Source organism: Ornithinimicrobium tianjinense, from assembly GCF_014636495.1.
Taxonomy (GTDB): domain Bacteria; phylum Actinomycetota; class Actinomycetes; order Actinomycetales; family Dermatophilaceae; genus Ornithinicoccus; species Ornithinicoccus tianjinensis.
On the sequence record NZ_BMEM01000001.1, the window covers coordinates 405348 to 519317 of the forward strand.

The following is a 113970-nucleotide window of genomic DNA, read 5'->3' on the forward strand; positions in this document are numbered from 1 at the left end:
CGGCTGCACGTCGAGACCGAGATGCTCACGCCCCAGCAGGAGCAGGCCCTGGTCGAGGACCGTCTCGACCTCGGGGTGCTGCGCTCGCCGGTGGGCTCCCCGGACGTCGACCACGTGGTCCTGCGCCCCGAGCGCCTCGTGGTGGCGCTGCCGGAGAGCCACCCGCTGGCCGCCGGCGGCCCGGACACCGTGGTCGACGTCGCCGACCTCGCCGACGAGGACTTCGTGACGTATGCCGACCGCAGCGGCTCGGTCGTCCTGCGCGCCGTGCTCGCGGCGTGCGCCGAGGCCGGCTTCGTCCCGCGTCGCCCGCACCAGGTCACGGCCACCGCCACCGCGGTGGCCCTCGTCGCCGCCGGCCGCGGGGTGTCGCTGCTGCCGGAGACCGCGAGCGCGCTGACCCTCTCGGGCGTCACCTTCCGCCCGACCACGACCGGGCAGCAGCTCGACCTCGCCCTGGCCTGGCCCGCCGGCCGCCGCCGCCCGGTGGTCACCCGGCTGCTCGAGGCCCTGCACGAGGCCGGGCTGGCGCCGCGCGTGCCGCAGGACCGACCGGGCCCACGGCATACCCCGACCACGACACCGCAGGAGGCGTCCGCGTGAGCGACCTGACCATCGAGCAGGTGGAGGTGGTCCCGTTCGCCATCCCCTACCGCAAGCCGCTGCACTTCGCGTCGGGGGAGGTGCGCACCGCCGACCACGTGCTGGTGCGCGTGCGCACCGCCGGTGGGCTCGTGGGGCACGCGGAGGCGCCGCCGCGTCCGTACACCTACGGCGAGACGCAGGCCTCGATCGTCGCCGTCGTCGAGCAGCTCTTCGCCCCGGCGCTCGTCGGCACCGGCGCCCTCGACCGCGAGGAGCACCGCGCGCGGCTGTCGCGCACGGTCGGCAACCCGACCGCGAAGGCCGCCCTCGACATGGCCGTCTGGGACGTCATCGGCCAGGCCCTCGACCAGCCCGTGCACCGTCTCCTCGGAGGGTATGCCGCGTCCATGCGCGTCTCGCACATGCTCGGCTTCGACCGGCCCGAGGTCATGGTCGCCGAGGCGCAGCGCATGATCGAGGAGCACGGCGTCCGGACCTTCAAGGTCAAGGTGGGTCAGCAGCCCTACACCCTCGACGTGGCCGTGGTCCGCGCCCTGCGCGAGGCGTTCGGCGACACGGTCGAGCTCTACGTCGACGGCAACCGCGGGTGGACCGCCAGCGACTCCGCGAGGGCGCTGGCCGAGATGGCCGACCTGGGCCTCACCCTCGCCGAGGAGCTCAACCCCGCCGACGACGTGCTCGGCCGCCGCTGGCTGGTCGAGCGCTGCCCGGTGCCGTTCGTCGCCGACGAGAGCGCGACGACCCCGGCCGAGGTGACCCGCGAGATCCTCGGCCGCTCGGCGACCGCGATCTCCATCAAGACCGCCCGCACCGGCTTCTCCGAGAGCCAGCGCGTCCTCCACCTGGCCGAGGGCCTCGGCGTGGAGGTCGTGATGGGCAACCAGATCGACGGCCAGGTCGGCACCCTGTGCAGCGTGGTCTTCGGGGCCGCCCACCGCGCGACCAGCCGGCGCGCGGGGGAGCTGTCCAACTTCCTCGACATGAGCGACGACCTGCTGGCCGAGCCGCTCACCATCAGCGACGGCGAGCTGGCGGTCCCCGCCGGTCCGGGTCTGGGCCTGCGCCTGGACGAGGACAAGCTCGCCCGTTACCGCCAGGACGCCTGAGGCGACCTGCACGTCATACCCCACGAGAAACCATCCACCTGCGAAGGAGCAGATCATGACCGAGACCCGCACCGAGTTCGACGCCAAGGCCGCAGAGTCCGGGGCCGGCGCCACCGCCGCGTTCCGCAACAAGCAGAAGGGCGCCCTCGAGGTCCCCGCCGAGCGCGTCAGCGCGATGGCCCGGGACGCCCTGGAGGCGATCCACGAGGTCATCCGCAAGCACCAGATGACCTACGAGGAGTACGACGCGCTCAAGGCATGGCTCATCTCCATCGGCGAGGACGGCGAGTGGCCGCTGTTCCTCGACGTGTGGGTCGAGCACGTCGTGGAGGACGTCAACACCTCCCACCGCTCCGGGTCCAAGGGCTCGATCGAGGGCCCGTACTACGTCCCGAACTCCCCGGAGCTGCCGCCTGACGGCGCCATCCCGATGCGCGAGGACGAGCCGGGGACCCCCCTGACCTGGAACGGCCAGGTCACCTCGACCGACGGCACCCCGCTCGCCGGCGCCACGGTCGAGCTGTGGCACGCCGACAGCAACGGCTTCTACAGCCAGTACGCCCCCGGCCTCCCGGAGTGGAACCTCCGCGGCACCTTCGTCACCGACGAGCAGGGCCGCTTCTCCATCCGGACCGTGCAGCCCGCGCCCTACCAGATCCCCACCGATGGCGCCTGCGGCAAGCTCATCGCGGCCGCCGGCTGGCACGCCTGGCGCCCGGCGCACCTGCACGTCAAGGTCTCGGCGCCCGGCCACGAGCTGCTCACCGCGCAGCTCTACTTCCCCGGCGACGAGCACAACGACGACGACATCGCCTCGGCGGTCAAGCCCGAGCTGATCCTCGACCCGCAGGCGGACGGCCGGGGCGGCGCGACGGTCGACTACGGCTTCGTCCTGGACCCCGTGTCGGCGGACGCCCCCACCACGCGCTGACCGACCTTCGACGGAGCGCGAGGAGCACGAATGCTGTTCATGGTCAGGATGCAGGTCAGCCTCCCCGCGGACCTCGACCCGGTCCGGCGGGAGGAGCTGGTCGCCGCCGAGCGGGACTACTCCCAGGGGCTGCAGCGCGCCGGCAAGATCGCGGCGATCTGGCGGGTGTCCGGGCAGTTCGCCAACTACTGCCTCTTCGACGTCGACTCCCACGAGGAGCTGCACGAGTGCGTGTCGGGGCTGCCGATGTTCGCCTTCATCAGCACGCAGGTGGAGGCGCTGAGCCGCCACCCCAACGCGGTCGACCGCGACTCCTGAGCCGACCGTCCGGCGTCCCGCGCCACCGCGGGTGGACGATGGGGCCATGGTGTCCGTGCCGCCCGTGGTGGTGCAGCCGTCGCTCGCCCGGGCGTGGGGCCTCGTCCTCGCGCTCGGGCTGGTCGCGCTCGCGGCCACCCTGGCCGCCAACGAGCTGATCAGCACCCGGTTCGCCGACGCGCCCCGCCCGGAGGACCTGCTCTTCCAGGTGCTGCCCTACGTCCGACCGGCGCGCTGGCTCACCCTGGTCGCGCTGGTGGGCGGCCTCGGGGTGCTCCTGGTGGACCTGGGGCGCCGCGTGGGGCTGGCCGTGGGCCTGCCCCACGCGGCGGGCGCCTTCGCGCTGATGTACCTCCTGCGCGCCGGGATCATGGTGCTGACGCCCCTGGCCCCCTCCCAGGGGGAGGGCCCGTTCATCTTCACCACGCAGCAGTTCGGCATGTTCCCGTCGGGCCACGTCGGCGCGATGACGCTCCTGGTCCTGCTCGCCGGCGGCGCGCCGGCCTGGGTGCGCCGCGCCCAGTGGGTCATGCTCGCGACGATGGTTGCGGTGCTGCTGCTCGCGCGCGGGCACTACTCCATCGACGTCGTCGGCGGTCTCCTGCTGGGGTATGCCGTGTGGACCGCCTGGCGCACCTGGCCGGTGCTCGCCCCGCTGGCCCGTCAGTTGGCGACACCTCCGCACAGCACCGGCAGCGTCGCCTCGAGCGGGGCGTCCGGGGTCAGCTCCGAGGGCCCGGCCTCGAAGTCGTAGACCCCGTTGCCGTTGAGGTCGATGCCGTGCACGACGACCTGCGCCCGACCCGCGTTGGCCAACGCGAGGTCGTTGCGGAACGTCCGCGAGTAGCTGAGGTAGCCGCTGGCGTCCGCCGTCGCGAAGTGGTGCAGGTCCAGCGCGTGGGCCGCCGTCGTGTCACCCGAGGTGGTGAGTGAAGCCAGGATGCCGCCGTAGAAGGGGACCCCGTCGAGCACGTCGACGAGCCCGTCGCCGCCGTCGGCGTCCGACCCGGGGCAGCCCAGGTCCGGCGCCTCCGTGAAGCCGTGCAGGTGCATGGCGTGGGGCACCCCGGGAGCCACGCCCCAGGCCTCCACCTGCACCTGGACCTTGTGGTTGGGCAGGGCGGTGATGCGTGTGGTGCCCCACGCCTGGCTGCCGGGGACGGTCGACGCCTGCACCGGGTTGAGCGTGTAGGTGTAGCTCTCGACCTTGCTGGAGGGGTTGGCGTCGTGCTGGGCGCTGGCGCTCCCGGCCGCGCCCAGCGTCGCGAGGGCGGCGAGGGCGGCGGTGCTGGCGATGATGCGGGTCCTCATGATCACTCCTTCGTGCGCGGACGGCGGGATGTCGTCCGGGTGCAGGGGGTTCGAAGCCGCCGTCCGCACGGATTGGCCGGAGCGTTGCCCGTCCGGCTGCGGTGGGAGACTGTCCGCCGTGAGCGCGACGATCCAGGCCCGTGGTGTGGCGGTCGGCCACGGCGCGACCCACCTGTTCAGCGGCCTCGACCTGGTCGTCGCCCCCGGCGACGTCGTCGGGCTGGTCGGACCCAACGGTGCCGGCAAGTCCACGCTGCTGCACGTGCTCGCCGGCCGCCGCGCGCCCGAGGCGGGCGAGGTGCTCCTCTCCCCGAGGGCGGCGCACCTGGGGCTGCTCACCCAGGAGCCGGACGCGGTCGCGGGGGAGACCATCCGCGAGGCCCTCGGGCGCCGCACCGGCGTCACCCAGGCGCTCGCGGAGATGGACGCGGCGGCACATCTCCTCGCGGAGCGGCCCGACGACGAGGCGAGCGGAACGGCATACTCCAACGCCCTGGAGAGCTGGCTCGCCCTCGGCGGTGCGGACCTGGACGAGCGGGCCGAGGAGGTCGCCGGGCGGCTCGGGCTGGCCGTCGACCTCGACCGCGAGGTGGCCACGCTCTCCGGCGGGCAGGCCGCGCGGGTGGGGCTGGCGGGGCTGCTGCTGTCGCGCTACGACGGCTACCTGCTCGACGAGCCGACCAACGACCTCGACGTCGCGGGGCTGGACCTGCTCGAGGACTTCGTGCTCGGCCTCGACGCGCCGGTCGTCATGGTCAGCCACGACCGGGCGTTCCTGTCCGCCACCGTGACGACGGTCGTCGAGATCGACCGGAGCCTGCAGCGCGTGGTCACCTACGGCGGCGGGTATGACGCCTACCTCGAGGAGCGCTCGATCACCCGGCGCCACGCGCGCGAGGCGTTTGAGGAGTATGCCGAGCGCCGGCGCGCCCTCGACGCGCGCGCCCGGATGCAGCGCGCGTGGATGGACAAGGGGGTGCGTGCCGCCAACAGCAAGCTGGCCCGGCGCAAGGAGAGCGACAAGAACGTCCGCTTCCACCAGCAGGCGACGTCGGAGAAGCAGGCGGCCAAGGCGCGGCAGACGGAGCGCATGATCGAGCGGCTCGAGGTGGTGGAGGAGCCGCGCAAGGAGTGGCAGCTGCAGTTCTCCATCGCGCGGGCGCCGCGGTCGGGCGACGTGGTGAGCGTGGCGCGGGCGGCGGTCGTCCGGCGGGGCGAGGGCGTCGACGGTGGCGGCGAGCGGTTTGTCCTCGGGCCGGTGGACCTGCAGCTCGACCTCGGCGACCGGGTGGCCATCACCGGGCCCAACGGGGCCGGGAAGTCGACGCTGCTGGCGCTGCTGCTGGGGCGGGTCGTGCCGGATGAGGGCAGCGTGTCGCTCGGCTCGCGGGTGGTCGTCGGGGAGGTCGACCAGGCGCGGGCGCTGCTCGACGTGGCTGAGGTGCCGCTGGCCAGGGTGTTCGCGCTGGAGCTGCCGGAGTGGACGGACGCGGACCGGCGCACCCTGCTCGCCAAGTTCGGGCTGGTCGGCGACCACGTCGGGCGGCCCACGGCGTCGCTGTCCCCGGGGGAGCGGACGCGGGCGGCGCTCGCGCTGCTGCAGGCGCGCGGGGTCAACCTCCTCGTCCTCGACGAGCCGACCAACCACCTCGACCTGCCGGCGATCGAGCAGCTCGAGCAGGCGCTCGAGGCCTTCGACGGGACCCTGCTGCTGGTCACCCACGACCGGCGGATGCTGGAGACCGTGCGCCTCACCCGGCGCTGGGAGGTCGAGGGCGGCCGGGTGGTCGAGGTGCTGCCGGGCTCGGCGGCGCAGGGGTAGCGGCGGCGGGGCAGGGGTAGCAGCCGCGCAGGGGAAGCCGCGGGCTGCTGCGTGCACTCAAACCGGCACTTTTGCCAGCCAGCACAACCCGCACCCCGCGGTTGCGCGGGTGAGATGGCGAACGGCATACAAAGTGCCGGTTTGAGTGCACACCCTCCCGGGCGGTCCCCACCCTGAACGGTCCTCAGGAGGCACCGGCGGTGCCGGTTTGGGTGCACACGCTCCGGGCGACCCGTCTCGGTGGAGCTGCCCGTGACGCGTCTCGGTGGTGCTGCCCGCGACCCGTCTCAGTGGTGGTGCGCCATGGCCTCGACCAGGCCCTCGGGGTCCCGCTCCTCCATCAGCGGCAGGATGATCTCGTTCTCCTTGGCCTGGTGGCTGACGAACGTGGCGTACAGGGCCCGGCCCCACACCGACGCCGGCAGCGGCGCGGCGGAGCTCACCTGGGCGGCCATGCTCCTGATCAGGTCGTGCTCCCGCGACATGGCGTCGATGAGGGCACGCCCCTCGGGCAGCCGCGCGGCAGCGGCATAGATCCCGTTCTCCTCCTCGAGCGCGTGCGGCACGAGGACCTCCTCGATCCAGCGGACGAGCTCCGCGCGCTGCCGGGCGGGTTCGGGGTCGCGGGCCACCGCCTCGGCGAAGGCGGTGCTCAGCTGCTCGAGCTCCGCCACCAGATGAGCGTGGTGGTGCCGCACGTGCTCGGCGACGTCGTGCACGTGAGCCGTGTGGTCGTGACCCGTGTGGTCGTGGGCGGTGTGGTCGTGGGTGGTGTGGTCGTGCGTGGTGGTCATAGTGGCCTCCTCCGGTAGGACCCGGCTGGTCCGGGCTGTCGGTACCACTCAACTCCTGCGCGCCGAAGCGTGCCTTGACCCACGTCAAGCGACAGTCACGGCGGGCGGCACGGGCCACCGCGGGAGTGGCCGGTGTGCGGCTCGCGCGCGGGAGCGGGACTGGGGTAGCTCGTCGGGCGTAGGCGCGCCACGACTGTGGCTGGCCGCCCGCAGCGCGTGCACTCAAACCGGCACTTGTATGTCGGTCGCCACCTCACCCGCGCAACGGCGGGGTGCCGGTGGTGCTGGCTGGGAAAGTGCCGGTTTGAGTGCACGCGGCAACCGGTGAGGTTCGAAGTCAGGGCGGCTCGGCCGGCGCGCGGCAGCCGGTGCGGAGGGAGGTGAAGGCCGGCTCGGCCGGCTCAGCTCAGCCCCTCACCCCTCAACCCCTCGGCGGCCAGGCGCACGGCCCGGGCCAGGATCGCGGCGGCCACCGGCAGCGGCTCGGTGGAGTAGGTCATCGAAGGCACGTGCAGGCCGGGGGCCACGCCGACACCGAGGGCGAGCATGCTCGACCGCAGCCCGGGGCTGGCCTGCGCGTAGTAGTGGAAGTCGTCGGCACCGGTCGTGACGACCTCCTCGGCCAGCGCCTCCTCGCCGGCGACCTCACGGATCGCCTGCGCCAGGGTCGCGGCGGCGGCGGGGTGGACCTCGGCGCCGGGCGTCCCGTCGTGCCAGCTGACCTCCATGGTCACGCCATAGGTCGAGGCGATCCCGCGCACGGCCTCGGTGATCCGCTCCTGGAGCCCGGTCATCACCTCGTTGCGCTGCGCCCGCAGGTCGATGGCGACCTCGGCGGTGCCGGGGATGACGTTGAGGCTGGCGCCACCGGCCCGGATCCGGGTGATCTTGGCCGAGTAGGACTCCGCCGGGTTGAACCTCATCGCCGGCAGGGCCTGGTGCAGCGCGACGAGCGGGTCGATCGCGTTGGCGCCCAGGTGCGGCCGGGCGCCGTGCGCGTCCTCCCCGGCGATGGTCACCAGCCCGGTGAGCGAGGCGCCGCTGTGCAGCGCAGGCCCGAACCGGCCCACCGCCAGCTCCTCCACCGGCCGCACGTGGATCCCGAAGAGGTCGGTGACGCCCTCCAGCGCCCCGCGCTCGATGAGGTCGAGCGCGCCGGTGCCCGTCTCCTCGGCCGGCTGCAGGAGCAGCCGCACGCCGACGCCCTCGGGCAGCTCAGGCCCCTCGGCCAGCAGGCGGGCCGCCCCGAGCACCGCGGCCATGTGGGCGCTGTGGCCGCAGGAGTGCACGGCATACCCGTCGTCGTCGCCCATCCAGATCGCGTCGAGGTCGGCGCGCAGCGCGACCCACCGCGGCCCCGTGCCGAGGTCCGCGACCGCGCCCGTGCGCCCGTCGACCTGGTGGCAGGTGCAACCCAGGTGCTCCAGCTGCTCCACCAGGTATGCCGTGGTGCCGGTCTCCCGCCACGCCGGCTCCGGGTGCGCGTCCAGCCAGGCGTGCCAGTCCAGGACCTGCTGGGCGAGCTCGGGGGTGACGGTCATGGGATCGATCTCCTCGGGACGGGTGCGGTGACGGCCTGGGCACACGAAGGCTTGGCCACACGATGTCAGACCGCGCTGCGGTGCAGCCGCAGGGCCAGCCAGACCAGGAGCAGCTGGTCGGCGTCGGTGCGGTCGAGCCCGTGGACCGACTCCAGACGGCCCAGCCGGTAGCGGACCGTGTTGGCGTGGATGCCGAGACGCTCGGCCACCTGCCGCGTGTCGCCCTGGCACTGCAGCCAGGTCAGCAGCAGCTGGGCGTGCGTGGTGCCCTGCTCCTCGTCGTGGCGCAGGATGGCCGCGGCGGTCTCGGAGAGCTCGGCGGTGACGGGATGCTGGTCGGCGAGGGCGAGGAGCCGCAGCCCGTCGACGAGGGTGTCGGCGCTGCCGACCTCCCCGGGCGCCGCGCCCGTGAGCAGCAGGTCGAGGACGCCGTCGGCCTCCTCGCGCGCCTCGGAGACGCGCCACGCGTCGCGCAGCGGTCGCGAGATCCCGCACACCAGGGAGGTATGCAGTGCCCGTCCCGCGCTGCGGGCCGCGGCCGCGACGGAGGTCCGCATCCGCTCGGGGGTGTCGGCCAGGGCGACGAGGGCGTAGAGACGGCCCGCGACGTCCACGCACCCGGTCGGGCCGAGCCGCGCCTCCAGCTCCACCGTCACGACGTCCAGCAGCCGACCGAGGTCGACCGACGCCGCCGACGAGCGGGGGTGCACCGCCACCACGCAGAGGCGGCCCGGGTCGGTGAGCCCGAGCTGGCGCGCGGCGGTGGGGTCGTCGTGCTCCAGCAGCCGCCGGACCAGGTCGGTGCGCCGCTGCCGGGCGGCGTCCTGGCTGCTCCGGTTGCGCAGCAGGTGCAGGGCGGCGAGCTCGGTCACCGACGCGAGCACCCGGGCGGCGTCGGGGCGCAGGCCGGTGGAGGGCACCACGACCCAGACCGACCCCAGCGGCTCGGTGCCGCTGCGCACGGCCACGGCGATCCGGCCCAGACCGGTGTCCGTGGCGGGGTACTCCAGGACCCCCGCGGCACGGTAGAGGTCGGCGTACTGCTGGTCGTTCTCCGGCAGGTCGGGGACCTGGCGGCCCAGGATCCCCTCGCGCCGCTCCTCGTCGGTCTCCTGCCCGGGGACGGCGGAGTAGGCCAGCACCCGGCGTCCGAGGTCCTCGATCGTCGTCGCCCCGCCCGTGGTCGTCGCGATCACGTGGGCCAGCGAGAAGAGGTCGCCGATCGCGACCGACGACAGCGCCACGTCCGCGCCGGCGCGGGACCCGGAGAGGGCGGTCGTCACCATCCGGTCCAGGTGGAGCCACTCCACGGCGTCGTCGACGACCAGCAGCGCGATCCCTGCCGCGTCCGCCGCGCGGACCGCTGCCTCGACCCCCCGGCCCCGGCGCTTGAGCGCCACCGCGGCATACCCGCCCGCGGCGGCCTCCTCGACGACCGCGTCCAGCCCCGACCCGTCCGGCCCGAGCGCCACGCCGAGCAGGAGCCCACGTGTCGCGGGGGCGACCGGGTGGCCGGGCTCGTGCAGGACGGTCTGGGTCACGGCCAGGTCGCGGCCGGCCGCGTCCGAGGCCAGCGCCAGCGTCGTCGTGCCCAGCGCGTCGACCAGGGTGCCGACACTGGGCATGGACGGCCGGAGCGGAATGTGTCGTGCCACAAACTCATGCTAGGAAATTTGTGCAGCACCATAAGGCGCCGGGTCGGCCCGGTCCCGCAGAGTTTCTCTCCATGACGCCCCCAGAGACGCCGACCCTCGGCTTCAACCTCGTCGGCCGGGTCCGCCGCACGGTGGACTCCGCGGCCGCGCGAGCCGGCGTCGTCCTCCACGAGGTCGAGGAGATGGACGACCTGCGCGAGGTCTCCGACCTGTTCGCCCGGGTCTGGGGCCGCTCCGACGAGGGCGTGCCGATGCACAGCGAGGCGCTGCGCAGCATGGCCCACGCGGGCGGACTGGTCGACGTCGCCCGCGACCGCGTGACCGGCGAGCTGGTCGGGGCCGCCGTGCTCGGGCGCGACGTCCCCGGTGCGGTCTACGGCTACCTCGCCGCCGTGGCCCCCGGCGTCGCCGACCGCGGGATCGGCCGGGCGCTCAAGCAGCACCAGCGGCTCTGGGCCCTCGAGCACGACGTCGCCGTCATGCGGTGGACCTTCGACCCCCTGGTCGGCCGCAACGCGCGGTTCAACATCTCCCGCCTCGGCGCCACCGTCGCGGACTACCTGCCCGCCTTCTACGGCACCATGTCCGACGCGCTCAACGGCACCGACCGCGGCGACCGCCTGGTCGCCGAGTGGGAGCTGCGCTCGCCCCGCGCGCTCGCGGCCGCCGAGGGCACCCTGCCCGAGCCCGCCGCGGACCCGGTGGGGGACGCACCCGCCGGCGCGGACGTGCGGACCGGGCCCGACGGCATACCGGCCCTCGTCACGACACCGGGCCAGCGCTGGCTGCGCGTCCCCGAGGACATCGTCGCGCTGCGACGCACCGACCCCGCCCAGGCCCGCGCCTGGCGCTCCACCACCGCCGACTGGTTCCAGGACGCCTTCGCCGCGGGCCTGGTCGCCCGGGGCGTCAGCCGCACCGGTTGGTACCACCTCACGGAGGACGCATGAAGATCGAGCACCTCGAGATCCGCTGGCTGTCGATCCCGCTGGTCACGCCGTTCCGGACCTCGTTCGGGACCAGCCACGACCGCGACACCTTCGTCGTCCGCCTCGTCACCGACGACGGCACCGAGGGCTGGGCGGAGTGCGGCGCCGAGCCCGACCCGCTCTACAGCTCGGAGTTCCTCCCGGCCGCCGAGATGGTCATCCGCGACCACCTGCTGCCGCGGCTCCTCGCGCTCGGCGACGACCTCTCCGCGACCCGCGTGGCGCACGCCCTCGCCCCGGTCAAGGGTCACCCGATGGCCAAGCACGTCCTGGAGACCGCCCTGCTCGACGCCGAGCTCCGTTCCGCCGGTATGTCGTTCGCGCGCTACCTGGGCGGGGTGAAGGACCGCGTGCCGACCGGTGTGTCCGTCGGCATCTACGACTCCATCCCCGAGCTGCTCGACAAGGTCGGCGGCTACCTCGACCAGGGCTACCTGCGGATCAAGCTCAAGATCGAGCCGGGCTGGGACCTGGAGCCGGTGCGGGTCGTGCGCGAGACCTTCGGCGACGACGTGCTGCTGCAGGTGGACGCCAACACGGCCTACACGCTCGCCGACGCCCGGCACCTGGCCCAGCTGGACCCCTTCGACCTGCTCCTCATGGAGCAGCCGCTGCCCGAGGACGACCTGCGCGGGCACGCCGAGCTGGCCCGGCGCATCAGCACCCCCATCTGCCTGGACGAGTCGATCACCTCGGCGCGCGACGCGGCCACCGCGATCGCGCTGGGCGCCGCCCACGTCATCAACGTCAAGCCCGCCCGCGTCGGCGGCTACCTCGAGGCGCGGCGGATCCACGACGTGGCGCACGCCAACGGCATACCGGTCTGGTGCGGGGGGATGCTCGAGACCGGCATCGGACGCGCGCCGAACCTCGCGCTCGCCTCGCTGCCCGGGTTCGTCCTCCCGGGCGACACCTCCGCCAGCGACCGTTACTACGACACCGACCTCACCGCGCCGTTCGTCATCGAGGACGGGCACCTGTCGGTGCCGACCGGCCCCGGGATCGGGGTCGACGTGCTGCCCGACGTCCTCTCCACGTTCACCACGAGCGTCTCCACCGTGCCGCTCGACTGACCCGCACCACCATCCCTGCCCCAGCCCCGCCCCCTTCAGGAGACACCATGCGCAGCACCCCGTTCCGCCTCGCCACCGTCCTGCTCGCCACGACCGCCCTGCTCTCCGCCTGCGGTGGCTCGGGCGACGGCGACGCCGCGGCCGAGAGCGCCGCCCCGGCCAAGAACACCTCGGCGCCGCTGTTCGCGTCGCTGCCCGCCGACATCCAGGAGGCCGGCACCATCCAGGTCGGCAGCGACCTCGCCTACGCCCCGATGGAGTACCTCGACGAGGACGGGAAGGTCGTCGGCTTCGACGTGGAGCTGGCCGACCTCATCGGCGAGCAGCTGGGTGTGGAGTTCGTCTTCAACAACGCCCAGTTCGACAGCCTCATCACCCAGCTCAAGTCCGACCGCATCGACGTGGCCATCTCCGGCATGAGCGACACGGCCGAGCGGCAGAAGGAGATCGACTTCGTCGACTACTACAACGCCGGCGGCGTGCTGCTCGTGAAGAAGGGCAACCCCTCCGGGCTGCAGTCGGCCGACGACCTGTGCGGCAAGACCGTCGCCGTCCAGCGCGGCACCACCGCGGAGGAGGTCTCCAACGCCCAGAGCACGACCTGCACCGACGCGGGCAAGGAGCCCGTGGAGGTGCTCGCCTTCGACCGCGAGACCGAGGCGATGCTCCAGGTCAAGAACGGCCGCGCCGACTCCGGCATGCAGGACTACCCGGTCGCGGCCTACAACGCGCGCACCTCCGGCGGCGGCAACGACTTCGAGATCGTCGGCGACCAGATCGAGGCCGGCCCGCTCGGGATCGCCGTCTCCAAGGAGGACACCCAGCTGCGCGACGCGATCCAGGAGGCGCTGCAGGCCGTCATGGACTCCGGCGACTACCAGAAGCTGATCGACGCCTACGAGGTCCCGCTGGGCGCGATCGACGAGGCCACCATCAACGGAGGCAGCTGAGGTGTCGACGACCGCGCCGCCCACACCCGCCCCGGCCCCCGGGTCGGCGCCCGTGGCGATCCCCGTCCGGCACTACGGGCGCTGGGTCGGCGCGGTCGTCGTCATCGCCCTCCTGGGCGCCCTGGTCTGGGCCTTCTCGCAGGGCAACATCGACTACCGGTCGACGCTCGACTACGTCACCAACGAGCGCATCGTCCGGGGCATGTGGAACACGCTGCTCATCAGCGTGCTCGCCCAGCTCGTCGGCATCCTCCTCGGCGTCGTCGCCGCGGTGATGCGGACCTCGGCCAACCCGGTGACCTCCGGCGTGGCCTGGCTCTACATCTGGTTCTTCCGCGGGACGCCGGTGCTGGTCCAGCTGCTGGTCTGGTACAACCTCTCGCTGGTCTTCCCGACCGTCGGCATCCCCGGCCTCGCGACGTGGGACACCAACACCCTGATGACGCCGTTCCTGGCCGCGCTGCTGGGGCTGGGCATCAACGAGGGCGCCTACATGGCCGAGATCGTCCGCGCCGGCATCGGCTCGGTCGACCCGGGTCAGACAGAGGCGGCCAAGGCCCTCGGCCTCTCGCCGGGCAGGACCATGCGGCGGATCGTGCTGCCCCAGGCGATGCGGGTCATCATCCCGCCGACCGGCAACGAGTTCATCAACATGCTCAAGACGTCCTCGTTGGCGTATGCCGTGCAGTACTCCGAGCTGCTCCTGTCCGCCGTGGGCATCTACTCGGCCAACCTGCTCGTCATCGAGCTGCTCTTCACGGTCTCGATCTGGTACCTCGTGCTGACCTCGGTGTTCTCCGTGGGGCAGTACTTCCTCGAGCGCCGGTTCTCCCGCGGCTACAGCCACGGCCGCAGCCGCTCCGGTGGCGCGCTCGGCCGCATCCTGACCAACCTGACGCCCGGGAGGACCCGATGACACGTCATACCGAGGCAGCGTCCGCGACCGACCAGCTCATGGTCGAGGCGCGGGGTGTGCGCAAGCACTACGGCCAGCTGGAGGTCCTCAAGGGCATCGACCTGGAGGTCCGCAACGGCGAGGTGCTGTGCCTGGTCGGCCCGTCGGGGTCGGGCAAGTCGACCTTCCTGCGGTGCATCAACCACCTGGAGCGCCTGGACGGCGGCACGCTGCGCGTCAACGGGCACCTGGTCGGCTTCCGCGAGCACGAGGGCAGGCTCTACGAGCTGCGCGAGAAGGAGGTGGCGGCCCAGCGGCTGGACATCGGCATGGTGTTCCAGCGGTTCAACCTCTTCCCGCACATGACCGCGCTCCAGAACGTCATGGAGGCGCCCGTCCAGGTCCACCGCGAGAAGCCCGCCGCCGCGCGGGAGCGGGCGATGTCCCTGCTGGAGCGGGTGGGGCTGGCGGACAAGTCCGGCGCCTACCCCGCGATGCTCTCCGGCGGCCAGCAGCAGCGGGTGGCCATCGCCCGCGCGCTGGCCATGCGCCCGCGGCTGATGCTCTTCGACGAGCCGACCTCGGCGCTGGACCCCGAGCTCGTCGGCGAGGTCCTCGACGTCATGCGCGGGCTCGCGGCGGACGGCATGACGATGGTCGTCGTCACGCACGAGATGGGCTTCGCGCGCGAGGTCGCGGACACGGTCGTGTTCATGGACGGTGGCGTGGTCGTCGAGAGCGGGCCTCCCGCCGACGTCCTCGGCAACCCCCAGCACGCCCGCACCCGCAGCTTCCTCGGCAAGGTGCTCTGAGCCGAGCGGGTATGCCGTGCCGGCGCCGTCACGGTACGCGCGCGAGCACCTCGCCGTGCACCATGACGAACCAGCCGTCCTCGTCGTCGGCCCACTGACGCCAGGCCTGCGCGATGGCCTGGAGGTCCTCCTGCGTGTTCAGCCCGGCGGCGACGGTCGCGGCGGCGTAGGACGACCGGGTCGCCCGCTCGACCCACTGCCCGCCCCACCAGGAGCGTGCCTCCGGCGTCGCGTAGGACCAGGTGGTCGTGGTGGGGACGATGTCCGTGAGCCCGGCGGCCCGGGCCCAGGCGAGGGTATGCCGTCCCCCGTCCGGCTCGCCGCCGGCCAGGCGCGCCGCGGCCCGGTAGGTCTCCAGCCACCGGGTCAGACCGGGGGAGGCGGGGTGCCACGTCATACCCCCGTAGTCGGCGTCGCGGAAGGCGACGAGCCCGCCCGGCCGGACCACGCGCGCGAGCTCGCGGAGCGCCGCGACCGGGTCGGCCAGGTGCTGCATGACCTGGTGGGCGTGCGCGACGTCGAACGACGCGTCCTCGAAGGCGAGCGCGTAGGCGTCGGCCACCTCGAAGACCGTGGTCGTGTCGCCCCGCGCGGCTGCCGCGTCCCGGGCGCTCGCGACCGCCGCCGCGGCGGCGTCGACCCCCACGACCCGACCCTCCGGGCCGACGGCCTCGGCGAGGTCGAGCGTGATCGAGCCCGGCCCGCAGCCAAGGTCCAGGACCCGGTCTCCCGGGTGCAGGTGGGGCAGGAGGTATGCCGCGCTGCTCGCCGCGGTCCGTGCCCCGTGCGAGGCGAGCACGCTCTGATGGTGGCCGTGGATGTAGACGGTCATGAAGTCACGGTAGGATGTGCGGTGGCGGAACGCATCAACGGCGACTCCGGGTCCTCCGGAGTCGCAGGCGTCCGTCAAGACACAGATAGAAGAGGCAAGCCAGTGGCAACAGGCACCGTGAAGTGGTTCAACTCCGAGAAGGGCTTCGGCTTCATCGAGCAGGACGGGGGCGGCGCTGACGTGTTCGTCCACTACTCCGCCATCGAGACCTCGGGTTACCGCGAGCTCCAGGAGGGCCAGAAGGTCCAGTTCGACGTGACCCAGGGCCAGAAGGGCCCGCAGGCCGAGAAGGTTCAGCCGCTCTGAGCTGAGCTCGACCGACTGACCACGACGAGGCCCCGCGCGATCTGCGCGGGGCCTCGTCGCGTCATACCTCGGTCAGCGCCCGAGCGCGCGGTCCAGCCCGGCCGTGAGACGGTCCACGGTGCCCTCGACGTCGCCGAGCTTGTCGAGCCCGAAGAGGCCCAGCCGGAACGTCGACCAGCCCTCGGGCTCGCCGCACATCAGCGGCACCCCGCCCGCCACCTGCAGCCCGGCCGCGGCGAACTTCTGACCGGTGGCCAGCCCGGGGTCGTCCGTGTGGACCACGACGACGGTCGGCGCGGCATACCCCTCGGCGGCCACGGAGACGAACCCGCGCTCGGCCAGCAGCGCGCGGACCTTGCCGCCCAGCTGCGCCTGGGCCTCGCGCAGCTCCGGCAGCCCGCGCCGCTGCGCCTCCCGCATGAGCTCGAGGTTGTGGGCGATCGTGTCCGTCGGCATGGTGGCGTGGTAGGCGTGCCGGCCCGCGGCATACCCGTCGGCGATGGTCAGCCACTTCTTCAGGTCGGCGGCGAAGCTCGTGGAAGTGGTGGCCCCGATCTCGGCGCGCGCCCGCTCGTTGACCATGACGTAGCCGGTGCCCGGCTGGCCGCTCCAGCCCTTCTGCGGCGCCGTGACGAGCACGTCGACCCCGAGGTCGCGCATGTCGACCCACACCGCGCCGGAGGCGATGCAGTCCAGGACGAACAGGCCGCCGACCTCGCGGGTGGCGGCCGCGACCTCCCGCACGTAGTCGTCGGGCAGGAGGATGCCGGAGGCCGTCTCGACGTGGGCGGCGAGGACGAGGGCCGGTCGCTGCTCGCGGATCGCGGCCACGACCTCCTCGACGGGGGCTGGTGCCCAGGGGGAGGGGTGCTCGCCGGTCGGGCGCGCGGTCAGCACGGTGACGTCGTCGGTGATCGCGCCGGTCTCGAAGATCTGGGACCAGCGGTAGGAGAAGAAGCCGTTGCGCACGACGAGGCAGCGCCGTCCCGTGGCCAGCTGCCGAGCGACGGCCTCCATCGCGAAGGTGCCACCGCCCGGGACCACCGCGGCGCCGTCGGCGCCGTAGGTCGAGGTCAGCACCTCCAGCAGCTCCTGCATCACGCCGACGAACCTGGCCGACATGTGGTTGAGGGCGAGGTCGGTGAAGACGACGGAGTACTCGAGCAGGCCGTCCGGGTCGATGTCAGGGCGGGGCAGGGTCATGGCCTCACCGTAGCGGGGACGGGTGACGCCGCGTCAGCCGCTCCGGCGCTCGAACGCCTGGAGCACGGCGGTGGGGATCCTCCCGCGGGAGGAGACGGCATACCCGTGCTCTGCGGCCCAGGCCCGGATCTCGGCGGGCGAGGGAGGGCTCGCGGCCGGCAGCGGGTCCGTCTCGGCCACGTGACCGGACTCCGCGGCGTGCCTCAGCGCGGCCCCGAGGAAGCGGTAGGTCCACTCCTGCGCCAGCGCCCGCGTCTCGCAGAAGACGATGGGGACGGACGGGAACCGGGCGTGGCACTCGCCGAGGGCGTCGGCGACGACCGAGGGGCGGACCCGGTCGAGCTTGAACACGGCGGAGTAGCGGTCCTCGACGACGACCGCGGCGGCGGGCAGGGAGGCCAGGTCCGCGAGGGCATACCTCATCCTGCCGCTGGTCAGGGTGCTGACCAGATCCGGCAGCGACTTGCGTTCGACGGCCGCCCAGAGCTCCTCGCCGACGAGCACGCCGTAGTCGCCCGCGCGGAGGGCTCGCCGGGTGGTGGTCGCCTGCTGGTGCTCGAAGGTCCACGCGTAGCGCTCGTGGCTGTCGACGACGATCTGCAGCCCGGCGAGCCCGGACGCCCGTGCGGTGGGCAGGGCCACTGCTGGGCGGGCCTGCTTGGCGGTGCGCGCGGTCTGCCAGAAGATGGCCTCGCGACCGCCGCGGATGCGGGTGAGGACGAACTGCGAGCGGTTCTCCCGCCCGCGGTCCAGCACGAGGTCGATCGAGGCGCCCCGCCGGACGCACGAGCGGGTCGGCACGCGCTCGACGATGTCCGGCTCCCGCGGCCAGCCCACCGCACGGTGGCAGTAGACCTTGCCCGTGCGTGGCCAGGTGTCGCGGGCCTTCAGCACGATCCCCTCGCTGCCCAGCGGGATCCGCAGGAGGTAGGGCAGGGTCGTCCCCTCCTCCGGGTTGCGGGCGATGAGGAAGTCGTCGGGCACCTGCTCAGGGTAGAGGCGCTTCCCTGCCGACGTGATGATTGCTACGCTGTGTAGTAGATGAGCGACACGGATGTCGCGCACGTCATTCCTGGGCAGGGAGCAGTCATGGGTGGATATCGCATCAGTCGGCGGTCGGTGCTCGCGGCAGGCCTGGCAGGGGGTGCGCTCGTCTCCGTCGGGGGAGCGCCTGCCCTCGCGGGCAAGCCGGGAGGAGGAGGGGGCGGGGCGGCGGCGGGCCACCCGTTGCCCGTCCCGGCACCGGTCGCCGCGGACGGGCTCACGCTCACCGCGAGACGGACGGCCGTGGACCTGGGCGGCGGACGGACGGGCTCGGCCCTGACGTACAACGCCGGGTGCCCGGGCCCCACGATCGAGGTCCAGTCCGGCAGCACCCCAACCATCACGGTGACCAACGGCCTGGACGAGCCCACCACGGTGCACTGGCACGGGCTCGTGGTGCCGACGGACGTGGACGGCCAGCCGCACGAGGCCTTCCCGGCGGGGACGCGTCGCGCCTACACGTTGCCGGTGCAGCAGCGCGCGAGCCTGAACTTCTACCACCCGCACCCGCACCTCCGCACGGCCGCACAGGTGGCGCTGGGTCTGCAGGGGGCGCTCATCGTCCGGGACGCCGAGGAGGCGGCGCTGGGGCTGCCGGCGGGCAGGTTCGAGGTGCCGCTCGTCATCCGCGACGCCAACATCGACAAGCAGGGAACGCTGACCTACAACGGCCGCGCGTCGGGCTTCCTGGGAGGCGTGCCCCTCGTCAACGGTGTGCTCAACCCGTACCTGAGGGTGGACCGGGCCCACTACCGGTTCCGGGTCGTCAACGCCGCCAACTCGCGGGTCTTCCGGCTGGCGTTCTCCGACGGCCGGCCGATGACGTTGGTCGGGACCGACGGGGGACTCCTCGAGCACGCCGTCGACCTGAGCGAGATCACCCTCGGCAACGCCGAGCGGCTCGATCTGGTGCTCGACCTGCGCGGGCTCACCGCGCCCGTCCAGCTCGTCGACCGGGACTCCGGGTGGACGCTGCTCGACCTGCGCCCCACCCAGGCGGACGTCTCGCAGACCGCCCCCGTCCTCGGCCGGCAGCTGTCGGTCGTCGAGCGCCTGGTCGGCCCGGCGCAGCCGAGCCGGACCTTCAGCTTCGACGGCATGACCGCCATCAACGGCGTGCGCTACCAGATGGGCGCGACGAGCTTCCAGGTGCAGCGCGGCCAGGTCGAGCGCTGGCGGTTCGTCGCCAACGGCAACCCGCCGCACCCCGTCCACATCCACGGCGCCAGCTTCCAGCTGGTCGGCCGGACGGGCGGCCGTGGTCAGCTCTTCCCCTGGGAGGGCGGCTGGAAGGACACCTTCCTCCTCCTCGACAAGGAGTCCGTCGACATCCTCATCAGGTTTGACCTGGTCGGGCGCTACCTCATCCACTGTCACAAGCTGGAGCACGAGGATGCCGGCATGATGCTGGACTTCGAGGTGGTCGAGGGTGGGAGCAGCCCGATGGTCGCGGGCACGGCCGACGGAGCCCACGGCGACCACGGCGACCACGGCTGACCGGTCGGTCGCCCGAGCGCGCGGCGCCGGGGTCCAGTCCCCTGCGGCCGGACCCCGGCACCCGTTCCGGATCAGGGATGCAGCCCTGGCGAGCTCGACCCTGTGCAGAACGACGCGCCCGGCGCGAAGCCGTTGGGGAAGTGGAAGCCCGGGCCCGGTCCGCCGGGCACCGCCGCCCCCTTCCCCGCCACGGCCCGTCCGACCTGGCCGGCCGGCGGCCACACGAGCTCGCCGTGCAGCCCGGTCACGTAGTCGGCCAGGACGTGCTGACCGTGGACCTTCACGCCCAGCGTGTCCGCGCACGTCGGCGCGGCCGAGGCGGCGGGCGCCGTGAGGACGAGCGCCCCGGCGGTCAGGCCGAGCCCGGCCAGGGCCCGCGCGGCGCGGGTCAGGTGGGTGCCCATGGCCGTCACGACCCTTCCCGGACCTGGTGGATGGCGTCCGCCACGAGCCCGTGGGCCTCGCGGTGGACCGTGGTGGCGGCGTCCGCGTCAGGGGCGTCGACCAGGCAGAAGATCGTCCCGTCGTCCTCGCTCACCCAGTAGCGCAGGTAGTTCACGCCGTGCGCGTCCTGGGTGGCGAGGTCCGCCGTGTGGGCCTTGGCGACGTCGTCGAAGGTCACGGGACCGTCGAGCCTGTGCATGTCCATGAAGAGGGGCACGTCCGTTCCTTTGTCTCGGGTGGCTACTGACCCTCCGAGGATGCGCCGGACGACCCAGGGGGCGGATCGGGGGACGACCCCCAGGTTGCGCCGTCAGCACCCCCAGGTTGCGAGGGGCTCTCGCGTCGCCGTCAGGGTGCGGGGGGCTCAGACCGCAGGCGCCGCCAGCCCCGGGTCCGCCGCCATCAGCGCCGCCGCCCGTCGGTCGACGGCGCCGAGCTTGGACAGGACGGCGGAGACGTGGTGCTCCACGGTCTTCGGGCTGATGAACAGCGCCTCGGCGATCTCCGCGTTGCCACGTCCCTCGCGGATGAGGTCCAGCACCTCCTGCTCGCGTGCGGTCAGGCCGTAGGGGTGCGCCCGCGTCGTGGCCCGCGGGCCGTGCGGCACCTGGCGCACCCCCGACTGACGCATGAGGCGTCGTGCGCGGTCGGCCACCGCGGTCGCACCCAGGTCGTCCAGGAGGACGAGCGCCTCGCGCTGCGACGACTCGTCGCCGGCGTCCAGGAGCGCCAGGGCCGGTTCGTAGGCGTAGCCGAGCTCGGTCCAGCGCGCCGCCGCGAGCGCGGGGTCGGCGAGGTGCACGGCATACACCTCGGGGAGCCCGGCAGCATCGGGTATGCCGTGCAGGCGCGCCTCCCAGAGCGCGAGGTTCCCGCGGACCACCAGATCCACGCCGGCTGAGCGCTCCTGCGCACGGCGCAGGTGCACGACGGCGCCGTCGACGTCGCCCGCCACCCACGCGGCCTCGACGAGGGCGAGCTCGGTGGGCACGATGAACTGGGGCTCGTCGGAACGTGCCGCCGTGGTGGAGGCCTCCGCGAGGAGCGCGCGGACGCCGGCCTGCCCGCGGCGGATCCGGATGCGGCCGGAGACGAGCAGCGGCACGAGGCGGTTCTCGGGGGACGCCGGGCCGGCGAGCAGCTCCTCGGCCTCTGCGAGCGCCTCGTCCCAGCGGCCGAGGACCTCCAGGGTCTCGGCACGGACGCCGCGGATGCACCGCGCGTAGGTCCCGACGTCGTAGGTGGTGGTGTAGTCGAGACCTTCGTCGGCGGCGGCGAGGGCCTGGTCGGGCCGGAGGTCGACCAGGTGCATGCTGGCGAGGTTGGCCAGCGCCCGCCCGGCCTGGGAGTGCAGGCCGTGCTGGCGGGAGGTCTGCAGCGAGCGCGTCAGCAGCGGCAGCCAGTCGCCGCCGGTCGCGGCGAGGGAGCACCCCTCGGCGTTGTCGGCGTCCGCCAGGTCCGCAGCGAGCCCCAGCGGCGCAGCGAGCTCGCGGACGCGTCTCGCGTGCGCGATCGCCGCCTCGTGCTCCCCAGCGGTCATGAACATCCCGGCCAGCCCGGCGAGCGCCGACGACAGCTCGGGTCCGGGCCCCAGCGGCTCGAGCAGGGCGACCGAGCGCTCAGCCGCGGCCCGTGACTCCGCGCCCCTGGCGAGCCGCCACAGCGCCATGCTCAGGAGACGCAGCAGCGCGGCCGACCGCACGGCGTCGTCGACCTCCTCGCACAGCGCCAGCGCCTCCCGGGCGGTGTCCGCGGCCTCCGCCCAGCGGTCCACGAGCCCGAGCTCCTCGCTGAGCCGCGTCAACAGGTCGGCGCGCTGCGCGGGCGGCAGGGCGGCGGCGTGCCGCGCGGCTCGCGTGTAGTGCTCGACGGACTGCCGGTGCGCGCCGAGCGCGGCCGCGGCCTCACCGGCGGCGGGCGCGTGGACCAGGACGGCGGCGGGGTCGCCGGCCCCGTCGGCGTGGTAGGCGAGTCTCGCGTCGTCCCGGCACCCGCGGCGCACGAGCTCGGTCAGCGCGGCCCGGTGGACCGCCGCGACCTGGTGGGCGGGGACCGTCCCGGCCACGGCCCGTCGGGCGATCTCGTGACGGAAGGCCAGCTCGTCGTCGGCGAGGCTGAGGACCCCGCTGCGCAGGATCTCGTCGAGATGCTCGGCGCGGACGGTGGTGACGGCCGCGACCAGGTCGAGGTCGACGCGGGAGCCGAGCAGGGACACCGCGTCGAGGAGGCCGCGCGCACCCGCGCTGAGCCCGCTGACCCTGCTGAGCACCGCCGCCCGCGCCGTGGCAGGCACATGGTCGGAGGCCAGCTGGAGCACCTCGGTGAGGAAGAAGGGGTTGCCGCCGGTGAGCCGCAGCAGCTCGTCCGGGCCCAGTCCCGACCGCGCGGTGAGCGTCGCGACCGCGTCCCGGCTGAGCGGAGGGACACCCACGGTCCGCGTGCAGCCCAGCCTGGCCAGCTCGCCCAGCAGCCGGGTGAGGTCGCTGCCGCCGCCCGCCGCGTCGTCCCGGTAGGTGAGGACGAGCAGCAGCCGCAGCCCGCTCGTCCGCCGCGCGAGGAAGTGGATGAGGTCGAGCGTGGCGCGGTCGGCCCAGTGCAGGTCCTCCAGGACGAGGACGGTGAGGCCGTCGTGGCCGGACAGCTCCTCCAGGAGCAGCCGGAACAGCTGGTCGCGAGCCGGGCTGTCCGCGCGGCACGCCGCGGCGAGCTCACCGCCGGTCTGCTCCGCCACGTCGAGCAGCGGCCCGAGGGGGCGGGGTGTGAACAGCCCGTCGCACGCTCCCGTCAGCCATCGTGCGGTCGGGACCCGCCGGCGCAGCGCCTCGACGAGCGCCGACTTGCCGGCCCCGGTCTCGCCCGCCACGAGGACGAGTCGCGCCCGACCGGCCGCGGCGTCGGCGGCATACTCCTCCAGGGCGGCGAGCTGGGAGGCGCGCTCGAGCAGCTGCATGTCTCCCAGTGTCGACCTGGGGGAGGGTCGCGCGCCAGACCCTTCAGCCGGCGATGGCCTCGCGCAGCACGAGCACCGAGCAGTGGGCGTGCCGGACGACGCCCGAGGCGGTCGAGCCGAGGAAGGTGTGACGCCAGCCGGGCTGGGAGGAGGGCATCACGATGCAGCCGTAGCCGCCCTCCTGCGCCAGGTCCAGGATCACGCGCGTGGGCTGGCCGCGCCGGACGAGGACCTCGACGTCGGGGCTGCCGAGCGCATCCTGCAGCTCGGTGCCGAGGGTCTCCTGCCGCTCGAGCACCGCCGGCACGGCCCAGTAGGCGTCGGTCGGCATGTAGTAGGGCGGGTCCTCGTGCACGGCGATGACCGTGATCCGCCCGCCCGGGTCCAGCAGCTGCCGGGCCGTCTCGATCGCCTTCCTGCCCTCGTCCACGTGGTCGGGGACGACCGGCACCAGGATCGTGGAGTAGGACATGGTCTCTCCTCTCCGGTGCACCCGCGTCACCCGGGATGAGAGGCGCCGGGCCGCACCAGGCTTCTCTACGACGAAGTGTAGTCCTCAGCCGGTCACGGCGTCGAGGCCCAGTCGTCGCTCGCCGTGACCTGACCGTCCGGCCACGTCCAGACGATGCGGTCGTAGGCGAACGAGACCATCTCCCAGGGCAGCGCAGCGTCGTGACCTGCCGAGAGCGTGATCTGCACGACGACCGCGCGCCGCAGCTCGAGGGTGTAGGCGGGGGCGCGCCGGCCCAGGCCGTCGACGCCGAAGACCTCCAGCGTCCAGGTCGTGAACGCCAGGTTCTGGGCCCACGCCTGGGCCAGCACCGGGCTCGAGCGGTCGACCTCCTTGGTGACGACGACCGGCGCGTGCTGGCGCCGCCCGGAGGCTCGCCCGGTCGCCGTGTCCCAGGACAAGTTGAGGGTATGCCGCACGTCCAGCACCGCGATGCCGCCACCTCCGCGCCCGTCGGGCCGGCCGGAGCCGCCGCGGACCGGCCCGTGGGGGCCTACCAGGGTCAGCGTCGCGTCCACCCGGCCCGCCTCACGGGAGGGAGATGCCCTCGAGCGGGCTCGTCCGCACCCGCAGGACGGCGAAGTAGGGACCGGCGGCGAGGTTCGCGGACGCGGCCGTGACGAAGCCGTCGACGAGGCTGACGGCCGACTCGGCCACGGTCAGCCCCGCGCCTGTGCGGTTGCCGCCGCACGCCGTGAGGCTCGCCCTGCTGGTCACCTCGGTCACGACGTCCACGTGGCTCAGGTCGCCCCTGGTGAGGCCCTCGTAGGTCACGTCGTCGGTGCCGACGCGGTTCTTGCACAGCAGGTCGCCCACCTCGGGGCGCACCTCGTCGAGCCGGTACAGCCAGAACGGGTTGGCCAGGTTCTTGTCCTCCCGGTTCTTCCTGGCGGCGACCAGGTAGCGGGCGTGCAGGGTGTGGCGGCCGAACGGATCGCCGGGTATGCCGGCGGCGCGCGCCGCCTCCTGCACGCAGAAGCTGATGAAGCCGCCGCTCCAGGCCATCTTGTCCTCGGCCGCCAGGGCTGCCCAGCCGGCGGGATCGTCCGTCCCCCCGGCGCGGCCGTAGGCCTCGAGGAAGGGCAGGACGGCCGGGTCGCTCTCGGGGCGACCGTTCCAGGCGGCCAGCTCCTGACGTGCGACGGCCGCGACCTCGCGCTTGAACGTCTCGGCCTTGGTGACCCAGTCGCGGACGAGGTCGACCACGCCGCCCACACCGGGGATCGCCCCGAGCACTCCGGAGAGCGGCCCGGGCAGCAGGCTGGTCACGCCGGCGGGGAGCGAGCCGAAGGAGGCCAGCTGGAGGGCGCCGGCAGCGGCGCCGAGGCCGCCGCCTCCACCGAGGGCCACCTTGAGCCCGTCGGGCGTGGCGGTGACGTCGCTGCCCGGAATGGTCGCGGCGGTCTTGAGCAGGTCGCCCAGCCCGGAGAGCCCGGCGCCGTCCTGGCCGAAGACCGGCATCGCCGAGGGTGCGGTGAGCTCGTCGAGGATCTTGCTCGCGGCCTCCTGCGCCTTCTCGGGCGGCACGGCGTTGCTGTCCGCGGCCTTCTTGACCGTGGCCAGCTTCTGGTTGGCCTCCTTGGTCTTCTGGGCGCTCGCGGCCATCTCGGCCAGCTTGAGGGCCGCCGCCTGCTGGCCGAAGGTCGTCGCCAGCCCGGCCGCGGTCTGCAGGCCGGCGGCGGCGTTGGCCTGGGTGCCGGCCAGGCCCGCCATGTCGCGGAAGGCCCCGGCGTTCTGCACGGCGCCCAGCGCGCCGGCGAGGCCGGACGGCGCGGGAGCGTCGGGCGCGTTCTGCAGGCTGATGATCGTCTGCGGGAAGGGGGTGGGCGCCGTCGCCACCGGCTCGGCGCGGCGCGACATGAGCAGCGAGGGGTCGAGGGACCCCAGCTCGGGCTCGGTGTCGTCCAGCACCCAGTCCAGGTCGCCGCGGTGCTCCTCGAGGGCGACGCAGGGGTCCATGATCGACTGCGCGTAGAGCCCGTCGGTCGGCAGCGCCACGTGCATCGGCTCGCTCCGGGCGTCCTTGTCGGCATACCAGGAGTAGAGCTTGGCCGGGGAGTCCAGGCCGTCGAGGCCGAGGAAGGCGCCGGCGGACACGCGGAAGACCAGCGAGTTGCCGATGATCGCGATCGGGTCGCGCTCGACCACCGAGGCCACGCTCACCCCGTTGGTGCCGGGGATGACCGCGCCGTCGACGAGCATGAAGACGCGGTTGCGGTCCATCTCCCAGACCACGGCGCTGTCGTAGAACTCCACGTGCTCGTTGAGGTGCCCCAGCAGGTCCTGCACGGCCTTGACCATCTCCAGCCGCTCGTCCTTGAGCTCCCACTCGTCCGGCGGCTGCGCCGCCGAGGCGCCGATGCTCTCCACGGCTCCGGTCTCGGCGGAGATCAGGTCGTCCGAGCCGGACTGGGCCCGGACGGTGCGCCGGAAGTGGTCGGTGTCGTAGGTGTATCCCAGCGAGGTGAGGTTCGCCACGGACCCGGGGGTGAGCGGGCGGGAGGCCCGCAGCTTGAGGTCGCTGAGCGTCCGTCGGGTCAGCGTCTGCCCGCTCCTGGGGCGGGCGGTGAAGTCGACGCGGACGCTGCCGTTGAACTGGTAGCGCGAGGCGAGGGTGAAGTCGGCGTCGATCTCCACGCCCCCGGCGGTGAGCAGCAGGGTGTCGACCCAGCCGGCGGCGATGCGCGGTGCCTGCTCGGCCTGGAACCACGCGTCCCGCGCCGACTCGGCCAGCTCACGCAGGCGGCCGAAGATCGAGAGCGCGGGGCTGCCGAGGAAGGGCCGCAACGGTGCCCACGGCAGGTCGTCGAAGACGTCGAGCGCGACGGCCGGTCGCTCCACCCCGAGCCGGATCGTCATCGAGCCGCGCAGCTGGCGGATCGGCTGGTCGGCCCGCGCCCCGGGTGGGATCGGTGAGCCGGCGAACCCGGTCGAGACGTCACGCAGGTAGGTCAGCGCCGTGGAGTAGCGCCGGTCGCGCAGGTTCTTGCGGATCGACTCCCGCCAGCGGTAGGCGCGGGCGAGGGTGAAGGGCTTGATCGCGAAGGGCACGAAGAGGCACTCGCGGACCCCGGCGAAGTCGGTCTCGAGCTTGAGGTGTCGCAGGATCTGGTAGTAGATCACCGTCAGCGAGTGCGCGTAGTTGGCGTTGCGGACCACCTCGACGGTGCCGGTGACCGTCTCCTCCTGGCTCACCTCGGTCACGACGACGCTGTCCAGCTTGCGCCGCGCGTCGGCGAACCGGCGGATGGTGTCGCGCAGGCGCTGCTCCTCGGCGGCCCTCGTGTCCCGGCCGCCCGACTGGGAGGAGGTGCTCGAGGACCGCGCATGACCGCCGCCACCACCGGCGACGAAGCTGCCGATGGCGAAGCCGAAGCCACCGGCGCCGGCGCTCGTGCGCGAGGACGACTCGCCCCGCGCCCACTCCGAGAGGCTCGCCTCGACGCTGTCCTGGTAGGTGCGGTCGCGGGCCACCTCGTCGACGACCTGGTCGACCAGCTGCGTCGACTCCTCCCGTCGGGTCCGCTCCAGCCGTTCGAACTCGATCTTCTGGATGCGCTTGACCTGGCGCGGGGCCAGCGTGAGGGAGCGGGCGACGGTGCCCAGGGAGTAGCCGTTGGAGCGCCAGCGCATGCGGTACTCCAGGATGTGCCCGCGCGCGACCGTCGCCGCCTGGTAGCGCGAGGCGTCGCCCTCCCAGTCCAGCGGGTGGGCGGCGTCGACGACGTGCCGGCCGCCGTCGGTGCGGCGCAGTCCCTCGAGGTAGTCGACGGGCAGCGACGGCCGCACCACCGCGGCCTCCCGGCCGACGACCTGGCCCAGCGGCGTCAGCAGGTCCAGGTCGCGCACGCCGCGACGGGTCCGCGGCGTCTCGTCGCCGTCGTCCCGGGTGGCGACGACGGGGTCGTAGTCGAGGATCGGGAAGGAGGGGAAGCGCCGGGTGGGCTCCGAGCTCACGGCCGGCTGCTCGGCGCGCAGGATGACGTGGAAGGCGCGCTCGCCCAGGATCCGCTCCGGGCTGGAGAAGGGGTGGCAGAAGGCCCCGGGGTCCTCCCCGTAAACCTCCGGGTTGTCGGCCAGCTCGCTGTCGCTGGTGGCGAAGGGCGTGCGTGGCGACGGGTCGCCGCCCTCCGGTGCCTGCGCGAAGGGGGGCAGGGGGAGGGCGAGCACGTCCGGGAAGACGGTGGACAGGTCGTCCTTGACCGCGCCCAGCGCCACGTTGGAGCCGTCGGACAGCCACCACAGCCAGGAGGAGCCGGGGCTGTGCGGCATACCGACGACGAAGCCGCCGTCCACGCCGAGCGGGACCGGGGCCCAGGGCAGCGCCGCGACGGCCGGGAGGGCCGCGGGCTGGGCCTCGACGGAGGTGGTGAGCGGCTGCGGGGCCTGGAAGACGGGCTCGAGCCCGAGCGTGGACCAGTCGGCGGACGCGAACGGGGCCACGCGCAGCTCGGCGGTCGCGAACCGCACCGGGACGGTCCCGACCTGCACCAGCCTGGCCCGCCGCAGCACCGGCGGCTCCTGGGTCTCGACGGTGAGCTCGGGCTGCGCGATCTCCTTGGTCTCCTCCTCGGTGAGCTCCACCTTCACCGTGCCCTTGAGCGGCGGCTCGACGACCCGCTGCAGCCGGACCGAGCCGGTGCCGGTCAGCACCTGGAGCACGGCGGGCGCCTCGGGATCGGCGTCGGGCAGGGGGAGCGAGGCCTCCAGCGCGGGGCTCAGCTCGGCCGTCACGACGTCCACGACGCGCGTCGGTCCGCCCTCCTCGCCCTCGGCGGGCGGGACCTGCCTGGTGTATGCCGCTTGCACCGTCCGGCGCGGCATGGCACCCGGAGCGCCCGTGGGCGCGGTCACCAGCAGCGTCACGTCAGGCATCGCAGCCTCCTCCCGAGACCGGCGCACGCCGCGGCCGGACCCCACCAGCCTGCCCCCAGCCCTCGCCCCTGCACATGGGTACAACTGCCCATTGACAGCCCCCACCACCCGCACCGAGCGCGTCGATTGACCGTGCGAGCCGGGCGTGAGTCGGGTTCCCTGGAGGGGTCCGAACATCCCCGATGCAGGAGTGAACCATGACCAACGTCACCGAGTCCGTCGACGTGAACGTGCCCATCGCGATCGCCTACGACCAGTGGACGCAGTTCGAGTCCTTCCCGCAGTTCATGGAGGGGGTCGAGTCGGTCACCCAGGTCGACGACAGGCGCAACCACTGGACCGTCGAGGTCGGTGGGGTGACGCGCGAGTTCGACACCGAGATCACCGAGCAGCACCCCGAGGAGCGCATCGCCTGGACCACGGTCGGCGGTGACCTCGAGCAGGCCGGGGTCGTCACGTTCCACAAGCTCGACGACACAACCACCCGCGTCACCATCCAGATGGACTGGGACCCGCAGGGCCTGGCCGAGAAGGCCGGCGCCGCGCTCGGCGTCGACGACCGCCGGGTCAAGGCGGACGCCAGGCGGTTCAAGGAGTTCATCGAGTCGCGCGGCACCCAGGCCGGCGGCTGGCGCGGCGACGTCCCTCGGGACTGACACCGGCTGAGACGCCCCGACGCGACGGAGGCCCGTGGACCATCCGGTCCACGGGCCTCCGGCTGTCCGGGGGTCGGTGGTCAGTAGACGCCGGTGCCCGGGCCGCCGTTGATGTAGTCGCGGTAGTAGGTGTCGTGGCGGGCGCGCGCCTCCTCGTCCCACATCTCGCGCTCGTAGTCCGGCGCGGACTTGATCTGCTCCTTGGTCATCGCGACGTAGGCGACGCGCCGCTCGTGGTCGACCGACTCGATCGCACCGGCGGGGATCAGACGCTTGGTGCCGAAGATCCAGGGGCCGGTGTCGACGACGACATGCGAGGCGCCGGCCTCGTTGGACGTCTCGTCGATCTTGCCGATGGACCCGTCCGTGGCCTCCACGTCGTAGCCGACGAGGTCACGGTCCTGGTTGATCGCGGTGTCACGGTAGTCCCACGTGCCGTAGGCGGCGGGGTCGTTGGTGCTGGTCATCGCTCGTCCTTTCTCTCACTGATGTGCGATGCGGACTCTCTCCACGCTGCCCCGCGCCCCGACCACCCGCAAGCCGAGCCGTCACGCGCGCGGCCTGGGCCTGTCCGGCGCCCCCTGTGACCAGCCTCACCACCTCCGCACGCCGCTGAGGTATGGCGTCCGCGTCCCCTCGGGAGGGCCATGAGATCAGGGCAAGGTGCCCCTGAGCGCAAACCGGCACGGTCGTGCCGGTGCCGTCCCGGGTGTCAGGGTCAGATCCCTCACCTTGAGTCAAGGCGGCATGATCGTGCCGGTATGGGTGGACAAGAGCCGACGACGTCTGCCATCCTCTCTCTATCGGCACGATCGTGCCGATAGAGGAGCGTGTGAGATGGAACCCTGGCACGAGCAGCTGGTCGCCCGACGTCGTGAGCTGGGCCTGCGCCAGGTCGACGTGGCAGAGCTGGCCGGCGTCTCGGAGCGGTTCGTGCGCCTGCTCGAGGCGGGCAAGGACAGCGTCCGGCTCGACAAGGTTGCCCCCGTGCTCGAGGTGCTCGGGCTGCGGCTGGCGCTGCTCCCGGTGGAGACGCCGTGAACCCAGCCGCGCCCCGTCCGGCCGCGGCGGACCCTCGCGACGTGCGCACCGCGCACGTGCTCAAGGACGGCGTCGCGGCCGCCACCCTGCGCCGCGTCGAGGGGAGCGTCGAGTTTGCCTACGACACGGCATACCTCGGGTCGGGAGGGAGGGCCGTGGCCACGACCCTGCCGCTGACCGACGAACCCGTGCGGAGCGTCGGGGGTGCGGTGCCGGCCTTCTTCGCCAACCTCCTGCCCGAGGGCCGGCGGCTGACTGCGCTGCGGCGGTCCGTCAAGACGAGTGCCGACGACGAGCTGTCCCTGCTCCTGGCGGTTGGGTCGGACCCGGTCGGCGACGTGCAGGTGCTGCCGCAACCGCAGGAGGCTGTCACGCAGACGGTGCCGGTCGTCGAGGGGAGCCTGGAGGAGCTCGATTTCGCCGAGCTGCTGGCCGCCCAGGGGATCGGCGACCCGTCGGCACTGGCGGGGGTGCAGGACAAGGTGTCGGGGCGGATGCTCACCGTGCCGCTGGCGCACGAGGGAAGGGCTCATCTGCTCAAGTTCGAGGTGCCGGAGTTCCCCCACGTGGTGGAGAACGAAGCCTTCTTCCTGTCCGTCGCCCGGCGCCTTCGGCATCCCGTGGTCGAGGCGCGGGTCGTGCACGACCGGCACGGGCGTCCTGGCCTCCTCGTCACCCGCTTCGACCGGGTCGTGGAGGGGGACCGACTCCGCAGGCTCGCGGTCGAGGACGGCGCCCAGGTGCTCGGCGTCCACCCTGCTGACAAGTACACCGTCACCATGGAGCAGCTGGCGATCGCCCTTGCCGGGGTATGCCGTTCCCGGCCCCTCGCGCTCAGGGCCGTGCTGCTGCAGGCGGCGCTCGCCTGGGCGACCGGCAACGGTGACCTGCACGCCAAGAACATCTCGGTGGTGGGCACGAGCGACCGGTCGGTCGCCCCGATCTACGACATCCCCGCGACCGTGCCCTACGGCGACGCGACCTTCGCACTCTCGATGGCGGGGCGCCGGGACAACCTCACGGCCAAGGCGTTCCGAGAGTTCGGTGCGTCGGTCGGGCTGCCTGCGGCGGCCGTGGACAGGGCCCTGGCAGACGTGCTGGTCGTGACCGAGGACGTCATCGAGCGGCTGGAGCACGGAGCTATCGGCTGGGACGTGCGCCGACGGCAGGACACCGTGCGTGCGCTGCGACGCCGCCGCCGGGACCTGGGTGGGACGCCTGCGGCGGTCTGAGGGTCAGTCCTCCCGCACGTCGATGACGATGCGCGCGGGGTCGTCCAGGCCGAACACCCGGAACTCCGTGCGCTCGTCCAGCCCGATGACGATCTGCTGCTGCCCCTCGAACAGCCCGCCGAAGACGACCTCCTCCACGATCTCCGTGTCGTCGGCGTCGACGGGTGCGCCGTCGTAGCGGTCCGCGGAGTCGTTCGTCCAGTCGATCCCGCGCACCCCGATCTGCAGGTATGCCGTGCCGTCCACCTCGAGCGGTCTCCCGCTCGGGTCCTCGACCGCCTGGTCGACGAACTCGGCGTGCCAGCCCAGCAGGCGCTGGTCGCCGGACAGGTCGAGCACGACGCGGTCGTAGCCGTCGTGCTCGCCGATCCGCACGCCGGTGATCTCCTGGGCCTCGCCGCCGGTGACGACGTCCTCCTCGACCGGGCCCGTGGTCCACGGGAGGTCGACGGGCTGCTCGGTCTCGGTGGCTTCCGCGGTCGACGTCTCCGACCCGGTCGACGTCTCCGACTCGGTCGCGTCGTCGGACGCCGGGGGCGAGACGGTCACCGGGGCGCTCGTGGTGGGCTCACCCGAGGTGGTCGGGCTGGTCGACCCGTCCGGCGTGTCCCCTCCCGACTGGCACCCCGCGAGCGCGAGCGCCGCCACCATGACAAAGCTGAGTGAGCGCGTCATACCTCGAGAGTAGGCGCGATCCCCCGAGAAGGTGGCCGAAGCGCCACCTTCCACGGACCGGCAACGGGGCGTCACCGTGGTGACACAGCGTCCCACCAGGGACGCACGGGCAGGCAGGGAGTGGAGCGATGGCGTTGACGAGGAAGGCCGTGGTGCTCGGCGCCGCGGTGGCGATGGCGGTCCCGATGGTGGTGGCGGCGCCGGCAATGGCGCGGCCGCTCGAGCGGGAGCGGGTCACCTACGAAGACCACCTCGACCAGGTCGGCGCAGAAGTCCCGTCCGATGGTGTCCCCGCGGCCGGTGAGGTAGCGGTCGCCCTGGGGTGCCAGGCACACCTCGTAGACCTCGTGCGCTCGAAGGCGCGCATCTCGACGACGTCGGTCAGCCGGGTCCGCGGGGCGGGGTCGGTCAGCAGGTGAGTGGCGTAGGGATGGGTCGGCAGCAACCGCTCCCACTCGACCACCCCGGCGTCGTCGAGCGGGGCCCGTCCGTGCTGCTGCAGGGTCGGGCATCCGCCGTCGCGACGGATGCCCGACCAGGAGACCATGTCGGTGCCGACGCTGTCGGCCAGCAGCTCCAGCACCTGCCCCACCACGTCGTGCCCGTCGGCCAGCGCGCGGCAGAGCTCTGTGCCTCTGTGCGCCAGCCGGGCGACGTCCATGCAGGAGCGTATGGCGTGGGTCACACCTGGGCGCCAGGGTCGGAGCAGCTGCGGCTAGCCCTTCAGCGCCCGACGCACCGCGCGCACGTCGGACCCGGCGACGCCGGGCAGCTCGACCCGGCGGCCGCCGTGCAGCACCGCCACCGCCCCGTTGCGCGTCGCGTCGGGCTCGATAGCGCGGACCGTGGCGCGCGGAAGGGTGTGCCGGCGGACACCGTCGTGGACGACCAGCCCGTCCCTGGAGGCGGTCGTGGCGCCACCGGCGCGCAGGTAGAGGCCGACGAGCAGCCCCAGGACCACGACGCGCATCACCAGGCCCCACCGGTCGTCGGTGATGTCGACCGCGCCACGGGAGTAGCGCCATACCCCCTGCCCGACCACGAGCAGGACCGCGGCCAGCACGGTCCAGGCGAGCGAGCGCGAGCGGTGCCGGACCCAGGTCATGGAGCCAGGGTATGCAGTGACGGTCGGCCGAGGCGGCGTCGTGACACGCGGGTGCGGCTAGGCTCGATCCTGCGGAGGGCGGTCGGACGGACCGCGTCTCGTGAGGCACACGGCCACGACCTGGGGAAGAGGAGGCGCACGGATGCGGATCTACGGCTTCGACAGGTACGGCGACGCGGAGGTCGAGGGCCAGTTCGACCTGGCGCCGCTGGAGCCTCGCGACGGGCCGGTGCTCGTGGACGTTCTCGCCGCGGGGCTCAACCCGGCCGATGTCAAGGTCCGCAGCGGTCAGCGCCAGGGGGTCGTGCCGGTGACCTTCCCGATGGCCCTGGGTCGCGAGGCTGCGGGCACGGTCGTCGCCGACCCGTCGGGGACCTTCGCCCCCGGCACGCTGGTCTTCGGCTCCTGCGCCGCCGGCGTCGGCGCCCTGGGGGAGCAGACGTTGCTCGACGTGGCCCAGACGGCGGCCGTGCCCGACGGCGTGAGCGCCGTTCAGGCGGCCTGCCTCCCGGTGGCCGTCGGCACGGCCTGGGACGGCCTGCTCGAGCTGGGCGTCCGCGAGGGCGAGACGGTGCTGGTGCTGGGCGCGGGCGGCGGGGTCGGCATCCACGCGGTCCAGCTCGCCCGGCACCTGGGCGCGCGCGTGCTCGGCGTCGCCAGCGCCGAGAAGGCCGTCCACGTCGAAGCGGCCGGCGGCACCCACATCGCCTCGGGCCCGGGCTGGGCGGACCGGGTCCGGCAGTCCGCTGCCGGACGGGTCGACGCCGTGCTCGACACCGTCGGCGAGGCGGTCCTCGAGGAGGTGGACGGGCTGCTCGAGGACCACCGCCGGCTGCGCAGCGTCGCCTCTCCCGCTGCCGCCGCCCAGCTCGGCGGGAGCGGCGTCACGCGGCGCCGGACCGGCGAGGTGTATGCCGAGCTCGCGCGCCTGGTCGCGGACGGGGCGGTCCGCCCGGTCATCAGCGCGACCTACGGCCTCGACCGCGCGGCCGAGGCGTCCGCCGTCGTGGCGGGGGGCCACAGCCTGGGCAAGGTCGTCGTCACCCTCTAGCCGGGCCTGCGCGGTAACGCCGCTCGGGCCGGCCGACCTCGCCGTAGCGCAGCCGGACCTCGGCCCGACCGGCGTTGACGAGGTGCTCCAGGTAGCGACGGGCGCTGACCCGCGAGATGCCCGCGGCCTCGGCGGTCTCGGCGGCGGACAGGTCGCCCTCCACCTGGGACAGCGCCTGGAGCACGAGCTGCAGCGTCTGCGGGCTCAGCCCCTTGGGTAGCGCGGCCTGCGTCTGGCGGAGCGGCGTGGCGAAGAGCCGGTCCACGTCGTTCTGCTCCGGGGTGGCCCCGGGCTCCAGCGCCCGGTGGGTGCGGCGGTAGTGCTCCAGCCGCTCCCGCAGGTCCGCCTGGGTGAACGGCTTCATCAGGTACTGCACCGCCCCGCCGCGCACCGCCCGCTTGACGGTGTCGGCCTCGCGCGCGGCGGTGACCACGATGACGTCCATGTCCGGCGCGGCCTCCCGCAGGCCGCCGATGATGTCCAGCCCGCTGGCCCCCGGGAGGAAGACGTCGAGCAGCACGAGGTCGGGCTGCAGCCGGGCGGCCGCCTCGAGAGCACCCTGGGGGTCGTGGGCCACGCCGACCACCTGGAAGCCCTCGCACCGGCCCACGAAGCCCTCGTGGATCCGGGCCACCATGTAGTCGTCGTCGACGATCAGCACACCGATCACGACGTCACCGCCTCCTTCTTCAGCAGCCGCGCGACGAAGACCGCCCCGGCGTCGTTGTGCACGCTCACATCGCCGCCGCGCCGACGGCAGACCAGCCGCACGAGCGCCAGCCCGAACCCGTGGCCGCCGACCTCGCCGGAGCTCTTGGTCGTGAAGCCTGACCGGAACAGCTCGGTCGCCGCCTCCTCGCTGACCCCCGGGCCGGAGTCGTGGACGCGCACGGTCACCTCCTGCTCGTCGTCGGTGAGCGAGACCTCCACGAGCTTGTCCGCGGCGCCGGCCACCGCGTCGAGCGCGTTGTCGACGAGGTTGCCGACGACGGTGACCAGGTCGCGCGACAGGTCGTCGTCGACGCGCGCCAGGTGCGAGTCCTCGGTCACGACGAGCCGCGCGCCCCGCTCGCTGGCCAACGAGTCCTTGGCGATGAGCAGCGCCGCGACCGGCGGGTCCGACACCCGCTCGGTGATGTGCGTGTAGAGGCTGTCGCGGTGCCGGCTGACGCCCTCCACGAAGGTGACGGCCTCGTCATACTCCCCGAGCTGGAGGAGCCCGGAGATGGTGTGCAACTGGTTGCTGAACTCGTGGGTCTGGGCCCGCAGCGTCCCCGTCGTGCGGCGCGAGGTGTCCAGCGCCCGCTCGAGCGCCTTCATCTCGGTGCGGTCACGCATGGTGGTGACCGAGCCGATCACCGCCCCGTGCGAGCGCACAGGCATCCGGTTGACGACCAGCAGCCGCGGCCCGACGACGAGCAGCCGGTCGCGCGCGGTCCCCTCGGTGAGCGCCTCGCGCAGCTCCGGGTCGTCGGTCAGCTCCGCGAGGGGCCGGCCGAGGGCGTCCGGGGGGAGACCGAGCAGCCGCCGGCCCGCGTCGTTCATCAGGGTGACGCGCCCGGCCGGGTCAAGCGCGAGCACCCCCTCGCGTATGCCGTGCAGCATCGCCTCGCGGTGCTCGACCAGACCGGCGATCTCGGTGGGCTCCAGCCCGAGGGTCTGCCGCTTGACCCGCCGGGAGAGCATGGTGGACCCGATGACGCCGATGCTCGTCGCCAGCCCGACGTAGACCAGCAGGCCGGGCCCGGCGAGCGCGAGCCGCTCGCTGACCGCCGGCAGGTCCCGCTCGACGCGCGCGGTCCCGACCAGCCGGCCGTCCTCGTCGAGCACCGGCACCTCGGCGGCGACGGTGGGTCCCGCCGCGACGGGTCCCGTCCACGACCGCGCGGCGGGCAGCCTCGGCCGGTCGTCCGGGAGCACGGTGCCGACGTCACCCGGCCGCGAGGAGGCGATCACCGTCCGGTCCGGGTGCAGGAGGGCGACGTCGTCCGAGCCCGAGACCGTCCGCACCGTCTCCCCGACGGCGGCGAGCGAGGCGCTGCCGCCGGGCAGCGCGCTCAGCAGCATCGAGCGGACGGTGGGGTTGCCCGCCAGGTTCTCGGCCGCGGAGAGCGCGCGCCGGCTCTCGGTGCGCTGGATCTGCTCCCCGGTCTGGGCGAACGACAGGACCCCGACGGTGAGGACGACCAGCGCGACGATCACGAGCTGGAGCAGCAGGAACTGCCCGGCGAGGGTCATCCGTCCTCGTCGCACTCCGCCACCTCCGCACCTGCTCGCAGCCCGGCCCGGCAGCGGCCGGGCCACCCTCCATCCTGCCAGCCGGGGGCACCTCAGCGACCCTGCGGAAGGGCCGCGGACCGTGACCACTAAGAACTCAAAGAACGCTGCGACCGCAACGGTGACGTGGCGCCGCCCAGGGGTCAGGATCGGTCGCGTACCTGCCCCCTCGACGAAGAGGCTCCCTGATGAACAGCTCCCCCTTCCGCATCACCGTCGTCCTCGCGGGCGCCGCGCTCGTCCTGTCGGCCTGCGGCGTGACCGGCTCCGACTCCGACTCCGGCAACTCGGCCGCCGAGGGTGGCGGCAGCACCGGCTCGGCGGAGGCGGAGGCCCTGACCGACAAGCGGATCATGGTCCCCAACTCGGCCGGCGGCGGTTACGACCAGACCGCCCGCACCGCCGCCCAGGTGATGGAGGCGACCGGCATCTCCTCGGGCCTGGAGGTCTTCAACCTCGAGGGCGCCGGCGGCACCGTGGGCCTCGCCCGCCTCGTCTCCGAGGAGGGCAACGCCGACCTCGCCATGCTCATGGGGCTCGGCGTCGTGGGCGCGAGCTACACGAACGACACCGACGCCACCCTCACCGACACCACGCCGCTGGCCAAGCTCATCGAGGAGCCGGGCGCCATCATGGTCCCGGCCGACTCCGAGTTCCAGACGATCGAGGACCTCGTCGAGGCGTGGAAGGCCGACCCGGGCGGCCTGTCCGTCGGCGGCGGCTCCAACCCCGGCGGCCCCGACCACCTCCTGCCCATGCAGCTGGCCCAGGCGGTCGGCATCGACCCGACCGAGGTCAACTTCGTCACCTACGACGGCGGCGGCGACCTGCTGCCGGCGATCCTCGGCTCCAAGCTCGACTTCGCCACCTCCGGCGCCGGTGAGTTCAAGGACCAGATCGAGACGGGCGAGATCCGCGTCCTCGCCGTCTCCTCCGAGGAGCCGGTCGAGGGGATCGACGCCCCGACCCTGACCGAGTCCGACATCGACCTCGTCTTCACCAACTGGCGCGGGATCGTCGCCCCTCCCGGCATCGAGGACGCCGACCGCGACGCGTGGATCTCCGCGCTCGAGCAGATGCACGCCACGCCGGAGTGGGAGGAGGCGCTGGAGACCAACGGCTGGACCGACGCCTTCATCACCGGCGACGAGTATGCCGAGTTCCTCACCGAGCAGGACGAGCGCGTCGCCGACGTCCTCGCGGAGCTCGGGCTGGGATGAGCGCGGTCCACGGCACCACGGGTGCGGGCGGTCCCGGCGCCACGGCGCCGGGCCGCCCCGGCCCGTCCGGGGCACTCGCGGGGCGGTCGGAGCTGGGCGTCGCCGCCTTCCTGGCCGCCCTCGGCGTGCTGGTCCTCGTCGACGCCCTCGGGCTCCACGCGCCCTACTCCCAGTCCGACCCCGTCGGGCCCAAGACCGTCCCCTACGTCGTGGCCGCCCTGCTGGTCGTCTGTGCGGTGGTCCTGGCCGTGGACGTGCTGCGCGGTGGTCGGGGGGAGTCCGAGGGCGGCGAGGACGTCGACCTGACCCACCCCACCGACTGGCGGACCGTGCTGCCGCTGGTCGCGGTGTTCGCGGCCAACATCGCGCTCGTCGACACCCTCGGGTGGGTGCTCTCCGGGACGCTGCTGTTCTTCGGGTCCGTGGTGGCCCTCGGCAGCCGGCACTACGTCCGGGACCTGGTCATCTCCGCGCTGCTGGCGCTCGGCAGCTTCTACGGGTTCTACCTCGGCCTGGGCATCCCCCTCCCCGCCGGGCTCCTGGAAGGAGTGCTCTGACATGGAGGTCCTGGACGCCCTCGCTCAGGGATTCGTCACGGCGGCCACCCCCGTCAACCTGCTCTACGCCTGCATCGGCGTGCTCCTGGGCACCGCGGTCGGCGTGCTGCCCGGCCTCGGCCCGGCGATGACCGTGGCGCTGCTGCTGCCGGTCACCTTCGCCCTGGAGCCGACCAGCGCGTTCATCATGTTCGCCGGCATCTACTACGGCGGCATGTATGGCGGTTCCACCACCTCGATCCTGCTGAACACGCCGGGGGAGTCCTCCACGGTCGTCACGGCCATCGAGGGGCACAAGATGGCCAGGTCGGGTCGGGCCGCGCAGGCCCTGGCCACCGCCGCCATCGGCTCCTTCGTCGCCGGCACCATCGGCACGGCGCTGCTCGCGTTCTTCGCCCCCGTGGTGGTGCGGTTCGCCATCTCGCTGGGCGCCCCCAGCTATCTGGCGATCATGCTGCTCTCGCTCATCGCGGTCACCGCCGTGCTCGGCAGCTCGCGGGTGCGCGGCTTCTCCTCGCTGGGGCTCGGCCTGGCGATCGGGCTCATCGGCCTGGACCCGGTCACGGGGCAGAGCCGGCTGACCTTCGGCGAGATCCAGCTCGTCGACGGCATCGACATCGTCGTCATCGCGGTCGCGATCTTCGCGGTCGGGGAGGCGCTGTGGGTCGCGGCGCACCTCAAGCGCTCCTCCGCGGCCGTGATCCCGGTGGGTCGACCCTGGATGTCCCGCGAGGACTGGGGCCGGTCGTGGAAGCCCTGGCTGCGCGGCACGGCATACGGCTTCCCCTTCGGCGCGCTGCCGGCAGGCGGCGCCGAGATCCCGACCTTCCTGTCCTACGTGACAGAGAAGCGGTTGGCGAAGAAGCCGGAGGAGTTCGGCCACGGCGCCATCGAGGGCGTGGCGGGCCCGGAGGCGGCCAACAACGCGTCCGCGGCCGGGACCCTGGTGCCGATGCTGGCGCTCGGCCTGCCGACCAACGCCACCGCGGCGGTCATGCTGGCGGCCTTCATCCAGTTCGGCATCCAGCCCGGGCCGCTCCTGCTCGAGCGGGAGCCGCAGCTGGTCTGGGGCCTCATCGCCTCGCTCTTCATCGGCAACACCCTGCTGCTGCTCATCAACCTTCCGCTCGCGCCCGCCTGGGCCAAGCTGCTGCAGCTGCCGCGGCCCTACCTCTACGCGGGCATCATCTTCTTCGCGACGCTCGGCGCGTACTCGGTGAATCTCCAGTGGTTCGACCTGGTGCTGCTGCTGGTGCTCGGGCTGCTGGGCTTCATGATGCGTCGCTACGGCCTGCCGGTCCTGCCGCTCATCATCGGCGCGATCATCGGCCCGCTCGCCGAGCGCCAGCTGCGCCAGGCGCTGCAGCTGTCCGCCGGCAGCCCGACCGGTTTGGTCAACGAGGGCATCGCGGTCGCCACCTATGTGATCATCGCGATCATCCTGGTGTGGCCGTTCGTCACCAAGTTCGTCGGACGCGCCCGCACGGCACCCACCCACCCGACACCCACCCCCACGGAGCGGACATGACCATCGTCGTCGGCTACATCCCCACCCCCGAGGGCCAGGCGGCCCTGGAGCACGCCATCGACCAGGCGCGGAAGGACGACGCGCTCCTCGTGGTCGTCAACTCCTCCCGCGGCGAGGCGGCCGGAGACCCGCGTCTGCTCTCCGAGGAGCAGCTCGACTCCGCGGACGAGCAGCTGAGCAGGGCGGGGGTCGAGCACCTGCTCGTCCAGCCCTCACGGGGTCGCTCGGCCGCCGACGAGGTGCTGGCGGCGGCGGACGAGCACCGCGCGGACCTCGTCGTCATCGGGCTGCGGCGCCGCTCGCCGGTCGGCAAGCTCATCCTCGGGTCCAACTCCCAGCGCATCCTGCTCGAGGCCACCTGCCCGGTGCTCGCCGTCAAGCCCGGTGGTGCGGCATGACCGGGGTGATCGGCACCGCCGACCTCTACGACGAGTACGAGGAGCAGCTGCAGTCCTGCGACCTGCAGCTGAGGCAGTACGGCGCCCGCCGCGTCTTTGCCGGGGAGGTCGTGACGGTGCGCTGCCGGGAGGACAACGCCCTGGTCAAGCAGGTGCTGGCGACGCCGGGGGAGGGACGCGTGCTCGTCGTCGACGGCGGCGGGTCCCTGCACACCGCGCTCATGGGTGACCTCATCGCCGCCTCGGCCGTGCAGAACGGGTGGGCCGGCGTGGTGATCTACGGAGCGGTGCGCGACGTCGCAGCGCTCGCCGAGCTGGACCTCGGCATCAAGGCGCTCGGCTCCAACCCGCGCAAGAGCGCCAAGACGGGGGCGGGCGACCGCGACGTCGTGGTCTCCTTCGGCGGCGCGACGTTCACCCCCGGCGCCCGGCTGGTCAGCGACGACGACGGGGTCGTGGTCCTGCCCCTGTGAGGGGAGCCTCGCGGGAGCCTGACCCACCCGGCCCGGTCGAGGTTCGCCTACCAGGCAGGGGCTGCAGGGGTGAAGCGCACCTGCTGGCCCGGCCGCAGCTGGCCGCACCGGTCGACCGCGTCGTCCACGACGTAGGCGATCACGGGGTAGCCGCCGGTGACCGGGTGGTCCGCCAGGAACAGCACCGGCAGCCCCGACGGCGGCATCTGCAGCGCGCCGCGGAGCATCCCCTCGCTCACCAGCTCGCCCGTGCGCGTCCGGGCGAGGGGCTCACCGCTCAGGCGCACCCCCACGCGGTTGGACTGGGGGTCGACGACATACGTCTGGCTGCACAGCAGCTGCCAGGCGTCGTCGTCGAACCAGTCACGCCGGGGCCCCGGCGTCACCGGCACCTGCAGGAGGTCGTTGGTCGGCTCGGGCACCGGGGCGACCTCGACCCCCGGCAGCGGGCGCGCCGTGGTGCCCACCGGCAGGACGTCGCCGGAGGCGAGCACGGGCGGTCCCAGCCCGGCCAGGATGTCGGTCGAGCGGCTGCCCAGGACCGGCTCGACGTCGATGCCCCCGCGGACGGCGACATAGGTGCGCAGCCCGGCGGACGGGATCCCGAGGTCCAGGACCTCACCGGCCCGGAGGACGAAGGGGGAGTGATGGGGCACCCCGGGACAGCGCGCGCCCGTGGTGGCGACCACCACGTCCGCGTCGCTCTGGAGGGACAGCCCGCCCAGGGTGACCTCCAGCGTGGCGAGCGTGGGGTGGTTGCCGACGAGCGCGTTGGCCAGCCGGTGGGCGCCGCGGTCGCAGACCCCGGACCTGCCGATGCCGAGGGCCGCCTGACCGAGCCGGCCGAAGTCCTGCACGGTGGTCAGGGGCCCGGCCTCCCGCACGGTGAGGCTGGTCATGGCTGCTCCACGAAGCGGACGGCGGCACCGGGGACGAGCAGCGAGGGAGGGTCACGGTCCAGGTCGAAGACGTCGACGAGCGCGTGGCCGATGAGCTGCCACCCGCCCGGGGACTCTCTCGGGTAGACGCCGGTGAACTCCCCGGCGAGAGCCAGCGACCCTGCGGGGACCCGGGTCCGTGGGCTGGACCGTCGCGGCACGTCCCAGACGAACCGGGTCCCGGCCAGGTAGCCGAAACCGGGCGCGAAGCCGCAGAAGGCCACGGTCCAGTGCTCCTCCTGGTGGCGCCTCACCAGCTCCTCGCTCGAGCACCCCAGCAGGTGGGCGGCCTCGGCCAGGTCCTCCCCGTCATACCGGACCGGGATCTCGACGGAGGGCCCGGACTCCCGCTCCTGCTCCGCGGAGCCCACCTCCTGCACCTGGGCCGCCAGCTCACGCAGGTCGGTGCCGCGGTCGGCGACGACGAGGATGGTCCGGCCTGCCGGGACGAGGTCCAGCACAGGCAGGTCGGCCTCCCGGAGCGCGGCATACCGGCGCAGCACCTCCTCGAGGGTGTCCAGCTCCAGCAGCAACCCTCGCGACCCGCTCGGCAGGAGGCGCATCGGCCCTCACCCGGTGACGAGCTCGATGGCGGGACGGACGGAGTTCACCGCGAGGTAGAGCGTCACCAGCCAGGCCACCGTGCCGATCCCGGCCAGCCACTTCGGGTAGCGGTAGCCGTGCAGCAGGTCACGCCGTCTCCAGGCGACCCAGAGCATGACGCCGATCCCGACGGGCAGCAGGATGCCGTTGAAGGCACCGGCGAAGACGAGCAGCTGGGCCGGGGCGGCACCGATGAGCAGGAAGAGGACCGTGGAGAGGGCGATGAAGCCGATGACCATGAGGTTGGTCGTGCGCGGCGACGTCCTGCGGCTGGTCAGGAAGGTGATCGTCGTGTAGGAGACGCCGATGACGCTGGTGAGGGCGGCTGCGGCGAAGACCACGCCGAAGAGCCGGTAGCCCACCGCGCCCGCCGCCGCCTCGAAGGCGCTCGCCGCCTGGCTCTGCGGGTCGAGCTCCGCACCGCCGCTGACCACGCCGAGGATGGCGAGGAACAGGATGATGCGCATGACCCCGGTGACGATGATGCCGGTGACCGCGCCGCGCGTCAGCTCCCGCAGGTGGCGCTCGCCCGTGACCCCGGCGTCCAGGAGCCGGTGGACGCCGGCGTAGATGATGTAGCCGCCGATGGTGCCGCCGATGAGGGTGGTGATCGCCAGGGCGCTGATCTCCTCGGGCACCACGGCGTTCTTGAGCGCCGAGCCGACGGGCGGGCCGGAGGTGACCGCGATGTAGAGGGTCAGCAGGATCATGAGCGCGCCGAGCAGCACGACGATGCGGTCCATCGCGACGCCGGCCCGCTTGGACAGGAAGATCCCGACCGCCAGGGCCGCGAGGATCACCGCGCCCAGCTTGACGTTGATGTCGGTCATGATGTTCATGCCGAGGCCGGCGCCGCTGACGTTGCCGATGTTGAAGACGATGCCGCCGATGAACAGCAGGAACGCCATCACGTAGCCGAGGCCGGGCAGGGAGGCGTTGCCCAGCTCCTGGGCCCGCATGCCGGAGATGCCGATGACCCGCCAGACGTTGGTCTGGATCGCGATGTCGACGAGGATCGAGACCAGGATCGCGAAGGCGAAGGCCGCGCCCAGCTGCACCGTGAAGTTGGTCGTCTGGGTGATGAAGCCGGGCCCGATCGAGGAGGTCGCCATGAGGAAGATGGCGCCGAGGAGCGTGCCTCTGCCGGTGGCCGTGGGCGGTCCTGCGTGGTCGTCGACCACGGCGGGGGGCGGGGTGTTCCGGGGCATCGTCGCCTCCGTTCTGAGGGGTATGGCGTGGGCCGGGTGTGTGCACTGTAGTGCTCGGGCCGCATCAGGGCACGGCGTAGAGAGCGTCCCGGGCGTCGGTGACGAGCATGAAGCCCGGGGCGTGGGTGATGGCGATCTCCGGGCGGGACTCCAGGACCATCGCCTGCGGGGTCACCCCGCAGGCCCAGAAGACCGGCACGTCGCCGTCCTGCAGCGTGGGGGCGTCACCGAAGTCCGGGGTGGAGAGGTCGTCGATCCCGAGCGCGGCGGGGTCGCCGATGTGCACGGGGGCGCCGTGGACGGCGGGGTAGCGGGAGGTGATGCGCACCGCGTCGGCCACCTGGCCTGCCGGGACGGGCCGCATGGAGACGACGAGCGGGCCCGTGAGGTCGCCGGCAGGGGCGCAGCGGCGGCTGGTGCGGTACATCGCCACGTTGCGCCCGGCGTCGAGGTGCCGGACCGGGATCCCGGCCTCGAGCATCGGGTGCTCGAAGGTGAAGGAGCAGCCCAGCAGGAAGGTGACCAGGTCGTCGCGCCAGTGGTCCAGGACGTCGGGGACCTCCTCGACCAGCTCACCGTGCCGCCAGACGCGGTAGCGCGGGACGTCGACGCGGATGTCCGCTCCCGGGTCGCCGTAGACCGGCGAGCCCTCGGGGCCGCGCACGCAGCCGGCCTCGAGCACCTCGAGGACGGGGCACGGCTTGGGGTTGCGGGTGGCGAAGAGCAGCATGTCGAAGGCGAGGGCGTTGGGCACGCTGATGAGGTTGGCTTGGGCGTAGCCGGCGCACCACCCGGTGGTGGGCACCTCGAGCCCGGTCGCGAACAGGGCTCGGGCCTGCGCGGGCGACATCCGCGCGCGGGCCGCCTGGTCGGGGAGGGTCTGCACGTCCATGGGGTCATCTCCTCTGGGTGGGCGGGGTCGGGGTATGCCGGTGGTCAGGTGGTGAGAGCGCGGGGCCGATGGTGCCGGCCCAGGCCTCCACGATGTCGCGGGGCAGGTCGTAGCTGCCGGTCCAGGCATGGGCGGGGAAGAGGAAGACCCGTTGCAGCCCGAGCTCCTCGCGCGCGCGCAGCAGGCGGTCGGCGCACCGGCTCGCCGGCCCGAAGAGGCCGTAGGCGTCCAGGACGCGGTCGACCAGCTCGTCCGGGAGGGTGGCCGGGTCGGTGGTGCCGGCATCCAGCCCGAGCTCCGGCAGCTCGACGCCGGCCGCCTGCAGCCAGCGCAGGTTGGAGCGGCTCGGGTAGTGCAGCCACGGCTGGCCGGCCCGGAACCAGCTGCGCGGCCACTGCCTGACCTCCTCCTGCGTCCCCAGACCGATCGGCACGATGAGGGTCTCGACGAAGGTGCTGCCTGGTCCGTAGGGGTCCGGGCGGCCCGCAGCGGCGGCGCCGGCGCGGACGTGGGCGCGGGCAGCCTCGACACCGTCCGGGTGGAGCCCGACCAGCATCAGCACCCCGTCGCCGACGGCACCGGCCAGCTCGAGCAGCCGCGGGCCGGAGGCGAGCACGTGGACCAGGCCGGGCCGGCTGCTCGGGTGGTGGAAGAGCTCCAGCTCCTGACCGCCGTGGGTGGCTCGGCCCTCGTGCAGCAGACCTCGCAGCGTCCGGACGGCGTCGGCGAGCACCGCCCTGGTGGCACGGGCCTCTCCCGCCTTCTCCACGGAGAGGAAGCCGGGCGCGACCGTGAGCTCCGCGCGCCCCGGAGCCAGCTCCTCCAGGGAGGCGGTGAGGGCGGCCAGCACGATGGGGTGCCGGGTGACGACGTTGGAGGTCGCCGGGAAGAGGCGCAGCGATCCGTTCGACATCGCCATCGCGCCCAGGGCCATGAAGGCGTCCCGGCCGGTGTGGTGGTGGTCGGGGACGCCGATCCCGTCGAGCCCGGCACGCTCCACGTCCTGGGCGAAGGCGGCCAGCTCGGGCAGCGGGGCTCCCAGCGGCACGCGCAGCGCCACCTCGAACGCGCGGGATTCTCCGGGCATGGGTGCTCCTGCCATCGGACACTAACATCGGAGGGGCAGGGCCATCGAGGAGAACGGAGCCAGCCATGAGCACCAGCACCGAGGCGCCACGGAGCGGGTCGAGCGCCACCATCGACCTCAACGCCGACCTGGGCGAGGGCCTGGGCAACTGGTCCATGGGCGACGACCTGGCCCTGCTCGACATCGTGACCAGCGCCAACGTGGCGTGCGGCTTCCACGCCGGCGACCCCTCGATCATGCGCTCCGTGTGCCAGGCGGCGGCCGACCGCGGGGTCGCGATCGGGGCGCACGTCGCCTACCGCGACCTGCACGGCTTCGGCCGGCGGTTCATCGACATGGAGCCCGACGTCCTGCGGGACGAGGTGCTCTACCAGATCGGCGCGCTGGAGACCTTCGCGCAGCGGGCCGGCACCACCGTCGCCTACTGCAAGCCGCACGGCGCGCTCTACAACACGATCGCCAAGCACCCGCAGCAGGCGGCCGCCGTCGCCGAGGCGCTCGGCGAGTTCCGGCCCGGCCTGCCGGTGCTCGGCCTGCCCGGCTCGGTCTGGCTGCGGGCCGCCGCGGAGGCCGGCCTGAGCCCGGTCGGCGAGGCGTTCGCCGACCGCGCCTACACCCCCGACGGCTCACTGGTCTCGCGGCGCGAGCAGGGCTCGGTGCTGCACGAGCCCGACCTCATCTCCGAGCGCTGCGTGGCGATGGCCAAGGGTGAGCCCATCGAGGACGCGGAGGGCGGCGAGCTCGTGCTCGACGCGCGCTCCATCTGTGTGCACGGCGACACCCCTGGCGCCGTCGGGATCGCCCGGTCGGTGCGTGAGGCCCTGACGAGCTCGGGCGTGACGGTGCAGCCCTTCGCTACGCCGTTCGGGAGCTGACCGAAGCGCGCGCGTCGCGGACCACATGCACCGAGCAGTGGGCGTGGCGCACCACGCCCGCGGCGGTCGAGCCGAGGACGAGATGGTGCCAGTCCGGCTGGCGCGAGGCGATCACGATGCAGTCGTGACCTTGCTCCTGCGCGAGGTCGACGATGGCGCGGGCGGGGTGCCCGTGCCGGACGACGACCTCGACGTCTGAGCCGCCGAACTCCTGCACCACCTGGTCGACCGCAGCCCGCTGACCTTCCTCGACGACGGGCTCGACGGTGAGGACATCCCCCGACAGGTAGCGGGGGAGGTCCTCGAGCACGGTCACCACGGTGATGCTGCCCTCGGGGGACAGGAGAGAGCGCGCCACCTCCATCGCCCTGGCGGTCTCGTCGCCGTGGCCGGGCACGACCGGGACGAGGATCTTCGAGTAGGACATGGCGTCTCCTCTCCGGGCACCGGCACCAGCCGGGTGGGAGGCGCTGATGGCACCGAGTCGCTACTAGCCATCGTAGTGCCCGGCGGAGGGTGGCGACAGGGTCGGTGACCCGTGTCAGTCCTCGCTGATCTCGATGTCGAACGTCGTGGCGGCGCGCTTGATCCTGCCCTTGATCGCGTCCACCTCGTCGGGGTCATACTTGGCGGCGTTCGACGCCTTGTTGATGTAGGACCACGCCGCCCGGACGTGCTCCTCGGTGTCGATCGGGTACTTGTTGTTGGTGGGGTCGGCGAACTCCACGTCGCCGTACTCGTTCTTGCCCTCGTCGGGGTCCGTGTCGTCGCGTCGTGAGATGTAGGTGCCCATGTCTCCACGGTAGGCCGCAGCGGGCGCGACGGCGACGCGTCGTCAGCGGGACGAGGCCCACTCCTCGGCCTGACGCTGCCGCCGAGCCCGGTCCCGCGCCAAGGCGCCGGACGCCTGCGCGAGCAGGAGGCTCTCCTCGAGCCACTCCAGCCGCTGGGCGGGGCTCGTCGCCGCACGCGCCCGGATCGCGGACCCCGTGTCCGAGGTGCCGCGCCAGAGATCCTCAGCCTTGGTGGTGCTCATCGCGGTCCACCATAGGTTGGCTCGTCAGCTGCGACAACGCCTCGACGTCGGCCAGGTCCTGCGCGCGCCCGGACAGGCGCTTCATGGCCACCAGGTGCTCGACAGACGCGACACGCACGGGGACGTCGTCGACATCGATGACGTCCGAGGACGTGAGGAGGGTGGAGAACGGCAGCGGGGTGATAGCCAGCAGGTCCACCTCGCGCAGCGCGTCCGAGGGGTCGTGCAGCGTGAAAGCCACCAGGTTACGCTGCTCCACCCAGGAGCGTCGGATGTCCGGGTCGGCGAACTGCTCGGGAGGGACGGGGAGCCTGGGCACGAGGCCTTGGGCCTTCAGGACATCCAGCGCTGAGGTCAGGTTGTCGGTGGTCAGGTCGAGCGCGAGGTCGAGGTCGACCGTCATACGCGCGTGCCCGCGAAGGACCACCGCGACGCCACCGACGACCACGTAGTCGACGCCCGCGTCGTTGAGGGCGGCCAGGAGATCCAGGATCCGGCGCACGTCAGCACCCTATCCGTGACACGGCACGGTATGGCGCGATGTCCGGCTCGGCGTGCTGTTCGGTCACCGTGCCGCTGGGCCTGACCACCGCGTCGGCACAGCAGCGATCAGCCCTCGTCGTCGGCCCTGAGCATCCCTGCCAGGACGTGCGTGACCGGCCGCGGCGGCCCGCCTACTTCGCCCCCCACATGCAGATGCAGCCCATCGGCTCACTGTTGACCGACCTCCCCGTCGCCGTCCTGGCCCCCCGGCTCGGGCGGCTCAGCGACGAGGTGATGCGTCGGCTCTGTGGTGCCATCAAGCTCGCAGCAGGGTGGTGCCAGGGCTCGGGCTGACGGTGGCCCGCAGCGCTGTCGCCCGCCGGCCGTCCTGACGTCCCCCTGCGACGCCAGGTCGGCCGGCGGGCCTGGCTCAGTTGGCGATGCCGCCGCAGAGCACGGGCAGGGTCGCCTCCAGCGGGGCGGCCGGGGTGAGCTCGGATGGACCGGCCTCGAAGTCGTAGGCGCCGTTGCCGTTGAGGTCGATGCCGTGGACGACGACCTGCACGGTGTCGGCGTTGGCCAGCGCGGTGTCGTTGTCGAAGGTCCGCGCATAGCTGAGGTAGCCGTCCGCGTCTGCCACCGCGTAGCGGTCCAGCGCCAGCGCGCTGGCGGCGGTGGTGTCACCGTTGGTGGTCAGCGAGGCGAGGATGCCGCCGTAGAACGGGACGCCCTCCACCACGTTGACGAGGCCGTCGCCGTCGGCGTCGGCGGCCGGCCCGGGGCAGCCCAGGTCCTGTCCCTCCTCGACGCCGTGCAGGTGCATCGCGTGGGGCAGGCCGGGTGCAACCCCCCACGCCTCGACCCTCACCTGCACCTTGCCGTTGGGCAGGGCGGTGACCGTGGTGCGTCCCGAGGCCTGGCTGTTGGGCACGGCCGGGAACTGCACGGCGTCGAGCCCGTAGGAGTATGCGGCGACGCGGGCGGAGGGGTTGCCGTCGTGCCCGGCCACGGCGGGCCCGGCGACGCCGAGCGGGGCTAGAGCGGCGACCGCGGCTGCGGTGATGGTGCGTGTCCTCATGGTGACTCCTTGGTCAGCGGACGGCGGGGTGTCGTCCTGGTCCAGGGGAGTTCGGAGCCCGGCACCCCGGCGGATTGGACCTCGTCACCGGAAACCAGGACGGCTGGCCCCCTACGCTTGCCGGCGTGAGCGACGACGACCAGATCAGGGCGATGCGTGAGTGGGCGGCCCAGCTGTCCTCCGAGGAGCTGCAGGACGTGCTGCACGGGATCCTGGGCGGCGTGAGCGCCACGGACGCCGCACCGCATACCCCTGAGATGCCCGAGCTGCCCGACCCGCCGCAGGAGCCCCAGGCGCTGACCGTGAGGGTCGACGTCGACGGGACCAGCCCGCCGGTGTGGCGGCGGCTGGTCCTGCACGGCGACCTGCTCCTCGACGAGGTGCACGCCGTCCTTCAGGCGGCCTTCGGGTGGCAGGACTACCACCTGCACAAGTTCTGGCCCGGCCCGGACAAGCGGGTCTGGCGCGGGCCGTCGTTCCTCACCGAGTACGACCTGACGGAGGGCGAGGAGGGCATCCTGGAGTCGGAGGTGCGGCTGGACCAGCTGCTGCGCTTGCCGGGGGACCGGCTGTTCTACACCTACGACTTCGGCGACGACTGGACCCACACGCTTCGCCTGGAGTCCGTGGGCCCGCTGGACCCGGACGCTCCGACCGCCGTCTGCACGGGCGGCCGGATGGCCGGGCCGCTGGAGGACTGCGGAGGGCCGCCCGGGCACAACGAGCTCGTCGAGTCCTACCGGGCCGACAACGGGCTCGCCGACCTCGACGAGGACCAGCGGGCCTGGCTGCCGCCGGACTGGGACCCCACCGAGCTGGACCTCGACGAGGTGGCGCACCGCCTCTCGCTCGTCGGCCTGACCACCGAGGAGCTGCTCGAGCGTCTCCGGTCCTCGGGGCAGGGTCAGGGAGGCGGGCTCCCGGCGGAGCTGGAGCCCCTGCTGGACCTGGCGCTGCCCCGCGTCGTCGCCGAGCTGGACGAGTGGGTGGCGCGCGCGCGGACCGATCAGGACGGCGAGCTTAGCGACGAGGACGTCGCCGCGATCGCGCGGCCCTACCGCTACCTCGTCGAGCTCGCCGGCGAAGACGGCATCCCGCTCACGGCCGCGGGCTGGATGCGCCCGGCCTACGTCGAGCGCGTCTACGTCGACCTGGGGATGGAGGAGGGCTGGATCGGCAAGGGCAACCGGGAGGACCAGACCCTGCCGGTGGCACAGCTGCGCGCGCTGTGTCAGGAGGTCGGGCTGCTGCGCAAGCACAAGGGGCGTCTGTTGCGCACCCGGCTCGCCAAGGACCTGCGAACCGACGAGGAGTATGTCGCCGCCGTCACCGGCCGCCTGCTGCACCACCGCGACACCTTCGTGACGGCGGCCAGGGCGCTCTTCGCCCTGATGACCGCCGCCACCGGACGACCGGCGTGGGAGCACTCCGACGTCGTCGCCAGGATCATGACCGACTGCGGCCTGCGGACCGGCCCTCTCGGGGTGGACCCACGGCACGTCTCGGAGTGGGTCCGCCCGGTCCGGGCCACCCTGCGGCGTGCCACGGGGGAGCGGCTGCTGCACGACGGCCCGCACCCCCTCGACCACCGGGCGGTCGCGCTCGCGCGGGCCGCGCTGTGGCCGCAGGCACGGGAGCAAGGGTGATGACTCGGCCTGCTTGAGGCCGAGGTCCACGATCTTGGTGCAGCCGCGCAGGCCGACCAGCAACTGCTCGGTGCGGGGCGTGAACAGTCCACCCTCGACGACGCGGTGCGGCCTGCCCTAGTAGCGCTTCGCGTCCACCAGCTCGTCGTCCAGGTCGATGTTGGTCCGCGTCATCTACACCAGAGATACACCAACAGCTGTGCAGCCCACCGTGCGGCCGTGGGCAGCGTCGGTCAGGACGCCCGGGCCGCAGCCACGAGCTCCCGCACCGCCGGCGCCACCTCGGCGGCGAAGGTCTGCGTCGTCGTCGTGTCGTCGGAGGCGAGCACGAAGCCGCTGGTGCCGTAGGTCAGCGCGACCTCGGCGAGCTCCTCGGCCCACTGCGCGGGCGGCCCCTGGAGGAAGCCGCCGCGCTGCGCGGCGAAGCGGCCGCCGATGTTGAGCAGCCGGCGCACGTCGGTCGGCCGTCGACCGGCGGCCTCGGCGGCGTCGTCGATCCGCCGGTTCATCTCGGTCAGGTCGCTCACCCCGCCCTGCAGGTAGGCCAGCGACGGCAGCCACCCGTCGGCGGCGCGGCCGACGAGGCGCAGGATGCGCGGCTTGTAGGCGCCGACCCAGATGCCGATCGGGTGCGCAGGGGCCGGGCCGCGCCTGGCGCCGTGGACGTCGTAGTGCCTGCCCCGCACCGAGACCCCGCCGCGGCTCTCGGTGTCCCAGATGCCGCGGATGATCTGGATCGCCTCGTCGAGCGCCTCGATCGACTCCCCGGGCGTGCGCCGCGGCCCGCCCATCGCGCCGACCCCGTCCCAGAAGCCGCCGGCGCCCAGGCCCAGCTCCACCCGGCCGCCGCTGAGCAGGTCGAGGGAGGCGGCGGCCCGCGCGAGGACGGCCGGCGGGCGCAGAGGCAGGTTGTGGACGTTCGCGGCGAGCCGGACGCGCGAGGTGCGCGCTGCGGCATACGCCATCAGCGTCCAGGTGTCGTGGAACTTCGCGACGTAGGGGTGGTCCTGGAAGGTGACCAGGTCGAGCCCGGCCTCGTCGGCGACGACCGCCTGCTCGACGGCCTGGTGGGCGGGGTGGTTGGTCGGGGTCACGAAGGTGCCGAAGAGCAGGTCGTGGCCGTAGTCGGTGCTCAAGATGCGCTCCTGGTGCCGTGGTGGACAATGGGGAAGTTGTCGCGGAAGAGGTTGTCGGGGTCGAGCTCGGCCTTGAGCCGGCGCAGCCGCTCCAGCGTGGCCGGCGGGAAGGCCTCGACGACCCGCGCCGGGTCCGGGTCGCTCTCGAAGCTGAGGTAAAGCCCCTGCGCGTGCGCGCGCACCCGGTCGAACCACCGGTCGACCCGGCCCGCGTCCGCGCCCATCACCGTGAGCGAGAAGCCCGCGTCGCGGTGGGCGAAAGCCGTCGCGTCGGCGGGCACGTCGGCGACGGCGCCGCCGACGGACCGGATCTGGTACCAGTGCGCCGCGCCGCTGGCGATCAGGTCGGCCGACGCGGCGGCGAAGGCGGGCGTGATCTCGCGCACCAGCACCGACCTCGACACCGGCTCGCCGCGCCCGGCGTGCGGCGACTCCGGGAACATGTTCATCACCGCGGCGTAGGGGGCGACCACCACCTGCTGCTGCACCAGCGGCGCGATCTCCGCGAACGGCTGCAGGTCCGCCACGATCTCGTCGGGGTCGGAGGAGTCGACCATCGCCATCACGTGCGCGACGCCCCGGCTGAGGATGAGGAACGGCGTGGTCCGGCGCGGGGTCGCCGCGACGACGCGCCCGAACGCCTGGAGGTATGCCGCCGCGTCGTCCACCTGGAACGCCAGCTGGGCCCAGCCCACGTCGCCGACCTGGTCGACCTGGAACTCGAACGCGACCGCGATCCCGAAGTTGGCTCCGGCGCCGCGCACGGCCCAGAACAGCTCGGGGTGCTCGGTCGCGCTCGCCCGCACGAGGCTCCCGTCGGCCAGCACCATCTCGACCGCCCGCACGTGGTCGATCGTCAGCCCATGCGCGCGCCCGAGGAAGCCGATGCCGCCCGCGGTCGCGAGCCCGCCGACGCCGACCCCGCCGTAGTCGCCCGAGCTCAGCGCCCACCCGTGCGGCTGCAGGGCGGTGGCGACGTCGCGCCAGCGCGCGCCGGGGCCGATCCGGACCAGCCGGGCGGCCTCGTCGAGGACGGTGATGTCGTCGAGCCGGCCGACGTCGATGACCAGGCCGCCGTCGTTGGTGGAGCGGCCGCTGATGCCGTGCCCGCCGCTGCGGATCCCCAGCGGCAGGTGCCGGTGGGAGCGCGCGAAGCCGACCGCCTCGACGACCTCGCCGACGGTGCCCGGACGCAGGACCAGTCCCGGGTCGCCTCCTCGCAGGTATGTCGATCGCACCCGTGCGAAGGCGCTGTCACCCGGCTCCACGGTCGCCCCGGCGAGGGACTCGGGCACCTCGTCGTAGGCGATGCCCGGGCGCCGGCGCGCGCGGACGTCGGCCCGGCGCACGGGTCGGTCGGTGAGCGTGCCGGGCGGCAGGGCGTCCTCGACCCGCTCGCGGACGGTGGGGGCGATCCGCTCCAGGAGGTAACGGTCCCGCGCGGTCAGACCGGCGGCACCGTCAACGGGGAGGACCAGGACGCTGATGCCGTGGTCGACCGCGAGCGCGACGAGCCCGTCGGTGTCGAGGGGGTCGTCCGCGCGCAGGACGGCGGCCCGCCGGACCTCGCGCGGGTCGCGCCCGGCTCCGGTCGCGGCCGAGTCGAGGGCCGCGGTGAGCCGGGCGAGCTCCTGTGCCTGGTCCCTCTCGTCGCTGAGCTCGGCCAGGTCGACCATCCAGCCGTCGGCAACCCGGCCGGCCAGCGCGGCGGCCTTCTCGTGCGACCCGTGCAGCCAGACGGGGACCTCGCGGTCGAGGGCAGGTCCGGGCTCGGCGCCGTCGAGATGCTGGTGGGTGCCCCGGAGCGGGGCCCGGGGCTGGGAGGTGTCCTGCATCGCCCTCAGGACGGCGACCGTCTCCTCGGCGGCGACCAGCCGCCGGGGGTCCTCGCCGGCGGCCAGCGACAGCAGCGCACGCTCGCCGGAGAGCAGCTGCAGGCTGGCCGCGGCCCGGGCGAGCGTGGACGCCGGCCGGGCCAGCGGGTCGAGACGGGTGGCGCCCACGTGCGCCGTGGTGGTCCGCCCGGCCGTCCAGGTCGCCAGGCTCCACGCGTCAAGGCCGCCCTCGTCCTCGCCCTCGGGGAGGAGCACGAGGTCGGCGCCGAGCTGCTCGGCGAGCACGGCTGCCTCGACCACGACGCCGGGTGCGGCCGCGGGCGCGCGGACCTCGACGCCGAACCGGAGGGTGTGTCCGTAGCTGGGCAAGGGTGTCTCCAGGGGGAGCAGGAAAGGAACTTGATGTGTCAACCAGTTTAGGCCGTGGGAGATTCCAGGGCGACGGTGCTCAGCCCGACCTGCCGTCTCACCAGATCGGGGCAGACCCCGAGACACCAAACTCGCGGACCCGGCAGGGCCGAGGGGGTCGACTCCTCGCCGTCGACGGCACCAGCACGAGCGGGTGTGCGAACTAGGCCGGGGGAAAGGCGCTCGCGAGTCGCTCGTGCACGGCCGCGACCTGATCCTCACTCAGCGGCCCCGACCGCCCGATCGTCGCAGCCAGCTTCTTCGGCCAGGTGACTATCACGTCGCGGACGACGAAGTCGCCGCCGAGCAACGGCCAGTCGGCCTCGACGAAGCAGAGCACGCTGCGCACCGTGACGGTGTCGTCGGCGAGCGCCGCCCGCACGAGGTCGGCCTGCTTGAGGCCGGCGTCCATGAGCTTGCTGCAGTCGCGTCGGCCGACCAGCAGCTTCTCCGTGCGGGGCGTGAAGAGACCTCCTTCGACGACGCGGTGCGGCCTGCCCTTGTAGCGCTTTGCGTCGACGACGTAGACCCCGGTCGGGCACACGACCAGGTGATCGAGGTTGGCCCCGCTCCCCGGGATGCGTCGGTCGTGCAGCACCCTGACCAGGGGGCCGGCCACGGCGTCGAGCCGACGTCCGAGCCTTTCCTCGCCGACCGCGCCCGTCGCCCAGGCCTTGGTGGTCTGGGGGTCGTCGGAGACGGCGAGGATGAGCCCGCCGAGCCGCGGGTGCTTGCTTCGGATTCGCTGCTCGCGGGCGGCGACGCGACGCTCGTGCTCGCGGCGGGCGGACGAGCCGGCGACGCCCGGTGAGGTGTCCACAACCGTCGGTTCCTCCGGCACGAGGTCTGGGCCAGCGGGCTGCTCGTGCTCGACCTCTCCCATGCTGGTGGCGGTGCCGGTGTCGACCGGAGCTTCTGGCTCTCCGCCGCCGGTTCGGGTCTCGTTGCAGGAGAGGCAGCAGACCGTCTTGGTCGCACGGTCGTAGACCGCACGCGTGCCACGTTGCAGCTCGGTGGTGCGCTCCCGGCACTGACCGGCATACCGCAGCCGCATGGCTCGGGGACGCGTGGTGGAGGAATCCGTCTCGGTCACGATGCTGCACCTCTCAGAAGGGTGGTCGTTGGGTCGTGCGCGTGGGGAGGCTCACTCCCGCCAGCGGCAGGGTGTTGCTCGTGTAGGTGCACGCCGGGAAGGTGCTGCAGCCCCAGAAGTGGCCCGTGCGGCCGGAGCGCGGGCGGAGGACGCCGACCCGGCACCCGGGGCACGGGGTGGCGACCGGGCGCGGCCCCACGTCCTGCACGAGTCCGTCCTGGATCAGCTCGGTGACGAACGGCGAGGGGTTGTGCTCGGGAGAGATCAGCAGCACCCCTCGCCGGGCTCGGGTCAGGGCCACGTAGAAGAGACGGCGCTCCTCGGCGTGCGGATAGCTGTCGCCCTCGGTGATCGCCAGCGCCAGGACCGGGTCGTCCGCGATGCGGCTCGGGAAGGCGTAGGACCCGGCCGACAGGTTCGGGACGACGACGTAGTCGGCCTCTAACCCCTTGGCCGAGTGGATGGTGCGGAAGGCCAGACGGACGCCCCGAGGGGAAACGCGTGGCATGAGACTGCGGTCCTGGTTGTAGCGTCCCAGGACGTCGACGCTCACAGAGTCGCCGGTGATGTGGCCTTCGTGTATGGCGTCGCGAAGCTGGTCGAGGAAGTCGCCGATGGCTCGGGGCACCTCGGCCGCACTCGGAATGGACCGCAGCTGGACCCCTTCGTGCGCGGCCGGATCGACCGGCCGGTCGTTCACCGAGACGACGCCCTTCGTCAGCTGGTCGGGGTTCTTGCCGACGAACCTCGCCGCGGTGTCGCTGATCGACTGGTGACAGCGGAAGGTCTTGGTCAGGTGCACGGTGGGCCCAGGACCGAAGTGGTCGTGGAAGCGGGTCACCACGCTCAGGTCGGCGCCGGCGAAGCGGTTGATGGACTGCCAGTCGTCCCCGACGGCGAGCAGGTGCCGGCCGGGCTGCCTGACGAGCGCCTGGGTGAGCCGTGCCCGGGCCCGGCTGGCGTCCTGCAGCTCGTCGACCATGACCAGTCGGTAGGGGCTGACGTAGCGTCCGGACTCGAGGTGGTCGGCGGCCTGCACCAGCATGTCTTCGAAGTCGACGAAACCTCCGTCGAGGAGCCTGGCCTGCCAGGCGTCGTGGATCGGCCAGTAGAGATCCAGGAACATCCTGGCTCGCGCCTTGTTACGGATGCGCCCTGCATCCAGGCGCCGCGCGACTCTCCTGCGGGCCCACCCTGTTTGCCTTGACGTGCACCATAAAGGTGCGGACCAGGCGCAGCATGTCGGCGTCGGTCACGGTCTTGACGCCCCTGGCGGGTGGACGAGTCGGGTCCCAGTCCAGGCGTATGCCGTGCTGGACGAGCTTGTCTCTCAGCTGCGTCAGGTCGTCGCCCTCCATCACCCCGGCCCAGGTGGTCTCCAGCAGCGTCGTGCCCCGGTCACGGTGGAGCTGGCGCTTCCACTCCATACCCTGGTCGTAGTCTGTCCAGTCCGCCTTGGGTTTGCCGTGGGCGTCCACGCCCCAGTGCTCGTGCCAGACGTCGATGTCGGGGTAGTAGAAGTCGGGGTGGTACTGCCGGTGCTCGGCGTCGGCGGTGTCGTGCTGGTAGGGGTGCTCGTAGTCGTATCTCACGCCGTGCAGGTAGAGGAAGTTCGCGATCCGGCGCTCCCCCTCGCTGCGGACCATCCGCCCGTCCATGGCCCTGTAGCCCGAGACGCGTCGCACGGGATCCCAGGCGTCGGGAGTGGCGGGCTCGGTGGAGTCCTCCTCGGGACGGGGCAAGAGGAGTCGGAACCAGTCCCAGGCGTGGTCGAACTGAGGGTCCTTCGCCTTCAGCTCGTCCACGATGTCAGACAGGACCTCCAGCTCGTTGCCGTCGGTCAGCCAGGGCGCGACCGTCGGCTTGCGCCCCGTCGCCCGGCCGATGACCTGCAGCCCGAAGGCGTGGAAGGTCGAGGCGACGACTCCGTCGGCGGAGAGCCCCGCGGCCTCGAACCGGCGCTGGATCCGCGTTTGCAGCTCCTGGGCTGCGTCCTTGTTGAAGGCGAGGAGGACGATCTCCTCCGGCTTCGCCAGCTGACGCGCGACGGCATACGCAGCCCGGGCGACCATGACCGAGGTCTTGCCCGACCCGGCAGCGGCGATGACGTTCACGCGGTTGTCGTAGGTCACCACTGCGCGGGCCTGCTCGTGGGTGAGGGGGCTGCTCTCGATCGTGTCGAAGAACCGCCTCTGCGACTGGAGGATCGCAGCGGCAACCTCCTCGTTGACGGTCCCCACCCAGCGGCGTGTCCCCTCCTCGCTCAGCTGGAGGGGGCCGGATGCGTCCGCACTCCACGTGCCGGACGATCCGGTGTCGGCGATCCGTGGGCGAGCGGCGAGAAGGGCGGAGACCTCCTCCTGCGTGATCCACCGAAGATCCCGACGTGCCGTCTCGATCGTCGTCGTCACCGTCTGGGTCCAGGCAGCGAGGGACTTCGAGAGCGCTTCCTGCACCGCGGCTTCGAGCCGGCTACCCTCCTCGCGGGTCAGACCGCGGAGCGCCCCCACCCTCTCCGACACCCCCGCGACCGTGACCGTGGCGCGCCACCATCGGCGGGTCACCGCGATGCGGTCAGCCTCGGACGCGGGAATGTGTGACTCCTCGGGGCCGTGCCGCAGGACGAACCCTTCCTCGCGGCGCACGAGGATCCAGTCATCGCGGTCAGCGGTGGTCCCGCGCCATTGCTCTGGCACGGTCATGTGAGCCCCATGCCGTGGATGCGTTTCATCGGTCCCCCTGCTGAACTGCGAACCGGCGGACGGGAGGGACGCGTCCTTGCACCCCACGCATCGGCCGACGCGGACGGCGGCAGGTTATCAGGGAGCACGTAGAACCTGGCTAGGGTTGTTGTGTGTCAGAGACCCCCGCACTCTTCGGTGACGAGCCCAAGCCAGTCGCACCTCCCGCCACGCCGAGGCCCATCGCCGACTGGATCGTCCAGAGACTCCGGGAGACGCTCGATGCCAGGGGTCTGAGCTCGATGAGCCAGCGCCAGGAGGCGATCGAGTCTGCCGCGGGACGGCCGGTGGAGTCGTTGCGCTCGCTCACCCACCAGGAGGGGCTCAAGGTGCTCTCGGTCCTCGGTGACGGAGCCACCGTGGGCGGCGGGGCTGCCCGCTCGGCGTGGGACGACCGGGACGAAGACACCTGGATCGACCGGCTGTAGAGGTCAGGCGCCCCCTCTTGCAGGCGGGTAGCGGACAGCGTTGTCCTCGACCTTGGACTCGACCGCGGCCGCGAGGTCGACGTCAAGGACGTCTGCCAGGCGAAGCAGGTAGATCAGCACATCTGCCATCTCCTGACGCACGTGGTCCGACTCGGGGGTCGTCATGACGGCTCGTGACTGCTCGTCAGTCAGCCACTGGAAGATCTCCAGCAGCTCGGAGGACTCGACCGACAGAGCCGTCGCCAGGTTCTTCGGCGTGTGGAACTGCTCCCAGTCGCGGTCCACGGCGAAGGCTCTGAGCCGGTCCTGCAGGGCTTCGATGTCCATGTGCTCAGAACAGCACGTGCTCATCGGTCACGGCGGCCGGCCCGGCTGCAGCCGGGGGAAGCCATGTGCACTTGGCGCGGTGCGCCGCCAGGACCGCAGGGTCGGGACGACTCGTCGGGTCGCTGGGGAAGTGGGCAGTGTTGCCGTCCAGCTCTCGGTAGATGGGTTCCGTCACCTCAGGAGCGACCCTGATGGTGCCGTCATCCTCCAGCGCCAGCAGATCGAGGTCGAAGAGGCGGTGGACATCTTTCCGGAGGATCAGCCCGTTGCGCACCTTGTTGGACTGGAGGCCCTTGTAGGGGGAGATGTGTGCCGCATCAAGGGACGCCTCGAACCGCGTCCCTGTCACGGCGCAGCCGTCATAGACCTTCAGGAGGGACTGTCGGAACTCGGACTGTCCTTCTCGGATCGCGACGATCTGCTCGACCACCTTCCGCTGATCCTCGTCGAGGATCGACAGATCGAGGCGGACGACTTCTTCGGATGGTTCGTCGGGGCTCTCGAGCAGCAACTCCGCCAGCACGACCTCGAGAGGGCTGGCCGCGAAATACGACGCGAGCCGCTCGTCGTCCGGGTGATCGAAGCTCGGGATGCTGCGGAGGTCTGGAACCTTGCCCGTCAGTTGAGGCCCGACATCGATGATCCACTTGGGCTGCGCCAGGGGCGATTCGCTGATCACCTCGAACTCGAATCGCGCCGCGTAGCTGCGCGTGCCCGAGTCCTCCCACGAGGCAGTGCTGCCGGGCTCCAGAGGCATGGCATCGGAAGTGGCTCTCGTCTGAGCCAAGAACGACTTGCCCGCCTGCCAGAAGTAGACCAAGTCTCCTGCTGCTATTGCGCGCCCCCGAGTCAGGTCCCAGAAGCCGTGCTCTTTAGCGATGGCCCAGTGGCCAGGGTGCTGCCTGTCGATCGTGACGACCCAGCTGGTCACAGCTCTGCCTCGTGCTCATCACGGGGGAGGCGTGTCCAGCAGCGGAAGCCTGTCGATCCGTCGGTATGTGGTTGTGGTCAAGGGCGGCAGCGCCGCCCGCTACCCCCGGACGATGCCCCGGAGGAAGTCCCTGGTCTGCGGGTCGGTCGAGTAGATCCAGGCGCTCTGCATCCCGCGTGTCAGCAGCACCTTGTAGACGTTGCGGACGAGCCGGTCGAAGTCGCGGTCCGCCACCTTCGTGCGGTTGCGCAGCACGGGGTCGCGGTTGCCCTCGCGCACCGCGCGCCACCGACCGTCACGCCAGACCAGGTCGGGGCCGATGATGATCCCGGCGTGGTCGTACTCGAACCCCTGCGCGGTGTAGATGCAGCCCACCTGCCCGAAGCCGGCGGGGTCCGTCGCCCACAGCGCCGCCGCCGGTGCCCCGCCGACCGAGCGCTCGCCCTTGAGGTTCCACGGCCGCGACCAGTCGCCGATCCGCACGTCGTGCACGAGCGTCCCGTCGGGCTCGGGGTCCGACCACGGCCAGCAGTAGCCGGCCGCCATCCGCGCGGTGTAGCCGTCCTCCTGCCGCAGTGCCAGCACGTGCTCGAGCTCGTCGGGGGAGTCCACGACGTGCAGCTCAAACGTCCCGTCCCCCCCCCAGACGAACGGCCCGCCGGGGGCCAGCCCGAGCAGCCGCTCGACCCACTCGACATACAGCGCGGACCCGCCGCACCGGAACTGGTCGTCGAGGTCGATCTCGTGCACGCCCATGCCGAGCGACTCGGCATACTCGGTGATCGCCTGGACCGTCCCCATCTCGCCGGGCCGCACCACCTGGTTCTGGTCGAGCAGGAAGACCGGCACCCGCGCGGCGCTGAGCAGCTCGTCCAGCTGCGGCCTCCCGGTCCGGCGCTCCTTGCGGGTGAAGCGCGACTCCGACGTCTCCCGGATGCGGTGCGCCTCGTCGAGGATGAGGCACTCCAGCTCGTTAGGTTCGGCCGCCATGAAGCTGTTGAAGTAGCTGAACATCTTGCGCACCCGCGGCGCGCGGGCCGCGGCCACCCTGCGCAGCGTCTGCGTGAACGACTGCGACCCGGTCGCGTGCATGACCGCGCGCCCCTGCCGCGACAGCTCGCCCATCAGGGACAGGGCGATCACGCTCTTGCCGCTGCCGGGCCCGCCGCTGACGACGACCGCCGTCTTGGTGTTGCCGCGCCGCGCCTTCTCGACCGCGTGCAGCACCAGCTCGTAGGCGTCGCGCTGCTCGTCGAGCAGGACGAACTGCTCGCGCCGCTGCACCTCGTCCGCGGCCAGCGCGAGCAGCTGCTTGGACGGGGCGATGCGGCTGTCGAGCAGCCGGTCGGCATACCCGGCGCCTGGCACCCCGGGGGCGAAGCGGCTCTTGAGGTAGTCGAGGAACTCGCCCCGGTCCTGCCCGCTGAACATCCGCGCCGGCCTCGCCGGGTCCGGGACCGCCATGTCGCGCAGGTCCGCGATGCCCAGGTTGGTCGCGTTGTGCAGGTATGCCGTGCCGGCCAGCTCGTGCGCGTCCTCGGCCAGCGTGACGACGAAGTCGGTGAGGTAGTCGCAGTAGCCGCGCACCTGCTCCAGCGGGTGCAGCACGGGGTGGTTGCCGTAGCCGTCGATGCGCACCAGGACGTCGCTGTCCTCGAACCGCTCCGCCTCGCTCCACTGCTTGAGCTCCACCACGAGGTATGACGCGCGCCCCGTCTGTGGATGCTGCCCGGCGAGGACGACGTCGGCGCGCTTGCTTGTGAGCGGCAGCTGATACTCGATGAGCATCTCGACGTCACCGAGCCCGGCGTCCATGAGGTCGGCCCGCAGGCGGGGGAGGCTGCGCTCCCACGAGCGGCGCTCGGAGAGGGAGGCCGAGTGACCTGTCGTGATGGCCATCTGCTCCGCGATGTGCTGGGCGAGCTGCGCCTCGGCGACGGACAACCCCTGCACGGACGATCGAAGCAGGAACACCGGCAGGACTCCCCAGGCAGCACGAAACTCGTGCGGGTGGGGGCGTGTCCGGTGAGGAAGCCCGTCGGGCCGCGTATGACGTGCTCACTGTAGAACGCCCACACCGTGAGTGAGACCAAGTCCGCCCCCGCGTCGCAGTCTGTCGGGTCTGGTCCCTAGGATTTGGGCATGCCAGTCGATGGGGAACAAGGTGGGGGTTGGGCCGTTCGGGAACACGTCGACGCTTTCAGTTCCGACACGCCCTTGATGCCCCCATGGGGAAATATCGCTCAGCGGTTGAGAGTCGAAGCTGGTCTGGACGACGGGGATGCACGCGGCGCTATGACTGTCGCGGTCGTTCCAGTAATTCCAAACTGCGATCACTGTGACGAACTCGCCAGATTCGACATGGCGGACCCCCGCGGAGGGCTGTGGCTCAATGCCTGCGCCGCGCATGCGCGAAAACTCGGCCTCGAGCAACTCGGCAGCGGACTCGGCGCCTATCTGATGACATCGGCAGAGGTCCCGTGGGAGGTCTACGACAGCGTCTTCCTCAACGACTTGGCCGACCTGTGGAGCCGCCCAGTCAGTGAAGTCCACTGGGTACGAGTGCTGGATTCCCTGGGCTTCGGTGCCACAGAGTCAGGGCTCATGGGACGCGTGTGCGGACGGACGAGCGTGCGAGCCGAAAAGGTGGGGACCCTCCTACGGCTGGTCGCCACCGAGCGTGATCCATACCTTTTGTTGCCGCAGATCACGCACATCGCCGTCCCGGCGAACATCTCCGAGACGCTGATGCGCTATGTGATCCATGTCTTGCTAGACGAATACAGGGCACCGGACGACCCGTTGCTCAAGATCCCAGTCCACACTTGCGAGCAACTCGTACGCGACGCCTTGGCGACTAAGGGCTGGCCTCGCCGCTTGTGGGACGAACTGGGCGGCGAGAATGCGTTGATGCCGGGCCTGCTGATGGCAACGGCGGTTGCCGGCTACCACAGCCCTTCCAGCATCAGGTGGGCAGCAGGACAGGTGGCCAAGAAGAGCCGCGACGACGATCTGCTAACCCAGTTGTGCCTCAGGGGCGGTGACGTCACCACAGCTGTTGACGCGGCAGAGAACGAGCACCTGACTCCCGCTGGGATGAAAAGGGTGATCGCGACTGCTGCCCCAGCGGTTATCGAGGCCCTCGTGAAACGCCACGACGTGCCCCTCGAAGTTGTCGAGACCGCAGCGCTGCGCACATTGGTCGACGTCACCCACATTGGCTCCGTGTATGCGTTGCTCGCGAACCCCGCGACGCCTGCGGCTCATGTGCCCGCGCTGATAGAACGCGCATGGCTCATCGGTGGCGATGACAGGGCCTATGTGGCGAGTCTCGTGCGAGACCTGGACGCAGACAGGCGCCACACGATCTGGGAGGGCCTCTTGGCGCGCAGCCGGCCGGGGAAGGCAACCTCCGAGATGCTGAAGGTCATGCTGTGGAGCGACGAAACGGCTGCGGACACGATGGATGCGCAGACGGTTGACCATGCGGAGATGAACTGGCTGACTACGGGCACCCACCCTCGCGGCGGTTTGTGCGTGGTTGGCTCGAGGACAACGGTTTGGTTGAGCGGGGCAATGAGGGCTCTATCGCAGCAACGGACACGGCTTCGGATGGCCTGGACGAGGAAGGTGCGCCTGGCGTGTACGGACGATCCGCGCTAGGTGATGTGGCCATCGCGGTTCGGCTCCGGCGCGCGTGGGTCGAGGAAGTCGGTCCCTTCCTGGACGACATTGACCATGACCTCGCACGCCTGTGGCCGGCAACGCATCTCCGGCGCCGGGGCTTGGTGCTGGACTTGGGAACACCTGTCGATTTTGGTCTGGGCGATCCCTTCGGCGATGGCGTCGGGGAGACGATCCTGCGCATGTTGGGCTCAGCCACCCACGGGGCCATCCGAGACCTGACCTGGCATCACAACGCCGCGATGGGCCCACCCACCCGTCAGAAGGCTGGGCGGCTGGACGTCTTCGCGCCCGGTGATCCCGTTGACATGAAACTAGAGCAGGCGTCAGCTGCGATCAGCAAGCGTCTTCGCGTCGAGAGCGAGGCGGCTGCTGAAGCTTTGGGTGGCCTTCGGGTCGCTGCCGTAGGTCGGCACATGGTGTGGTTAGCGGCGACTGACGATCGTGCCGCGAAGGCGATAGGGACCACTCCGGGTGCCGCCTCGGGACTGTACGAGGCTGTACGAAAATGGCAGAAGGCGACCCCCAAGTACTGCACCTACGCAGACGAAAGCATCGCTGCCAACTCTCCAGCGCTCCAGCCCACGTTCTGAGCCCAGACGGCCGTGGGCAACAGCACGCGGTCAGACGAATGTCGGGTCAGGCTGCGTGTCATCCGTCGCGTCAGTCTCGTCCAGGATCTCGACGACGTCGACCACATCCTGCTCAGAGGTGCGACTCGACGTGCCGCTTGTCCACTCGCTGGGATCGATTCCGTACTTCTCCGACAGAGTGCGCAAGCGGTAGACCGCCTGGGCGCGCTCGAAGGTCTTGTCGACGAGCGAGGCAGTGAGGGCGGCATTGATGCCGATGCCGGCCACAGGCACTATCTGGGCCAGCTTGCGCTGCGTGAGCCGAAGGCCGAGCCGCTGGTAGACCTTCTGCAACACCTTCACCAGCACGTGCTTGTTCAACTCGCTCCAGGTGGCTCGACGCATCATCCGCTGAGTCAGTCTGGACAAGGAGGCCAAGGCCTGGGTCTTGGCGCCAACATCCCCGGCCATACCAAGCGAGAGCACGCCCATGGCGAAAAGCTCCTCACCTGGATCACGCATGTCGTACCCATAGCGGCTCGCGACATCGCCGACAGCGCGGCCCATCATCGCTAGAGACGCGACCGCGTCGACGGCTACCGCCCCGACGACCACCCCAGCCGTCGCCCCGCCGCTGACCGTGGTCGCGATCTCGCTGCCGGTCACCGCCACCGCTGTGGCCGCGCCCTCGCCGGCCGCAACGCTTGCGTAAAGTGTCCGCCGCGGTTGGCGGTGGTCCCTGTCCTCGAGGGGCAGGCTGCGCACCGCCTCCATGCTCGTCAGTGCCATGCCATGACGCGTATACAACCTGAGGACCGAGTCAGCCGTGGCCGTTCTCAGCGCCGGCCTAAAGGTGAGAGACAAGGTGCCGTCCATCACCCTGCTGACGATCTCCTGGACCGAGGTGGCACCCGGAAGCTCCTGCAGCCGCTGACCGGCGGATGTGGCTATCGCCATAGTCCTGTCACGCACTCGCGGCGGGACGATCTGACGCCGGGATGCATGAAGGGTGCGTATGGACTCCTCCCATGCGCGTCGCTCGTACGGCGTCATCTGGCTGAGATCTGGCATCTATCCTCCTGCTGCATCGGCAACTCGCTCACTGCTCTTCGAAGCCCGACTGCTCGAACTTCAGGACCGTCGCGTTCTCTCTTACGGTCCTGACGGTCCCTTCATCAAACCCCTGCGGGTCCTCCGCCTCGATCTCCACCGTCACCTTCAGCTTCCGGCCAGGACGGGCCAGGTGCATGAGCACCTCGTCGGCGATGTTCTTGAAGTCCAGGGTGTACCGGATGGGATCAAGCTCGGCCGTGGCGAAATACCTGGAGAGAACGGTCTCCAGTGGCGAGGGCCCCGGTCCCGGTTCAGGGTCGGGCCGCGGGTCTGGGTGGGGTTCCGGGTCCCGGTCCGGGTCTGGCTTCTCACCCTCCCGTTGCGCGAGCGCGACCTCCGGCTTGACCACCAACCATTGGTCTGTCGGGTGCGGCGAAGGCGACTCCCCGGGGAGCCACAAACCGACATACCGGCCCTCCGCCTCGTCGTACCGCTCCGCCAGCGCCACACCGTCCCGCTCCCACGTCAGCGTTGTGGTCTGCATCAGCCCCTCCGTCAGCACCCCACGCGCGGTGAGCCGTGGCATGTAGGGATACGCCGTGTACAAGCCCCATAGTTCGCCGACACTCACGTGCCCGGAGGCCCACACGGTCGGCACCTGGTTGATCGCCATCCTCGCCGACGTCATGGCGTGCACGTCCGCGAGGTCCCCGTCGGTCTTGAGTCGCTTGCCGACACGCTCTGCAAGCGAGCCGGAGCCCTCGACCTTCGTCTCGGCGATGACCCAAGGCTCACGCGCGTTGGGTTGTCTCGGGTGCAGCACCCACTGATACGTCAGCTGCATGCGCGCCGTGGCGGTCTCATCCGCGCGCTTCAGCTTCTCGTTCGCCTGGGCCTTCTGGTTGTCGGTCAGGTCGAGGTCCGGGCTCGCGAGCACGTACCTCCACCCCAAGTAGTCACGGACCGATCGGTCCAGCTCTTCCAGGCGCGCCTCGTCGGCTGCGAGGAAGACCAGCATGTTGCGGTGGACGCGGTTGGCGGTTCCGCGCTTCTCAAGGGTATGCCGTGCAGCGTCGGCAGCGGATGAGTTCGGCTCAGCCCCACGCCGACTCTTGTGAGAGACCTTCGGGTGCAGCACCACCAGGCGTGCCTCGTCCGTGTCCGGGACGTCGGCATCCGACTCCGGGCACACGTGGACCCCGCCGAAGACACCGCGCGCACGCCCTTCCTCGCTAAGGCGCCGGACGATCTCCGCCCAGACATCCTCCGGGTGCAATCGTTCGGCCTGATCCTTCGCGCTACGCGTGATGTTGGCCTGCAGGTCGTACCAGTGCTTGCCCTGCCCGGAGTAGTAGTAGGTCGCGCGGTCAGCGAGCGCGTTGAGCGCGGCGTGGAAGTCGCCGGTGCGGTCGCCGGGAACGGCGGTTCCGAGGAAGACTCGCTGGGTGTCTAGCCCCTTGTGGGCGGAGCCGATCGTCGGAACCGCGCCGAAGAACACCGTCCGCGCCAGCCGCTTGGTCAGGAACCGCGAGCCGAACTGCGTCTTTTCCTTGTCGATGCGGGCAGGTTCAGACTCGGTCCCATCCACGTCCGCATCGATCACCGACTTCCACGAGTCCTGGAGGTACTGGGAGACCTCGGAGTTGACCGACGACACCGCCAGCGGCAACGAACCAGGCATGATGAGCGGCCAGTTGTCCCCTCCAACCCAGAGCGCATGGACGACCGCGTTCATGAGCCGTAGCACCCCGCGTGTCCTCTGGAACCGTTCGAGGCTCGACCAGTCCTCATAGAGACGCTCGAAGAGCTCGGGATGGATCGGGTACGTGTTCTTGATCCGGTCCTCGTACGCGGGGTCGCGTGACTCTGCCGGGAAGTCGCCAGGGTGGGCGCGGTAGAAGTCGACGAAGGCCCGCGCCGTGGCGCCGATGGCTGCGAGCGCTTCAGCATCCGGCGTGGTGAAGAGTCGCTGGCGCACGATGTGGTAGGCCTCGCTCGAGGATGCCGATCTCCACTGTTCGGCTACCCGTCGCACGACGTTCTGGAGGCGCTTGAGCGCCTCCATGCCGTGCGAGCCTCCGACTTCCTCGAGATGTCCGACCGGCAGCTCGTCTGGAGCGTCGGCGACGCCGGTTTCTGAAGCGGGAATCGAGATCGCGAGCACAATGCCGCTGCTGCCCTTGGCCGCTTCAGTCAGCGACTGGGCGAAGGTGAACTGGTTGTCGAACGTGCCACCGGTGATCCGATCTTCCTCAGGCCCGACGCCATACAAGCTGCGTGCGTAGGCCACCCACTCGTCGATGAGAATGACCGCGGGCGAATATGCCGCAAGCAGACGGTGGAGCGCGGCGCCGGGTGGGGTGGAGGCCCGGTCGGCATCGGCGACCATGGCATACCCCTCTGCGCCGCCCAGCTGCCAGGCGAGCTCGCCCCAGATCGTCCTGACGAACGTGCCATCCGCCTTCTTCTCGCCGGTGGGCGCGAAGTGGTTGCCGACGATGGCCACACGGTTGACCCGCTTGTTGTCGAGCCGGTCGAAGTTATGCGCAGCCAGGAGCTCCTGCACCTCCTGGGGATAGCTTCCCAAAGGGGTCCCGCCGGCGAGGTGCCACAGCGAGAGCATGGAGTGCGTCTTGCCGCCGCCGAAGTTTGTCTGCAGGTTGATGACGGGGGAGGCGTTGTCATCCCCGCCCAGGCGGTCGACCGCCCGACCGATGAGCTCACGCAGGCCCTCGGTCAGGTAGGTCCTGCGGAAGAACTCGACGGGGTCAGCGTAGTCCTTGCCGCTCTCCTCCCCGCTCGCGACCTTGAAGAGGTCTGCGGCGAACTCGGACGCCTTGAAGTTCCCGCTGGCTACGTCTTGGTGAGGTGGCAAGACCTCCCGCCAGGGTCGGAGCCCGGCGGAGAGCGAGCCCTCGGACACTGTCTGCTTGAGGGTGCGCCGGTCATCCTTGTCGGCGCTGACGCGGCGAAGGTTGGTGCGAATCCTGGCGACCTGTTCAGCGGCGGCGGGGGCACCGACGACCGTGAGCAGCCGCTCCGCCGTATCGAGAGCGCGATAAGCATCGTCGTCCGTGAACGGCTTGTTGTGTGCCCACGCGTTGCGTACCTCGCGCAACTCGCTGGCGTAGGACTCACCAGGTCGGCCGATGGCGTCGGAGAACGGGTACCAGTGCGGCCTGAAGCCGGTCGTGATGTTCTTTTCCGTCAGCATCCGGAACTGGACTTGCGGGTCGAGAGGGTCGTACTCCCTCCCTGCGGGTGCACCGTTGCGGACATCCTTGGCCTGGACGAGCTTTGTCCACTCGGCGCCGAGAGCCGGGTCCTCCTGGCCGATCAGGCTGGAGATGAAGTCGTCCAGTGCAGCCCCAAGGATCTCGAACATCTGTCCGAGTCGATCGCGGTTGCTCGTTGCCATCAGTTCAGCTCCCATTCCTGACAAAGAGCGGTTGTGAGTTCCTGCTGTCGCTTCGCGACGACATCAGGAGTCCACGAGTCGTAGGACAGCACCTGCGTCGTCAACGCAAAAACTGCGGAGCCGCTCGACGTGGCGAAATAGCGCGCCTTCTTGTCGATAAAGTCGAAACGCCCTGCTTGGCTGTTTTTCCGTCGGTTGAGCAGCAAGAGGTTGCCGAGTCGGTGCGTCCAGTATTGACGCTCCTCCTCGTTGAAGTCCTGCACCCACTTGCTTGTTGGCTCCGGGTTCCGAGGCAAGACGTGCTCGATGCTGATGATGTCGTGCTGGTAGGTCGCGCCTGGGGACTTGGACAGTAACTCGTCCAAACGCAATAGGACATACCTGGCTCGCTGCGTCTGCATGCGGTAGATCTCGCCGTTGAGCGCCTCACGGGTGAGACGCTTTTCCTCCGGGTCGAGAATGAACGATTCGGCGTTCGGGCCCGCGCCCCCTTTGAGCTCTCGCAGCAGGTCGAGGTAGCGGCCGATACGGGGCGTGGTGTATTCGCCCCGCAGCAACATCGATGCAGCCAGCCGTTCAAGAGACTTGAAGTAGTGCTGGAGCGCTGCAGGGTCGTCCTCGTGGTGCTTCAAGGCCCAGAGAGCGATTGGCCGCCGATCCTTGTTGTCGATCAGGGAGAGGCGGCGGAGCCAGTGATTGACCCCCTGCCACGCTTCCCCGGGGCCAGCGTCACGTGTGAGAGTGGCGTCAAACGCCCTGGCGTAGGGAACTACCACGTCGTCGACGAAAGACCCCGCATTGCTGCGCGACAGGTAGGGGTCTAGCACTTGCTCGGGGAACTCTTTGAGCAACTCGCGCCTGGCACGGTCTTCGTTAATGATGGTGCGGATGTCGCGGAATAGGTCTGTGAAGTTGTCCCGGCCGAGGGCTTCTTGGGCGTCCTCCCAGCGCTTCGCATGCGGAGTGTCGTCGGGGAGGTCGCCGATCAGGCGGGACTTGAAGATGTCAGTAGGACTGAGATCGAGACCGCGAGCGTTCATGACGCTGAAGATGCGGTAGGCGCTGGCGAGATTGGGGGTGGAAACCACGACGAGGTATGTACGGGTGCTGACGAGCCTCGCGAGTGCTCGCCGCTCCTCGTCCAGCATCTCGGACAAGCGCGCGCGAAGAGCATTTGCATTATCCCTAATTGCGCGCTGCGGCTCCGAAACGGCGGTCGCATCGGTCAGCGTCAGGAGACTCGTTGTTCCGGCTGGAGACTGTACGTACTTTGCGAAGAAGTCGGCGTCCTGGCTGCGGAGACGCAGCCTGGGCCGCGGCTCTAGACCAGCAAGCTGGCTTCCTGGCTCCATCACAAGATCACCCAACTCGGCAGCGAATGAGGGGCTTTCCGAGAGGTCACGAAGGAGAGCCAGGAGGATCGTCAGGGTGGTGAGGCGCTGCTGCCCGTCTATGACGTCATGCAATACGTCGCCCTGATTGACCAGGACCAACGACCCAAGGAAGTACGGCTCCGTGCTGTCGGACGCGTTCGCACCGATCAAGTCATCTAGCAGTTGGAGTGCGTGGTCCTTGCCCCATGAGTAGGGCCGCTGATACCGGGGGATTGAGAACTGGTAGTCGCTGGAGAAGATCTTGTAGACAGGCTGCTCGTGGGCGGTGAGCTGTTGCGCCATCAGTTCTCCTCGAAAGTGAAGGTGTTTTGGGTGCCGACAGGACGAGCCCCGGCCGCCGCGACGATGTCGGGCCACGAGGTGACGACGCTGTTGAAGGCGATGGCGTCCTTCGTGCGGCCGTCCTGTTCGGAGATCCGGAAGATCAGGTGGCCCAGTTCCTTGAGAAGGTCAGCCTCCACGTCACCCTGTGCTCGCGAGAGCGCCTCGGCGAGGAAGGCGCCCGCCCCGATGATGCCGTCGGCTTCGAGTGTGCGAAGCACGTGGTGCAGAACTTCCCAGGTGCTGACCTGGGAATCAACGCTGACGTCGTAGTTGACGTCGAGGTCGGCCGGGCGCAGGAGGGTGACGTTGCCAGCGCGAGCGGTGAGGATGCCGTAGCGCTCAAGGGCGTCGACCGCGGTGTTGCGGGCACGCGCGAGGTTGTCGGCGTCGCCATACTTTCCGGTGCCGTAACCGTGCTGGCGGTACCAAGCGATCGCGAAGCGGGTCGTCGAGTCAAAGTCGGTCTCTTGCTCGGCGAGAACCTGATCGAGGATCTCGTTGATCCGCTCGAGGGCGGAGCGGACCGACATGGGACTGCCGTCGGGTTCGAGGACGGCGGAGTAGCGGGAGAAGACCGCCATCCCCGGGCCGATGGCTGCCTGGGGCAGGTCGACCGGGGCGATCGCGCCCTGCTGAAGCTTGCGGAGAGCGTCCGGCAGCTCGGCATGCAGGGCCGCGATGAAGCCACGACGGTCGGTCGTGGGGGCGTTATCGGGGCGTGGGCGGAGTGCGAGGACGATGGACGAAGATAAGGCGTTGGCGCCCTGCCCGACCATTCGGGTTGCCATTTCGGTCCGCATGGGCCAAGTTGCGGTAATCGACCACCCCCCTTCAATCATGCCGTCTAGGAGTGTCTCCCAGCCAGTAGAAGATTCCCCAGAGATTCCAGACTCGGACTGCTTGAAGGCGTAATAGACCGTAATTGGAAAATCTCGTGATGTAGCGATGCGAGCTCGGCGAAAAATCTCTTGGAAGCCGTGCTCGAAAAATTGCTTCGCCTTTTCTTTGTCTCCATGGCGATGTTGATTTGCGACGAGCTCCTCTGCTTTAGGAGAAAGTAGGGTGTTGAAGAGCGACGGTAGGATGCGTCGAAGAGACTTTCGGTGCCAAACATAGAAGAAATCCGATAGATCTGAATACCCGACATTGTCGTAGTAAGGCGGGTCGGTGCTCAATAGGCCGGATAACTCAACGTCGCGAGCGTCGGTTTGCTCAACTGTTGCCCTTGTTTTCGCTGGGGCGCTCATCTGTGCGTTTGCTGCCATGTCCACGGCTGCGGCGAGCGTCCCCGTGGCTGAGCCGAATACATCGACTTCGGGGAAGTCCCACACCATCGGGATCGCTTGGCGACCGAAAACGTGCTGAACCTTTTCGCCTGTGGAGTTCCATCTACCCAGATTACAGTTTGTCATGGCGATTCGGGCGACGGCGCAAGCGAGATGTATTGCGACGGCGTCGGCGTAGGCGGCCGCGTCGGTGCCGCCCTCCTCGAGCCTGGCGCCCTCGGGGTGTCCGGCGGCGAGGGCGTCGGAGAGGACGTTTTCCCGGGCTTCCATAACGACGTCGCTGAAGGTGGTGAGTGCGCTGAGTTGGCGGGGGGTGAACAGGTCGCTGAAATGAGTCAGCCCATACCGATAGACGTTGATTCGCCCTGGCCAGTCGAACAGTTCTCCTGAAGGCACATCGTCGGGCACCTCTATGGCCGCAGCTTCGATGTGCTTCTCGCTGGGCGGCAAGTAGATGCGGCACCGTTTGCCCTCAGCCACAACAGCCATCAACTGGCTCCCTAGCCCTTCCTGACGGCTGGTCGACCGAATGTGCTCGAGGCTCACACTGGTCTGGCATGCGATGCACCGCGCGCCAGTTCGTCCCACTGTTCCGTCGTTGCCCGCGGTGGGTGCGCTCGCTTTGTCGTGGCCGATGTCGAACTTCACCCTCAGCCCGGATGGGTGGGTGGGGTCACCGGCGACGGAGGGAATGACGTACGCTTCCTTGCCCTTCTTCTTCCCCAGCCACCACGACCGGACCAGCGGCATCTCGATGCCGCAGGCGGGGTTAGGGCAGGGGACCGTGCGTGCCCAGATCCAGGCGATCACCGTCGCCTTGGTGCCGTCGGGAAGAACGGCCTTGGGGTAGAGGTGACCGATACGACGCTGCGCCTCCTCGCGCATCCACTCGCCATAAGCACGGACGTCAGCGGCGAGACCCTGGGCGCGCTGCCAGCCGACGAGCTCGTCCTGTAACGAGGGGTGGACGGGCGGACGGTTGGCGAACTTCGGCGGGATCTCGATAAGAGCTTTGTTGATGAGTACGGCTACCGGGTTGAGATCGGAGGCGTGCGCCTCGAGACCGAGTCTTTGGGCCTCGAGCGGGATGGTGCCGCCGCCGGCGAAGGGATCGAGGATCGGCGGCGGGTTGCCGTTCGTGGACTTCAGGATTTCCTGCCGCGCCTCCTCGAGCACGCGCTCGTCCCGTGTCGCCTCCCAGGGGACGAGCCGCTCGAGGATGCGATGCAGCCGCTCGCGCTCGACGCGCTGGTCCTCCTCGGTCGGAAAGCGGTCCGGATGAGCGGAGGGGTCATCGACGAGCTGGGCGAAGAGAACGGCTCGCGCAGCAGCGAGTGGGCGACGGGCCCACCACAGGTGCAGGGTGGACGGGTGACCGTGGCGGATCGACTTCTCGCGCGCCGACTCTCGGTTGATGACCTCGAGGGGTAGGGCGACCTCGATCAACTTGCGACGCGGCGTCTCTGCCATCTGCTCTCATCCGTCCCTCGTGCGCGGGGCGCGCTGCGGACGCCCCCTGGCGCATTTCTTCACCGTGCCCCAGCCACTTCTGCCACACCATACAAGTCCAGGCCCCGCTCTCCGCGGTCGGAGTAACTACTCGAGCTCTCACACGGGGCGGCCTCCAGATGCCCATGTCTTGTCCCAGCTCAGGACGACCTTCTCTGTGAAGAGGCTTCCAAGGTCGACCGTGCGGAAGTGGTCGACGAGGTATCGGATTTCGTCGTGCTGCGGCCCTCGTGGGTCGACCTTGACCAGCACCAACCGGTGAGCGTTGGTGGTGTTCTTCCCCACCATGACCTCGCTGTGGGTCACGACGAAGTCGTCGGCGCCCTCGACGCGGGCCTTGACCTCGATGAAGACCGTGCTCCGGTCGGGTGCTACGGACGCGATGTCGTAGCCCTTGTTGTTGTGAGCCATCTCGGTCGGCTCGCGGCCGAGAGCGCGTTCGGCAGCCAGGGCCGCATCGACTCCACGCCTCTCGCTGACGGTCGTATCGACGGGCGGGCGGTCAGCAGGGCTCTCCGTCGCCCCATCAGCGCCGTCGAGCCAGGAGGCCGGCACTACGACGGCTGCGCACGCGACGCGAGGAGGGGGAGTGCGCATCGTGCGCTGGCGTTCGATGGAGGCAAGCCGCTCGACGAGCCGCGCCTGCAGGTCGTCAGCCTTCCTGCTGAGGCTGGTTGAAGACTCCTTGACCGCTTGGCCTGCTGACTCTTTCGCAGATGCGGCAAGCGCCTCGCTGCCGAGGCGGGTGATCTCCGCGCGCAGCCTCGTCTCCACGGCCCGGGCCGCAGCGTCGAGCTCCTCGCGGCGGCGGGGCGCAAGCTGGGCGACATACCCAGGCAGCTCGTGCTCGACCAGCCAGGAGACCGCGGCAGACTCGGCACCGTCCAGCCACGACATACCCCGTGCTCTCTCGGTCAACGGTCCCTCGGGGGCGGCGACGCAGTCGAGATAGGGGGCGGGGCCGGCAGCTGTCACCGTGCCGTGCTCGTCGGCATAGGCGTAGCCGAACGTGCGGCCGACGACCTCTCCGGTCCCGTCCAGCACCTCTTCAGTGACGCCGACGAGCAGCTGCGGCTCGTCGAGATCGGGCGAGACCAGCACAGTGCCATGTTCGAGCGCCTCACCCGCCCGATCAAGTGTGGCGGCGATGACGGCGTCGTGCAGGGGGTGGCCCGGGGCGAGCAGGTCTGCTCGCTCGCTGCTGGGGTGGTCGATAGAGGCGATGTCGAAGGTGACGCGTAGGTATCGAGAGGCGATCGCCGCTCGGCGGGTGCGGAGCTCGGCAGGCACCCGGCTGATCTCATAGCGGTTCTTCTCCCGGCGCGCCATGCGCCCACCCAGCCGTTCGAAACCGGCGCGGAACGCCATCTCGATGTAGTGGGGCTGCAGGCGGCGGGCACGTGCCTCGTCCATGCGGCGTCTCAAGTGTGCGAGCTCCTCGGGTGAGAGGATCTCGCGGGCCAGCGCCTCGTTCATCAGTTCGTTGAGGCCCTCGGACACGCCGGCGTCGATGACCTCCTGCATGCGCGCGCGGACCTCCGGCTGGTCGCCGTAGCGGATCGCCTCCATCAGCAGGTCGCGCAGGGCCTGGTCGCCGAAGGCGTCGCCCCCGAGGACGTCGAAGATCTTGCCGCCGTAGGCCTCGCGCTGCTCGTCGATCTTGTCCAGCAGCCGCTTGAAGACCTCGCCCTCACGAGTGGTGATCGCCACCAGGTTCCACAGACGGCATACCTCGGTCTGCCCGATGCGGTGGATGCGACCGAAGCGCTGCTCGATGCGGTTGGGGTTCCACGGAAGGTCGTAGTTGACCATCAGGTGTGCGGCCTGGAGGTTGAGACCTTCACCGGCGGCATCGGTCGCGACGAGCACCTGGCACTCGGGGTTCTTGGTGAACTCCTCGGCGATCCGGCGGCGCTCCACCCGGTTGACGCCGCCATGCATGGCGACGACCGCGTCCCTGCGTCCGAGAATCGTGCCGATGCGCTGCACGAGGTAGTCGAGCGTGTCACGGTGCTCGGTGAAGACGATCAGCTTGCGCGGCGTCCCACCGTCACGCTCGAGGACGTTGCCCTCGAGGATCGAGCGCAGCTCGGACCACTTGACGTCGCGCCCGCTGGAGCGGACGAGGGCCGCCTGCTGGACGAGTTGGTCGAGCTCGGCGATCTCGGCGCGCAGCTCTGCCTCGGTGCGCGCAGCAGTCGCCGCGTCGACCAGCTCCTCCTCCCAGACCTCGGCCTCCTCTGACGCCCAGTCATCGTCATCGTCCGGGAGGTAGGAGGCTGGCGTCGCGGTCAGGACGCCGACGCCGTTGGCGAGGTCGTCGGCCCGTGTGCGGAGACGTGCCGTACGCCGCCTGAGGGACTCGTGGATCGCGGCCGGACTTGAGGCGAGCCGACGCTGCAGGACGGTGAGGGCGAAGCCGACCGTGCGCTTGCGGCCGCTGTCTAGATTGTCGGCGCGCCCCATCCCCTCGCGGACGTATGCCGTGACGGAGTCGTAGAGATCCTGCTCAAGAGGTGAGAGCTCGTAGGGCACCGTCTCAGCGCGGCGCTCCGGAAAGAGGGGTGTGCCGTCGAAGGTGAGCAGGTCCTCCTTCACCATGCGCCGCATGAAACGGGAGGTGTCGACCTTGCGGTGCGGTCCCTCGGATGCAGCCTTGCCGGCGAACTCGTCCCGGTCCAGCAGGGAGAGGAAGGTCTGGAAGTCGGCTTCGACGCCGTTGTGCGGTGTCGCGGTCATGAGCAGGAGGTGCCGCGTGATGTTGCCGAGGCGCTCGCCGAGGTCGAAGCGGCGCGTGCGGTTGAGCTTGCTGTTGAACCAGCGCGCTGACATGCGGTGCGCCTCGTCGACGATGACGAGGTCCCATTCCGAGTCGTCGAGCTGCTCGAGCAGGAGCTCGTTGCGGGCGAGCTGGTCCATACGGGCGATGAGATAGGGCTTGTCGTCGAAAACTGACCGGCCCGGCGCGGTGTCACCGTCACCTGCGGCGAGGACGCCGAAACGCAGACCGAACTTGAGGAAGAGCTCGTCCTGCCACTGGTGGACCAAACCACCCGGGGCGACGACCAGGCAGCGGTGCACGTCGTCGCGGAGCATGAGCTCCTTGATCAGCAGGCCGGCCATGATGGTCTTCCCTGCGCCTGGGTCGTCGGCAAGCAGGAAGCGCAAGGGGCGGCGGGGGAGCATCTCGCCGTAAACCGCGCGGATCTGGTGGGGCAGCGGCTCGACCTCGCTGGTGGCCACGGCGATCATGGGGTCGAAGAGGCCAGCACGCTGGATGCGCTGGGCCTCAGCGGCGAGCTTGAAGTCGTCCGCTGGCGCGTCGAAGGGGCGGCGCGACCCAACCGCAAGGCTCAGCCGGTCCTCGTCGGAGCGATAGAGGACTGCCTCCTGGATCGGGCCGGTGGGCGGGCGGTAGACGAGATTGAGGGCGTCTGCCCCGTGCCACGCGACGGCGACAACGGTGACGGGGCTGTTTGGCACGACACCGTTCACGGAGGTGCCGGCGGTGATGTCCTCGAGGCGCACGGTCCCGACCTTATGCGTGAGGAGTCGATGGCCGTCGGGCCGGCCTTGACTTGCTTGCCCGACCGATCAATCGGTGTCGCGCTACCCCTGCAGAGCACCGTCGACGGCGTTCACCATCGCCTTCGCCATCTCCTGGTGCTCGCCCCGCCACTTCTTGCTACGTTCGTACTTGTCGTCGTCGACGAAGTTGCGGAGGGTCTCAAGCTGCTTGCGGGTGAAGAAGCCGGACACGACATACCCGAGCACCTCCCCACCCTTCTCGACCGGCTGGGCGTCGAACGTCACAGGGCTGTACTTGGGCAATAGATAGTCCTCCTGGAACCGCAGTGTTCTTGCCGTGACTATAGGCGGAACTGATGCACTCGCGCGGGGTCGCGGGGCGAGGCATCGCGGACGGGAGGTCACCGCTATGGGGCGCCTCGTGTTGTGTCGGAGGGGAGTGGTAGCAATGTCCCCATGGTGGAGCAGGGTGAACTTGCGAAGGAGCAGGCCCACTTCGATACGGCGTGGGACGCGCGGGAGAAGAGCCGCCAGCTCCTTCAGGGGGCGTGGGAAGCGGCGGGTGGACCGAACAAGGTCAGAGCACTCGTCAAGCGCAACGGTGAGCTCAAGGCCAAGCAGCTGGGTGGGCCAGAGGAGGCTGTGGCCTTTGGGCGGTTTGACAGAGACGGCGAGACGCTCTACATCGGGAACCACTGCATCGCCAACGAGGACAGGGACCTCTTGGTGATCAACTGGCAGGCGGACGCAGCCAATGCCTACTACGCCGCCACGGTGCAGGAACCGCTGGGCGTCGAGAGGAAGCGAACGTACGCAACCACCCGTAACCAGATCGACACGTACACGGACACCCTTTTCGAGCACCTGGCCAGGTCGTTGGAAGAGCTGACCGGGCCGGAGCAGTGGGGGGTGGACGATGCCATCCTGGACGACCTCGAAGCCGGCCGCACCGGCCTCATGCGCGACATCGTGCAGACGATCCATGCATCCCAGAACGAGCTGATCCGATCCCCGATCGACCAGCTCTTGATCGTGCAGGGTGGCCCAGGTACCGGAAAGACTGCAATCGCCCTGCACCGGATCTCCTGGCTGCTCTTCAATTATCGTGACCGGCTGCAGCCCGCGGACTGCCTGGTGATCGGGCCGAACCCCACCTTCACGCGCTACATCAGGGAAGTCTTGCCGGGTCTTGGCGATCAAGACGTCAGACATGCCGATCTCAGGTCGCTCGGACCGCAGCGCGGCGTAGGTGCTGCGGAGGATCGGAGAGTCTCAAGGCTCAAGGGTGACGCTCGGATGGCGGACCTGCTCAGGCACGCGCTATGGCAACGCGTAGGCCTTGCCGAAAAGGCAGAGCGCTTGACTCTTGGAGCGGAGGGGCTCGGGCCCTCGGCCGAGAGGGAAGAGATCGAGCGTGAGATTGATCGCTTGCGACAAGGAACCTATAACGACGGACGCACTTCCTTCCGCCGGTTCCTGCAGGATCAGGTGGCGCGCCGGAGCCGCAGCGTGGTGACGGCCGCCACGATCGACAACGCTCTGGAGCGCGTATGGCCGCAGGCGACACCACAGTCGTTCCTGCGCGACCTGTTCGCTTCACGCGAGCGGATGCTCGCCGCAGCGGGCGCGGTGGAGAAGGACTTCACGGTGAGCGAGATTCGAAGGCTTCTTCGGGCTCCGCAGGAAAAGCTCTCGCTCGAGGCCTGGTCGGACGCGGACGTCGCTCTGCTTGACGAACTGGACTACCTGCTCAACGGGCGGCCCACAACCTTTGGGCACGTCGTTGTCGATGAGGCTCAGGACCTGTCACCCATGCAGCTGCGGAGCATCCGGCGTCGTTCTCGTAGCGGCTCCATGACGGTGGTGGGTGATATCGCGCAGTCCACGGGGTCGTGGGCACGCGACTCCTGGGACGATGTCCGTCAGGGCCTTGGGTCTGACCTTCCTACCGTGGTCGAGGAACTGTCGCTTGGATACCGGGTTCCACGTCAGGTCTACGAGTTCGCTGCCCAGCTCCTTCCGGTCGCTGCCCCGCTCGTCACGCCTCCGCGAGTTGTCAGGGATGGCCCCCAGGACCCGGAACTGATCGAGACAGCCTCGGAGGACCTTGCACTCGTCGCGGTGCGGGCAGCTAGGCATCACGCTGGGAACGGACAGTTCGTCGGACTGATCTGCTGTGACGAGCTGCGCGACTCGGTGGTTGAGCAGTTCAGGGCACACGGCATCAGCTACTCGGACGCGAGCACAGGTGAGATTGGCAAGTCCATCAACCTGGCCAGTCCCGTGGAGGCTAAGGGCCTGGAGTTTGACGCTGTTGTCATCGTCGACCCAGCCGCCATCGTCCGATCGTCTGACCGGGGGCACCGCTTGCTCTACGTTGCTCTCACGCGCACGACCCGGTTCCTCACCGTGGTCCACGACGGGGTGGCGCTACCGATCGAACCGATGAGTCCCGACTCGGGCCTCGATGAAGCTCCTCAAGTGCTGACCATCGCATCTCCCCCGGAGACGGCCACTGAGGAGCGGCTTACCGACGTCGTGGCCAAGGAGGGACGTGCGGATCGGCGCGCAATACCGCCCTCCTCGAGAGCTGTCGACAGGCTCACGCGCAGCGCCGCCAGAGAGATCGCGGCCGAGGTGCGTGACGCCTTGCAGCCAAGCACGTACAGGAACTTCTTGGTCGCGCTGTGTGAGGAGTTGGGCGTAGACCTTGACGGGACTTCCTGATGGGGTGATGGGGGCGTGCGCAGGCGGGGTGTAGGGCCCTGCCCCAAACAGTTCTTGGCGCCGCGCCTAAGTCTTCGCCAGCCGTCCTGGCCAACCCGCTGCCTGCAGGTCCTGCTGGTCGATAAAATCCGCCAGGGCGCGGGACTCGTCGGGCGTGAAGTACAGCGGGTTAGGGGCCATGCGCATCCGCATGAGCTCCGAGCCGGTGAACCGGTGATCGGACTTCAGCGCAGTCCGAGGAACGGGTGTGGTCAGGATGACAGCGTCATAGCCGACGAATGGCATCGGAACGCCCTTCTTCGATGGATCAACGGTGTACCTCGGATCCCACCGATCCACGTGAACGCCTTCAGTAACTACCCCGATCTCGACAACGGCAGGGTTCTTAGCGCCGCCCACATAAAGCACGATGAGATCGCCGACCTCGATCAGCTCGTTGCGGTACGTGGTTCCGAGGCTCCAGGCAGATGGGTACGGCACGCCAGCAATCTCCTGGCCTTCATCCAGGGCTCGCCAGTAGTCCCACTTCTCATCCGGACTGCAGCGGACGACCCAGCTGCCGACGTCTGCGCGTTCGATCGCCACGTGCCGCTCCCTTCGTGTTTGCCTTCCTCACGGAATTCTGCGCCCGTGCGAGGGCTCAAACAAGAGGTGCCTAGGAGCCACGCGGCCGGACAACTCCAGCATCAGGGTTAGGCCACCACGATGAAGGTGCCGCCGCTGATGCATAGCGCAGCCTGGACCGACGTGTCGCCGACCGCTCGCCCGATGCTCTTGGAATAGGCGCTCAATTGCGGCGCGTAGAACTGCGCCCGTGCCGCCCACCCCTCGATGGGCAGATCGTCCGTCTTGTAGTCGACGACCACCAGACGCCCGTCGTCCTCCCGGTACAGCAGGTCGACGAACCCCTCCAGCACCGTGCCGTCCTCCTGCACCGTGCCGACGTAGGACTCCCGCCAGTGCTCGCGCTGGGCGGCACGACGCACGACGTCCGAATGCAGGAACGAACTGGCCAGATCCCGGACGACGTCGGCGTGGTTCGTCACGCCCTCGGCCCAGCACTGTGCCGCCACGGCGTCGTCCAGCCCCGCGCCGGTGGCCAGGTCGACGGTCTGCATCACGCCGTGCACCGCTCGACCGATCGCCGAGCCGTAGCGGCCCTTGACCCAGGCAGGTCGCTCGACATCGCGGCCGCCCTTGGCGGTGGACCGAGCGACCTGCCCATCCTCCGGCATCGCGAGTTTCTCGCCCTGCGCAGTCTCTTCAGGAGCAGATCTCATCGGCAGTCCGGCGAGCTCGACCTCGGGGTCCGTCCCCTCCAGGCCGGAGGCGCTCTGTGCGCTGCGGCGGCGTGAGGAGGCCACGGCGTCATCCAGTTCGCTCCGCCAGCGGGACCACTCCGGCGGCGGAGGAGCGGCCGCACGGGCACGGGTCGTCGCCGCGCCGGGTGCGAGAGCCGTGGTCGTTGGCAAGGACTCGGCGCCCGCCGCCCCACTCGCACCGGCATCGGCGAGCAGGTGCGCCAGGGTGTCCTTGCCACTGCGTCCGTCCGCCGACCGGTGCATCGACACCACGAGATGGTCCTTGGCCCGGGTCGTCGCGACGTAGAGCAGGCGGCGCCGCTCCAAGGCGCTCATCTGCTCGTCCACCGGTTCGGCGTCGGCGAAGTCGCCGGTGGTCAGGTCCTTGCCCAGCGAGATCGCGAAGCCGTCGTCGGTCCACAGCAGCTGGACACCCCGCCGGTTGTTGGGCTTCGACGACAGGCCGGAGACGACCACCATGGGGAACTGCAGGCCCTTGGCCGCGTGCACGGTCATGATCCGCACCGAGTCGACGTCCGACTCCGGCAGCACCGCCTCGCCGGCGCGCGAGGTCTCCGACGCCTGCGCCTGGGCCCACGCGAGGTAGGCGCGCAGCCCGCCGTGCTCGGTCTCCGACCACGCGCGGGCCTGGTCCACGACATACCGCAGCCGCCGCCAGGTGTCCCGCGCCCGCGGACCGTCGGCGGCCACCTCCAGCATCCGTCGGTCGACGACGAGCCGGGTCAGCACCTCGCTCGGGGTGAGCCACCGCGCCTCGTCGTGCAGGGTCTTCAGGTATGCCGTCGCGCGCGCCACCGGGTGGTCGGCCAGGGCGTCGGGCACCGGGGCCAGCACGGAGAAGGTGCCCCCGTCGCGGCGGAAGGTGAACAGGTCGTCGTCACCGCAGGCGAACAGGCTGGAGCGCAGCGCCGTGACGAGGGAGAAGGCGTCGGAGGTGTCGGCGATCGCGCGCAGGGCGGCGAAGAGGTCGCGCACCTCCTGGGCCTGGTAGACGATCGAGCTCGACTCCGTGCGGTAGCTCACGCCCGCCGCGTCCAGCGCCTCCTCGAGGAAGGGCACCGACGTGCGCGCCGGCACGAGGATCGCGATGTCGTCCTCCCGCAGCGGCCGCCACGCCGTGCGCGGCCGGCCGTCCTCGTCGCGCTCGTCCGTCTCGGCCTCGGTCGTCCACCCCTCGTCCAGGGCTTGGCGGACGGCGGCGGCGACGTCCGCGGCCTCGCGGCGGCGCACCTCGTCGGCACGAGGCTTGTCCTGGTGCGCCTCGGCTCCCAGCACGGCAACAGGAGGACCCACGGTCGAGCCGTCGCGGTGGGGCGCGAGCGCCTCGTAGGCCGGCTGCCGGTCGGCGTGCTCGGTGATCAGCTGGGCGAAGACGGCGTTGACCCAGTCCAGCACCGGCGCGCCGCTTCGGAAGTTGGTGGTCAGCGACACCTGGCCGCCGAGGGTCTCGCGCGCCTGCAGGTACATCCGGATGTCGGCCCGGCGGAAGCGATAGATGGACTGCTTGGGGTCGCCGACGACGAAGAGCGACCCGGGCGGCACCTGCACGTCGCGCCAGTCGGCCTGCCCGGCCGCCGCACCCCCGGCGATCCGGACCGCGATCTCGATCTGGATCGGGTCGGTGTCCTGGAACTCGTCGAGCAGCAGCCGGCGGTAGCGCTGCTGCAGCGTCTCCCGCACCTCGGGGTTGTGCAGGAGCAGGTCGCGCGCAAGGACGAGCAGGTCGTGGAACTCCAGGCGACCCTCGCGTCGGCGGGCGTGCGCTGCCTCGAGCACCCGCTCGCCGCACCAGTGGACGACGACACGCAGGCACCGGTCCTTGAGCTGGGCGAGCACCCCGGCGACCTCCTGCTGCCACGCCGTGCAGTCCTTCTTGAGCTGGTTGTGCCGTCCCGCCCAGCCCTTGTTGGCGCCGTGGCGGAACTTGAGGTCCGCAACGGCGGTGAGGGAGGCGACGACATCGGCGGAGTCGGTCCCGACGGTGCGGTGGCGGTGGGCCCACTCGGCCAGCGCGGCGAGGTCGGGCAGGAGCTTGTCGGCGGCGTCCACGCAGCTGTCTGCCTCCGCCGCGAGCTCCAGCGCCCGCTCCACGAGGTGCTCGACGTCGGGCAGGCTGGGCGGCTCCGGCGCCCCGGGCCCGACGACGTGCGACTCCACCAGGTCCCAGTCGGCGTTGAGCTTGGCCACGATCGCCCGGACCTGCTCGACCTTCACCCCCGACGCGAGCGCGAGCTCGAGGGTCGGGGCGAGAGCCTCGTCGTCGAGCAGCTGCCCGCGGATCTCCGCCCACCGGGCATCGAACGCCACCGACGAGCCGACCTCGTCGAGCACCTCGACCATCGGCGGGACCCCCGCCTCGATCGGGTGCTCGGCCAGGATCCGCTGCGCGAAGGAGTGCAGCGTCCCGATCGCCGCCAGGTCGAGCCCGTCGAGCGCCTCCTCGGCCCGCTCCCGCGCCTGGTCGTCGCCGGCCCGGACGGCCTGCTCGAAGGACGCCCGCAGCCGGTCGCGCAGCTCAGCCGCGGCGCGCTCGGTGAAGGTGACGGCGGCCACCGACTCGATCGGTATGCCGTCGCGCAGCACCAGCGTGGCCACCCGCTCCACGAGGGAGCGGGTCTTGCCGGACCCGGCCCCGGCCTCGACGAAGAGGGTCTCGTCGGTGGCTTCCCGGATCCGCTCGCGCGCGTCCTGGTCGGTGAGCCGCGTCATACCTCGTCCTCCTCCGCGGAGCCGTCCAGGGCGTCCGGCTCCACCAGAGCCGTGTAGGCGCGCAGCGCGGCCGTGCCCCGCAACGCCTCCCACCGCTCGCGGACCGCCGCGTGCCCCAGACAGTCGGGGTTGCAGGCGGAGCACTGCGTGTAGCCGTAGTCGGCGGCCTTGGGAGCCCGCTGCGGGAAGAGGCCTCGCGCGATGCCGTCGACGAGCAGTGCGAGGGCCTCGGCATACCGCTCCATGACCGCGTCGGTGAGCGGCAGCTGCACCCGGCCGGTCGCCCTGCCGGTGAACCAGTAGAGCGCCTCCACCGGGGTGTGGGCCTGCCCGTGAGCGGCCCGGGCGGCGAGGGCGTAGGCCGGCAGCTGGAGCTTGCTGCCCCCGAGCACCGGATCCTCGTCGAGACCCTTGAACGACTCCTTCTTGCCCGTCTTGATGTCGGCGACCAGCAGCGTGCCGTCGCGGCGCCGGTCGACCTTGTCGGCCGACCCGCGCAGCAGCACCGCGCGGCCGTCCGGCAGCGGCACCCGCACCGGCGGCGTGCCGTCGAGCCCGAACTTGAGCTCGCTGGTGACCACCGCGGCGTCGTGCTTGGCCCGCCAGGCGTCGTCGTCGGTGAGCATGCGGTCCAGGACCGTGCGGACCCACTGCTCCTGCCGGGCCCACAGGCGGGGGTGACCGGTGCGTCCCTCGGCCTGGTAGCGGGCGCCGACCTGCTCGCCCAGCTCGAGCAGCCGCGCGCGCTGGGAGCTGGTCCAGGGCTGCCCGTGGCCGGGGAGCTCGCCGCGCTCGGCGGCCTCCGTGACCAACCTGTCCATCGCCTCGTGGACCAGCGAGCCGAGGTCGGTGGCGCTGATGGTGATGATCTCCTCGGGCGCCTCCACCGGCTCGACCCGCAGCAGCCGCCGCAGGAGGTAGTCGTGCGGGCAGGCGGCGTAGCTCTCGAGGGCGGTGGGGGAGACCGCCGTGGTGCCTGCCGCGTGGTCGGGGAGGCCCGCGAGGCCGGCGAGGTTGCCGTCGAAGCGGCTGAAGTCCTCGCCGCGACGGGCCCGCAGGAGCTCCTGGGTCGACTCGACGACGGGGTCGGCCGGTGCGGTCCCGGCCAGGTGGGCGCGCACGCGCCACTCCTGCTCGGTGGCCGGGTGCCTGGTCGTGCGCAGGCTTCCGGCGAACGACGGCGATCCCTGGACCGCATCCCCGGCGGGCGTGGCGCCGCGCTCCCACTCGGTGGCCGGCAGCCCGGGGTCGCCGCTGAGTGCGCGCAGGGACGGCAGCAGCCAGCGGGAGGGGAGCCGGTGGGAGTGCCGGCGCAGGTCACCGCGGGGGAAGCTGGGCCGTCACGTGGGTCGCCGAGTCGAAGGCGGCGAGCAGCGCCCGGTGGGTGGTGTCGGCGCGGCGGCGGGTGCTGCGCAGCGCCCAACCGGTGGCCTCCCGCGCCCGCTCGGGCAGCAGCGAGTCCTCGCGCAGGCTGCCGGGGCACAGGTCCTCCGCCAGCCCCAGCACGTGGACGACGTCCAGGTCGAGCCCGACCGCCTGCTCGACCGGGGCGACGAGCACGCCGCGGCCGAACGTGCCGACCCGCGGCAGCGCCCCGTCGAGCTCGAGGCCGAGGATCTCCTCCACCCCGGTGAGCGAGGGGCTGGTGGGCGTGCTGTCGAGGGCGTGCAGCTGGGACAGCGCGCTGCGGACCGTGACGAGGGCGTGCTGCTCGGCCGGCGGGAGGTGCCGGTGGGTGGCCGGAGGCAGGAGTGCGTCGAGTATGCCGCGCAGCCCCTCCGCGGCCTCGGTCCAGGTGGCGGCGCGGGCGAGGGCGTCGAGGCGTCCGCGCAGGGTGGCCACGAAGTGCCGCATGGCTGCGGTGGCCTCGCGGTGGCGGGTGAGCCGGTCGCGGGTGCTGTCGTAGAGGTCGTCGTCCGCGAGCTGGTACTCGATCGACCGCTGGTGGACGTCGAGGCGCTCCTGCCAGTCGTCCCCGGCCACGATGCCGGCCTCGCGGGTGATGCGCTCCCAGAGCGGGAGCGAGACGCGGGTGGCCGGCGCGTCCGGCTGCTCGAACGTGGTGACCGGCAGCTCGCCGATGGTCCGCAGGAGGTCGGCCCGGCGGTAGCCGGTGCGGGCGGTCTCCAGCAGCCCGAGCACCAGGCGGGCCACGGCGCGCTCGGCGACCGGGCGCACACCGGGGCCGTTGACCTCGATCCCGGCGGCGGCCAGGTGCTCGTGGAGCAGGCGCGCGTAGGGGTCGCGAGCGGCATACAGGACCGCGACGCGGTGGGCAGGGGTGGTGCGCAGGACCCGGACGACCTCGCGGACGGCGCACCGGACCTCGTCGTCGGAGTCCGAGGCATGGGCGATGCGGTCGACCGTGGGAGCTGGGCGTGGCGGCGGCAGGGGAGCGTCGGGGACGACGGTGTGCACCGACTCGAGGACGGCGGCGTCGGCGCGGTGGTCGCCGGTGTGCCCGACGACCAGGTGGGTGTCGGTGAGCCGGGCGAGGGTCGCGGTCAGTCGCGCCTCGGCGTGCGTCAGCTCCTGGGGGAGGTAGATGACCACGCTGCCCAGCTCGGCGGCGCGTGCCGCGGTGAGCGTGGCGGCCGCGGTGTGGAGCAGGTCGGTCTCGTCGTAGTGGCTCTGGGCGATGCGCTCGCGGGTGGCTCGGTGGACGCGGACGACGTCGGCGCAGAGGGCGCTCGTGCCGGCGACGCTCTCGCACGCGGCGTCGTCGACGTCGCGCAGGTCGTGGTGTGCACGGGCCAGGGCCCGGGCGGTCGAGGGGTGGTCGGCGACCTCGCCGAAGACGCCGGGATCACCCTGCAGCACGCCGCGGACGGTCGCGCCGACGAGGGCGCGGGTGGCGGGCTTGCGCCCCTCGCCGGTGAGCCGAGGGGAGGCGAGCTGCTCGGCGAGGCGCGGGAGGGTGGTAATCCAGAGACTGGCGATGGCCGGCCGGTCCGGGTGCACGCCGCGGGCCAGGTGGCGGCGGGCGACGATGCCGGCGACGTTGCTCGGCACGATGATGGTGACGGGGTGGAGGGGGTCGTCCTGCTTCAGGTGGGCGACGACGTCCCTGAGCGCGTCCAGGGCAGGGCGGCCGTAGGTCGTCCATCTCACGCGTGCCGTCACTGGCACCCTCCTCGAGCGTCTCGTCGATACCGTACACACGCGCGTCTGCGGTCTCAGGGTGAGGCGTGACCGACCTGTCAGACAACGATGACGTCGACGTCGCTGACGGGTGCCGCGCCCCTCATCAGGCGGCCGTCGCGGGTCACAAGGGGGACGTCGACGCCCTCGGCCAGCACCACATAGGCCGCGTCGTATGCCGTGAGGGCGCTCCCGAGGTCAAGGGCGCGCACGGCGAACGGCAGGCGTAGTGGCCAGCGCTGCAGCTGCAGGTCGTCGAGGTCGCGCAGAGCGTCCCGGGCCCGACCCACCGACAGGTGGCCACCCCGCACCAGTCCTCTGAGTGCGTGGAGGACCTCGACGTCGAGGTGGGCCGGCACGTGCCACTGTCCGCCGGCGACGTCGGGCAGCGCCTCCGGCTCCAGGGCCCCGGTCAGCAGGTCCACCAGCACGGAGGCGTCCATGACGCAGCTCATGCGCCCCGTGGGGTGTCAGCGTCGCGCAGGCTGCGGATCAGGTCGGTGGAGGACATCGCGGCCCGCTCTGATCGCGCGGCGACGCGCGCGAAGACCTGATTGCGCTCGGGTCGCGCCGCCTCGTCCTCCAGCAGGCGGCGCAACAGCAGGTTCAGCGAGATCCCCTGCCGAGCGGCGCGGGCCTTCAGCACGTCACGGACGCTCTCGTCGACGTCCCGGATCTGGATCAGCACAGCCATGCATTGATGTTAATGCAGATTGTATTGATCGTCCTGCGACGGTGGTGACGTCAGTCGATGCGAGCAAGGCGGTGGACCCGCTCGTTCTTGATATTGAGACTCATGCGGCATCTACCAGCGGCCGGTAGACGTCTTCCATCTGTCTGACGCGGACAGGATGCCCTCGTGGACGAGCGGTTCATCACGGCGCTGGCTCCGGTCGCCCCGGATCCTCACTGGCCCGTGACGGTCTCCAGGACACTCGCCATCTCGAAGTCGCAGTAGTGATGGACCACCACCCTGCTTCCGTCGTCGAAGGTGAGCTCGCACAGCACGAGGAACGGTCCGTAGGCCTGCGTCGCGATCCCGAGTCTGCCGTCGGTGCCTCGACGCCCCTCGAACACCTGGTACCCCCAGGCGCGCCCGAGGAAGAAGGAGGCGGAGGTGACGGTGCCGTCCGGGTCGGGACGGGCGGTGACGCGGACCGTCACCGTGTACCAGCCTGGGCGTGGCGGTGAGGCAGGGCCGAGCGAGTGCACCACGAAGTAGCCGCGCTGAGCGTGCTTGACCGCCGACTGGTAGTCACGCAGGGCGGCACCGTAGGTCAGGCCCATCGGCTGGCCGAGGGAGGTGACCGCGACCTCGGCGGTCCCGGTCACGCTCCCCAGGCCTCGTAGCACCTCGATGCGCGTCGGTGAGTCGTTCCTGGCCGTCCCGGAGGGAGCGGGACCGGGCGTGCTGTCCGCCGTCTCGTCCGTGGTGGTCCCCATCGCCGGCGCGACCTGCAGGCCGGCGGTGTCTGGGGCCTGGAGCTTGGCGCCGGCGACCTCGACGCTCGTGAACCGGCGGCCGAGCAGCGCGACAAGCAGCGCCACCCCTGCCAGTCCGAGCACGGCAGCCACGAGCACGGCAGAGTCCTGGTCCACGGTCACCACGCAGCCGTCGGCCGCAGTCCTGCACTGCGCCAGGGCGACCCGACGACCGGGCGGGTCCACGATCAACCACAACGCCACGAGCAGCAGAGCCAACCCGGCGACGCTCGCCCCCGCGCGCTCCCAGGGCCGCAGCATCGCTTCCTCGGGTGCCTTCTCCGCACGCGTCCCGTCGACGTGCCTCGTCATCGCAGCACCTCCCGACTGAGTGAGGGTCACCAGGTCCGTCCAGTGTCGGTCCACGGCGGCGAGTGAGACATGGGTAGTTCTGCCTACGTCCGCCCGCCCGAGCCGATCCTGTCTCCCACCCCCGGGCAGATCACCTATGCCCGGGCGCACGCGATAGGGCATCTGCCCGATGCGCGCAGGTGCCTCCCGGGTGGAGCGTGGAGGCGACCGTCCGGGAGGGGTATCCCGGAGGTCTCCACCAGATGAAGGAGTCCCACCATGAAACTCCAGCCATCCCGAGCTGTGGCGACGCAGGGGCACGTGCGTCCGCTGCTGGGGTCGATGGGCGCCTCAGCACTCGTCGTCGCCTCGCTCGTGGCCCTGCCAGCCATCAGCGCGCAGGCGGTCGACCCCGTCTGCTCGACCACGACGTACACCACCTTCGACACCCCGCTGCCGGCCGACGTCACGCTCAACGGCAACGCGGCGATCGCAGGGCCTGTGGGAGCGAAGGTGCTGCGCGTCACGCCGTCCGCGTTGAGCCAGGCGGGCAGCGCGTTCACGACGAACAAGGTGAGCTTCGCCAACGACGGGTCGTTCAGCACGTTCTTCACGTTCACCTTCACCGCTCAGCAGGCCGGCGGTGCCGACGGGCTCGTCTTCACCGTCCAGAACGACGCCAACACCGCCGGAGGGCCCGGCGGTGGCATCGGCTATCTGGGGATCACGCCCAGCGTGGGGGTCGAGTTCGACAACTGGTACAACCAGGGCATCGACCCGTTCTCCAGCAACCACGTCGGGATCAACCTCAACGGAAGCGTGGTGTCCAACCCGGTGACCGGCAGCCCGGTGCCGCTCGACAACCCGTCCGCTCTGCATCGGGCATGGATCGACTACAACGGCGCCACCGACCAGCTCGAGGTCCGGCTCGCCGACTCCGACACACGTCCGGCCACGGCCCTGCTGACGAAGATGGTTGACCTGCCCGCGATCCTGGGCGGCAGCGGGGCCCCGGTCACCGACGCGTTCGTCGGGTTCACGTCAGGGACCGGTGCTGCGGCGGCCAACCACGACGTGCACAGCTGGACGCTGAACAACTGCTACCAGCCGATCGACACGCCACCGACCGTCGATGCCGGCGGCCCGTATACCGGTGACGAGGGATCACCCGTGACGATCGCCGGCTCCGTGGTCGACGACGGGACGGCGACCGCCCGCTGGAGCTACGCCGTCGACTCCGCAGACACCGGTGCGAGCTGTGCGTTCACCCCCGCCACCTCCGCCACTACGTCGGTGACGTGCACCGACGACGGGACCTACACGTTGACGCTGACGGGTGACGACGGGACCGCCGCTGTCTCCGACACCGCGACCCTCACGGTCGCCAACGTCGCTCCCGTCGTGGCCTCCGTGGTGCCGACCTTCACGGACGCCTGCACGGTGTCGGCGACGGCGTCCTTCTCCGACGCCGGCAGCAAGGACACGCACACGGCGTCCCTCGACTGGGGCGACGGCAGCTCCGGCGCCGCGACGGTCAGCGCGTCGACTGCGTCCGGGTCGCACACGTATGCCGCGGCCGGGACCTACGTCCTCACCGCGACGGTGTGGGACGACGAAGGCGCACACGGCACGGCCGGTGCGTCGGTGACGACCAAGAACGCGGGGTCCGCCTTCGGGGCGCCGCTCAGCCCGGAGGGCAGTGTCTTCAGGCTGGGCAGCACCGTGCCGCTGAAGCTGACGATCACCGACTGCTCGGGACACGTGGTCACCACGCTTTCGCCCACGGTGACGCTCGAGAAGGTGGACTCCCACCCCGACGGCACGGTCAACGTGACCAGCGTCGAGGAGGTGCCGACGAACGGCAAGGTGATGCTCTGGAACGGTGAGCACTACCACTACACGTTGTCCACGAAGAGGAGCGAGTTCCTCGGCGGGGCCGCGCTGACAGCCGGGAGCTACCGGGTGACGGTGAGCGACCCGACGCTGTTCAGCCCCGCGACGATCGAGTTCCACCTGCGCTGAGGCGCATCCGAGGCCCGGCGGTCTCGCCACCGGCAAGGGCTCGTGGGCGATCCCGTGGCCGTGCCTGCACGAGTTCCTTGTTGTCGTCACGCACCCGAGGCTCTACCGTCCGCCGACGGCCCCGGCGCTCGCGGTCGAGGCCGTCGAGGCCCTTGTCGCCGTGCCGACCGTGCAGCTGCTCTTGAAGAGGACGAACTCCTCGCGCCCGAGGTCGAAGCGGGTCAGCACCTGGGCGAGGTAGGAGTAGAACTGGCGGGTCGAGGTGACGAGCACCTCGAACTGGGCGAAGAGCGTCGAGATGCGGGTGGCGAGGTCGGTGGGGTCGGCCTGCTCGAGCCCGGCGTCGCACAGCCCGTTGAGGGCCGTGAGGCCGGCCAGCATGCCCGGCAGCATCTCGCTGGACACCTCGCGCGCCCCGTCGGACCGCGCCAGCAGCTCCTCGACCTGCCGCTGGACCAGCTCGCCGCGAGGGGTGAGCTGGTAGCGGGCGCGGTTGGTGAGGTACTCCCGCACGCTGCGCGCCTCGGTCTCCCGGGGGCTGCGCGCCAGGTTGCCGTGCTCGACGAGGTAGGACAGGCGCTGGTCGACGGTGTCTCGGTCGAGCTCGAGGCCCTCGCCGCGCAGCCGCTCGGTCACCTCCTCGGCGGACTGGTCCGACAGGAAGCCGCTGATGCCGGCGGTGAAGAGGCGCATGATGGCCAGGTAGGTGCCCGCCTCGTCGTTGACGGCATACCGCAGCGCCCCGAGCGTGAGGCGCTCGGCGGGCTCGAGGACGCCGTCGGACATGCGCCACAGCCTACGTATGCCCTCGCGGCGGCCTCCGCACGGCGGCTGACGCGGAGGGCGCCGCCACGTCGTAGCCTGGCCCGGACACGAGTGGGCCGGCCGCCCGGTCCCTGACCCCGAGAAGGATGCCCGATGAGCGCTTCCCCGCCCCTCGTCGTGCCACCGGTCGCCCTGGGCACGATGACGTTCGGCGACCTGACCGAGCCCGCCGAGGCGGCCCGGATCGTCGACGTGGCGCTCACCGCGGGCGTCACCTGGTTCGACACGGCCAACGTCTACGCCGGCGGGCGCAGCGAGGAGATCCTGCGCGACCTGCTGCGCGGACGTGACGACGTGGTCGTGGCGACGAAGTGCGGGATGCCGGCGGCGGACGTCGAGGGAGAGCAGGCGCTGCTGTCGCCCAGCGCCGTGCGGACCGCGGTGGAGGGCAGCCTGCGCCGTCTCGGCCGGGACCACGTCGAGCTGCTCTACCTGCACCGGCCCGACCGGGCCACCCCGATCGAGGAGACGCTCAGCGCCGTGGCCGAGCTGGTCCGCGAGGGCAAGGTCGGAGCGCTCGGCGTGTCCAACTACGCCGCCTGGCAGATCGGCGAGCTGGTCCGGGCCGCCGAGGAGGTCGGTGCCCCACGGCCGCTGGTGAGCCAGCAGATGTACAACATGGTGGCCCGGCGTCTCGACGAGGAGTATGCCGAGTACGCCGCCACCACCGGACTGGCCACGATCGTCTACAACCCCCTGGCCGGCGGGCTGCTGACCGGGCGGTACGACGTCGACACGCTGCCGGGGTCCGGGCGTTTCGCCACCGCGGCGAACGCAGCGACCTATCGTGAGAGGTACTGGGATCCCCGCCTCTTCGACGCCGTGCGACGGCTCAGCGCGGTGGCCGCGGACGCCGGCATGCCGCTGCTGGAGATGGCGCTGCGGTGGGCTCTGGGTCGGCCGGTCTGCACGTCGGTCCTCGTCGGCGCGTCGCGGGCGGACCAGCTGGAAGCCAACCTGCGCGCCATCTCCCGGGGGCCTCTCGGACCTGACCTGATGCGGGCCATCGACGAGGTGGGCCAGGATCTGCGGGGCCCGATGCCCGCCTACAACCGCTGAGCACCTCCCCTCGCACCCCGTCGCTCAGCGGGCCTCGTCGTCGAAGGTGACCGTCACGTCCGTGTAGCCGAGGGAGCCGAAGAGCCCCCGCAGCATCGCGGTGGTGTTCTCCTTGGCCAGGTCGACGAGCAGGCCCTCGCCGGTGGCCGCGCTGGTCATCTGCTCGATGGCCCGCAGCTGCGCCTCCCGCTCGACCTCCGAGCCCTGGAACCTGTTGACCAGGCCCTCGTCGCGGTGGGCGATGTAGCTGTCCGCCACGTCGAGGGTCGGCTCGTCCACGGTCGGCTGGGGGAGGGTGACCGTCACCGTGGTGCCGTCCTCGGACAGCTCGACCCGGCGCTCGTCCAGCTCGCTGAAGTCGACGACCGCGTCGACGTCGCCCTTGCCGACGTAGAGCACCCGCTCCCCGTTGAGCCACCCGGGGACGAACCGGACGTCCTTCTCCACGTCGACCACGGTCTCGTAGTGCCCCGTCGCCGCGTGGTACTCGCTGATCTCGGTCAGCGACTTGAGCACCGACGCCCCGGTGCGGTCGACCGTCTCCTCGGCGAAAGGGTTGAGGTTCGGCGGCCAGCCGGTGAAGGCGACCGCGGCGGCGAGGTAGGTCCCGACGACGAGCACGGGCACCAGCACCAGCACCGTGAAGCACCCGACGACGGTCGTGAGGAACCCCGGCCGTCCTCGGTCACGGGAGGTGGCAGGGACGGCGTCGTCGCTCATGGTTGCGCACTGTAGCGGGCGACGTGCCGCCACCGGCGAGCGACGCCGACGGGTCTCACAGCCGCTGGGCGTAGGCTGCTGAGGTATCGGGACCGTTCAGGTCTCGCCATCAAAGGCCATGCCATGACAGACAAGTCGCCGCGCCAGTCGCTCACCAAGAAGTCCGGCAAGTCGATCAAGGAGAAGCGGGCCGACAAGCGGGCCAAGGAGGGCGAGTCGTCGTCCGCGGTCGAGAAGGCTGTCCACCCCGGCAAGCGCTGAACCTGGTGCTGCTCTCCGTCGGAGTGATGGCCCACTCCCGCAAGGAGAACGAGCACCGCCTGCCGATCCACCCCGAGCACCTGCCCAGGGTCGACGAGGACCTGCGCTCCCGCATCTTCCTGGAGCAGGGGTATGGAGCGCCCTTCGGCCTGTCCGACGAGACCCTCGCCGCCCTCGTGGGCGGCGTGCGGACCCGGGCCGAGCTGATCGCGGAGTGCGACGTCATACTCCTGCCCAAGGTGCAGGCCGAGGACCTCGCCGAACTGCGGGACGGGCAGGTCGTGTGGGGCTGGCCGCACTGCGTCCAGGACGCCGCGATCACCCAGGAGGCGGTCGACCGGCGGCAGACACTCATCGCGTTCGAGGCGATGAACCACTGGTCGCGCGGCGGCAACCACCTGCTGCACGTGTTCCACAAGAACAACGAACTGGCCGGCTACTGCTCGGTGCTGCACGCCCTCCAGCTCGTCGGCTCGACCGGCAGCTACGGCCGCAAGCGGCGTGCCGTCGTCATCGGCTTCGGGGCGACCGCCCGCGGTGCCGTGACCGCGCTGAGCGCGCTCGGCGTCGCCGACGTGCGGGTGCTGACCCAGCGCAAGGTCGCCGCGGTCGCCTCGCCGATCCACTCCGTGGACATCGTGCACGTCGACCAGGACGAGGACCCGGCGCTGACGACGGTGGTCACCACCGAAGGTGCGGTGCCGCTGGCGCCATACCTCGCCGACAACGACATCGTCGTCAACTGCGTCCTGCAGGACACCGCCGCGCCGTGGACCTTCCTCACCGAGGACGACCTGACGATGTTCCGGCCGGGCAGCCTGGTCGTCGACGTGTCCTGCGACGAGGGCATGGGCTTCAGCTGGGCCCGGCCGACGACGTTCGACGATCCGGCCTTCGTCGTGGGGGACAACATCACCTACTACGCCGTCGACCACTCCCCGTCCTACCTGTGGGCCTCGGCGACGTGGGAGATCAGCCTGGCGCTGCTGCCGCACCTGCGCACGGTCCTGTCGGGGCCGGCCGCATGGGCGGCCGAGCCGACGGTCGGCCGGGCCGTGGAGATCCAGGACGGGCAGATCGGCAACCCGGCGATCCTGGCCTTCCAGGGACGGGCGGCGGCCTACCCGCACCCGAGACTCGCCGACGTCAGGGCTGGGTAGCCACCATCGGCCAAGGATCGCTGGACCGTAAGGTCGACGCAGTCCGGATGCCGAGCGGCGAATAGGCTCTACCCACTGCAGGCGGCGTGTCCACCGCCCTGCGCGACCACACGCTCCCTGTCGACGAGGAGACCCATGAGCCACCCGCACCCAGAGCTGGGCGCCCCCCCGAAGCTACCGCGCAACGGCCTGAGGGTGGTGGCGCTGGGCGGACTGGGGGAGGTCGGGCGCAACATGGCCGTGCTCGAGCACCGTGGCAAGCTGCTGGTGATCGACTGCGGCGTGCTCTTCCCTGAGGAGCACCATCCCGGGGTCGACGTGATCCTGCCTGACTTCACCTTCCTCCGCGACCGGCTGCAGGACGTGGTCGGCGTGGTGCTGACCCACGGGCACGAGGACCACATCGGTGCGGTGCCCTATCTGCTCAAGGAGCGTGGCGACATCTCGGTCGTGGGCTCCCGTCTGACGCTGGCGTTCGTGAGCGCCAAGCTCAAGGAGCACCGGATCACGCCCAGGACCACCCAGGTCGCGGAGGGGGATCGTCTCAGCCTCGGTCCCTTCGACTGCGAGTTCGTCGCGGTCAACCACTCCATCCCCGACGGGCTCGCCGTCATGGTGCGGACGTCGGCCGGGTCCGTGCTGCACACCGGCGACTTCAAGATGGACCAGTTCCCGCTGGACGACCGGATCACCGACCTGCGGGCGTTCGCGCGACTGGGGGAGGAGGGTGTGGACCTGTTCCTGACCGACTCGACCAACGCCGAGGTTCCAGGCTTCACCACCGCGGAGAAGGACCTGGCCCCGGCCATCGACACCGTGTTCCGCACCGCGCCCGGGCGCATCGTGGTGTCCAGCTTCGCCAGCCACGTCCACCGCATCCAGCAGGTCATGGACGCCGCCGCGGCGCACAAGCGCAAGGTCGCCTTCGTCGGGCGATCGATGGTGCGCAACATGAAGATCGCCGAGGAACTGGGCTACCTGAAGGTGCCGCGCGGGCTGGTCGTCGACGTCCGGAAGCTGGACGACATGCCGGCCGACCGGGTGACCCTCGTGTGCACCGGCTCCCAGGGCGAGCCCATGGCCGCGCTGTCGAGGATGGCCAACCGCGACCATCAGATCACCATCGGCGAGGGCGACACCGTACTGCTGGCCAGCTCACTGATCCCCGGCAACGAGAACGCCGTGTCCCGGATCATCAACGGCCTGACCCGGTGGGGCGCCAAGGTCGTGCACCAGGGCAACGCCAAGGTGCACGTCTCCGGGCACGCAAGCGCCGGTGAGCTGGTCTACTGCTACAACATCGTCCGGCCGCGCAACGTCATGCCCGTGCACGGCGAGTGGCGCCACCTGCGCGCCAACGCAGACCTGGCGATCGCCACCGGGATCGACCCTGAGCGGGTCGTCGTCGTGGACGACGGTATGGTCGTCGACCTCGTCGACGGGCGGGCAAAGGTCACCGGCAAGGTCCGGGCCGGCTACGTCTACGTCTCCGCCGGCAGCGTCGGCGACGTCACCGAGGAGGAGCTGCGCGACCGGTTGACGCTCAGCCAGCAGGGCACGGTCACCGTCGTCGTCCTGATCGACGCCGACACCGGCCGGCTGACCGAGCCGCCGGACTTCCTGGCCCGTGGTCTGGGCACCGACGAGAAGATGTTCGAGGCGTCGGTGCCGGCCATCGAGAAGGCACTGGCCGAAGCCGCGGCGCAGGGCATCGGCGACTCCCAGGAGCTGGAGCAGCGCATCGCGCGGGCGGTCTCCCAGTGGGCCTTCCGCAAGCACCGGCGCAACCCGCTCGTGATCCCGGTCGTCATCGACGCCTGATCCCCACTCCGAGCGGGCGCCCGGCGGGCGACATCGGGCCCACGAGACGGAGCGAGGGCGGGCACCGGCCGGCGAGGCCGTGGCGTCAGCGAGACGCCTGGGGACTCCTCGCGCCGGCACCGCCGGCGAACAGCGGATCCTCGAAGCCTGGCCGGTCCTCCGGGTGCGCCCGCACGTCGTCCATCGACCTGGGCAGGTCGAAGGGCAGACGCCCTCGCGGTTCGACCTGACCGGTGAGCGCATCCACGAGCGCCTCGTCGCTCGTGCCGTAGGTGGCGGTCAGCACGGAGGCCACCGGGAGCAGGGGAGTCAGCACGGCCGGCCGGTCCAGGAAGACGTCGAGGACCAGCGGGCAGTGCTGCGCGATCCGGCTGAGCCGCACCGCCCGTCCGGGTGGGAAGTCCAGGGACCCCTGGTGGAACCACGACTCCAGGAAGAGGTCGGAGCGGGGCTCGAAGGGCGCTGCCAGCCGGACGACCGCGAGGTCGGCGTCCTCCGGACGGCCGACCCGCTCGCCCAGCCGGGCGACCTGCTCGGGCGCCAGGCCCTCGGCATACACGCGCCGCCCACCACCAGCCAGCGGCAGCAGACCGGACTCGTCCTGCAGCACCGTCACCGACTCCGCCTGCGCCCGCATCCCCGCGCGGCGGAAGTTTTCGTTCCCGACGACGCGCTCGGCCTCGTCCTCGTCCACGTAGGGGTCGTCGAACAACCCGAGCCGGAGCTTCACGAGCAGCACCCGGCGCGCCGACACGTCGACCCGCTCCTGGCTCACCCGTCCCGCAGCGACGAGGTCGGCGAGGATCTCGACGCACTCCTCGCCGCCGAACTGGTCGCACCCGGCCTCCAGCAGCAGCTCCATCCGGCCGTGCGCGTCGAGGTGCTCGACGCCCCACGCGCGGGCCGGCAGCACCTGGTCGCCGACGTGGTTGTCGTTGATCAGCTCCCAGTCCGACAGGACGAGACCGTCATACCCGAGCTCGTCGCGCAGCAGGCCCTGCAGGAGCGGGCCGTTGAAGCCGAAGCCGACCTCGGGCACCGCGACGCCGCCGCGCGCCAGACCCACGGGCATGCCGTAGTAGGGCATGACGCCGGCGACGCCCATGGCCGTCGCGCGGCGGAAGGGCGCCAGGTGGTCCTCGAACCGGCCGGCCGGGTAGACCTGCTCGCGCCCGTAGGGGAAGTGCGCGTCCTCGCCGTCCATCTGCGGTCCGCCGCCGGGAAAGTGCTTGACGACGCACGCCACGCTGCCCGGTCCGACCCCGTCACCGCGGACGCCCTGCAGGAAGGCCTCGCCGAGCCGGGACACCAGCTCCGGGTCCTGCCCGAAGGTGTGCTGCTGGCGGGCCCAGCGCGGCTCGGTCGCCAGGTCCAGCGTCGGGCCCAGCGCCATCCGGATCCCGACGGCGACGTACTCGGCCCGGACGATCTCGGCATACTCTCGGACGGCCTCGACGTCGTGCAGCGCCCCGATCCCGATCGGCTCTGGCCACTGCGAGAAGGCCCCGGCCGCAAAGCTGGCTCCCGCGTTCTCGCTCGAGCCGTGCCGCGGGTCGGTCGAGACCGTGACGGGTATGCCGTGCGGCGCCTCAACCGCCAGCTCCTGCAGCGCGTTGTGCCAGCGGGCGGCCTCGCGCGGGCTCCCGAGCGCGTGCACGTTGAAGTGCGTGAGGTGCTTGCCGAGGACGACCTCGCGGGTGCCGGTCTTGCTGATCGCGCCGGGGCCGTCGAGGAGGGTGCCGCCGGGGCCCTGCTCGATGACGGTGTGGAAGAGCAGGCCGATCTTCTCGGGCAGGCTGAGGCGGCCGAGCAGGTCGTCGGCCCGCTCCTCGGGGGTGAGCCGGGGGTCCTCGAACGGGTCCAGCCGACCGTTGCGGTTCAGGTCCCTGAACCGCACGCCGCCCGGACCCGTCGAGGGGGTCAGCCTGCTCACTCGCTGGCGCCGAACTCCTCGAGCGCGATGACGGGGCGAACCTCGCGCTCGACCTCGCCGCGGACGAAGTAGCGCTGCAGCATCCCGTCGCCGAGGACGTTGCCGAGCGCGCCCATGATCATCGCCTGGTCCAGCGACAGGTGACGCTGGGCGACCTGCCCGGACTCGGTGGCGATCGCGTCGTAGAAGCCGCCGGGGCCGTAGCTGTCGAAGTCGGCCTCGACCGCGCTGAGGGTGGCGATCGCCTCCTGCGGCTCGTGCATCATCGCCAGGAACGCCGCGTGCGGGGTGACCACGCCGTCGCCGAAGTCGGGCTTGGGCTGGTCCCAGTGGTAGTCGGTGTGCTCGATGTCGGAGAAGTAGCCGTCCGGCCGCAGGCCGAGCGCCTCCACACCCCACTCCGAGTAGCCGCCGTAGGGGTGGCTGGCTGGGCTGAACCCCCAGTAGCCGTACTCCTCCAGCCCGTGCAGCCGCTGCACGGCGACGTGGTTGGGGTGGTTGCGACCCCAGCTCTCCGGCGCCCAGTCCTCCTCGGGCACGAAGACGTTGGGCATGAGCTCCTCGAACATCGAGCCGCCCCAGCCGGGCACGGTGAGCATCCCGTAGTAGTCGTGCGCGCCCTCGAAGACGTCCACGCCGAGGTAGGTCCTCCACTCGCCCACCGGGGGCATCTCCGGCCAGGTCCAGTCCGGCGGGAAGGTCCGCCACGCCTGGAAGTAGGCCTCCGGCGGCACCTGCTGCTTGGCCATCGCCAGGTAGGTCGTCACCCGCGTCTCGGAGACGATCGTGTCGTAGTGGTGGGTGGCGGTGTACCAGACGTCCCTGCCCTCGCCGATGAGGTCGCGCGGCTCGGTCGGCGGCGGGTTGTTCAGCCGCGTGGGCTCCTCGAGGTAGAACCCGCCGTACATGAGGTAGGGCTTCCAGAAGGTCGGGTCGGCGAAGACGTCGAAGCGCATCCGCTCGAACATCGCGCCCGCGACCTTGCTGTTGGCGGGGTCGGCGTTGCGGACGACGAGCAGTGCGGCGCCCAGCCAGGCGGCGTCGACGCTGGACACGAACGGCACGACCGGGTCGCCGTTGTCGGGCCACGCGTAGATCACCGAGCCGTCCCGCGGGTCGTACCAGTTGAAGTACATCCCGCTCGCCTCGTGGTGCTCCATACCCTGGAGGGTCTGCAGCGTCTGCCGGATCCGCCGCGACGCCTCGCCCGGGGTGATGATCCGCAGATCGCGGGCGACGATGGTCGACCAGAGGTAGCCGCCCATGTTGGTGGGGCTGGTGTAGATGCCCGCCGTCGACAGGTCGCCGGTGATGTTGTCCGAGACCAGGCCCGTCGCCGGGTCGGTCATGGCGACCATCGAGTGCCAGGTGTCGCGCGCCCAGCGCAGGAGCAGCTCGCGGTCGGCGGAGGACAGGCCCGGGTCGGGTCGGCGCGGGCCGAGCCCGTTGCCCTGGGTCGCGTGGGCGGAGGTCGGGTATGCCGCCAGCGCGGCGGCCGCGAGCCCGCCGGCCAGGGCCGTGCGACGCGTGATGGGTCGGCCGGTGCCTCGGCCGTGGCGGAGGTCAGTCATGGCAGGTCTCCTTGCGGGGTGGTCTCACTTCATGCCGGTGGTGGCGATGCCCTGGATAAAGCGCTTCTGGAAGATGAGGAAGACGATGAGGACGGGGATGACGACCACGGTCGCGCCCGCGAGGAGCAGACCGTAGTTCGTCTGGTTCTGGCCGGTGGAGATGAGCGCCAGCGCGACCGGAAGGGTGTAGCTGCGCTCGCCGGTCGCGACGACGAGGGGCCACAGGAAGTTGTTCCAGCTGCCGAGGAAGGTGAGAATCCCCAGGGTGGCGAGCGCCGGGCCGAGCAGCGGGAGGATGACGCGGCCGAAGATCGCCAGCTCGCCGGCGCCGTCGATCCGGGCGGCCTCGACGAGGTCACGGGGCAGGCCCAGGATGAACTGCCGCATCAGGAAGACCCCGAAGGGGGAGACCAGGAACGGCAGGATGAGGCCGGGCAGGGTGTTGACCAGCCCCATGTTGGCGACAAGGACGAAGAGCGGCACGAAGGTCACCACGCCGGGGATCATCAACGTGCCCAGGATGAGCGCGAAGATGAGGCGCTTGCCGCGGAAGCTGAGCATCGCCAGGGCGTAGCCGACCGCGGAGCAGAACAGCAGGTTGCCTGCGGTCACGGTGAGCGCCACGACCGTGGAGTTGAAGAAGTAGCGCCCGAAGCTGTTGCGCGAGAACAGGTCGCGGAAGTTCTGCATGGTCGGGTTCTCCGGCCACCAGGTCGGGGGCACCGAGCGCAGCTCGGCGTTGCTCTTGACGCTGCCCAGCACCATCCACACGAACGGCGTCACCACGAGGACGAACGCCACGGTGAGGAGGAGGTAGAGCCACCACCGGTTGCGGAAGCTGGCCTCGCGCGTCATCGGTCGTCCCTCTCGGCCAGGAAGCGGAACTGGATCGCGGTGACGATGACGATGACGATGAAGATCAGGTAGCTCAGTGCAGCGGCATACCCGTAGTTACCGAAGCTGAACTGCTGGTAGGTGTACATCGACGCCGAGATCGTGCTGTTGAGCGGGCCGCCGTCGGTCATGACGAAGGGCTCCTCGAAGAACTGCAGGTAGCCGATGGCGGTGGTGACCGAGACGAAGAGGATCGTGGGGCGCAGGATCGGCAGCGTGATGTGCCTGAACCGCTGCCACGCGCTCGCGCCGTCGATCGCCGCGGCCTCGTGCAGGGCGTGCGGCACCCCCTGCAGGCCGGCGAGGAAGATGATCATCGCCGTGCCGAAGTTGCGCCAGGTGGCCATCGCGATCAGCGAGGGCATCGCCCACGTCGTCGAGCCCAGCCAGTTGGGCCCGTCGACGCCGACCCAGCCGAGCGCGGTGTTGACCAGCCCCGCGTCGGGGTGGAGCAGGAAGCGCCAGACCACCGCGACCGCGACGATCGAGGTGATCACCGGGGTGTAGAAGCCGAGCCGGAAGACCGACCGGAACTTGCTGATCCCGCTGTTGAGCGCCACGGCCGCCGTGAGCGCCACCAGCATCGTCAGCGGGACGCCGACGAGGACGAAGTAGGCGGTGTTGAACGCGGCCTTGCGGAAGATGGGGTCGGCGAACGCCTTCGTGTACTGGTCCAGCCCGACGAAGTCGACCGCGAAGGGGGTGCGCAGGTCACGGTTGCGGATGTCGGTGAAGGAGAAGAAGACCGACTGGATCACCGGCCAGGCGGTGAAGGTGAGGAAGAGCAGGAGGAAGGGCAGGGTCAGCAACCACCCGGCCCGCTCCTCCCGCGCCGCACCGGGGGCGCGGGAGGAGCCGGTGGTCCTGGGCGCGAGCCGACCCACCTGCGACGGGGGCGTCGCGGTCGGGGCGGCCATGGCCTACTGCCCGGTGCCGATCGAGTCGGCCTGGGACTGCGCGGCCTGCATGGCCTCCTGGCCGGACAGGCCCTCCTTGGCGACCTTCTCGATCTCGCCGTCGAAGGCCTCGGCGACCTGCTCCCAGCTGGGGAAGCTGGGCGGAGCCTGCGCCGTCTGCAGCGCGGTGCCGAACTTGGCGAGCTTGTCGTCGCTGGTCAGGGCCTCGTCCTCCCACGCCGACTGCACGGAGGGCAGGGCGCTCGTGAGGTCGTACCACGTCACCTGGGTCTCGGGCTGGGTCAGCCAGTCCACCAGCGCCCAAGCGGCGTCGCGCTGCTCGGTGTTGCTGAAGACGGCCAGGTTCGAGCCGCCGATGAACGAGCTGGACTCGGCGCCGTCCGCCGATGGCACGGGCGTCACGTCGTACTTGTCGCCGAAGGCGTCGTCACCCTCGTTGGCGGCGAAGTCCTCGACGATGCTCATCATCCACGGGCCGGAGATGAACATCGGGACCGCGCCGCTGACGAAGTCAGCCTCGGTCTGACCCTCGGGCGGGTTGGGGTTGGCGATCTCTTCGGCGAAGAAGCTGCCGTAGTAGTCGACCGCGGCCACCATCTCCGGGGTGTCGAAGGTGTAGCCGTCCTCGGTGGCGATCTCGGCGCCGCGAGACCAGGCGAACGGCATCACGGTCTGCCAGGAGCCGGTCTGGCCCGGCTGGAGGCTGATGCCCCAGTCCGCGCCGCCCTTCTCCTTCATGGCGGCGGCCATCTCCTTGAAGCCGTCCTGGTCCTGCGGGACCTCCGTCTGCCCCGCCTCCTCGGCGATGTCGGTGCGGTAGTAGACCAGGCGCGTCTCGACATACCAGGGGACGCCGTAGGAGGTGCCGTCGACGACGGTCGTCTCCTGGGCACCCTCGAAGAACTTCGAGGTGTCGATCGAGCCGGGGGTCGGGTCGAGGGCGTCCATGCCGGCGAACTCACCCATCCAGGTGGTGCCGACCATCGCCACGTCGGGGGTGGTCCCCGCCGTGATGGAGTTGACGAACTTGTCGTGCGCGGAGTCCCACGGCACCGGCGTCACGTTGACCGTGATGTCCGGGTTCTCCTCCTCGAAGTCGGCGACCAGCTCCGGTAGCTTCTCGCCCTCGGCGCCCATCGCCCACACCTCGAGCTCGCCGCTGACGCCCTCTGTCGTCACCGCCTCACCGGTGGCGGGGGCGCCGTCGCCGTCGCCGTCCGTGGTCCCGTTGCCGTCGTCGCGACCGCACCCGGTGAGGGCGAGGGCGGTGCTGGCCGCGAAGGCGATGATCATCTGACTACGTCGCATGGAGGTTCCTCTCTCTGGCCGGTGGCCGCGACGGCGAGACCGGGTGGTCTCGTCGAGGGTCGCCGTCGAGCCTCGACCGCCTCGTCCGCTGCTGCGGACGTAAGCGCTTTCATGACAGACACCAACGTAGGCAGGTCGACGGGGTCGCGCAACCGGAAGGCGGAAGGTGGTTCGGTCGAGGTCGCTCAGGCCGCGTCGCAGCCGCACGAGCGGCGGATGACCACCGAGGTCGCGAGGCGGTGGTCCGGCGGCGCCGACCCGGGGTCGGCGAGGAGCTCGTGGATGCGGCTGGCGGCCGCCTGGCCCAGGTCACGCACCGGCTGGCGCACGGTGGTCAGCGCCGGCGTGACGTAGCGGGCGGCCATCTGGTCGTCCCAGCCGGTGACGGCGAGCCGTCCGGGGACCTCGATGCCGGCGCGGGGCAGCTCGCGCACCAGTGCCAGGGCGAGCTCGTCGTTGGCGCAGACCAGCCCGTCCGCGGACAGCACGCCCGTCGTGACCATGTCGGCCACCCGCAGCCCACCCTCCTCGCTGAGCTCGGCCGACACCGGAGGGGGCGCCTTGAGTCCGGCGTCCCGGTGCGCCTGGACGAAGCCCTCGTAGCGCCCCTGCGCGTCAGGCACCGTGTCGGTCGCGCCGACGAAGACCAGCCGGCGGAGCCCGTGGGTGCTGATCAGGTGCGTCGTCAGCTCTCGCGCGGAGTCGACGTTGTCGGTGGAGAAGCTCTCGACGCCGCTGCCCAGGTGCGCGACGGCGACGCCGACGACCGGGACCTTGCGCGCGACGTCGGCGACGACACTGGCGGGGACGTGCACACCGCCCATGAGTGCGACCGCGTCCACGCGGCCGGCGAGCCGGCGCAGCGCCAGCTCTACCCCTGGCTTGTCGCGGGTGAGCAGCAGCACGACGCTCGCCCCGCGCTCGGCCGCGGCGGACTCGAAACCGGTCAGCAGCTCGGGGTAGTAGGGCCCGGTCAGCTCCGGCAGGACCAGGCCGTAGGCCTCCTGCTGGCGCGCGGCGAGGGACCGGGCCGCCCCGTGCGGCACGTAGTTGAGCACGTCGATGGCCTGCTGGACCTTCTCCCGCGTGCGGGGGGAGACCTTGTCCGGGGAGCTGAGCATCCGCGAGACGGTGGCGATCGACACGCCCGCGGCCTCGGCCACCTCGTAGATGGTGGCGCGGGTCCCTCCTGGGGGTGGGGCGGTGGTCATCGGCGGTGTCCTCCTGCGGTCGGAGTCAAGGATAACGATCAGCCTGTGCGTTGCGACCGGTGCAGGTAAGCGCTTACGGTGCCACCATGCCCCACCATGCCGTCAGTCTCGACGTGACCTCGACGGGGGCGCTGCGCTCCGCGCAGGCGCACGGACTCCACCTGCTGCTGCATCCTGCGTCGGAGCTGGAGGACGGCCTCGGCGGCCTGTGGCTGCGGGTCCGTGGCGACGAGGACGGAGAAGGCGACGTCTGGACGCCATACCCGCTGGTGGGGACCGGGTCGACGGGGACGGGCGTGCGGGCGGAGGGGGACGCCCGCACCCGCTCCGGAGCGCTGCCGGACCGAGCGCTCACCTGGTCCTGGCGACTCGCGCCGTTGGTCGGCGGCGCCGGCTGGACCTGGCAGGTGCTCGTGCGTAACACCGGTGACGCTCCGCTCGAGGTCGACCTGCTCCACGTCCAGGACTGCGCGCTGTCACCCGCGGCGGTGCTCGAGGCGAACCGCCTGTACCCGAGCCAGTACCTCGACCTGACGCCCGTCGACCTTGGTGCCCGTGGACCCGGGGTGGCGGTGCGCCAGAACATGCCGGGGCCCACCGCGCCGTGGGCGCTCGTCGGGTGCCTGGGCCGGGCGGTCTCCTGGGCGACCGACGGGCTCCAGCTCAGGGGGCGCGGGCTGCCCGAGGGCGCCCCGTGGCCCGGCCTGCGCGGCGACCTCCCCGGTGTGCGGCTGCAGCACGAGCACGCCGCCGCCGCCCTCCAGAGCGAGCCGCGACTCCTCGGCCCGGGGGAGCAGTGGGCCAGCGGCTTCTTCACGGTCGTGCTGGAGGACCACCCGGGGGCGACCACCGACGCAGACGCCGCCGTCCTCGACGGGCTGGACCTGGGCCTGCCGACCCCCGACCGCCCCGCGGTCGCCGAGGAGAGACCGACCGCCCGCAACCTCCTCGACACCTCCGCACCCCTGCTGCCGCGCGAGCTCACCGCCGAGGAGGTGGACGGGCTCGTGGGCGGCGGGCGCCACCACGTGGAGGTGCTCGACGGGCGGGAGGTCAGCTGGTTCACCGCGGGTGGGGGGCACGTGGTCACGGCGGCGAAGCAGGCCGCTGTGCTCCGGCCGCACGGGCAGGTCCTCAGATCGCTGCGCCGGCTCCTGCCGGACGAGTCGGACGTGACCAGCACGGTCTGGATGGACGGCACCTTCTGCTCCCACCTCACCCGGGGCCACGTCGCACTGGGGCGCGTCCTGTCCGCCCGCGAGGACCTGCTGGCGATCGCCCGCCTGCGGGGGTTGCGGATCGCCATCGACCTCGGCGAGGGCTGGCAGCTGCTCGGCACGCCGAGCCTGTGGCTCGACGAGGTCGACGAGGCGACCTGGTGGTACGCGCTGGCCGACCGCACCCTCCGCGTCACCGCCCACGCGCCCACGGCCGACGGTCGGTGCCGGGTCCAGGTCGACACGCTGGAGGGCGACCCCGTCCCGGCGCTCGTGGTCCTGCACCTGGACTGGTCAGGAGCCCCGGGGATGGTGGGGGACGTGGTGACCCGGGGGAGCGTGGTCGAGGTGACCGCGCCCAGCGGCGCCACGCTCGGGGCCCTCGGCGTCACCGTGGCCACGGATGTGGGCACTGGCGGGCGAGCCGCCGCGGTGGAGGTCTCCGACGACGGCGCGCTCTTCTCCGACGGCGCGAGCCGGGGTGAGCCGGTCCTCACCCTGCGGGTGCACCCCTCCCCGTCGTGGTCCCTGGAGCTGCAGGCCCGTGCACGGGCGGGGACGGCACCGCAGACCGGACCGACCGAAGAGAGCACCACGGACCTGTGGGCCGGCGTCCACGACGTCGTCAGCCTCGCCGCGGAGGCCCCCGGCCGGCGGAGGGACGCGCTCGAGCGGCTGGGCAGGGTCACCGGCTGGTACGCCCACGATGCCGTCATCCACTACCTCTCGCCCAGGGGGCTCGAGCAGCACACCGGCGGGAAGTGGGGCACGCGGGACGTCTGCCAGGGTCCGGTCGGGCTGCTGCGGTCGTGGGCCCGGCACGACGAGTGGCGCGCCCTCCTGCTGCTGATCCTGCGGGGGCAGCAGGACCGGGGCGACTGGCCCCAGGCCTTCGACTTCCTCGCATCGCACCGTGTCGACGCCGTCGAGGACGCGCACGGTGACGTCGTCTACTGGCCGTTGCTCGCCGTGGGCCAGTACCTCCACGCGACAGGGGACCTGTCCGTGCTGGACGAGGAGGTGGGCTTCACCGGCGACGGCTCGCCCGGAGGGACCGCGTCGGTCGACGAGCACCTGCGCCGCGCGCTCGACGTCGTCGATAGCACCTTCCTTCAGGGCACCTCGCTGCCGGCCTACGGCCACGGCGACTGGAACGACTCCCTCCAGCCGGCCGACCCGGACCTGGCGCGTCGCATGGTGTCCACCTGGACCGCGGTGCTCCAGGTGGAGGCGCTGTCCCGGCTCGCCGAGGGGCTGGGCACGGCATACCCGGACCTGGCCGACCGTGCCCGGGGCCTGGCGGCGGGCGCCGCGCGGGACGTCGAGCTGCACCTGATGGTCGACGGGGTGCTCGCCGGCTACGGCGTGGCCGGCACCGAGGGGAAGCTGGAGCCGATGATCCACCCGCGGGACTCGCGGACGGGCCTGACCTACTCGCTGCTCCCGATGATCCACGCGATCGCCGGCGACCTGCTGTCGCCGGAGGCCGCGCGCGCCCACCTGGACGTCATCGAGCGGCACCTGCTCGGTCCGGACGGGGCGCGCCTCTTCGACCGGCCGGTCGCCTACCGCGGCGGACCGACCGAGGTCTTCCAGCGCGCGGAGGCGAGCAGCTTCTTCGGTCGCGAGGTCGGGATCATGTACATGCACGCCCACCTTCGGTATGCCGAGGCGCTCGCCCGGGTGGGCGACGGTGCAGGGGTCCTCGACGCGCTCGCGCGCGCCGTGCCGGTGGGCCTGCAGGACCTCGTGCCGAGCGCCGCCCCGCGTCAGGCCAACACCTACTCCTCCTCCTCCGACGCCGCCTTCCCGGACCGGTATGCCGCCTCCGACCGTTACGCGGAGGCGTTGGCGGGAGAGGTGCCGCTCGAGGCCGGCTGGCGCGTCTACTCCTCCGGGCCCGGCCTGTTCCTGGAGATCCTGACCCAGCGGATGCTGGGGCTGCGCCACGCCGGGCACGAGCTGGAGATCGACCCGGTGGTGGACCCGTCTCTGGGCACCGTGAGGGCGTCGGTGCCGCTGGCCGGCGGTCGCGTGGTCGAGCTGGAGATCGTGTGCGGGACGGCGGGGCACGGGGTCGCCGAGGTGAGCGTGGACGGCAGGACCATGGAGGTGCGCGCCCTGGACAACCCCTATCGCGCGGCCGGCGTCGCCGTGCGGGTCGACGATCTCGGGGCGGGGTCAGGCCCCGTCCGGCTTCGGGTCGTCACGAGGTAGCGTGCGCTGGCGTGGGTGCCGACGTGGGTGACGAGGCGGTGCGGAGGCGGCCGCGGTGAACCCGTCGTTCGTCCTCCGCCGCTGGGTCCTGCTGGTCGCTGCCGGGGAGTTCGCCGGCTTCATGGCGCCGGCCCTGGCCGGCAGTCTCGCTTATGCCGCCGGCGTCGCGGGCTGGTGGTTCTACCTCACGATGGTCGCCGCAGGCGCGGTGGAGGGACTGGTGCTCGGCGCGGCCCAGGGCACGGCCCTTCGACGTGCGGCGGTGCCGGCCTCCCGCGCCCGCTGGACCGCCCTGACCAGCGTGGCCGCCGCCTGCGCGTGGTCGCTCGGCATGCTTCCCTCGACGCTCCAGGGTGTCGACTGGCGCTCGCCGGCCGTGCTCGTCGCCGTCGTGGTCGGGGCGGTCGTGCTGCTGTGCTCGATCCCCTCGGCCCAGTGGCTGGAGCTGCGGCGGGTGAGCCGCAGGGCAACGTTGTGGCTGCCGATCAACGTCGTGGCGTGGGGTGTGGGCCTGCTCTGGACCTTCGCCCCGTCTCCGTTCGTCGACGAGGGCACCAGCCCCTGGGTGCTCGTCGGTGTGTTCGCGGTGGCCGGGCTGTTGATGGCGGTGACGATGGCGGTGCTGACGGGCCTCGGCCTCCGGCGCTACGTGCTGCGGGCGAGCCGCACGGTCGAGGCGCCCTCAGCGGCCACCCGGCCCGATTGCGTCTGAGGTGGCGCGCTGATGTTGTCGGCGATCGACCGCGTGCGGGTCGCCAGGCCCTACGGTGCCAGGATTCCCGCACGACGTCGGGTCGTCCGGTTGGCATGCATCGAGTACCTGGGCACCCACCGAGCGAGCGCGCCGGCAGCGGCGCCCCCGAGCGCTCCGGTGATCCAGATGCCCACGGCGAGGGAGCCGAGGGCGGTTGCCGCGGCGATGACGAGCGGCCCGGCCGCGTCACCGGTGTCCTGGAAGAGGCGCCACACGCCGAGGAAGGCGGAACGGCTGTCTGTCGGCGCGACGTCCGCGCCGATCGTCATGATGATCCCGGCTCCGAGGCCGTTCCCGAACCCGAGGAGCGCCGCCGCGCCCGCCAGCCCGGTGACCGATCCGGTGAACGGCACGATCGCCATGGCCAGGCCCATGAGGAGCATCGAGGGGACGGCGATCCAGAGCCGGCCGTACCGGTCCATGACCTTGCCCGCTGGATAGAAGAGCACCATGTCCAGCGCTCCCGACAGGCCGAAGACGAGCGAGATGATCTCAGGGTCCAGCCCCAGGTACTCGCCCCACAACGGGATGACCGTCTGCCGGGCGCCCCGGACCGCGCCGACGACCAGAGTCGCCAGCCCCAGCGTGAGGAAGAGACGGCGCTGCTCGCGGGCGACATGGAGGACTGACTTTCCCGCTCCCGTGGGGCCGGGCTTCGTGGCCGAGTCCCGCACGGCCACCAGGACGACGAGCGTGAGCAGGACGAAACCTGCGCCCAGCCAGAAGGCGGGCCGCAGCGAGGTGGTGACGATGACCAGCGCGCCCATCAGCGGACCGAGGAAGTAGCCCAGCCGCAGCATCCCGCCCAGGGTCGACAGGACGCGCGCGCGGTTTTCCGGCGGAGTGATCTCGGTGAGGTAGGCGTGTCGCGCCAGCTGGAAGACGGCCGTCGAGGCGCCGAGGGCGAAGATGCTCAGCTGCAGGACCCACAGGGTCGGGGCTGATGCCGCGCCAGCGTAGGCCGCCAACCCGAGGCCGGTGGCCAGGATCATCGTCCTGCGGTCCCCCAGACGCGCCGCGAGGGCGCCGGCCGGCACGTCCGCCACGATCTTGCCGATCGGCAGCAGAGCTGTGACGAACCCCGCCATCGCCAGGTCGGCCCCGAGGCGGGTGGCGACCGTCGGGATCAGGGGCAGGGCGATCCCGATGGCGATGCCGAACAGCAGAGCCGGGACGAACACTCCGAGCACGACCTCCCGCACCGGGAAGAGCGGCGCGGGCGCTGCTGCCGGAGCGGTCCCTTTGACACGCGCCATCCAGGCTCCTTAGATTGTGCTTGTGTTCACATCGTGCACAAGCGAGTGCGGCCAATGAACGAGAGGGTAGCGGGGCAGCAGTCTGTCGCGCGAGCGGTCGAGGTGCTGTTCGCCTTCACCGCCGACCAGCCCTCCCTGCGGGCTGCGGAGGTCGCTTCCCGCCTGGGCCTGAACCGCACCACCGCCTGGCGCTACCTGCAGACGCTCGCGGCCACCGGTCTCGTCCGAGAGCTCGGCGAAGGACGCTTCGCCCTCGGTTCACGGACGGTTGGGCTGGCGGAGGCTTACACCGCCCAGTGGGGGGACCTGTCGGCCGCGGCTGGCGCGGCCCTGGTGCGGTTGCGCGACGCGGTCGGCGAGACGTCCGCGTTGCACCTCCGCCAGGGGTGGTCGCGGATCGTCGTGCGTCAGGTCGAGTCGCGTCACGAGCTGCACCGCACCTACCGCGATCTCGGTGTGCCCCTGCCTCTCCTGCACGGGGCGCCCTCGCTGGCCATCCTGGCTGCTCTCCCGCTGTCCGAGCAGAGGGCCTACCTCGACGGGGAGCTGCGGCCTAGCGCCGATCGGTCCTCGCTCGAGGCTGAGCTGGCCCGCATCCGGGAGCGCGGGTGGGCGGTGTCCCAGGAGTCACGCGTCCCCGGTGTCGCCTCGGTGGCCGCCGCGCTGACGGACAGGTCCAGGACGGTTCTCGGCTCGGTGAACATCACCGGCCCCCAGGAGCGCGTGGCGCTCATGGATCTCGACGAGGTCGGCCGCGAGGTGGTCGCCGCGGCCGGCTGGATCGAGGCCAACGTGCTGGGCGTCGCCGACCTCCCCACGTGACCGCTGCGAGCGACGCCCAGAAACAACCCCAACACCCCACCCCGCACACACCATCAGGAGAGTCGCATGGCAGTCGTCGTCGGATTCATCCCCACCCCCGAGGGCACGGCCGCCCTGGCGGAGGCCACCAGGGAAGCGAGGCGCCGGGGCGCGAAGGTGGTCCTCGTCGCCAGCTACGACCCCGCTCAGGCCAAGGAGGCCGGCGCCCGGAAGCGCTTCCGTGACGCGCTCGACCGCGCGGCGGAGCAGCTGGCCGCCGAGGGGCTCGAGCACGAGGTGCGCACGATGGAGCGTGGCCGGCTCCCGAGCGAGGACGTCCTTGAGGTCGCCGAGGAGATCGGGGCCGAGGTCATCGTCATCGGGCTGCGCCGACGCTCTGCCGTTGGCAAGTTTCTGCTCGGCTCGCACGCGCAGCAGATCCTCATGGACGCGCCCTGCCCGGTGCTGTCGGTGAAGGCCGGCTGAGGGGCCGTCTGGGGCGAACACGGTCAGCCGCCCGCCCGCTGCACCACGCGGGCCCGGCTCTCGGGCGTCGCGCCCAGGGCGAGCGACACTTGCCAGGCCGCGTCCCTGACCGCCTCGCCGAGGACCTCACGCCGCTCGTCGTCCAGACGAAGCGTCGGCACAGACAGGCCGAGCGCGCCGACCACCTCGCCGGCGTGATCCGTCACGGGGGCGGCCACGGCACGAATGCCGGAGGTCCTCTCACCGTCCGAGTACGCCCAGCCAAGCGCACGGATCTCGCGCAGCTGCCGCCGCAGCGCCCGTGGGTCGTCGATCGTCCGGGGGGTTGCCGGGTCGATCGGCTGCGCGAGCCACCATTCCTGGCGGTCTGCCGGCAGGTGTGACAGGAGCGCCTTGCCGGGCGCGCCGTGGTGGATGGGGATCGGCACGCCAAACTCGGTATAGGTCCGGCGCAGCTCCTGACGACTCTCGACCTGCTCGATGACCGCGCGGTGCTCGTTGGGGAGCAGCTCGTGGATGCCGACCGTCTCGTCGGTGAGGTCCCGCAGCCGCTTGGCGACAGGAAGCGCAGCGTCACGGAACGCGGCCGGGATTCCTCCGTTGCGGCCGAGCTGCAGGATCAACGGTCCCAGCCGGTAGCGCCGGTCGGACCCCTGCTGCACCAGGTCGTTGTCCAGCATCGAGGCCAGGATGCGGTGCACCGTGCTGGTGGACAGGCCGGTGCGACGGGACAGCTCGGTGATGCCGAGCGCGGGGTCCTCGGAGTCGAAGCAGCGCAGGATCTGCACCGCCCGGTCGATGGACTGCACACCCCCGCGCGGTCGCCGGGCCGGCGGCATGCTGGTTGCCGGCTCCTTGCGCCCAGCTCGCTCGTCGTTCGCCATGAATCGTGGCCTTCCTCTTGACCTGCTCCAGGAGCTTGCCTACGCTTCCCTTATCGCAGAAAGCATTTCCCACGATACAGGAAGATCACTGATGCTCCCACTGGATGGCTTCACAGTCCTGGACCTGACCCGGTTCCTGTCCGGCCCCTACGCGACGATGGTGCTGGCTGAGCTCGGTGCCGACGTCATCAAGGTGGAGCAGCCGCACACCGGGGATGACTCGCGACGCTTCGAGCCGAAGTTCGGCGGCGAGAGCTACCCGGCTGCCATGCCTAACCGCAGCAAGCGGAGCATCTCCCTGGATCTGAAGTCGGCCGAGGCGCGAGAGATCTTCCTGACGCTCGTCGAGAGCGCCGACCTGGTGATGGAGAACTTCCGTCCGGGCGTGACCAAGCGGCTGGGCATCGACTATGACACCGTCAAGGCGATCAAGCCCGACATCCTCTACTGCTCCATCAGCGGTTTCGGCCAGACCGGTCCGTACCAGCACCGTCCGGGCTTCGACATCATGGCCCAGGGCGTCACCGGGTTCATGCGAATGACCGGCGACGGTGATCGTCCCGCCAAGGTCGGGATCGCGATCAACGACATTGCCGCCGGCGCCACGGCCATCTACTCGGTGATGGCCGCGCAGATGCTGCGCGAGCGCACCGGACAGGGCCAGTACATGGACATCTCCCTTGTCGAGGCCGGGCTGGCCTGGACCGTGTGGGAGCAGGGCGCCTACTTCGGTGCCGGAGAGGTCCCCGAAGCGACCGGGACCCGGCACCGACGGTCCACCCCCTACCAGGCCTACAAGACCGCCGACGGGTTCGTCACCATCGGCGCGGGCAACGACCGGCTGTGGAAGCGGCTGGTGGAAGACGCGCTGGGGGTCCCGGAGTGGCAGGAAGACCCTCGCTACCTGACGCTGCAGGACCGCATGGCGCACCGTGACGAGCTGCAGGCGGACATCGAGGCGATCACCCAGACCAAGACCACGCACGAGTGGATCGAGATCATCGACGCCGCAGGCGTGCCGGTCGGGCCGGTGCTGCGCTACGACGAGACGCTGCAGGACGAGCAGGTCATCGCCCGCGGGATGATCGCCGAGGTCGAGCACCCGATCATCGGCCCGATGAAGACCATCGCCCCGCCGACCAAGTTCAGCAACCTCGACTTCTCGGTCCGCGGACCGGCGCCGTGGATCGGACAGCACACGGCCGAGGTGCTCCGTGAGGCAGGCGTCCCCGACGACAGGATTGCCGAGCTCTTCGAGCGGGGCGTGCTCTTCGACGCTCACCCCGAACTGAACGACCCCGTCGGCTCACGCGCAACGGCCGAGGCAGCGAGGAGCTGACCCATGACTGAGCTGACCATGACCGACGACCTCACCGTCACCCGTGACGACGCCGTAGCGACACTGACCCTCAACCGGCCGCAGAGCCACAATGCCATCAACATCGGGATGTACAGGGCCCTGCCCGGTCTGGTGGCCGAGCTCGAAGCCGACGCTGCCGTCAAGGTGGTCGTCCTGCGCGGGGCGGGGGAGCGGTCCTTCGCGTCGGGCGCCGACATCACCGAGTTCGAGGCCGAGCGCAGCGACGCGGTGAAGGCCAAGAACTACAACGCGAAGGTGGCGGCGGCGGAGCGGGCGCTGGAGGGCATGACGAAGCCCACCATCGCGATGATCCACGGCTACTGCATCGGCGGGGGCGCCGGGCTGGCGCTCGCCTGCGACATGCGCTTCGCGGACACCAGGGCCAAGCTCGCCATCACGCCGGCCAAGCTCGGCCTCGTCTACAGCCTGGAGTCGACCAAGCGAGTCGTGGATCTGGCCGGCCCCTCGCGGGCCAAGTGGATCCTCATGTCGGGCCAGCAGATCCAGGCCCGGCGGGCCGTGGAGCTCGGCCTGGTCGACGAGGTGGTGGAGCCCGAGGAGCTGGAGGACTACACCTACGACTTCGCGCGCGTGATCACCACGCGTGCCCAGTTCAGCGTCCGGGCCGGCAAGGAGATGGTCCGCCGGGTTCTCGGCGGTCAGGTCCGCGACGACCAGGAGACGCTCGACCTGCGTAACTCCTCGTTCGAGACCGAGGACTTCGCCGAGGGCGTGCGCTCCTTCCTGGAGAAGCGGCCGCCTGAGTTCCGGTGGTCGTGATGACAGCCACCCTCTGGGACGGCGCCGTGGCCCGGGCCACCGAGGCGGCCCGGTCCGACAAGCAGGAGTTCGGCGACTTCTTCCTAGCCCGGTTCCTCGGCCTGTCGATCGACTACGACGACGCGGAGCAGACCTGCACGGTGCACCTGCCCTATGCGCCGCACCTGGGCAACCCCCAGGGGTCTGTGCATGGCGGCGTGCTCGGCACGGTGATGGACATCTCGATGGGCCACCTGTGCCACCGCTACCTCTCGACCGCCATGACGATCGAGATGCAGCTGCGGTTCTTCCGGCCGCTCACCACCGACGGGATCTGCACCGGCCGGGTCATCAAGGCCGGCCGGCGGCTCGTCCACCTGGAGTCCAGGCTCACCGACACCCAGGGCAGGCTCACCGCCTTCGCCACCGGGTCCTGGCACCGCCTGGATGCCCTGACCACCACGACCCCGTGACAGCAACGACCAGCACCACCCCGGTCCGCCACCGTGACGGACCGGCCAACCCGGCCGGACCCCCGGCCAAAGGAGGAAAGATGCGTTCAAAGGTGATCGCAGGACTCGGGAGCGTCGCGCTTCTCGCCGCCCTCACCGCCTGCGGCAACAGCGACGGCGACGGCGGTGGCGGCGGCGGCGAGAGTGCCGCCGACTACC

General features: G+C 71.2%; 102 protein-coding genes (2 of these 102 running past the window's edge). 42 read left to right on the forward strand and 60 right to left on the reverse strand.

Going from position 1 to position 113970, the window contains the following annotated elements; translation table 11 throughout:
- The 5 genes in view from IEV65_RS01965 to IEV65_RS01985 are tightly spaced (at most 55 nt apart) and all read left to right on the forward strand, a layout consistent with a single transcriptional unit that may run on beyond the window.
- On the forward strand, positions 1-603 hold the 3' portion of the coding sequence (locus tag IEV65_RS01965; protein ID WP_229734795.1) for a LysR family transcriptional regulator. Its footprint begins 366 nt before the window's first position; only the last 603 of its 969 coding nucleotides appear in the window; its start codon lies off the left edge, out of view; the stop codon is at positions 601-603.
- On the forward strand, positions 600-1712 hold the full coding sequence (locus tag IEV65_RS01970; RefSeq protein ID WP_308642545.1) for a mandelate racemase/muconate lactonizing enzyme family protein: 1113 nt from the start codon (positions 600-602) through the stop codon (positions 1710-1712). The genes IEV65_RS01965 and IEV65_RS01970 overlap by 4 nt, the downstream gene beginning before the upstream one ends.
- A 55-nt stretch (positions 1713-1767) precedes the next feature.
- Positions 1768-2643 (forward strand): catechol 1,2-dioxygenase, encoded by an 876-nt coding sequence (catA, locus tag IEV65_RS01975; protein WP_188427923.1) that lies wholly within the window; start codon positions 1768-1770, stop codon positions 2641-2643.
- A gap of 30 nt (positions 2644-2673) precedes the next feature.
- Positions 2674-2961, forward strand: coding sequence for a muconolactone Delta-isomerase (locus tag IEV65_RS01980; protein ID WP_188427924.1), 288 nt, complete (start codon positions 2674-2676; stop codon positions 2959-2961).
- A gap of 46 nt (positions 2962-3007) precedes the next feature.
- Positions 3008-3715 (forward strand): phosphatase PAP2-related protein, encoded by a 708-nt coding sequence (locus IEV65_RS01985; RefSeq protein ID WP_188427925.1) that lies wholly within the window; start codon positions 3008-3010, stop codon positions 3713-3715.
- Here the strand turns inward: IEV65_RS01985 and IEV65_RS01990 are convergent.
- Positions 3625-4272 carry a hypothetical protein gene (locus IEV65_RS01990; protein ID WP_188427926.1) on the reverse strand — a complete coding sequence of 216 codons (648 nt, stop codon included), beginning with the start codon at positions 4270-4272 and terminating at the stop codon, positions 3625-3627. The genes IEV65_RS01985 and IEV65_RS01990 overlap by 91 nt on opposite strands.
- A gap of 118 nt (positions 4273-4390) precedes the next feature.
- Here IEV65_RS01990 and IEV65_RS01995 point away from each other — a divergent pair, with 118 nt between their 5' ends.
- Positions 4391-6094 (forward strand): ABC-F family ATP-binding cassette domain-containing protein, encoded by a 1704-nt coding sequence (locus tag IEV65_RS01995; protein ID WP_188427927.1) that lies wholly within the window; start codon positions 4391-4393, stop codon positions 6092-6094.
- Positions 6095-6381: 287 nt separating this feature from the next.
- Here IEV65_RS01995 and IEV65_RS02000 read toward each other — a convergent pair whose 3' ends face one another.
- From IEV65_RS02000 to IEV65_RS02010, 3 genes are all read right to left on the reverse strand, one after another.
- Positions 6382-6888 carry a hemerythrin domain-containing protein gene (locus IEV65_RS02000; protein WP_188427928.1) on the reverse strand — a complete coding sequence of 169 codons (507 nt, stop codon included), beginning with the start codon at positions 6886-6888 and terminating at the stop codon, positions 6382-6384.
- A 401-nt stretch (positions 6889-7289) separates the two neighbouring features.
- Complete coding sequence (locus IEV65_RS02005) at positions 7290-8429, reverse strand: amidohydrolase (protein ID WP_188427929.1); 1140 nt, start codon at positions 8427-8429, stop codon at positions 7290-7292.
- A 65-nt stretch (positions 8430-8494) separates the two neighbouring features.
- Positions 8495-10084 carry a PucR family transcriptional regulator gene (locus IEV65_RS02010; protein WP_188427930.1) on the reverse strand — a complete coding sequence of 530 codons (1590 nt, stop codon included), beginning with the start codon at positions 10082-10084 and terminating at the stop codon, positions 8495-8497.
- 71 nt (positions 10085-10155) lie between these two features.
- Between IEV65_RS02010 and IEV65_RS02015 the strand changes: the two genes are divergently transcribed.
- The 5 genes from IEV65_RS02015 to IEV65_RS02035 are packed head-to-tail and all read left to right on the forward strand — an operon-like array spanning position 10156 to position 14803.
- Positions 10156-11034 (forward strand): GNAT family N-acetyltransferase, encoded by an 879-nt coding sequence (locus IEV65_RS02015; protein WP_188427931.1) that lies wholly within the window; start codon positions 10156-10158, stop codon positions 11032-11034.
- Positions 11031-12146 carry an o-succinylbenzoate synthase gene (gene menC / locus IEV65_RS02020; protein WP_188427932.1) on the forward strand — a complete coding sequence of 372 codons (1116 nt, stop codon included), beginning with the start codon at positions 11031-11033 and terminating at the stop codon, positions 12144-12146. Before IEV65_RS02015 ends, menC begins: the two co-directional genes overlap by 4 nt.
- A gap of 47 nt (positions 12147-12193) precedes the next feature.
- A complete protein-coding gene (locus IEV65_RS02025) occupies positions 12194-13096 on the forward strand; it encodes an ABC transporter substrate-binding protein (protein ID WP_188427933.1) in 903 nt (300 codons plus the stop codon).
- A 1-nt stretch (position 13097) separates the two neighbouring features.
- Positions 13098-14012, forward strand: a complete 915-nt coding sequence (locus IEV65_RS02030; protein WP_188427934.1) for an amino acid ABC transporter permease — start codon at positions 13098-13100, stop codon at positions 14010-14012.
- Entirely contained in the window at positions 14009-14803 is a 795-nt protein-coding gene (locus IEV65_RS02035) for an amino acid ABC transporter ATP-binding protein (RefSeq protein WP_425571182.1), read from the forward strand. Before IEV65_RS02030 ends, IEV65_RS02035 begins: the two co-directional genes overlap by 4 nt.
- Positions 14804-14831: 28 nt before the next feature.
- On the opposite strand, the gene IEV65_RS02040 is transcribed toward IEV65_RS02035, so the two are convergent.
- Positions 14832-15635 (reverse strand): methyltransferase domain-containing protein, encoded by an 804-nt coding sequence (locus tag IEV65_RS02040; protein WP_188427935.1) that lies wholly within the window; start codon positions 15633-15635, stop codon positions 14832-14834.
- Positions 15636-15737: 102 nt separating this feature from the next.
- Between IEV65_RS02040 and IEV65_RS02045 the strand changes: the two genes are divergently transcribed.
- On the forward strand, positions 15738-15941 hold the full coding sequence (locus IEV65_RS02045) for a cold-shock protein (RefSeq protein ID WP_188427936.1): 204 nt from the start codon (positions 15738-15740) through the stop codon (positions 15939-15941).
- 72 nt (positions 15942-16013) lie between these two features.
- On the opposite strand, the gene IEV65_RS02050 is transcribed toward IEV65_RS02045, so the two are convergent.
- Both IEV65_RS02050 and IEV65_RS02055 read right to left on the reverse strand, forming a co-directional pair.
- A complete protein-coding gene (locus IEV65_RS02050) occupies positions 16014-17144 on the reverse strand; it encodes an aminotransferase class V-fold PLP-dependent enzyme (RefSeq protein WP_188427937.1) in 1131 nt (376 codons plus the stop codon).
- A 33-nt stretch (positions 17145-17177) separates the two neighbouring features.
- Positions 17178-18128 (reverse strand): Lsr2 family DNA-binding protein, encoded by a 951-nt coding sequence (locus IEV65_RS02055; RefSeq protein ID WP_188427938.1) that lies wholly within the window; start codon positions 18126-18128, stop codon positions 17178-17180.
- Positions 18129-18233: 105 nt separating this feature from the next.
- On the opposite strand from IEV65_RS02055, the gene IEV65_RS02060 reads away from it, so the two are divergent.
- Positions 18234-19685 carry a multicopper oxidase family protein gene (locus tag IEV65_RS02060; RefSeq protein ID WP_188427939.1) on the forward strand — a complete coding sequence of 484 codons (1452 nt, stop codon included), beginning with the start codon at positions 18234-18236 and terminating at the stop codon, positions 19683-19685.
- A 71-nt stretch (positions 19686-19756) separates the two neighbouring features.
- Here IEV65_RS02060 and IEV65_RS02065 read toward each other — a convergent pair whose 3' ends face one another.
- The 6 genes from IEV65_RS02065 to IEV65_RS02090 form a co-directional block, all read right to left on the reverse strand.
- Positions 19757-20089, reverse strand: a complete 333-nt coding sequence (locus IEV65_RS02065; RefSeq protein WP_188427940.1) for a hypothetical protein — start codon at positions 20087-20089, stop codon at positions 19757-19759.
- Positions 20090-20094: 5 nt separating this feature from the next.
- The gene (locus IEV65_RS02070; RefSeq protein WP_188427941.1) at positions 20095-20346 is read right to left on the reverse strand and encodes a DUF4242 domain-containing protein; all 252 of its coding nucleotides are present in this window, start codon (positions 20344-20346) and stop codon (positions 20095-20097) included.
- 147 nt (positions 20347-20493) lie between these two features.
- On the reverse strand, positions 20494-23079 hold the full coding sequence (locus IEV65_RS02075; RefSeq protein ID WP_188427942.1) for an ATP-binding protein: 2586 nt from the start codon (positions 23077-23079) through the stop codon (positions 20494-20496).
- Positions 23080-23122: 43 nt separating this feature from the next.
- The gene (locus tag IEV65_RS02080; protein WP_188427943.1) at positions 23123-23551 is read right to left on the reverse strand and encodes a universal stress protein; all 429 of its coding nucleotides are present in this window, start codon (positions 23549-23551) and stop codon (positions 23123-23125) included.
- Positions 23552-23643: 92 nt separating this feature from the next.
- Positions 23644-24108 (reverse strand): Hcp family type VI secretion system effector, encoded by a 465-nt coding sequence (locus tag IEV65_RS02085; RefSeq protein WP_188427944.1) that lies wholly within the window; start codon positions 24106-24108, stop codon positions 23644-23646.
- 10 nt (positions 24109-24118) lie between these two features.
- Positions 24119-28465: a DUF2272 domain-containing protein gene (locus IEV65_RS02090; protein WP_188427945.1), complete on the reverse strand. Its 4347-nt coding sequence runs from the start codon at positions 28463-28465 to the stop codon at positions 24119-24121.
- A gap of 197 nt (positions 28466-28662) precedes the next feature.
- On the opposite strand from IEV65_RS02090, the gene IEV65_RS02095 reads away from it, so the two are divergent.
- Entirely contained in the window at positions 28663-29121 is a 459-nt protein-coding gene (locus IEV65_RS02095) for an SRPBCC family protein (RefSeq protein ID WP_188427946.1), read from the forward strand.
- Positions 29122-29201: 80 nt separating this feature from the next.
- On the opposite strand, the gene IEV65_RS02100 is transcribed toward IEV65_RS02095, so the two are convergent.
- A complete protein-coding gene (locus IEV65_RS02100) occupies positions 29202-29588 on the reverse strand; it encodes a PRC-barrel domain containing protein (protein ID WP_188427947.1) in 387 nt (128 codons plus the stop codon).
- A 370-nt stretch (positions 29589-29958) separates the two neighbouring features.
- On the opposite strand from IEV65_RS02100, the gene IEV65_RS02105 reads away from it, so the two are divergent.
- Together IEV65_RS02105 and IEV65_RS02110 are read left to right on the forward strand one after the other, a co-directional pair.
- The gene (locus IEV65_RS02105) at positions 29959-30162 is read left to right on the forward strand and encodes a helix-turn-helix domain-containing protein (protein WP_188427948.1); all 204 of its coding nucleotides are present in this window, start codon (positions 29959-29961) and stop codon (positions 30160-30162) included.
- 41 nt (positions 30163-30203) lie between these two features.
- Positions 30204-31394 carry a type II toxin-antitoxin system HipA family toxin gene (locus tag IEV65_RS02110; RefSeq protein ID WP_188427949.1) on the forward strand — a complete coding sequence of 397 codons (1191 nt, stop codon included), beginning with the start codon at positions 30204-30206 and terminating at the stop codon, positions 31392-31394.
- Positions 31395-31397: 3 nt separating this feature from the next.
- On the opposite strand, the gene IEV65_RS02115 is transcribed toward IEV65_RS02110, so the two are convergent.
- The 3 genes from IEV65_RS02115 to IEV65_RS02125 all read right to left on the reverse strand — a co-directional run bounded on the left by IEV65_RS02115 (position 31398) and on the right by IEV65_RS02125 (position 33174).
- The gene (locus tag IEV65_RS02115; RefSeq protein WP_188427950.1) at positions 31398-32069 is read right to left on the reverse strand and encodes an AMIN-like domain-containing (lipo)protein; all 672 of its coding nucleotides are present in this window, start codon (positions 32067-32069) and stop codon (positions 31398-31400) included.
- A 238-nt stretch (positions 32070-32307) separates the two neighbouring features.
- Positions 32308-32730, reverse strand: coding sequence for a hypothetical protein (locus IEV65_RS02120; RefSeq protein ID WP_188427951.1), 423 nt, complete (start codon positions 32728-32730; stop codon positions 32308-32310).
- Between the two features lie 54 nt (positions 32731-32784).
- The gene (locus IEV65_RS02125; RefSeq protein ID WP_188427952.1) at positions 32785-33174 is read right to left on the reverse strand and encodes a hypothetical protein; all 390 of its coding nucleotides are present in this window, start codon (positions 33172-33174) and stop codon (positions 32785-32787) included.
- Positions 33175-33316: 142 nt separating this feature from the next.
- Here IEV65_RS02125 and IEV65_RS02130 point away from each other — a divergent pair, with 142 nt between their 5' ends.
- Positions 33317-34225: an NADP-dependent oxidoreductase gene (locus IEV65_RS02130; protein WP_188427953.1), complete on the forward strand. Its 909-nt coding sequence runs from the start codon at positions 33317-33319 to the stop codon at positions 34223-34225.
- Here the strand turns inward: IEV65_RS02130 and IEV65_RS02135 are convergent.
- Positions 34215-34895, reverse strand: a complete 681-nt coding sequence (locus IEV65_RS02135) for a response regulator (RefSeq protein ID WP_188427954.1) — start codon at positions 34893-34895, stop codon at positions 34215-34217. The genes IEV65_RS02130 and IEV65_RS02135 overlap by 11 nt on opposite strands.
- The gene (locus IEV65_RS02140; RefSeq protein WP_188427955.1) at positions 34892-36463 is read right to left on the reverse strand and encodes a sensor histidine kinase; all 1572 of its coding nucleotides are present in this window, start codon (positions 36461-36463) and stop codon (positions 34892-34894) included. The genes IEV65_RS02135 and IEV65_RS02140 overlap by 4 nt, the downstream gene beginning before the upstream one ends.
- Positions 36464-36690: 227 nt before the next feature.
- Here IEV65_RS02140 and IEV65_RS02145 point away from each other — a divergent pair, with 227 nt between their 5' ends.
- The 5 genes from IEV65_RS02145 to rraA are packed head-to-tail and all read left to right on the forward strand — an operon-like array spanning position 36691 to position 40678.
- On the forward strand, positions 36691-37722 hold the full coding sequence (locus IEV65_RS02145) for a Bug family tripartite tricarboxylate transporter substrate binding protein (RefSeq protein ID WP_188427956.1): 1032 nt from the start codon (positions 36691-36693) through the stop codon (positions 37720-37722).
- On the forward strand, positions 37719-38279 hold the full coding sequence (locus IEV65_RS02150) for a tripartite tricarboxylate transporter TctB family protein (RefSeq protein WP_188427957.1): 561 nt from the start codon (positions 37719-37721) through the stop codon (positions 38277-38279). Before IEV65_RS02145 ends, IEV65_RS02150 begins: the two co-directional genes overlap by 4 nt.
- Before the next feature lies 1 nt (position 38280).
- Positions 38281-39807 (forward strand): tripartite tricarboxylate transporter permease, encoded by a 1527-nt coding sequence (locus IEV65_RS02155; RefSeq protein ID WP_188427958.1) that lies wholly within the window; start codon positions 38281-38283, stop codon positions 39805-39807.
- Complete coding sequence (locus IEV65_RS02160) at positions 39804-40205, forward strand: universal stress protein (protein ID WP_188427959.1); 402 nt, start codon at positions 39804-39806, stop codon at positions 40203-40205. The genes IEV65_RS02155 and IEV65_RS02160 overlap by 4 nt, the downstream gene beginning before the upstream one ends.
- Entirely contained in the window at positions 40202-40678 is a 477-nt protein-coding gene (gene rraA, locus IEV65_RS02165) for a ribonuclease E activity regulator RraA (protein ID WP_188427960.1), read from the forward strand. The genes IEV65_RS02160 and rraA overlap by 4 nt, the downstream gene beginning before the upstream one ends.
- A 47-nt stretch (positions 40679-40725) precedes the next feature.
- Here the strand turns inward: rraA and IEV65_RS02170 are convergent, their stop codons facing one another.
- The 5 genes from IEV65_RS02170 to IEV65_RS02190 all read right to left on the reverse strand — a co-directional run bounded on the left by IEV65_RS02170 (position 40726) and on the right by IEV65_RS02190 (position 45406).
- On the reverse strand, positions 40726-41577 hold the full coding sequence (locus IEV65_RS02170) for a 5-oxoprolinase subunit C family protein (protein ID WP_188427961.1): 852 nt from the start codon (positions 41575-41577) through the stop codon (positions 40726-40728).
- Positions 41574-42179 carry a 5-oxoprolinase subunit B family protein gene (locus IEV65_RS02175; protein WP_188427962.1) on the reverse strand — a complete coding sequence of 202 codons (606 nt, stop codon included), beginning with the start codon at positions 42177-42179 and terminating at the stop codon, positions 41574-41576. The genes IEV65_RS02170 and IEV65_RS02175 overlap by 4 nt, the downstream gene beginning before the upstream one ends.
- Positions 42180-42185: 6 nt before the next feature.
- Positions 42186-43427, reverse strand: coding sequence for an NRAMP family divalent metal transporter (locus IEV65_RS02180; protein ID WP_188427963.1), 1242 nt, complete (start codon positions 43425-43427; stop codon positions 42186-42188).
- Between the two features lie 64 nt (positions 43428-43491).
- Positions 43492-44319 carry a putative hydro-lyase gene (locus IEV65_RS02185; RefSeq protein WP_188427964.1) on the reverse strand — a complete coding sequence of 276 codons (828 nt, stop codon included), beginning with the start codon at positions 44317-44319 and terminating at the stop codon, positions 43492-43494.
- 4 nt (positions 44320-44323) lie between these two features.
- On the reverse strand, positions 44324-45406 hold the full coding sequence (locus IEV65_RS02190) for an LLM class flavin-dependent oxidoreductase (RefSeq protein ID WP_188427965.1): 1083 nt from the start codon (positions 45404-45406) through the stop codon (positions 44324-44326).
- Positions 45407-45471: 65 nt separating this feature from the next.
- Here IEV65_RS02190 and IEV65_RS02195 point away from each other — a divergent pair, with 65 nt between their 5' ends.
- Positions 45472-46281 (forward strand): LamB/YcsF family protein, encoded by an 810-nt coding sequence (locus IEV65_RS02195; protein ID WP_188427966.1) that lies wholly within the window; start codon positions 45472-45474, stop codon positions 46279-46281.
- Here IEV65_RS02195 and IEV65_RS02200 read toward each other — a convergent pair.
- From IEV65_RS02200 to IEV65_RS02215, 4 genes are all read right to left on the reverse strand, one after another.
- Positions 46262-46708 (reverse strand): universal stress protein, encoded by a 447-nt coding sequence (locus IEV65_RS02200; protein ID WP_188427967.1) that lies wholly within the window; start codon positions 46706-46708, stop codon positions 46262-46264. The two genes, IEV65_RS02195 and IEV65_RS02200, sit on opposite strands and share 20 nt — an antisense overlap.
- Before the next feature lie 114 nt (positions 46709-46822).
- Positions 46823-47074, reverse strand: coding sequence for a DUF6582 domain-containing protein (locus IEV65_RS02205; protein ID WP_188427968.1), 252 nt, complete (start codon positions 47072-47074; stop codon positions 46823-46825).
- A 42-nt stretch (positions 47075-47116) separates the two neighbouring features.
- The gene (locus tag IEV65_RS02210) at positions 47117-47317 is read right to left on the reverse strand and encodes a hypothetical protein (protein WP_188427969.1); all 201 of its coding nucleotides are present in this window, start codon (positions 47315-47317) and stop codon (positions 47117-47119) included.
- Complete coding sequence (locus tag IEV65_RS02215; RefSeq protein ID WP_188427970.1) at positions 47298-47819, reverse strand: nucleotidyl transferase AbiEii/AbiGii toxin family protein; 522 nt, start codon at positions 47817-47819, stop codon at positions 47298-47300. The genes IEV65_RS02210 and IEV65_RS02215 overlap by 20 nt, the downstream gene beginning before the upstream one ends.
- A 38-nt stretch (positions 47820-47857) precedes the next feature.
- Here IEV65_RS02215 and IEV65_RS02220 point away from each other — a divergent pair, with 38 nt between their 5' ends.
- Positions 47858-48154, forward strand: coding sequence for a toxin (locus tag IEV65_RS02220; RefSeq protein WP_188427971.1), 297 nt, complete (start codon positions 47858-47860; stop codon positions 48152-48154).
- 76 nt (positions 48155-48230) lie between these two features.
- On the opposite strand, the gene IEV65_RS02225 is transcribed toward IEV65_RS02220, so the two are convergent.
- Positions 48231-48878 (reverse strand): hypothetical protein, encoded by a 648-nt coding sequence (locus IEV65_RS02225; RefSeq protein WP_188427972.1) that lies wholly within the window; start codon positions 48876-48878, stop codon positions 48231-48233.
- A 125-nt stretch (positions 48879-49003) separates the two neighbouring features.
- Here IEV65_RS02225 and IEV65_RS02230 point away from each other — a divergent pair, with 125 nt between their 5' ends.
- Positions 49004-50524 carry a plasmid pRiA4b ORF-3 family protein gene (locus IEV65_RS02230; protein ID WP_188427973.1) on the forward strand — a complete coding sequence of 507 codons (1521 nt, stop codon included), beginning with the start codon at positions 49004-49006 and terminating at the stop codon, positions 50522-50524.
- Between the two features lie 233 nt (positions 50525-50757).
- Here IEV65_RS02230 and IEV65_RS02235 read toward each other — a convergent pair whose 3' ends face one another.
- The 5 genes from IEV65_RS02235 to IEV65_RS02255 form a co-directional block, all read right to left on the reverse strand.
- The gene (locus tag IEV65_RS02235; RefSeq protein WP_188427974.1) at positions 50758-51660 is read right to left on the reverse strand and encodes an LLM class flavin-dependent oxidoreductase; all 903 of its coding nucleotides are present in this window, start codon (positions 51658-51660) and stop codon (positions 50758-50760) included.
- A complete protein-coding gene (locus IEV65_RS02240) occupies positions 51657-53864 on the reverse strand; it encodes an LLM class flavin-dependent oxidoreductase (protein ID WP_188427975.1) in 2208 nt (735 codons plus the stop codon). The genes IEV65_RS02235 and IEV65_RS02240 overlap by 4 nt, the downstream gene beginning before the upstream one ends.
- Positions 53865-54066: 202 nt before the next feature.
- Positions 54067-54996, reverse strand: coding sequence for a nuclease-related domain-containing protein (locus IEV65_RS02245; RefSeq protein ID WP_229734796.1), 930 nt, complete (start codon positions 54994-54996; stop codon positions 54067-54069).
- A 13-nt stretch (positions 54997-55009) separates the two neighbouring features.
- Complete coding sequence (locus tag IEV65_RS02250; protein WP_188427976.1) at positions 55010-56122, reverse strand: UvrD-helicase domain-containing protein; 1113 nt, start codon at positions 56120-56122, stop codon at positions 55010-55012.
- Positions 56123-56138: 16 nt separating this feature from the next.
- Complete coding sequence (locus tag IEV65_RS02255) at positions 56139-57698, reverse strand: UvrD-helicase domain-containing protein (RefSeq protein WP_188427977.1); 1560 nt, start codon at positions 57696-57698, stop codon at positions 56139-56141.
- A gap of 281 nt (positions 57699-57979) precedes the next feature.
- Between IEV65_RS02255 and IEV65_RS02260 the strand changes: the two genes are divergently transcribed.
- The gene (locus tag IEV65_RS02260) at positions 57980-58165 is read left to right on the forward strand and encodes a hypothetical protein (protein WP_188427978.1); all 186 of its coding nucleotides are present in this window, start codon (positions 57980-57982) and stop codon (positions 58163-58165) included.
- 3 nt (positions 58166-58168) lie between these two features.
- On the opposite strand, the gene IEV65_RS02265 is transcribed toward IEV65_RS02260, so the two are convergent.
- The 3 genes from IEV65_RS02265 to IEV65_RS02275 form a co-directional block, all read right to left on the reverse strand.
- Positions 58169-58492: a nucleotide pyrophosphohydrolase gene (locus tag IEV65_RS02265; protein ID WP_188427979.1), complete on the reverse strand. Its 324-nt coding sequence runs from the start codon at positions 58490-58492 to the stop codon at positions 58169-58171.
- Between the two features lie 4 nt (positions 58493-58496).
- On the reverse strand, positions 58497-59423 hold the full coding sequence (locus IEV65_RS02270) for an HNH endonuclease (RefSeq protein ID WP_188427980.1): 927 nt from the start codon (positions 59421-59423) through the stop codon (positions 58497-58499).
- A 99-nt stretch (positions 59424-59522) separates the two neighbouring features.
- Positions 59523-61397, reverse strand: a complete 1875-nt coding sequence (locus IEV65_RS02275; protein WP_229734797.1) for a DUF2075 domain-containing protein — start codon at positions 61395-61397, stop codon at positions 59523-59525.
- Positions 61398-61718: 321 nt separating this feature from the next.
- On the opposite strand from IEV65_RS02275, the gene IEV65_RS02280 reads away from it, so the two are divergent.
- Together IEV65_RS02280 and IEV65_RS02285 are read left to right on the forward strand one after the other, a co-directional pair.
- Positions 61719-63086 (forward strand): hypothetical protein, encoded by a 1368-nt coding sequence (locus tag IEV65_RS02280; protein WP_188427981.1) that lies wholly within the window; start codon positions 61719-61721, stop codon positions 63084-63086.
- On the forward strand, positions 63065-63700 hold the full coding sequence (locus tag IEV65_RS02285; RefSeq protein ID WP_188427982.1) for a hypothetical protein: 636 nt from the start codon (positions 63065-63067) through the stop codon (positions 63698-63700). The genes IEV65_RS02280 and IEV65_RS02285 overlap by 22 nt, the downstream gene beginning before the upstream one ends.
- 30 nt (positions 63701-63730) lie before the next feature.
- Here IEV65_RS02285 and IEV65_RS02290 read toward each other — a convergent pair whose 3' ends face one another.
- The 6 genes from IEV65_RS02290 to IEV65_RS02315 all read right to left on the reverse strand — a co-directional run bounded on the left by IEV65_RS02290 (position 63731) and on the right by IEV65_RS02315 (position 76476).
- Entirely contained in the window at positions 63731-64750 is a 1020-nt protein-coding gene (locus IEV65_RS02290) for an EcsC family protein (RefSeq protein WP_188427983.1), read from the reverse strand.
- Between the two features lie 28 nt (positions 64751-64778).
- Entirely contained in the window at positions 64779-68150 is a 3372-nt protein-coding gene (locus IEV65_RS02295) for a DUF499 family protein (protein ID WP_188427984.1), read from the reverse strand.
- Complete coding sequence (locus IEV65_RS02300) at positions 68150-69826, reverse strand: DUF262 domain-containing protein (protein ID WP_188427985.1); 1677 nt, start codon at positions 69824-69826, stop codon at positions 68150-68152. The genes IEV65_RS02295 and IEV65_RS02300 overlap by 1 nt, the downstream gene beginning before the upstream one ends.
- Entirely contained in the window at positions 69826-72624 is a 2799-nt protein-coding gene (locus IEV65_RS02305) for a DUF1156 domain-containing protein (RefSeq protein ID WP_188427986.1), read from the reverse strand. Before IEV65_RS02305 ends, IEV65_RS02300 begins: the two co-directional genes overlap by 1 nt.
- Before the next feature lie 138 nt (positions 72625-72762).
- Positions 72763-76191, reverse strand: coding sequence for a helicase-related protein (locus tag IEV65_RS02310; RefSeq protein WP_188427987.1), 3429 nt, complete (start codon positions 76189-76191; stop codon positions 72763-72765).
- A gap of 81 nt (positions 76192-76272) precedes the next feature.
- A complete protein-coding gene (locus tag IEV65_RS02315) occupies positions 76273-76476 on the reverse strand; it encodes a hypothetical protein (RefSeq protein ID WP_188427988.1) in 204 nt (67 codons plus the stop codon).
- Positions 76477-76647: 171 nt separating this feature from the next.
- On the opposite strand from IEV65_RS02315, the gene IEV65_RS02320 reads away from it, so the two are divergent.
- Positions 76648-78918: a HelD family protein gene (locus IEV65_RS02320; RefSeq protein WP_188427989.1), complete on the forward strand. Its 2271-nt coding sequence runs from the start codon at positions 76648-76650 to the stop codon at positions 78916-78918.
- Between the two features lie 66 nt (positions 78919-78984).
- Here the strand turns inward: IEV65_RS02320 and IEV65_RS02325 are convergent, their stop codons facing one another.
- The 7 genes from IEV65_RS02325 to IEV65_RS02355 all read right to left on the reverse strand — a co-directional run bounded on the left by IEV65_RS02325 (position 78985) and on the right by IEV65_RS02355 (position 87884).
- Entirely contained in the window at positions 78985-79503 is a 519-nt protein-coding gene (locus tag IEV65_RS02325) for an EVE domain-containing protein (RefSeq protein ID WP_188427990.1), read from the reverse strand.
- Between the two features lie 107 nt (positions 79504-79610).
- Positions 79611-82949: a UvrD-helicase domain-containing protein gene (locus IEV65_RS02330; RefSeq protein ID WP_188427991.1), complete on the reverse strand. Its 3339-nt coding sequence runs from the start codon at positions 82947-82949 to the stop codon at positions 79611-79613.
- Complete coding sequence (locus IEV65_RS02335; RefSeq protein ID WP_188427992.1) at positions 82946-84070, reverse strand: PD-(D/E)XK nuclease family protein; 1125 nt, start codon at positions 84068-84070, stop codon at positions 82946-82948. Before IEV65_RS02335 ends, IEV65_RS02330 begins: the two co-directional genes overlap by 4 nt.
- A gap of 196 nt (positions 84071-84266) precedes the next feature.
- A complete protein-coding gene (locus IEV65_RS02340; RefSeq protein WP_229734798.1) occupies positions 84267-86072 on the reverse strand; it encodes a PD-(D/E)XK nuclease family protein in 1806 nt (601 codons plus the stop codon).
- A 77-nt stretch (positions 86073-86149) separates the two neighbouring features.
- A complete protein-coding gene (locus IEV65_RS02345; RefSeq protein WP_229734799.1) occupies positions 86150-86533 on the reverse strand; it encodes a type II toxin-antitoxin system VapC family toxin in 384 nt (127 codons plus the stop codon).
- Between the two features lie 8 nt (positions 86534-86541).
- Entirely contained in the window at positions 86542-86784 is a 243-nt protein-coding gene (locus IEV65_RS02350; protein WP_188427995.1) for a FitA-like ribbon-helix-helix domain-containing protein, read from the reverse strand.
- Between the two features lie 212 nt (positions 86785-86996).
- Positions 86997-87884: a pYEATS domain-containing protein gene (locus IEV65_RS02355; RefSeq protein WP_188427996.1), complete on the reverse strand. Its 888-nt coding sequence runs from the start codon at positions 87882-87884 to the stop codon at positions 86997-86999.
- Between the two features lie 258 nt (positions 87885-88142).
- On the opposite strand from IEV65_RS02355, the gene IEV65_RS02360 reads away from it, so the two are divergent.
- A complete protein-coding gene (locus IEV65_RS02360) occupies positions 88143-89885 on the forward strand; it encodes a lectin-like domain-containing protein (protein WP_229734800.1) in 1743 nt (580 codons plus the stop codon).
- A gap of 102 nt (positions 89886-89987) precedes the next feature.
- On the opposite strand, the gene IEV65_RS02365 is transcribed toward IEV65_RS02360, so the two are convergent.
- Complete coding sequence (locus IEV65_RS02365; protein ID WP_188427997.1) at positions 89988-90671, reverse strand: DUF2397 family protein; 684 nt, start codon at positions 90669-90671, stop codon at positions 89988-89990.
- A gap of 132 nt (positions 90672-90803) precedes the next feature.
- On the opposite strand from IEV65_RS02365, the gene IEV65_RS02370 reads away from it, so the two are divergent.
- Positions 90804-91769, forward strand: coding sequence for an aldo/keto reductase (locus IEV65_RS02370; RefSeq protein WP_188427998.1), 966 nt, complete (start codon positions 90804-90806; stop codon positions 91767-91769).
- A 24-nt stretch (positions 91770-91793) separates the two neighbouring features.
- Here the strand turns inward: IEV65_RS02370 and IEV65_RS02375 are convergent, their stop codons facing one another.
- A complete protein-coding gene (locus tag IEV65_RS02375) occupies positions 91794-92489 on the reverse strand; it encodes a DUF4230 domain-containing protein (protein ID WP_188427999.1) in 696 nt (231 codons plus the stop codon).
- A 123-nt stretch (positions 92490-92612) separates the two neighbouring features.
- Between IEV65_RS02375 and IEV65_RS02380 the strand changes: the two genes are divergently transcribed.
- The 3 genes from IEV65_RS02380 to IEV65_RS02390 all read left to right on the forward strand — a co-directional run bounded on the left by IEV65_RS02380 (position 92613) and on the right by IEV65_RS02390 (position 95731).
- Positions 92613-92750 carry a hypothetical protein gene (locus tag IEV65_RS02380; protein WP_188428000.1) on the forward strand — a complete coding sequence of 46 codons (138 nt, stop codon included), beginning with the start codon at positions 92613-92615 and terminating at the stop codon, positions 92748-92750.
- Between the two features lie 26 nt (positions 92751-92776).
- Complete coding sequence (locus IEV65_RS02385; RefSeq protein ID WP_188429387.1) at positions 92777-93910, forward strand: N(5)-(carboxyethyl)ornithine synthase; 1134 nt, start codon at positions 92777-92779, stop codon at positions 93908-93910.
- 135 nt (positions 93911-94045) lie between these two features.
- Complete coding sequence (locus IEV65_RS02390) at positions 94046-95731, forward strand: ribonuclease J (protein WP_188428001.1); 1686 nt, start codon at positions 94046-94048, stop codon at positions 95729-95731.
- 85 nt (positions 95732-95816) lie between these two features.
- On the opposite strand, the gene IEV65_RS02395 is transcribed toward IEV65_RS02390, so the two are convergent.
- The 6 genes from IEV65_RS02395 to IEV65_RS02420 all read right to left on the reverse strand — a co-directional run bounded on the left by IEV65_RS02395 (position 95817) and on the right by IEV65_RS02420 (position 103565).
- Positions 95817-97655, reverse strand: a complete 1839-nt coding sequence (locus IEV65_RS02395; protein WP_188429389.1) for a glycoside hydrolase family 3 protein — start codon at positions 97653-97655, stop codon at positions 95817-95819.
- A gap of 5 nt (positions 97656-97660) precedes the next feature.
- Positions 97661-99235: a glucoamylase family protein gene (locus IEV65_RS02400; RefSeq protein ID WP_188428002.1), complete on the reverse strand. Its 1575-nt coding sequence runs from the start codon at positions 99233-99235 to the stop codon at positions 97661-97663.
- Between the two features lie 24 nt (positions 99236-99259).
- Positions 99260-100090, reverse strand: a complete 831-nt coding sequence (locus IEV65_RS02405; RefSeq protein WP_188428003.1) for a carbohydrate ABC transporter permease — start codon at positions 100088-100090, stop codon at positions 99260-99262.
- Positions 100087-101046: a carbohydrate ABC transporter permease gene (locus IEV65_RS02410; protein ID WP_188428004.1), complete on the reverse strand. Its 960-nt coding sequence runs from the start codon at positions 101044-101046 to the stop codon at positions 100087-100089. The genes IEV65_RS02405 and IEV65_RS02410 overlap by 4 nt, the downstream gene beginning before the upstream one ends.
- A 3-nt stretch (positions 101047-101049) precedes the next feature.
- Positions 101050-102354: a sugar ABC transporter substrate-binding protein gene (locus IEV65_RS02415; protein WP_188428005.1), complete on the reverse strand. Its 1305-nt coding sequence runs from the start codon at positions 102352-102354 to the stop codon at positions 101050-101052.
- A gap of 185 nt (positions 102355-102539) precedes the next feature.
- A complete protein-coding gene (locus tag IEV65_RS02420; RefSeq protein ID WP_188428006.1) occupies positions 102540-103565 on the reverse strand; it encodes a LacI family DNA-binding transcriptional regulator in 1026 nt (341 codons plus the stop codon).
- 86 nt (positions 103566-103651) lie between these two features.
- Here IEV65_RS02420 and IEV65_RS15830 point away from each other — a divergent pair, with 86 nt between their 5' ends.
- Both IEV65_RS15830 and IEV65_RS02430 read left to right on the forward strand, forming a co-directional pair.
- Positions 103652-106999, forward strand: a complete 3348-nt coding sequence (locus IEV65_RS15830; RefSeq protein ID WP_188428007.1) for a GH36-type glycosyl hydrolase domain-containing protein — start codon at positions 103652-103654, stop codon at positions 106997-106999.
- A gap of 55 nt (positions 107000-107054) precedes the next feature.
- Positions 107055-107711, forward strand: coding sequence for a hypothetical protein (locus tag IEV65_RS02430; RefSeq protein ID WP_188428008.1), 657 nt, complete (start codon positions 107055-107057; stop codon positions 107709-107711).
- Between the two features lie 50 nt (positions 107712-107761).
- Here the strand turns inward: IEV65_RS02430 and IEV65_RS02435 are convergent, their stop codons facing one another.
- A complete protein-coding gene (locus IEV65_RS02435; RefSeq protein ID WP_188428009.1) occupies positions 107762-109009 on the reverse strand; it encodes an MFS transporter in 1248 nt (415 codons plus the stop codon).
- A 54-nt stretch (positions 109010-109063) separates the two neighbouring features.
- Between IEV65_RS02435 and IEV65_RS02440 the strand changes: the two genes are divergently transcribed.
- Both IEV65_RS02440 and IEV65_RS02445 read left to right on the forward strand, forming a co-directional pair.
- On the forward strand, positions 109064-109831 hold the full coding sequence (locus IEV65_RS02440; RefSeq protein WP_188428010.1) for an IclR family transcriptional regulator: 768 nt from the start codon (positions 109064-109066) through the stop codon (positions 109829-109831).
- A gap of 66 nt (positions 109832-109897) precedes the next feature.
- The gene (locus tag IEV65_RS02445) at positions 109898-110296 is read left to right on the forward strand and encodes a universal stress protein (RefSeq protein ID WP_188428011.1); all 399 of its coding nucleotides are present in this window, start codon (positions 109898-109900) and stop codon (positions 110294-110296) included.
- A 23-nt stretch (positions 110297-110319) separates the two neighbouring features.
- On the opposite strand, the gene IEV65_RS02450 is transcribed toward IEV65_RS02445, so the two are convergent.
- Entirely contained in the window at positions 110320-111105 is a 786-nt protein-coding gene (locus IEV65_RS02450; protein ID WP_229734802.1) for an IclR family transcriptional regulator, read from the reverse strand.
- A 166-nt stretch (positions 111106-111271) separates the two neighbouring features.
- Here IEV65_RS02450 and IEV65_RS02455 point away from each other — a divergent pair, with 166 nt between their 5' ends.
- The 4 genes from IEV65_RS02455 to IEV65_RS02470 all read left to right on the forward strand — a co-directional run.
- Positions 111272-112519, forward strand: coding sequence for a CaiB/BaiF CoA transferase family protein (locus IEV65_RS02455; protein ID WP_188428012.1), 1248 nt, complete (start codon positions 111272-111274; stop codon positions 112517-112519).
- Between the two features lie 3 nt (positions 112520-112522).
- Entirely contained in the window at positions 112523-113320 is a 798-nt protein-coding gene (locus IEV65_RS02460; protein WP_229734804.1) for an enoyl-CoA hydratase-related protein, read from the forward strand.
- On the forward strand, positions 113320-113772 hold the full coding sequence (locus IEV65_RS02465; RefSeq protein WP_188428013.1) for a PaaI family thioesterase: 453 nt from the start codon (positions 113320-113322) through the stop codon (positions 113770-113772). The genes IEV65_RS02460 and IEV65_RS02465 overlap by 1 nt, the downstream gene beginning before the upstream one ends.
- Before the next feature lie 80 nt (positions 113773-113852).
- Positions 113853-113970, forward strand: partial view of a Bug family tripartite tricarboxylate transporter substrate binding protein gene (locus tag IEV65_RS02470; protein WP_188428014.1) — the start only. It continues 878 nt past the right edge of the window; only the first 118 of its 996 coding nucleotides appear in the window; the start codon lies at positions 113853-113855; its stop codon lies beyond the right edge, outside the window.

Coding starts and splice junctions, on each gene's coding strand:
- catA (WP_188427923.1), top strand. CDS start 1,768: ATGACCGAGACCCGCACCGAGTTCGACGCCAAGGCCGCAGAGTCCGGG.
- IEV65_RS01980 (WP_188427924.1), top strand. CDS start 2,674: ATGCTGTTCATGGTCAGGATGCAGGTCAGCCTCCCCGCGGACCTCGAC.
- IEV65_RS01985 (WP_188427925.1), top strand. CDS start 3,008: ATGGTGTCCGTGCCGCCCGTGGTGGTGCAGCCGTCGCTCGCCCGGGCG.
- IEV65_RS01990 (WP_188427926.1), bottom strand. CDS start 4,272: ATGAGGACCCGCATCATCGCCAGCACCGCCGCCCTCGCCGCCCTCGCG.
- IEV65_RS02000 (WP_188427928.1), bottom strand. CDS start 6,888: ATGACCACCACGCACGACCACACCACCCACGACCACACCGCCCACGAC.
- IEV65_RS02005 (WP_188427929.1), bottom strand. CDS start 8,429: ATGACCGTCACCCCCGAGCTCGCCCAGCAGGTCCTGGACTGGCACGCC.
- IEV65_RS02015 (WP_188427931.1), top strand. CDS start 10,156: ATGACGCCCCCAGAGACGCCGACCCTCGGCTTCAACCTCGTCGGCCGG.
- menC (WP_188427932.1), top strand. CDS start 11,031: ATGAAGATCGAGCACCTCGAGATCCGCTGGCTGTCGATCCCGCTGGTC.
- IEV65_RS02025 (WP_188427933.1), top strand. CDS start 12,194: ATGCGCAGCACCCCGTTCCGCCTCGCCACCGTCCTGCTCGCCACGACC.
- IEV65_RS02035 (WP_425571182.1), top strand. CDS start 14,009: ATGACACGTCATACCGAGGCAGCGTCCGCGACCGACCAGCTCATGGTC.
- IEV65_RS02040 (WP_188427935.1), bottom strand. CDS start 15,635: ATGACCGTCTACATCCACGGCCACCATCAGAGCGTGCTCGCCTCGCAC.
- IEV65_RS02050 (WP_188427937.1), bottom strand. CDS start 17,144: ATGACCCTGCCCCGCCCTGACATCGACCCGGACGGCCTGCTCGAGTAC.
- IEV65_RS02060 (WP_188427939.1), top strand. CDS start 18,234: ATGGGTGGATATCGCATCAGTCGGCGGTCGGTGCTCGCGGCAGGCCTG.
- IEV65_RS02065 (WP_188427940.1), bottom strand. CDS start 20,089: ATGGGCACCCACCTGACCCGCGCCGCGCGGGCCCTGGCCGGGCTCGGC.
- IEV65_RS02075 (WP_188427942.1), bottom strand. CDS start 23,079: ATGCAGCTGCTCGAGCGCGCCTCCCAGCTCGCCGCCCTGGAGGAGTAT.
- IEV65_RS02080 (WP_188427943.1), bottom strand. CDS start 23,551: ATGTCCTACTCCACGATCCTGGTGCCGGTCGTCCCCGACCACGTGGAC.
- IEV65_RS02090 (WP_188427945.1), bottom strand. CDS start 28,465: ATGCCTGACGTGACGCTGCTGGTGACCGCGCCCACGGGCGCTCCGGGT.
- IEV65_RS02095 (WP_188427946.1), top strand. CDS start 28,663: ATGACCAACGTCACCGAGTCCGTCGACGTGAACGTGCCCATCGCGATC.
- IEV65_RS02100 (WP_188427947.1), bottom strand. CDS start 29,588: ATGACCAGCACCAACGACCCCGCCGCCTACGGCACGTGGGACTACCGT.
- IEV65_RS02105 (WP_188427948.1), top strand. CDS start 29,959: ATGGAACCCTGGCACGAGCAGCTGGTCGCCCGACGTCGTGAGCTGGGC.
- IEV65_RS02115 (WP_188427950.1), bottom strand. CDS start 32,069: ATGACGCGCTCACTCAGCTTTGTCATGGTGGCGGCGCTCGCGCTCGCG.
- IEV65_RS02120 (WP_188427951.1), bottom strand. CDS start 32,730: ATGGACGTCGCCCGGCTGGCGCACAGAGGCACAGAGCTCTGCCGCGCG.
- IEV65_RS02125 (WP_188427952.1), bottom strand. CDS start 33,174: ATGACCTGGGTCCGGCACCGCTCGCGCTCGCTCGCCTGGACCGTGCTG.
- IEV65_RS02130 (WP_188427953.1), top strand. CDS start 33,317: ATGCGGATCTACGGCTTCGACAGGTACGGCGACGCGGAGGTCGAGGGC.
- IEV65_RS02140 (WP_188427955.1), bottom strand. CDS start 36,463: ATGACCCTCGCCGGGCAGTTCCTGCTGCTCCAGCTCGTGATCGTCGCG.
- IEV65_RS02145 (WP_188427956.1), top strand. CDS start 36,691: ATGAACAGCTCCCCCTTCCGCATCACCGTCGTCCTCGCGGGCGCCGCG.
- IEV65_RS02150 (WP_188427957.1), top strand. CDS start 37,719: ATGAGCGCGGTCCACGGCACCACGGGTGCGGGCGGTCCCGGCGCCACG.
- IEV65_RS02155 (WP_188427958.1), top strand. CDS start 38,281: ATGGAGGTCCTGGACGCCCTCGCTCAGGGATTCGTCACGGCGGCCACC.
- IEV65_RS02160 (WP_188427959.1), top strand. CDS start 39,804: ATGACCATCGTCGTCGGCTACATCCCCACCCCCGAGGGCCAGGCGGCC.
- rraA (WP_188427960.1), top strand. CDS start 40,202: ATGACCGGGGTGATCGGCACCGCCGACCTCTACGACGAGTACGAGGAG.
- IEV65_RS02170 (WP_188427961.1), bottom strand. CDS start 41,577: ATGACCAGCCTCACCGTGCGGGAGGCCGGGCCCCTGACCACCGTGCAG.
- IEV65_RS02175 (WP_188427962.1), bottom strand. CDS start 42,179: ATGCGCCTCCTGCCGAGCGGGTCGCGAGGGTTGCTGCTGGAGCTGGAC.
- IEV65_RS02180 (WP_188427963.1), bottom strand. CDS start 43,427: ATGCCCCGGAACACCCCGCCCCCCGCCGTGGTCGACGACCACGCAGGA.
- IEV65_RS02185 (WP_188427964.1), bottom strand. CDS start 44,319: ATGGACGTGCAGACCCTCCCCGACCAGGCGGCCCGCGCGCGGATGTCG.
- IEV65_RS02190 (WP_188427965.1), bottom strand. CDS start 45,406: ATGCCCGGAGAATCCCGCGCGTTCGAGGTGGCGCTGCGCGTGCCGCTG.
- IEV65_RS02195 (WP_188427966.1), top strand. CDS start 45,472: ATGAGCACCAGCACCGAGGCGCCACGGAGCGGGTCGAGCGCCACCATC.
- IEV65_RS02200 (WP_188427967.1), bottom strand. CDS start 46,708: ATGTCCTACTCGAAGATCCTCGTCCCGGTCGTGCCCGGCCACGGCGAC.
- IEV65_RS02205 (WP_188427968.1), bottom strand. CDS start 47,074: ATGGGCACCTACATCTCACGACGCGACGACACGGACCCCGACGAGGGC.
- IEV65_RS02210 (WP_188427969.1), bottom strand. CDS start 47,317: ATGAGCACCACCAAGGCTGAGGATCTCTGGCGCGGCACCTCGGACACG.
- IEV65_RS02220 (WP_188427971.1), top strand. CDS start 47,858: ATGTCCGGCTCGGCGTGCTGTTCGGTCACCGTGCCGCTGGGCCTGACC.
- IEV65_RS02225 (WP_188427972.1), bottom strand. CDS start 48,878: ATGAGGACACGCACCATCACCGCAGCCGCGGTCGCCGCTCTAGCCCCG.
- IEV65_RS02250 (WP_188427976.1), bottom strand. CDS start 56,122: ATGTTCCTGGATCTCTACTGGCCGATCCACGACGCCTGGCAGGCCAGG.
- IEV65_RS02255 (WP_188427977.1), bottom strand. CDS start 57,698: ATGACCGTGCCAGAGCAATGGCGCGGGACCACCGCTGACCGCGATGAC.
- IEV65_RS02260 (WP_188427978.1), top strand. CDS start 57,980: ATGAGCCAGCGCCAGGAGGCGATCGAGTCTGCCGCGGGACGGCCGGTG.
- IEV65_RS02265 (WP_188427979.1), bottom strand. CDS start 58,492: ATGGACATCGAAGCCCTGCAGGACCGGCTCAGAGCCTTCGCCGTGGAC.
- IEV65_RS02280 (WP_188427981.1), top strand. CDS start 61,719: ATGACTGTCGCGGTCGTTCCAGTAATTCCAAACTGCGATCACTGTGAC.
- IEV65_RS02290 (WP_188427983.1), bottom strand. CDS start 64,750: ATGCCAGATCTCAGCCAGATGACGCCGTACGAGCGACGCGCATGGGAG.
- IEV65_RS02295 (WP_188427984.1), bottom strand. CDS start 68,150: ATGGCAACGAGCAACCGCGATCGACTCGGACAGATGTTCGAGATCCTT.
- IEV65_RS02300 (WP_188427985.1), bottom strand. CDS start 69,826: ATGGCGCAACAGCTCACCGCCCACGAGCAGCCTGTCTACAAGATCTTC.
- IEV65_RS02305 (WP_188427986.1), bottom strand. CDS start 72,624: ATGGCAGAGACGCCGCGTCGCAAGTTGATCGAGGTCGCCCTACCCCTC.
- IEV65_RS02320 (WP_188427989.1), top strand. CDS start 76,648: ATGGTGGAGCAGGGTGAACTTGCGAAGGAGCAGGCCCACTTCGATACG.
- IEV65_RS02330 (WP_188427991.1), bottom strand. CDS start 82,949: ATGACGCGGCTCACCGACCAGGACGCGCGCGAGCGGATCCGGGAAGCC.
- IEV65_RS02345 (WP_229734799.1), bottom strand. CDS start 86,533: ATGGACGCCTCCGTGCTGGTGGACCTGCTGACCGGGGCCCTGGAGCCG.
- IEV65_RS02350 (WP_188427995.1), bottom strand. CDS start 86,784: ATGGCTGTGCTGATCCAGATCCGGGACGTCGACGAGAGCGTCCGTGAC.
- IEV65_RS02355 (WP_188427996.1), bottom strand. CDS start 87,884: ATGACGAGGCACGTCGACGGGACGCGTGCGGAGAAGGCACCCGAGGAA.
- IEV65_RS02360 (WP_229734800.1), top strand. CDS start 88,143: ATGAAACTCCAGCCATCCCGAGCTGTGGCGACGCAGGGGCACGTGCGT.
- IEV65_RS02365 (WP_188427997.1), bottom strand. CDS start 90,671: ATGTCCGACGGCGTCCTCGAGCCCGCCGAGCGCCTCACGCTCGGGGCG.
- IEV65_RS02370 (WP_188427998.1), top strand. CDS start 90,804: ATGAGCGCTTCCCCGCCCCTCGTCGTGCCACCGGTCGCCCTGGGCACG.
- IEV65_RS02375 (WP_188427999.1), bottom strand. CDS start 92,489: ATGAGCGACGACGCCGTCCCTGCCACCTCCCGTGACCGAGGACGGCCG.
- IEV65_RS02380 (WP_188428000.1), top strand. CDS start 92,613: ATGACAGACAAGTCGCCGCGCCAGTCGCTCACCAAGAAGTCCGGCAAG.
- IEV65_RS02385 (WP_188429387.1), top strand. CDS start 92,777: ATGGCCCACTCCCGCAAGGAGAACGAGCACCGCCTGCCGATCCACCCC.
- IEV65_RS02390 (WP_188428001.1), top strand. CDS start 94,046: ATGAGCCACCCGCACCCAGAGCTGGGCGCCCCCCCGAAGCTACCGCGC.
- IEV65_RS02400 (WP_188428002.1), bottom strand. CDS start 99,235: ATGACTGACCTCCGCCACGGCCGAGGCACCGGCCGACCCATCACGCGT.
- IEV65_RS02405 (WP_188428003.1), bottom strand. CDS start 100,090: ATGACGCGCGAGGCCAGCTTCCGCAACCGGTGGTGGCTCTACCTCCTC.
- IEV65_RS02410 (WP_188428004.1), bottom strand. CDS start 101,046: ATGGCCGCCCCGACCGCGACGCCCCCGTCGCAGGTGGGTCGGCTCGCG.
- IEV65_RS02415 (WP_188428005.1), bottom strand. CDS start 102,354: ATGCGACGTAGTCAGATGATCATCGCCTTCGCGGCCAGCACCGCCCTC.
- IEV65_RS02420 (WP_188428006.1), bottom strand. CDS start 103,565: ATGACCACCGCCCCACCCCCAGGAGGGACCCGCGCCACCATCTACGAG.
- IEV65_RS15830 (WP_188428007.1), top strand. CDS start 103,652: ATGCCCCACCATGCCGTCAGTCTCGACGTGACCTCGACGGGGGCGCTG.
- IEV65_RS02435 (WP_188428009.1), bottom strand. CDS start 109,009: ATGGCGCGTGTCAAAGGGACCGCTCCGGCAGCAGCGCCCGCGCCGCTC.
- IEV65_RS02440 (WP_188428010.1), top strand. CDS start 109,064: ATGAACGAGAGGGTAGCGGGGCAGCAGTCTGTCGCGCGAGCGGTCGAG.
- IEV65_RS02445 (WP_188428011.1), top strand. CDS start 109,898: ATGGCAGTCGTCGTCGGATTCATCCCCACCCCCGAGGGCACGGCCGCC.
- IEV65_RS02455 (WP_188428012.1), top strand. CDS start 111,272: ATGCTCCCACTGGATGGCTTCACAGTCCTGGACCTGACCCGGTTCCTG.
- IEV65_RS02460 (WP_229734804.1), top strand. CDS start 112,523: ATGACTGAGCTGACCATGACCGACGACCTCACCGTCACCCGTGACGAC.
- IEV65_RS02465 (WP_188428013.1), top strand. CDS start 113,320: ATGACAGCCACCCTCTGGGACGGCGCCGTGGCCCGGGCCACCGAGGCG.